The sequence below is a fragment of the Marinobacter sp. es.048 genome, from assembly GCF_900188435.1.
Lineage (GTDB): Bacteria > Pseudomonadota > Gammaproteobacteria > Pseudomonadales > Oleiphilaceae > Marinobacter.
In genome coordinates this window covers 401004-514244 of sequence record NZ_FYFA01000001.1, presented here as the reverse complement: position 1 = coordinate 514244, position 113241 = coordinate 401004, and the positions used below count along the sequence as shown (strand labels likewise).

The window sequence follows — 113241 nt, the reverse complement described above, 5'->3', positions numbered from 1 at the left end:
GGGCAGTAGGCGATGAAATCGATGCAGCCACCCTGGGCTTCCACCAGGTGCTCCAGCTTTGCATGCATGGCGTCCAGCTCGTCGGTGTCGTAGTAACCCCGACCGATGCCGGACTGGTTGGTGGCGATGGCGATGCGGTGCCCAGCATTACAGAGCCGGGCCACCGCTTCTATGCTGCCGGGAATGGGGAGCCATTCATCTGCTGAGCAGATGTAGTTGCCATCGTACTCGTTGATGACCCCGTCCCGGTCCAGAATGATCAACATCGCTGTGCGTGTGCCTCTGAAACTGGTCTCAGCCTGCTGTGGGCAGCAGGGAGATATCCGCAACGCGCAGAAACAGGTTGCGCAGACGGTTCAGCAGCGCCAGCCGGTTGTTCCTTACGGCCTCGTCGTCGGCCATGACCATCACTTCATCAAAGAAGTTGTCCACCGGTGCCCGCAAACTGGCCAGTGAGCTCAGGGCGCTGGCGTAGTCGCCGTTTTCGAACAGCGGCACAACTTTCGCGGACTGTTGGTCGACCTGCTCGGCGAGGGCCTTTTCGGCGCTGTCCTGCAGCAGGCTGGCGTCGACGGTTTCACCGATGCTGTCGCCACCCTGTTTGGTCAGGATGTTGGATACCCGCTTGTTGGCGCCGGCCAGGGCTTGCGCTTCGGGCAGCTGGCGGAAGGCGTCCACAGCTTTTACCCGGCGGTCAAAATCGAGCGGGCGGGTCGGACGGCGGGCGTGAACGGCCAGGTAGACCTCGGCACCGATGCCCTGCTCGTCATAGTAGGCACGGAAACGTTCCAGCATGTAGTCCACCACGGTGCTTGCGGTGTTCTGTTCGGTCAGTACCGTGAAGTTCTCTTCGGCCCACTCGCAACAGGTTTGCAGGTCCAGCGGCAGTTCGCGCTCGATGATGATGCGCAGCACGCCGAGGGAGGCCCGGCGCAGGGCGAATGGGTCCCGTGTGCCGGATGGCGGCTGGTTGATGCCGAACAGGCCCACCAGGGAGTCCAGGCGGTCCGCGATGGCAATGGCACAGCCGGTCAGGGTTGTTGGCAAATCGTCGCCGGCGAAACGGGGCATGTACTGTTCGTTCAGTGCCTTGGCCACGTCTTCCGGTTCGCCGTCGTTGGCAGCGTAGTACTGGCCCATGATGCCCTGCAGGTCGGTGAACTCCAGCACCATTTCGGTGACCAGGTCGGTCTTCGCCAGCATGGCCGCGCGCTCGGCCAGGGCAGGATCACTGCCGATGGCGTCGGCGATTTTCTTTGCCAGGGCGGCAACGCGCACAGACTTGTCGTAGATGCTGCCCAGTTTCTCCTGGAACACGATGGGCTTGAGCGCATCGATGCGATCCTTGAGCTTTGTCTTCCGGTCGGTTTCGTAGAAGAAAGCGGCGTCGGACAGCCGGGGCCGGATCACTTTTTCGTTACCGGAAACAACCTGAGACGGATCCTTGCTTTCGATGTTCGCGACGGTGATGAACAGCGGCAGCATTTCCCCGTCGGCGGCCACAACGTGGAAGTACTTCTGGTGTTCCTTCATGGAGGAAATCAGGGCTTCAGCAGGAACCTCGAGGAACCGTTCCTCGAATCGACCCATCAATGGCACTGGCCACTCGTTAAGCGCGGTGACTTCGTCCAGCAGGTCTTCATCGATGACGGCCTTGCCACCGGCTTCCTTCTCGGCCAGTTGGGTCACGCCGGCACGGATCTGTTCCCGGCGCTCGGCGAAGTCGGCAATGACATAACCTTCCTGCTTGAGGACGACTTCATAATCGTTGGGAGTGGGTATGATCAGGGACTTCGGGCAATGGAAGCGATGGCCCCGGGTTTTGTTGCCCGGGGTCAGGCCCATGATCGGCGCCTCAATGACCTTGTTGCCGAACAGCATTACCACCCAGTGCACCGGGCGCACGAACTCGGTGCGGTGCGCGCCCCAGCGCATGCGCTTGGGAATCGGCAGGCCTGCCAGCGATTGCTCCACCAGCTCCGGCATCAATTCCACGGTGGGCTTACCCTGCTCTACGGTGCGGTAGACCACCCAGGCACCCTTGTCGGTCTCCAGGGTGTCGAGCTGGTCCGGGGTAACGCCCAGAGACGTGGCAAAGCCGGTCAGCGCACGGGTTGGATTGCCGGCGTCGTCGAACGCGGCCCTGACCGCAGGACCACGCCTTTCCACCGATTTGTCCGGCTGGGAGTCAGCCAGATCCCGGATACGGACTGCAAGACGGCGCGGCGCGGCGAAGCTTTCCACTTTGCCAAATTCGATGCCGGCCTCTTCCAGGCCCAGGGCAATGCCCTGGGTAAAGGCGTCAGACAGCGGCTTGAGGGCCTTGGGGGGCAGCTCTTCGGTACCCAGTTCGACCAGAAAATCCTGTGTTGCCATGGTTATGCGTTCCCCTGTTCCTGCTGTGCCTTTTTCGCTTTCTTGCCCTTCTTGCTTTTCGCCTTGTCGTCAGCGGCCTCGGCGGCGGCCAGGACTTCCTTGCGCAGGGCATCGGGTGCCAGCGGGAAGCCCAGTGAGCGACGGCTGTCGAAGTACGCTTGGGCGACGGCACGAGCCAGGGTGCGAACCCGCAGGATGAAGCGCTGACGCTCGGTTACCGAGATAGCATGACGGGCGTCCAGCAGGTTGAAGGTGTGAGAGGCTTTGAGCACCTGTTCGTAGGCCGGCAGGGCCAGGCCGGCTTCGATCAGCCGGGCGCTTTCCCGCTCGTGAACGTCGAAGCTGTGGAACAGGAACTCGGTATCTGCGTGTTCGAAGTTGTAGGTGGACATCTCCACTTCCTGCTGGTGGAACACGTCACCATAGGTGACCACACCGTCAGGGCCTTCGGTCCAGACCAGATCGTAAACGCTGTCAACGCCCTGCAGGTACATGGCGATTCGCTCAAGCCCGTAGGTGAGCTCGCCGGTAACCGGGAAGCACTCCAGGCCACCGACCTGCTGGAAGTAGGTAAACTGGGTCACTTCCATGCCGTTCAGCCAGATTTCCCAACCCAGGCCCCAGGCGCCCAGCGTCGGGGACTCCCAGTTGTCTTCCACAAACCGGATGTCGTGAACGAGCGGGTCCAGACCCAGCGCCCGCAGGGAATCCAGGTACAGTTCCTGGATGTTGTCCGGCGATGGCTTCAGAACCACCTGGAACTGGTAGTAATGCTGCAGGCGGTTGGGGTTCTCACCGTAACGGCCGTCGGTGGGGCGGCGGCTGGGTTGAACGTAGGCGGCGTTCCAGGTTTCCGGCCCGATGGCACGCAGGAAGGTGGCCGGGTGGAAAGTGCCGGCACCCACTTCCATGTCCAGTGGCTGGAGAACCACGCAGCCATGCTGCGCCCAGAAATTCTGCAGAGCCAGGATCAGGCCCTGAAAGGTCCCGATATCCGGAGTTGTCTGTTGCTTTGCCTTGTCTGTCACGACGGTTGCCTGCTGATCAGTCTGTGTGTGGCGCCCCGGTTGTCCTTCGGGGCACTCCGAAAAAAGGCGCATTATACGCGTGCTGGCTGTGTATTTCTAAGTCAGAAGAAGGTAAGACCCACCTGGAACAGTTTTTCCACATCCCGGATACGGGTTTTATCCACCAGGAACAGAATGACGTGGTCGTCCGGCTGGATCCGGAGATGATCGTGGGCGATCAGAACTTCATTGCGGCGCACGATGGCGCCGATGGTGGTGCCTTCTGGCAGGTTGATTTCATCCAGCCGTTTACCGACCACTTTCGAAGACCGGTGGTCGCCGTGGGCAATTGCTTCGATCGCCTCTGCTGCACCCCTGCGAAGTGAGTGAACGTTCACAACATCGCCCCGGCGAACGTGGGTCAGCAGGCTGCCGATGGTGGTTTGCTGGGGCGAGATTGCCACGTCGATGTCGCCACCCTGGATCAGGTCTACGTAGTCCGGGTTGTTGATCAGGGTCAGTACCTTGCGGGCACCCAGGCGCTTGGCCAGCAGTGAGGCCATGATGTTTGCTTCATCGTCGTTGGTCACCGCGCAGAACACATCGGTATTCTCGATGTTTTCTTCCAGCAGGATGTCCTTATTGGCGGCGTTGCCCTCGAGCACCACGGTTTTTCGGAGATTCTCCGAGAGCATCACGCAGCGCTCGTGGTCCCGCTCCAGCAGTTTGACCTGGTAACGGTTTTCCAGGGTATGGGCCAGTCGCTGCCCGATATTGCCGCCACCGCAGATAAAAATGCGTTTGTAGGGTTTTACCAGCGGTTGGAGTTCGCTCATCACGGACTTGATGTGATCGCCGGCGGCAATAAAAAATACCTCGTCACCGTCTTCGATAACGGTGTTGCCCTCGGGCATGATGGCTCGGTCTTTCCGGAAGATGGCCGCCACCCGGGTATCGATCTTGGGCATATGGGTGCGCAGGTACGACAGCTCGTGCCCCACAAGGGGCCCACCTTTGGTGGCGCGGATGGCCACAAGGCGGGTAAGACCCTTGGAGAATTCCAGTACCTGCAGGGCACCCGGGTTCTCGATCAGCCGGGTAATGTGTTTGGTCACCAGATGTTCCGGGCTGATCAGAACGTCAATGGGGAAGCCCCGGAGGCTGTCGAGATCCTTGGTCTGGTCCCGCTGATAGAATAGCTCTGACTTTGCCAGGTAGGCCCCGGCGCGCACCCGGCAGATAGTAGTGGGTGTCTTGTACAGCAGTTTGGCTACCTGGCAGGCCACCATGTTGGTTTCGTCGCTGTTGGTGACGGCAATCAGCATGTCGGCGTCTTCCGCCCCGGCCTGTCGCAGTGCCGTAGGGTAAGATGCTGCGCCCTGGACGGTGCGGATATCCAGCCGGTCCTGCAGTTCACGCAGCCGGGCACCGTCGTTGTCTATGATGGTAATGTCGTTGGCTTCGTTGGCGAGGTTTTCGGCGAGTGTTCCACCTACCTGGCCGGCGCCGAGAATCAGGATTTTCATGGTTCGGGTTTCTCCAGCACGGCATAGAAGAAGCCGTCATGGCTGTCCGGATCGGGGAGCAATTGGCGCCCCGCACCCATATTGCGCCCCCACTGAGCGTCTGGCTCAACAAGGATGGCATCGGTCTGCTGCTTGCAGAACCGCTGAATTATACGGTGGTTTTCCTGGGGGAACACCGAACAGGTGGCGTACACCAGCCGGCCTCCGGGTTTCAGGATAGACCACATGGCATCCAGTAACCCGAGCTGTATGGCCGCCAGCGGGGTGATGTCGGATTCTCTGCGTAACAGTTTGATGTCCGGATGACGGCGAATGACGCCGCTGGCGCTGCAGGGAACGTCCAACAGAATGCGATCGAATGCATCGCCGTCCCACCATTGGTCCGTGGCCGCAGCATCCGCCTGTTTAAGGGTAGCGTGAAGATCCAGTCGATCCAGATTTTCCTGCACCCGGGGCAGGCGGTCTGCGGATTCGTCAATGGCGACCACTTCCGCCAGCTCGCCACAGGTTTCCAGGATTGCACAGGTTTTGCCGCCCGGGGCGGCGCAGGCATCCAGTACCCGTTGGCCCGGCGCCAGGTCCAGTAGTGTGGTGCACAGCTGGGCCGCTTCGTCTTGCACGCTGACGGCGCCATCGGCAAACCAGGGCAACCGATCAACAGGACCCGGGCTGGCCAGTTGAATGCCGTGAGGGGCAAATTGTGTCGCGCAGGCCTCAATGCCGGCTTCCGCAAGTAACCCAAGGTATTCATCCCGGCCAAACCGCAGCGCGTTTACCCGCAGCGTCATGGGCGCCTGTGCATTGTTGGCGCTCAAAATTTGTTGCCAGTCTTCCGGCCAGTTGTGACGCAGTTTTTCCACCATCCAGACCGGATGACTGAACCGGGCCGAGTCTTCCGCCGGTTCCGGCGCGCCTTCGCGCTCCGCTGCCCTCAGAACGCCGTTTACCAGTCCGGTCAGATGTGGTTTCTCCAGGGCCCGGCAGGCTTCGACGGTTTCATTAAGTACTGCGTAGGTGGCCTGTTGACTGAAGCGCAACTGAAACAGGGCAACCAGCATCAGGTGATGGATGATGCGGTCCGGCTTGCGCAGAGGTTTCTTCAGTCGGGTATTGAGTTCGCCATCCAGCCGATGGAACCAGCGGCAGGTGCCATAACAGAGCGCCTGGAGTTCGGGGCGTTCGTTCGCCGGAAGGCGGTTCAGGGCTGGCGGCAGGCATTGGGACAGGGACTGGCCCTGTTCCACGGCCAGCATCACGCCGGCGGCGATGGCGCGCATGGGCTGTTGTCGTTCACCCATGTCAGCGCAGCTCCTGGCCGGGCATCAGCAGTTCCTTGCCGCCGTTGATCAGGTCGTTCACGCTCTGGGCACGGGAGCCCGGCAGTTGCAGCCGGGTAATGCGCAGGATTCCGTTGCCGCAGGCAATGTCGATCCCGTCCCGATCCCGTTTTACCACGGTGCCGGGGAAAGCGTCGCTAGCGGTCACCAGGGCACGGGCTTCGTGAATGCGGATACGTTGATCACCCAGATCGGTGTAGGTCCCGGGCCAGGGATTGAAAGCGCGGACCAGCCGTTCAATGGCTGTAGCGTCTGTAGTCCAGTCAATATGGCCTTCGGTCTTGCTCAGTTTGCTGGCGTAGCAGGCCAGGTCGTCGTTCTGAGGTTCCCCGGTGAGTTCACCTTTCTGAAGCAGCTCAAGGGCCTTGATGATGGCTTTGCCACCGAGCTCTGCCAGGCGGTCGTGTAGGCTGCCTCCGGTGTCGCTGTCATCGATAGCGGTCAGCGATTTCAACAGCATGGCTCCGGTATCCAGGCCTTCGTCCATCTGCATGATGGTGATTCCGGTCTCCGCATCGCCTGCCGCTATCGCCCTCTGGATAGGCGCGGCGCCGCGCCAGCGGGGAAGCAGCGAGGCGTGGATGTTCAGGCAGCCGTGGGTTGGAATGTCGAGCACCGCCTTCGGCAGGATCAGGCCATAGGCGGCGACGATCATCACATCCGGGCTCAGGTCGATCAGTTGCTTCTGGGCTTCGGATGTTTTCAATGTCTCGGGCTGGAAGACCGGGATCGCGTGGTTCAGAGCCACCTGTTTGACGGGGCTCGGCTGCAGTTTGCGACCACGGCCGGCGGGACGGTCCGGCTGGGAATAAACGCCAACAATGGTGTGGCCGGCCGCAATCAGGGCCTTGAGCGCGGTCGCCGCAAAATCCGGTGTGCCAGCAAAAACAAGTCGCACGGTGTTGTGATCTCTGTTCCGTTGTATACGAAAAGACCGGGTCATGACCCGGTCCGGAATAGTGTCTGGTTTTGACGTTCGCCTGCAGCCTGATCAGGCACTCTTCTTATGCAGCTTCTCCAGCTTCTTGCGAATGCGGGTCCGCTTGAGCGAGCTGAGATAGTCAACGAACAGTTTGCCGTTCAGGTGATCCATCTCATGCTGGATGCAGACTGCCAGCAGGCCTCTGGCCTCCAGCTCGAACGGTTTGCCGTTCCGGTCCAGGGCCCGGATCATGCAGTGTTCGATCCTTTCGACGTCTTCGTAGAATCCGGGTACCGACAGGCAGCCTTCCTGCATGGCTTCCCGTTCACCATCGAGTACTTCCACCTCGGGGTTAATGAAAACCCGGGGTTCGCTCTTGTCCTCGGACAGATCCATGACGATGATCTGCTTATGCACATTCACCTGGGTAGCCGCAAGGCCAATGCCGGGCGCATCGTACATGGTCTCGAACATGTCGTCGATCAGCTTGCGATCGGCGTCTGTCACCTCTTCTACCGGCTTGGCAATGGTGCGCAGACGGGGATCCGGGTATTCGAGAATCTCTAGTATCATAGGTCTGTCTTTCGCCTGTATGTCGGAACGCCCGCAAGATTATGCCGGCATCACTTTTGACTTTGCTGCTCTTTGTAACAGTGTGAAACTGATCTCCGAAATGCGACAGCGTACTGCGCAAATTTTCCCCCTGCCTCTACTATTATCGGGGCAAGGCCCCAGCTTTCAACGGCTGGAGGGGTTATCAACGTTTATAAGACTATTATCCAACAATTCGTCGATTGAGTACAAACTGATCAGTTAATAGTTAAAATCTTTCAACGACGGGATAGAATTTACTGGAAGAACAAAAGATAACATCACAATTTGCGAGACTTCTTCTATAGTAACTGGAATAACAACGTAATAAGCTGCAGGTAACTGACTGCATCCCAACAGAATGCAAAGAATCAAGGCACGCGATCAAGGACTTACACAATGAGGAAACTGCTGTACGCTCTGGCAGCAACTACGCTGCTTATAACCTCCTGGGCTCATGCTGCACCGGAGCTGCGGTCCGATCATCCCGAGCGTTACACCGTTGTGAAGGGTGACACCCTCTGGGACATTTCGGCCCGTTTTCTGAACAATCCCTGGTACTGGCCGGAAATATGGCATGTGAACCCGCAGGTCGCCAACCCTCACCTGATTTACCCCGGTGATCGCCTTGCCCTGGTTTATATTGACGGCAAGCCCCGTATTACCAAGGTCGCCAGTAGCGATGTGGTGAAGCTGTCGCCGAAGGTTCGTTCCGAGCCTATCGATACGCCAATCCCGGCCATTCCGCTGGATGCCATCGGCAGCTTCCTCACTGACACCCGTATTGTCAGCCCGGAAGAGATCAACGGCGCTCCCTACGTTCTGGAGGGAGAAGACGGCCGGATTATCACTGGTGCCGGTGACAAGCTCTATGCTCGCGGGGAAAAGCCCGCTGACAAGGTAGGTATCTTCCGTCGTAGTAAGGAATTTCGCGATCCGGACACCGGCGAGTTCCTCGGCCTTGAAGCCCGCAGCATCGCCCGTGGTGATGTGGCCCGGGAAAACGGCGACGTGCTGACCGTAAACCTGACCAGCTCCAACGAAGAGGTTCGCATTGGCGACCGGCTTATGGTGAGCGAAGACCGTCGCCTGACCACCAGCTTCGTGCCCAGCGCGCCCAGCGAGGACATTGAAGGGCAGATGATTGCTGTCGACGGCGGTGTGAGCCAGATCGGCCAGTTTGATGTGGTTGCTATTAACCGCGGTACCCGGGAAGGTCTGGAAGCCGGTAACGTGATGGCTGTTCTGAAAAGCGGCAACCTGGTTCGTGATCCGGTGACCGGAGAAACCATCGAGCTGCCCTCCGAGCGTGCCGGGCTGCTGATGGTATTCCAGGCGTATGAAAAGATGAGCTATGGGCTGGTGCTGCAGGCCAGCCGTGCTTTGACGGTAGGTGACAAGGTTACCAACCCCTGATCGACTGAATACCGATAGACGCAATGGCCGGACCAGGAAGGTCCGGCCTCGCTGTTTTCAAGGACGATGCCGTGTTTTCCTCTGCCACAGCCTCATGGCTGTTTCTGACCTGCCTGCCAAACATTGGCCGCACCCGTCGGCGCGAACTGCTGACTGAATTCCCTGACCTGCCTCAATTACTCTCAATGAATGCCGCAACCTTGCGGGCCATGGGCGTGACCGCTGAAGCCATAGCTACCATTCAGGCCTGGCAGCAGCAGGATTCGAGGCATCCGGCCATCCGTGAGGTCCAGACCATACAGGATCAATGTGCCAGGCATGGCATCGGCATCCTGACCTGGCCGGATCGTAATTACCCGGAACAGCTACGGCACATTCACGATGCGCCTCTGGTGCTCTATACCCGTGGTGATACGGAGCTTCTGGTCCGGGACCAGATCGGTATTATCGGCAGCCGTAAGGCCACCCCCGCCGGTCTTGACCATGCCCGCCGGTTTGCTGCCGAACTCAGCGCCCGCCAGCTAATGGTGACCAGCGGTCTGGCGCTGGGGGTTGATGGCGCTGCCCATGCGGGTGCCCTGGATGCCGGATTTCCCACCATCGCGGTGATTGGCTGCGGCCTGGACCGCATCTATCCCCACCAGCATCGCCGTCTGGGTGAGCGCGTCATTGCCCAGGGCCTGATGATTTCCGAGTATCCCCCCGGTACGCCGGTAAGAGCCGCGCATTTTCCCCAACGCAACCGGATTATCAGCGGCCTGAGCCGTGGCGTGCTGGTGGTGGAGGCGGGTCTGCGCAGTGGCTCCCTGATCACCGCGCGGATGGCGTTGGAACAGGGGCGGGAAGTGTTCGCCATTCCCGGCTCGGTGCACAGTCCGGTTGCTCGGGGCTGTCATCATTTGATCAAGCAGGGCGCCCGCCTGGTGGAAACGGTGGATGACATCCTGGAAGAACTGGGTGCCTGGTGGTCGCCGCCACTTACGCATGACTCTGCCTCTGAGCCGGAACCGGAGCGGCAAGGCAACGGGCCCCTGGCCGGTCTCGACAGCCGGGAAATCGCGGTATTCGAGGCTTTAGGGTATGATCCACAATCAACCGATGCACTGAGTTCAGCAACCGGTCTTCCCGCCGATCAGCTCATGCAGTCCCTGTTGCTTCTGGAGTTGCAGGGCCTGGTCAGTTCGGCGCCGGGAGGTTTTCAGAAAATCGCCTGAATCTGGTGTAAACATCCACCCCGATCAATTCTGACACGAGCAGTATGGCCCATTCCCATCCTCTTTCTGACTGGCAATTACACTGTGCCCGCCGCACGGTTTTCAGTGGCGGTGTTATCGCCTATCCCACCGAAGCTGTCTGGGGTCTGGGATGTGACCCCTGGGACGAGGAGGCCGTGGAGCGGATTCTGGAGCTGAAGCAGCGCCCGGTCGAAAAAGGCGTGATTCTGGTGGCTTCGTCCGTTGATCAGATCCGCTTTCTGCTGGACCCTCTGCCTGGAGCGCTGCAAGCCGAGGCGGAGCGCCACTGGCCCGGCCCCGTCACCTGTCTTCTGCCGGACGTGGATCGGCAAATTCCAGACTGGGTACGTGGGAAGCATAGCTCCATTGCGGTCCGGGTCAGCGAGCATCCCGTGGTGCGCGCGCTCTGTGAGGCCACTGGGATGCCCCTGGTATCAACCTCCTGCAATCCGGCCGGGCGCCAGCCGGCCCGACATATCTGGCAGGTTCGGGGCTACTTTGGCGATCAGCTTGACTGGATCGTACCCGGGGCACTGGGCGGTAATCGCAAACCCAGCCGTATTATTGATATTGTCAGCGGTCAGCAACTTCGTTAGGAGCGTTTATGGCACAGCAACCCGATAGCCAGACGGTAAAGCAGTACCTGCTGGGATTGCAGGAATCGATCTGTAGCCGGCTGGAAGCTGTCGATGATGGTGCATCTTTCATTCGGGATGCCTGGGACCGACCGGAAGGTGGCGGTGGTGTCAGCCGGGTGATCACCGAAGGCAACGTGTTTGAGAAAGGCGGGGTCAATTTCTCCCACGTAATGGGTGAGACCATGCCGGCCTCCGCCACGGCCCATCGCCCGCACCTGGCCGGTGCCCCGTGGCAGGCCATGGGTGTGTCGCTGGTTATTCACCCCAACAACCCCTATGTGCCCACCTCCCATGCCAACGTCCGGTTTTTTATTGCCACACCCAGGAACAGTGAGCCGGTGTACTGGTTCGGTGGCGGCTATGACCTCACGCCTTATTATGGTTTTGAGGAAGATTGTATTCACTGGCACCGGACTGCCCGCGACGCCTGCGCGCCGTTTGGCGAAGGTACCTATAAGCGCTTCAAAGACTGGTGCGATGATTACTTTTACCTGAAACACCGTGATGAACCCCGGGGTGTCGGCGGGCTGTTCTTTGATGACCACAACACTGGCGACTTCGAGCAGGATTTTGGCCTGATGAAAGCCGTGGGCGACAGCTACATTGAAGCCTACGAGCCCATCGTCCGGCGCCGCATGGATCATCCTTTCGGTGACCGCGAGCGGGATTTCCAGCTATACCGGCGCGGGCGGTACGTGGAGTTCAACCTGGTGTATGACCGTGGCACCCTGTTTGGCCTGCAATCCGGCGGCCGGACGGAATCCATATTGATGTCCCTGCCGCCTCTGGTGCGTTGGGACTATAACCGGACTGCTGAGCCCGGTTCTGAAGAGTTCCGGCTTACGGACTATTTCCTGACCGGCCGGGACTGGCTGGAGACCCAACATGACTAACGATCTCTACGCGGTTGTTGGTAACCCCATCAGCCACAGCAAATCGCCGAGGATTCACAGCCTCTTTGCCAGCGAGACCGGTGAACCGGTCGAGTACACGGCCATTCAGGCGCCGCTGGATGATTTCGCTGGCACTGTGAAGCAATTTTTCGAGCGGGGCGGAAAGGGCCTTAACGTAACTGTGCCTTTTAAGGAAGAAGCCTGGAAGCTGGCGGATCGCCGTACCGAGCGGGCCGGGAATGCCGGGGCAGCCAATACCCTGTACCTGGATGACGATGGCGTGCTCACCGCCGACAATACGGACGGTTGCGGTATTGTCCGGGATCTTGTGAGTAACCATGCTGTTGCTCTCAAGGACGCACATATTCTGGTGCTGGGAGCCGGCGGCGCAGTTCGTGGCGTTATGGGCCCGATCCTTGCCGAGCATCCTGCCGCCATTACCATTGCCAACCGAACCGTTGCCAAGGCTGAAGCCCTTATTGACCTGTTTTCACCCGTAGCAGGCGAGGCCCGGCTGTCGGCCTGCGGATTCGAGCAGCCCCGTGAGCCTTTTGATGTCATCATCAATGGCACCAGTGCGAGCCTCCAGGGCGATTTACCGCCCCTGTCGCCGGAGGTGATCGGTGAGAAAACGGTGGTCTACGACATGATGTATTCTCTGCAAACCACGACGTTCAATCAGTGGGCGCTGGAACAGGGTGCACAGAACATTCATGACGGGCTTGGTATGCTGGTGGAGCAGGCGGCGGAATCCTTCCGTATCTGGCGCGGCGTGAATCCTGCCACCGGCCCCGTCATTGAGGAATTGCGTAACGACTGAGCCGCTGCCCCCGGATTGGGCTATGCTCAGGGTCAACTTCCGTAGGGATTTTCGATGGATATTCTTACCCTTGTAGGACTTGTGGCAGGTGTCCTGATCGTCATCATGGCGATGCTCGCCAATGCCTCTTTCCTGACGTTCCTGAACCTTCCGGGGCTTGCCATTGTGCTGGGCGGGACCTTCGCCGTTACCCTGATCAAATTCCGGATGGCCTCGGTGATGAGCGCTTTTCGCCTGGCCATGTCTGCTGCCTTCACCGACCGCATGGCGCGGCCGGCGGAGCTGATCCGGGAAGTGGGCTCGCTTGCCATGGTGGTGCGCAAAGAGGGCATTCTGGGCCTGGAAAACCATCAGACGGCCAACGAGTTCCTTCAGAAGGCGATCAATTTGTGTGTCGACGGCCACCCGCCGGAACTGGTGGAGGAGGCGCTGGCACAGGAAACCCAGCAAACCGCCGAGCGCTACGAAGTGGCCGAACGGGTGTTCCGGGGTATCGGCGAATCGGCTCCGGCCATTGGCATGCTGGGCACCCTGGTGGGTCTGGTGCAGATGCTCAACACCCTCGACGATCCGTCCTCCATTGGCCCGGCTATGGCCATCGCCCTGCTGACCACCTTGTACGGTGCGTTTATTGCCCAACTGGTTGCCCTGCCCCTGGCTGACAAGCTTCAGCTGAAAGCCGAGGACGAGGCGAGGAACCAGGTGCTGATCATCACGTCCATCAAGAACATCATGCGCGGTGAGAATCCCCGGGTAATGACCGAACTGCTGTCTTCGTTTGTTCACCCGGAGCAGCGCACCGGCCTGGTGCCGGAGCGGGAGGCCTGAGGGTTTGGAGCTGGCCAAAAAGAAAAACAGGAAAGGTCCGCAGAACCAGACGCCAGCCTGGATCGTTACCTTCGCCGATCTGGCTACGCTACTGCTGACTTTCTTCATACTGTTGCTGTCATTTGCAGAGATGGATGTGGAAAAGTACCGGGCCATGGCCAACTCGATGGCCGTGGCCTTTGGCTCCAGCAACGTCCTGGCGGAGGATGTTGGAGGCTCCCCGCTGACCATGATTGAATCCGAGACGGTCTCCCTCCCCGAGCCAACGGAATCCCAGACCAGGGAGCCCGAATTTATTGATGAGCGTGCTGAGGGTGCCGCGCCCACTCAGATCCCTGGTGGCGTGATTGATCTGGCCAGCCGGATGATCCGGGAGCTGGAATCGGAAGTGGCGTCGGAGGCTCTGAGTGTCAATTACGACCAGAACCAGGTGGTGATCCGCTTTTCCGAGGAAGCCACCTTTCGATCCGGTGAGGCCGCCATAAAACCCGAGATGATTCCGATCATCGAACGGGTGGTCAATGTGCTGTCGGCGTGTACTGGAGATGTCCTGGTGTCCGGTTACACCGATGACCGACCCATTTCCAGCGACCGCTATCGTTCAAACTGGGATCTATCGGCGGCCCGTGCCGTGTCGGTGGTTCACGAGCTGGTGATGAATCGCCAGGTACCGGCTGAGCGGGTGGTGGCGGCCGGACGGGCCGAAACCAACCCGCTTGCACCGAACGACACACCGGAGAACCGGGCGCTTAACCGCCGGGTGGAAATTGCCATTCGCAATCCCGAATGCAACGACGAGGTGCCCACTGGCGATCTGCCCGTCGAAATAATACCCTGAGTCTTATAGCCGGTGCGCAGCTTCTCATGCGCAATCCATATAACTGTCATGCTTTCAGGGCTTTATACTGTTCGCCCGTTATTTGACTGGCACAGTGAAGCGAGAGAGCAACCATGAGTGGACCGGATAAGCCGAAAGTGATTGGCGAAGAATGGAGCGATGAGCGGGTCAGGAGTTTTCTGGATATCCGCCCCTGGGATGCTTCGGAGAATGCCGACTATAACGCTCTGTTGAAAGCCTACCAGGCCATGCGGGCGGAAGATTTCGAACGTTTTATCGGATTTTTCGTTGCCGAAGGCCGGGATCTGAATGCCACTGGCCCGGACGGGGAAACCATTCTTGACCTGATTTCCCGGCATCGCCGCAGTGTGGAGTATGCTCGAGCATTGGAAAACGCAGGTGCCAAAAAAACGGCCGCAGCCGGGAACTGATTTCGGCGCGACCGTATCTCTTTGCCTGAAGTCGTCGGCGTTTACTGCACGTCGACTTCAATGGCCTTGGGCTCTTTCGGTTCGGCTTTCTGGAGCGTCAGGGTCAGCATGCCGTCCTTGAAGTTCGCCTTCACACTGTTTTCATCAACATTGTCCGGCAGCGTAAATCGGCGCAGGAAACTGCCGTAAAAACGCTCGATCCGGTGATGTTTCTTGTCGTCGGTCTCGTTCTCACTCTTGCGTTCACCCTGAATGCTCAGAACGCCCTCGTGGACCGTGACTTTTACGTCTTCCCTGGACATGCCCGGCAACTCGGCTTCGATGGTGAAGGCCTCTGGAGTTTCCTTGATGTCCACGGCCGGAGCCCAGTCACTGCGGCTGAACACGTCTTTGCTTTCGCGCTCGCCGCCTGAGCGTGTCAGGCCGAACATACGGTTATAGCGATTCATCAGGTCTTCGAACTCATTGACCGGATTCCAGCGGGTAAGATTGCTCATAAAGCATCCCTCCTTTTCAAATGAAACGAATCTGAATAAGTGAGCATCAGCTTCGATGGCGGAACAACTCCATGCCGGTGGCGCCAGCCGGATGGTTATCCGTGAACCTCTGCTATTACCGAATATTAGGTGCAGTGCGGATGTTTTCAAGGGCGGGGTGGTTGAATTTTGATCAGTGTCAAGCAGGGTTCAGAATTCACCGAAATGCCGGTGTAAAAACGGCCGGAAACGGGCCATGGTGGCTCCGGCTGTTTCCGGATCGGCCCGGATACCCGGTTGAAATCCGGGTAATTCGCCGGACAGGAAGGGCTCCACCAGCGATGGGTTGGCACTGATGACATGAACCACCACATCCCGGCTGGCGTCCTCGCCGGTGATCAATGGCGCTGGCTGATGGTCACCCAGGATAATCATCAGGGCGTCCTGACGCAGGTAGTGAGCAGCAAAGCCCCCCGCCACTTCCAGGGCATAGGCGATTGCCTGACCGTAATGCTGGCGCACTCTGTCCGGATCGCGCCATAACGACACCGGTGCTTCGCCGGCTCCCTCCCAGCGCCGGAACACTTCACCGTTGCCGATGCTTTGCCAGTCGTCGAGGACCGGCAGTATCGGAACCCAGGGCGCGTGGCTGCTGATCAGCGCCAGCTCGGCGAACAGCGGTCCCTGGTGGGCCTCGCGGATCGCCTGAAACCTGTGCCAGGTGTACTGGTCGGGCATGGTGACCCAGTTGAATGGCGGCCCCTGGTAATCGAGATCATCGTGATCGTAGATCTGGTCGTAGCGGAACAGTCGACCCTCGGGCCAGGCCTGGGTGATGGCCGGCATCACAGCCACAGTACTGTGCCCGGTGCTTCGGAAGTCATCAATAAGAGTGGCGTAGCCGGAGCTGAGGAGGGTTTCATAGGCAAGCTGGTTGTGAATCCACTGGCCGCTGAGTACGGAAAGGTGGCCGAGCCAGGACTGGCCGCCCTGGATCGGCGACTGCAGCCGGCCAGTGGCCACCGTCAGACCCGCGGAGTCCAGCGATCGGGCCATGGCCTCAAGGCCCGGGCTGATGATCGAACGATAGCGATCGTCGGCGATCGTCGATATGCCATAGGACTCGATAAAACCAAGAATCACATCCGTTTGCTGCAGCTTTGGCAGCGGTATCGGTTGGCGTTCACTTCCGGGCCGGGCGCTCAGTTCGGCCGCGAAGTCCCGGGTTGTCTGGTAGGTATGAGTTATCAGAGAGGCCTGATTGGCCACGAACGCCAGTGTCGGGCTGCCAATCCACGGGGTGACGGCGCCAGCGAGGAACAGGCCGGACATTAACCAGAGCGGTTTGCCCAGATGCGCCGGAGAGTGATGCGCCAGCCGCTCCAGACCATGACGAAACAGCCAACTCACGCCTGTGAGCACGCCTAACAGGGCGGCGAGGGCCGTAACGGCCAGAACAGCCCCCAGGTTTGTATCAAGCAGGTTCCAGGCGGCATCCAGCAGGCCAAGCTCAAGGTACAGGTTCAGGCCGCGGCCAAGACTCTCCCGAACCAGGGCATCTACCAGAACAAGCAGGAACAGAAAACCGTACGCAACAGCCAGAAAACGGGCGACGCGGTATCTCCGCTCGGGTTCCCTGAGCCCGCAAATGACGGCCCACACGATCAGGGCCTCCGGCGAAAACCAGGGATCGTCGCCGGGCAGTGCCAGCGACGGAAACAGGAACAAACCGTTCAGGACCAACAGCCAGACCAGTATCACGAAGCGACCTCTACCCAAGCCATCTGTTCTTGTCGACGGGGCAAGGACGCCGCGGCCGGGGAATCCCCGTCAACCGATTGTGCCATGCGGGTTAGCACATCTCGCCACGGTGAATCGGGCGAGGCATGCCAGGCGCGCCAATGAAGGGCTTCCAGGGCCTCAGGATGATTGCAGATCAGGCTGAGTTCCCGGTGATTCAGGGCTTGTCTGCCTTCCATGGCGCAGCGATTGACCAGGCGCTCAAGCGCCCGTGCTTTTTTACCGGTGGCCGGCTTAGAACCAGTTTGGGAAATCCGTGCAAAGACGGGCGACAGAACCGACCGTTCAAACCAGCTCAACCTGGCTATGTCATGGCAAAGCGGTCTTATGACGCTGGCGAGTTCAATCACTCTTGTGATCTGGCCATCCTCGGGAATTTGTAGCCAGGTATCTGTGCCGGGCTTTCGGCCCAGCCAGTAGGCCAGTGCCGGTGCCAGCAATACCGGTGTCATTACCGGCAGGGCCCAGGGCGTCAGAGTTGGCGCGTGCCAGTGAATCAGAGTAAGGCCTGCGGCTGCTGAGACCAGAAGCAGGCCAAAGTGCTGGAGGCTAAGCCCCGGAGTGAGGCCGCCGGACCGGTTTTGCCCCTGCCAGCCCAATTTCAGATTCAGCAGAGCCCGGACCACATGGAGGGTGTGAACCAGCATCCGGATCGGGGCGAGTGCCAGTGCCGCGAGTGTTTCGAGAAGGGTATTGCCACAGAGCCTGAACAGCCCTCCAAACCCGGCGGTTTGTCTGGCCAGCCCGTGGTCAGTCACGGCAAGAAGCCGGGGGCCGAAGAGTAGCAGCGCGGTTGCCGCGACCAGCAGGACGCCTGCGCCAGAGCCAGCTTCGGTTGTGACTATTACGCCAGGCAGCGCTGACTCAGGCGTGGGACCGGTTAACGCCACATAGCCGGATAGGCCCAGGAAAATCAGCCAGAGCGGAGACGCCAGGTAGGAGATAATGCCGGTCAGCAGGGCCATCCGGTGAGCCAGCCGGATCTTGCCCATGGTTGCCAGTAGCCACAAGTGCTGGAGATTGCCACGACACCAGCGCCGGTCGCGAATCAGGTCGTCCTCCAGGGTCGGCGGTGATTCCTCGAAACTGCCGGCAATGGCCGGTTCCAGCCACACTTCGTAGCCTGCCCGACCCATCAGTGCAGCCTCGATAAAGTCATGACTGAGCACTGGCCCGCGGAACAGGCCCGGTCCCCGAAGCTTGCGCAGACCACAGTGGGCCATGAACGGGGCTACCCTGATGATTGCGTTGTGGCCCCAGTATGTGGCTTCCCCCAATTGTATGGCTGCCAATCCGGCACTGTAGAGTCTGCCATAACAGCGGTTGGCAAACTGTTGCAGACGGGCAAACCGGGTTTCTGCCCGGGCCAGGCGAGGTGTGGTCTGGATAATCCCGGCCTCGGGCCGGGCTTCCATGAGCTGTATCAGCCGGCTGATACAGTTGGCACTGAGCAGGCTGTCAGCATCCAGAACCACCATGTAGCGGTAACGGCGGCCCCATCGACGCAGGAAGTCGGCGATATTGCCGCTTTTGTAATTCAGGTTGATGTTGCGCCGCCGGTAAAATAATTGCTGCTGAGGGCCGATCTCTTGCCGTATTTGCTCGCAGGCCGCCTGTTCTTCAAGCCAGATGTCCGGGTTCCTACTGTCCGAAAGCACGTAGAAATCCACGGCTCCGGCCTGTCCCTGCTGCTCAAGGTCCCGGATGATCGCTTTGAGACCTCCGAGGCTCCGTTGCACGGGTTCATGGCAGATGGGCATCACGACAGCGGTTCGGGCAGACAGTGACTCCCCGGGCCTGACGTGCCCTACTCGGCTTGAAAGACTCCAGGAGTCTCCACCGAAGCGAAGGACAACAAATCCGAAAATCGCGGTCCAGAAACCCACGCCAATCCAGGCAAAGAGCACTCCAAATGCCGTGAGCAATGTGGCGGTTGTTCCGGAACCGGCCTGATCCGGCACAGTCTGGGCAAACAGGAATACTCCGGCCAGGGTCTGAGCGGCTACAAGGATCACAAGCAGGAAGCGCCGCCGGAAAGCAACCGGGCGCCAGGATCCGGCATTATTCACGGGGGTATCCGATACTGGCCCGGGTTATCGGTGGCAGATGAGGACGCTGACTAGGCCCGGGCAGGGCAAACCACCGGGGCATTTGCTCCAGTAACTGTCCGGCATTCAAGGCCGGGTGTTCAGCCCCGCGCGCCTGCAGCATGCTGTGTAACCGCGCCCGGGTTTCCGGACCGGTGTCATGGCCTGCAGCGCGCAGGTACAGCAATGCTCGATCAAACGGTTCGTCCGACGTGTCCACAAGGGCCTCCGGGATGCGGGGTTACTGCGAAACATACGGCTACGGCCTTGAGTTCAGACCACTGGCTTACTGATCGTTAAGGTATTCATTCTTGAGTCGGACATAGTTGGCGGCGGTGTATCTGAAGAACCCCCGTTCCTTCTCGGTTAGCGCCCGGGCTTTTTTGCAGGGCGATCCCACGTAAAGGTGACCGGATTCAAGAGTCTTGCCCGGCGGCACCAGACAACCTGCCGCAACAATCACCTCGTCCTCCACGACGGCTCCATCCATAATAATGCAGCCCATGCCGACCAGCACCCGACTGCCGATGGTGCAGCCATGCAAAAGTGCCTTGTGGCCGACGGTCACGTCGTCTCCCAGGGTGAGCGGATAACCACCGGGGTTGTAGTCACTCGCGTGGGTGATGTGCAGTACGGACCCATCCTGGATGCTGCACCGATGCCCGATACGGATTTTGTGCATATCGCCACGCACCACGGTCATCGGCCAGATGGAAACATCATCGCCGGCTTCCACATCGCCGATCACAACGGCACTTGGATCTACCCACGCGCGTTCCCCAAAATGTGGCGTGATACCCTTGTGTGAACGTATATTCGTCATTACATAGTACTCATTGATGAATTACCCGGTGGCTCGGGGTGCCTGTGGGAGAGGCCCTTCCAAAACTGTCTGTCGCCTTGGATGGCGACAGTCAAGCGTCACAGGGATTTGCCGCAAGGAGCGTGTTTTGGAAGGGCCTCTCCCACAGGTGCCAGCCCCATAACCTGAAGAAACCAAACTACCCAAGATTCGACTAGCTGAGAAGGGGACCTATGAATAACCCGCTACTGACTGACGACCTGTTGCCGAAATTTGACCATGTCCGCACCGAACACATGGAAACGGCAATTGACCAGATTCTCAGTGAAAACCGGATGAAAATCAGCCAAATCGCAGAGCAGGACGATCCCACCTGGGAAACCCTGGCGCAGCCGATGCAGGCGCTGGACGACAAGCTGAGCAACGCCTGGTCGGTGATCTCGCACCTGAACGGCGTGATGAACAATGACGAGCTGCGCAAGGTTTACAAGAACTGCCTGGAGAAGCTCACCGAGTACAGCACTGAGGTGAGCCAGAACGCAGCCTTGTGTGACGCCTATAAGAAGCTGGCCGATCGGGACGATTTCAATAACTTGAACGAGGCCCAGCGCAAGTCCGTGCAGAACACGCTCCGGGACTTTCACCTGGGTGGTGTGGACCTGCAGGAAGATAAGAAGAAGCAGTACGCCGAGCTGTCGCGGGAGCTGTCCGAGCTGTCCAACAAGTTCAGCGATAACGTGCTGGATGCTACCCAGCACTGGTTCAAACACATCACCGACGTCGATGAACTCGCCGGCGTCCCCGAGACTGCGATTGAAAGCGCCAAACAGGCCGCCCGCCAGAAAGATCTGGAAGGCTACGTGATCACCCTGGATTTCCCCAGTTTCTTCCCGGTCATGACCTACTGTGACAACCGGGATCTGCGCCGGGAAGTCTATGAGGCCTTTGTGACCCGCGCCTCCGACCAGGGCCCGGATGCCGGCCAGTGGGATAACACCCCGGTGATGGCGGAGATCCTCAAGCGCCGCCACGCTCAGGCCAAGCTGCTGGGCTTTAATAACTATGCCGAGCGCTCCCTGGCCACCAAGATGGCCCGCAGTAGCGACGAGGTGCTGGAGTTCCTGAACCAGCTGGCAGCCAAGTCCAAGCCCCAGGCCGAGAAAGAGTTTGCCGATCTGAAGGCGTTCGCGAAGGATGAATACAACGCGGAGGAATTGCAGGCCTGGGATATCGGTTATTACAGCGAAAAGCTGCGCCAGAAGCGCTACGACATCTCCCCGGAAACCCTGCGCCCCTGGTTCCCGGTGAACAAGGTGGTACCGGGCCTGTTCCGTGTGGCAGAGAAGCTGTTTGATGTACAGATTGAAGCGAAGCCCGAAGTGGAAACCTGGCACGAGGATGCCACGGCGTATTGCATCAGCCGCAATGGCGAGCCCCTGGCCTGGTTCTATCTCGACCTCTATGCCCGCCAGGGCAAACGCGGTGGCGCCTGGATGGCTGATTGCCGGGTGCGCTGGCGCAACCTCCGTGGTCAGCTCCAGCTGCCGGTGGCTTTCCTGACCTGCAACTTTACACCGCCCGTCAACGGCAAGCCGTCACTGCTGACCCACGACGAGGTCACCACCCTGTTCCACGAATTCGGCCATGGCCTGCACCACATGCTGACCCAGGTGGATGTGCTGGACGTTTCCGGTATCAATGGTGTTGCTTGGGACGCCGTCGAGCTGCCCAGCCAGTTCCTGGAAAACTGGTGCTGGAATCCGGAGTCTCTGGACTTGATTGCCTCGCATCATGAAACCGGCGAACCGCTGCCGGAAGACCTGCTGCAGAAACTGCTGGCGGCCAAGAACTTCCAGTCCGGCATGGGCATGGTGCGCCAGCTCGAATTCTCCCTCTTCGACTTCCGCCTGCACGCGGAATTCACCGACGAAGCGCCCACCAACCCACTGGACATGCACCGCAAAGTGCGCAGCGAGATTGCCGTGGTAGAAGCACCGGAATTCAACCGCTTCCCCAACTCCTTCTCGCACATCTTTGCCGGTGGCTACGCCGCAGGCTATTACAGCTACAAGTGGGCGGAAGTGTTGGCGGCTGATGCCTTCTCCCTGTTCGAGGAAAAAGGCATCTTCGACCCGGAAACCGGCAAGGCCTTCCTTCACAATATCCTGGAGAAAGGCGGCTCGCAGGAGCCCATGGAACTGTTCAAGGCCTTCCGGGGTCGCGAACCGCAGGTGGATGCGCTACTGAAACAAACCGGCATCACGGACGAAGCTGCCTGACGATAGCGAGGGTTGTTTTGCAGCCTTTGAAGCTGATCCGGCTGTTGTCGGATTACGCTTTGCTAATCCGACCTACGTGACGTTTGGAGCCAAGCATGGCCCGAGCATGTAGGTCGGGTTAGGCCAACGGCCGTAACCCGACAACCACTGCCCAAATTTACGGGAGTTTTATTATGGCGAGTCCAAAACGTTTTATCGCCGGCGCCGTCTGTCCCCGCTGCGCGGAGATGGACAAGATCATGATGTTCACCACCGACGACGATGACCAGGTTCGCGAGTGCGTGGCCTGCGGCTTTACCGACGCGGTGTCCGATGCCGAACAACCGTCCAACCCCGAACTCGAGACGCGGGTGAACAAGCGCAAGAACGAGGACGATCACACCGTCAAGCAGGTGGTGTTTTTCAAGTCTGCTGCCGACGACGAGGATTGATCGTTATCTCTCAGCCTTCTGGTTGAGGGGGTGAGAGGCCATGGGAATGCTTTTCTTCTGGGGAAAAGCAACTCGCTTCGCTCAGACATCTTTTTCCCGGCAGAAAAGCACACCCACACCCTCGCAACTCCCCTCAACACGAAGGCTACAAAGCCACCTCCGAGCTTAAAGAACCATAGCCGCCAACCACCCAAAGCCAAGCAACGGCAGGTTGTAGTGCAGGAACGTTGGCACCACGGTATCCCAGATGTGGTTGTGCTGGCCGTCGGCGTTCAGGCCGGCGGTGGGTCCGAGGGTGGAGTCGGAGGCCGGGGAACCGGCATCCCCCAGGGCGCCGGCGGTGCCGACCAGGGCCACGATTGCCAGCGCGCTGAAACCCAGTTGCAGGGCCAGGGGCACGTACAGGGCCGCGATGATCGGGATGGTGGAGAAGGAGGAACCGATACCCATAGTGATCAGCAGGCCCACCACCAGCATCAACAGCGCCGCCATGGCCTTGTTCTCGCCGATGGTGGCCACGGAGCTGTCCACCAGTGCGGCAATTTCACCGGTTTCCCGCATCACCTCGGCAAAACCAGACGCCGCGATCATGATGAAGCCGATCATGGCCAGCATCTTCATGCCTTCGGTGAACAGGTCGTCGGCCTCTTTCCAGCGCACCACACCGGACAGATTGAACAGTACGAAACCGGCCAGCGCGCCCAGGATCATCGAGCCCAGCCAGAGCTGCACCACGAAGGCGGTGACGATGGCTAACAGGGCCATAACCAGGGTGCGCGGGCTGTAGCTGGTATCTACCCGTTCGGCCTTGGTTATGGTTTCCAGGTTATAGGTGCGACCACTGCGGTAGCTGAAAAAGACGGCGATCAGCAAGCCGCACAGCATGCCCAATGCCGGCAGGGCCATGGCTTTCATGACGCTCAGGCCGGAGGCATCGACGCCGTTGGCGTTGATCTTGGCGATCAGGATTTCGTTCAGGTAGATGCCGCCGAAGCCGACGGGTAGGAACATGTATGGGGTGATCAGGCCGAAGGTCAATACGCAAGCGACCAGGCGGCGATCCATGTTCAGTTTGGCCATCACGTAGAGCAGCGGCGGTACCACCAGGGGGATGAAGGCGATGTGGATCGGCAGGATGTTCTGGGACGAGATGGCAATGGCCAGCAGCAGGCCGATGATCAGAAAGCGGATGCCGTTTACGGCGGCGCCTTCCTCCTGACGGCCCACCAGAGCCACGGCCCGGTCGGCCAGGGCGTGAGCGAGACCGGACTTTCCAATGGCAACGGCGAAGGCACCGAGCGTGGCGTAGGACAGTGCCACGGTGGCACCGCCGCCGAGGCCGCTATTGAAGGCTTCGATGGTGGCTTGCAGGGACATTCCTGCAATCAGGCCACCGGATACGGCGCCGATGATCAGGGCAACAACAACGTGGATGCGGCACAAACTCAGGACGAGCATAATCGCGACCGCGGCAACGACGGCATTCATGGCAAAACTCCGGGTAGGAATTAACGGTTGTTCCGGCCCCTTGCGGGGGCCGGCATCATGAAAAGCGCGGTAATGTGCAGGAAAAGGTCGCGGTAGTCAAAGCGGTTGTGTAACGGTCAGGCTTCATCGAGCCGGGCAAAGCGGGGCACCTGTTCACCGGCAACTTCCACGGTTTCCCGGAACATGGTCAGAGGGCGCACCCAGAGGCTGTAGTCACCGTAAAGGCAGCGGTAGACCACCATCTGCTCCTCGGTCTCGCTGTGCCGGGCAACGCCGATGACTTCATAATCCTTGCCCTTGTAGTGTCGGTATTTACCCGGACGTATTTCGTTCTTGCGCTCGGTCATTATTGGCCTCAATGGATTCGGGCTATGCTGGCCCTGTCGTTACGGAGGACGTAGCACGCGCAACCGTCTAAACTGGAAACAATTGCAGGGATGCGCACGACTCAGTCAGGGCCTGAAAGTGTAGAACACCCGGCCAGGCCCGGAAACCGGAAACCGCTATGATGCGGCAGTTATCCTGCATCCTTCTGATTTTATTGTCGCTGGCATGTCTGGCCAGCGCACCTGTTCAGGCTGCTCCCGTCGCATTTGACTGGCTGGAAGCGCCCGCTGATGAATTGGCGCTGGAGGACGTTCGCGGCCTGCCCCCGAGCGACTGGCAGACATCCGGCTCAAGTGAGGTGTTCAACCGTGGCTTCAGCGATGGCAGTTTCTGGCTGAAAGTCGAGATTCCGCCTGACCCGGCGAACCGGGTGATGGAAATTGGTTATCCGTTGCTGGATGAGGTCTCTGTGCACTGGGTCCTCAACGGTGAGCTTATCCAGATCCACCACACCGGCGACACCATGCCCTTCAGCAGTCGCCCGATTCACCATCGTAATTTTGTTTTCCTCGTGCCCTCGAATACCGAGCCGGTCACCGCCTTCGTGCGGGTAAAAACCCTGGGTTCTGTGCAGATTCCTCTGGAAGTCATTCCGTCGGCGGAATTCCTCGCCAGTGAGCAGTTGTCTTATGGTTGGCAGACGATGTTTCTGGGCATAATTGTTGCCATGGCGCTGTACAATCTCTTCCTGTTCGTTATTGTGCGCCATTCCACCTACATCTGGTACGTGCTGACGGTTGTGTTTACCGGGCTGGTTCAGCTCAATTTCAACGGCCTACTGTTTCAGTGGCTGTGGCCGGATGCTCCCGGTATCAACCGATATTTCACCATTCCGGTTATCTGTTTCGCCCTTTTCTCCGCCATTATTTTCGCAATCCGCTTCCTCAATATCCGGTCTTACAGCCTGAGAAGCTACCGGTTCCTGCAGTGGGTTCTGACCGCTATTTTCGCCTGCTTCTTGTTCGGCCTGTTTGGCAGTTATCAGACTGGCATTGTGCTGGTTAGCGGTATTGCGGCAGTGGTTACTCCGGCGGCCTGGTTCATCGGTTTTCTGGTGTGGCGCAGGGGCCAGGTGCTGGGTGGTTTTTACGTGCTGGCCTGGACGCCCCTGTTAATTGGCCACTTGATTCTGGCCGTCAGCAAGCTCGGTATGATGCCGCGCAGTTTCCTGACCGAGTTCATGCCCCAGATTGGCGTGGCGCTGGAGGTGGTTCTGCTGTCCTTTGCCCTCGCTTACCGGATCAATCTGGAGCGTCGCAAACGCCATGAGGCCCAGGAGCAGGCGCTGGCGATCCAGCAGCAGGCCAACGTAACCCTGGAGATGCGGGTTCAGGAGCGCACCGACGAACTGGAGCGCGCCAATGAACAGCTGAGGGCGATTAGCCTCACCGATGGGCTGACCCACGTGGCCAACCGTCGACGGTTTGATGAAAAACTCAATGAGGAGTGGAAGCGGGCTCAGCGACACGCTCATCCATTGAGCCTGTTGATGCTGGATATCGATCACTTCAAGCGGGTAAACGATGAGCTCGGCCACCTGGTGGGCGACGACTGCCTGACAGAAGTGGCTGCGCTTTGTGCGGCAGAAGTGCAGCGATCCGGGGACCTGCTGGCCCGTTATGGCGGTGAGGAATTCAGTATTCTGCTACCGGCAACACCTCAGGATGGTGCCGCTCGACTTGCCGAACGGGTGCGTCAGGCGGTGGCCCGCTCGCCTGTACATTCCAGCGAAGGGGTGGCCCCCGTCAGCCTCACCATCAGTTTAGGCGTCGCCTGCGTGGTCCCGGATCCGGATACGGAGCCCCAGGAACTGATCCGTCAGGCCGACGAGGCCCTGTACTCGGCCAAGGAGTCCGGCCGAAACCGGGTCATGGTGGCCCGTGATGTCAGGGCGGCGACCGTACCCGGTGTCTGAGCTCCCTTTGATTATCAGTTCTTCAGCTTGTACCGGCCTGGGCCGAGGAAGAATACTGCCACGGCGGTAAACAGGAAGAAGCCCTGCAGTTCCAGAGCCCAGCCGCCACTGCGTCCAAGGCTCAGGAGATCGTTGCCATGGACCAGGATGATGGCAAACAACATGTTGAAAACAATCAGCAGTGCTCCGATCCGGGTCTGGTAGCCAAGAACGACCATAAGGGGCGCGATGATTTCGCCGACAAATACTCCGTAGGCAAGAAAGGTAGGCAGGCCGTGGCTGGCCAGTTCGCCTTCGATAAAACCAACACCGTTAAGCAGTTTGGCAATGCCGTGGAACAGCATCAGCCCGCCCAGAGTCAGGCGGATAATCAGTTTTCCCAGATCAGCGTTTTCGAGCAAGGTACAGGTCTCCGTTTTAAAGATTGCGAATGTCAGGATACAGCGGCAACAGCCGTTTGATCAGCCGGTTCTGGGCGCCGGTGGAGATGTCGTTCTGCTCCATGGCCAGAATCAGGTTCTCGGCCAGGGCATTGAATTGGGTGTTGGTGACGGCCATGTCGGAGTGCAGTTCGCGCATCTCCCGCCCGGTGTAGGCACAGGGCCCGCCACTGAGCTCGCACAGCTGATCCGTCAGGTTGTGATGGAGCTGAGCGACATCAACGCCCTTGAACTGCTGGTTGATGCGTTCGTCGTCAACGATCAGGTAAAGCAGGTCTTCCACCACGTTTGCGATGCCTTCCCGCTCACCGAGCTGCTGATACAGACTGTTTTCGGGTTCGGTATTCAGGCTCTGGCAGCCACCGAGCACCAGTGCCAGCGCGATCAACAGGGCGGAAAGCGTGGGGTAGCGATTGGTAAGGCCCATGTTCAGAAACTCCCCTGCAGCGACAGATACAGACCTTGCTGGTCTTCCAGTGTGGCAACGTCACCCAGGTTGACCAGAGCGCCTGTGACCGCCAGGCGACGGTCCGGAACCCAGGCGACAAACAGGTCCCACCAGTCGTCTTCGGTGGCAAAGCTCAGGTTGTCCGGCTTCTGCCGGTATTCGGCGCCTACCAGCCACTGACGATTCAGGAAAAGCCCGACGCTGCCCTCCATCATCAGTTCGTGGCTGTTGTTACGGTCACCGCCAAAGCCCAGCAGGCCGCCCTGATTGGCCCGGGTTGCCCGCGCGGTCAGGTTTGCCAGCAGGTTGCGCTCCATCACGGCGGCGAAAAACAGCTTGCTGCCACTGACATACACATCGGTGCCACTGTCGTCCCGGGCACCGATTGCCGAAGGCACGGTGAAATCACGCTGGCGCTTGTACTGCAGGCCCGCAGACCACTGGCCCCACGGACTGTACAACACATCACCGGCAAGCCGGACCTTGGCGCCGAAAATATCCTGGTTCAGCTCGTCCTGTTCCAGGCCGAAGCCGTCTTTCAGGGTAAACACGAGGCTGTCCAGATCCAGGGTCTGCCGCGCCACGGTGAGCTCCAGGCGGTTATTCCAGTTCAGGCCGGCACCGGTGACCGAGAGCGAGTAATCGTCCACTTCGGCCCGGCTCAGTGCCAGGGTGCCGCCCCACTCCTCGTCGCTGGCGTAGCTGCCCAGCAGGGCCCAGGGTACCAGCCCCCCGCCGGCACTGCCCTCAATGGTGGTGACGCCTCCGGTCGCCCAGATCCGGCTGCCGATGTCGGCCATGGCGGCCGGTGCTGCCAGAAGCGCCATGGTCAGTGTCATCAGACGTCTTTTTATCATTCTGAATACTCCGGGTTGGGTTGGGTCAGCTCCCCTTTGCGGTCGGCCAGGGAACGGGCAGTCTCAGGCAGGTCTTCCGGTGCGACCGGAAGGCTCAGGTAAAAACCCTGGGCCAGGTTGCAGCCCCAACGCTGCAGGAGGCGCCAGGCCTCCAGGTTCTCGATCCCTTCGGCCACAACTTTCAGTCCCAGGCCGTGAGCCATATCAATGGTGGACCTTACAATCAGTTGGTCCTGGGGCTCGGTATCCAGCTTCAGCACGAACGACTTATCGATTTTCAGCTCCTGTACCGGCAGCTTGCGCAGCTGGGAGAGGGAGGAATAGCCGGTTCCGAAGTCATCTACGGAAAGGGTCACGCCGAGATCGCGTAGCTGATTCAGCGTGGCCATGGCCTCTTCCGGGTCTTCCATCAGGGCACTTTCGGTGACTTCCAGAGTGACTCGCTCCAGATCATGGTGCCAACCGTGGAAGGTATCGGTGATATGCCGGGTCAGGGCGGGCCAGGTCAGGTCCATGGCGGAGAGGTTGATGGCGACGCCCGCATCGACACCCTGGTCATGCCAACGTCGGGCATCGCTGGCGACCCGTTCCAGTATATGGGCCGTAAGATCATGGATCTGTCCCGACTGTTCGGCAAGAAAGATGAACTCTTCCGGGGAAATGAAGCCCAGTTCCGGGTGAATCCACCGAACCAGGGCTTCTACCTGCACCAGTTCGCCGGTCTGGCTGTCCAGTTTTGGCTGGTAGTTCATGTGCAGGCCGTTGTTCAGGATGGCGGCGTGCAGGTCGGTGATCAGTTTCAGCTCCCTGAGGTGGCTCTCATCCTGCCCTGGCTGGTATCGCGTGAAAGGTTCAGGGTGTGCTTCGGCCTGCTCGAAGGTGAGGTTCAGTCTTCGACGCAGGGCGTTGGTATCGGCGGCGTCCTCCGGCAGTTCCATGGTCACGATAGTGACGCGCAAGGAGAAGGGAGTCTGGTCCACCTGTAGCGGGGATTCAATCAAGTCGTGAAGCTGCCTGATCCTGTGGCTACCTTTCTCCGAAGGTAATGGGGGAATCAGGGCCAGGAATTCTCCGCCGCCGGTGCGGGCAAGGATCCGGGCATCCGGGAGTTCTTTCTGCAGACGTTTTGCAATACCGATAAGCACCTTGTCGCCAAATTCCAGGCCCAGAGTATCGTTGATATCGGAGAGGTCATTCAGTCGGATCCCCACCAGAGTACCTTGTCCACTCTGGTTAAACATCTCGGTGGCCGCCTGCATCAATGCGTTTCGGTTGCCAAGCCCGGTAACGTCATCATGGGTCGCCGCATAGCGTATCTGGGCTTCCCGTTCCCGAAGACCGGACAGCATGTCTCGCAGAGCGTTCCGGAGCTGGGTCAGCTCCCCGCCGGCCCGGATCGCAGGTGCTTGGGGGGTATTGCCCTCCCCGATGGCCCGGGCGTAGCGTGCCAGCTGCAATACCGGACGCCCCAGATTCCGGGCGATGACCAGCGCCAGCAGAATGGCGAAAATCAGGATGGCAGTCACCAGAAGGGCGATTTCCACGGCTCGTTGGTAATAGTTCTGCAGCGCGGCATCACGACTGATCAACAGCACCGCCTGGATGGCGGCGGGATCCGATTCGCCCAGGTTTGTAATGCGGGTGAAGTAGCCGGCGCCTTCGATAAATCTGGCGTCGCCGGATGCCTCAGCCAGCTCCTGTTCCAGGTTGTCGTCAATGCTGGTGGTGGCGGCAAAACTGCTCATGCTTCCTGTCTCGTCAGATCTCGCCCGGAAGATCACCGAAGTCCCGCTGAGCCTGGCGATTACTTCCGCCAGGGATTGGTCCAGGGCAAAACCGGTGACCAGCCAGGCCCGCAACCCGGGTGCCTCGATCGGGATTGTCAGAACCTCGTAACCCTTGTCTTCAATCGCGCGCAGTGACCGCGTGAACCCGTTGCGTCGGGTGCTTGTCAGCTGTTCGGGGGTTATTTCAGGAAACGGGCGTTTCAGGGTCGAGGCCATGGGCTCACCCTGGCTGTCCAGCAGCAGAGCAAAGTCTGCACCAACCCTGCCGCTGTGGTTCTCAAGCGCGCTGTCGATGGTTGCTGGGTCACGGCTGGCGATGGCTGAGCGGAAACCGAAATCCTGCACCACGACACTGAGTCGGGACAGCTCCAGTTCCGTGCGCCGGTCAATGACTTCGTTGGTCAGTCGCTCCCCGATGGTGAGCTGTTCCTGTGCCCTGCTTTTTTCATCCTCGAACAGGTAAACCATCAGCAGGGCAACGATCACCAGGCTGACGAGGGCGACCAGCGAGATCATCGCGGCAATGAGCCGGCCACGGAATCCGAGACGGGACGCTACAGCCATCAGAGCTCCTGGAAGCGTTGCTGGAGGCGGTCCAGCGAGCCCTCGGTGGCCGGCTCGGGTTCAAGGTCCAGGGTCACGATCGCCGGCTCACTGCCGCGTTCAATCTCCCGGGTTACCGGGCGGGTGTTGTCGGGAAGACGTGGGTGCCAGATCTCAAGTACCATCTTGTCCTGGCTGCCTTCGGTGCCCTTGGGGTCGATAGACAGGGTCACCTGGCCAGAAGCATCTGTCTCACCCACGGCGGCAGTGTCGGTAACGATCACAAAGCCCTGCATGTGATCGTGTATGTTGCACCCCAGCTCTACAATGCCGGGTTTATCGAACAGGATCGGTGCCGCAGGACGGTCGGCGTAAAGCTCGATGTTGAAGGTTTTCGCCGGCGAGAATGAATAGACATGGTGTTGGGTATTGTCGCGATTCGGAAAATCCACGCTGGAGCCGACGGGAATGACCAGAACGTGGGGGTGAAAGGCCCGGTTTTTCTGGTAGATCTCGGCAGAAACCGGGGCTGCCTGCTCGGCGCTGTCTACGGAAACCACGGCATTGGCGACGGGCTCGTTACTGCCATTCACGGTAACGGTTACTGACAGATTATACGCGTTGGCTATCGTTGGCATGGCGGTTATCAACAGGGCCGCCATTACTGCAATCACTGATACTCTCATTAAGCCTCTGAACCTGTCAGGCCAGGCCGGACCCGAGAGAAAATCGAATGTGGTTCCTTACCAGCAGATTTTCCCAGTAATGCCGCATCCAGTCCCAGGCGGCGTTGTTCACCTGCTCGACAAACGGGTCGAGGTTGAGTTCGTAGTAGTCCGGCGTGCCTGCTATCTGCAACACGGTTACGGTGATGGAGTCGTCCAGCTCGTTGGCAAAGGGCTCGCCGATAAGCTGATGAGCCAGAAGATTAGCACGAGTTGCTTCCATATCCACGATTTCGCTGGCCCGGGTACAACGGTTGTTTTCGTACATTTCTTCCATCAAACGATGGCAAAGGTAGGCGCGGATCAGCAGTCCATCGAGACCGTCATAGCGCACCAGGAGCGCTGATGGCTGGGTGAAATACCGGATGGCGGCATTCACAAAGGGCTCAAACAGATCGGCTTTGCCGGCTTCACGGGCACAGGCTTCAACGCATTCGATCAGCCTTGGTGCCATTTCGATGTACTCAACTACGAACTGGAACAGGCAGGTGGCGGGCTGATACCCCTCAATAGTGACCGCAGACGGGAGCGCGGCAACCTTTTCGTGAAGCTGTCGGAGGAAGGTCCCGGAGCGGGCTTCCTTGCGCCGCGCCTGGTCAATAATCTCAAGGACTACCTGTGGTGTCATTTCAGGAGAAGCCGATGTCTGAACGAATTGAGGTCGCAAGGCGCCTCCCGTTGTTAGCAACTGATAGCAACGAGTTCCCGGGCAGGAGAGGAGGGCTGGCTACCACATCGTGCCTGCCTGTTCAGACAAGTGTAGCCGAGATTTTTGCGACTGCTTTTCCGCTGTGGTGAAAATGCCCGGCTGTAATGTTACAGATTGAATCTGCGTCATTGGCTCTGAAACCAACGATCGTTTCTGGTGTGGGACCAGCACAGCCATCCCATGCTCAGGGCCCGCGCCACCATAAGGGAGATCAGCGCAAACCAGAGCCCGTGATTGCCCCAGCCCGTGGTCAGCCACCATACCGGTGCAAACACGGCCAAGGCCGAAAACAGCATGGTGTTCTGCATGTCCCGGGTCCGGGTTGCCCCGATAAAGACGCCATCCAGAAGGAAACCCCACACTGCGGCAAACGGTAGCAGCCAGAGCCAGGGCAGGTAGCGCCACGCGGTGGCCCTCACCTCTTCGATACCGGTCAGCAGCGCAATCAGCCAGTGTCCGCCGGCGACAAAAACAATAGTGAGCAACAGAGCTCCCCAAAGTGACCATCTCAGGGCACTGCGAAAGACCACCCGGAATCGGTGCCGGCTGCCCTTGCCAATGGCTTCGCCAATCAGCGCCTCGGCAGCATTGGCAAAACCGTCCAGGGCATTGGAAATCAGGAGCAAAAAGGTGATCAGAACCGCATTCGCCGCAAGGATGGTGTCTCCCTGGCGTGCACCCTGGGCAGTAAAGAATGCCAGCACCAGCAAAAGGGCGATAGTGCGTACCATGATGTAGCGGTTCACCCGGAGGATCTTCAGGTAATCTTCCAGCTTACCGAACAGGGCCCGGGTGAGTGTCTGACCTTCGGGCATCCGGCTTAACACAATCAGGAATCCGATTGTGGCGGCACCATACTCGGCGATCACCGTGGCGATGGCCACGCCGCGGCTGTTCCAGCCAAGCACGGTAACAAACAGTATGTCCAGAACGATGTTCACGCCGTTGGCTGCAATCAGCATGATCATAGGGCCCCTGGGAAACTGGGTTCCGATCAGCCAGCCAACCAGGGTGTACTGACACAACACCGCCGGCGCGCTCCAGATCCGGATAGCCGCGTACTCTGCGGCCAGTTCGGTAACGTTTTCACTGGGATTCATCAGCGTCAGTCCTGTCTGGATCAGCGGCTGGTGAAACAGAATCAGTAGCAGGCCGATACCGGTTGCCAGCAGCACCGACCGCAGCAGCAATGCCACCTGGCTGAAGCTGTCCCGCTTGCCCCATGCCTGGGCCGCCAGGCCGGTCGTGCCCATCCGCATGAAGCCAAACGTCCAGTACAGAATGCTGAACAAATTGGCACCAACGGCGACGGCGCCCAAAAATTCGGGACTTTCCAGGTGGCCGAGCACGGCTGTATCCACCAGTCCTAGCAGAGGAACAGTGAGGTTGGTGAGCATCAACGGCCAGGCCAGAGCCCAGAGGCGCCGGTCGGTTGCCGGCAGTTTAAAAGTCATATTCTTTTTAAGTCTTAAAAGTCCGTAGTTAGCTTTTTTGGATTTAGCCGATTTTTTAGTCTTTTTTTGATCTGTGTCTATACTCGAAAGTGAGGTATCCGTAAGCAGGCTTCCACTCTGGTCTTTCCGGTGTATGCGAGCGCCAGTGAGACCGGTGGGATAACGCAAAATCCGACAAGAATAACACTCTGTGGAGACACAGTATGCGCGTGCACGCTCAGCGGGCAGGTGCCCTTTTAGGCGGTCTGATGTTCCCCGCCTGGTCCATGGCGGACTGGACACTGAACATGACCCCGGGGGTGACCGGCACCAGTAATGAAATTTTCAGCCTTCACATGACCATACTCTGGATTTGCGTCGTCATTGGCGTCGTGGTCTTCGGAGTCATGTTCTGGTCCATTTTTGCCCATCGGAAGTCCCAAGGCGCCAAACCGGCCAACTTTCACGAAAACACTCTGGTAGAAATCCTCTGGACCATCATACCGTTTGTGATCCTCGTTGTTATGGCGATTCCTGCCACGGCGACCTTGGTCGACATGTATGACACCTCCGAATCGGAGGTGGACATCAAGATCACCGGGTATCAGTGGAAGTGGCAATACGAATATATCAATGAAGATTTTGGTTACTTTTCCAACCTGGCGACGCCCCGAGACCAGATTGAGAACCGACAGGCCAAAGGCGAAAACTACCTCCTGGAGGTGGATAACCACCTGGTGATTCCGGTCGGGAAAAAGATTCGTTTTCTGGTAACGGCGAACGATGTTATCCACTCCTGGTGGGTGCCGGACTTTGGCGTCAAGAAAGATGCGATTCCGGGCTTCATCAACGAGACCTGGACCCGTGTCGACAAGCCCGGCATTTACCGCGGTCAGTGCACGGAGCTGTGTGGCAAGGATCATGGCTTCATGCCGGTGGTTGTCGAGGCGGTTCCCGAGGAGGAGTACAACGCCTGGGTTGCGGAGAAGAAGGAAGCTGCCGAGCGCGAGCGCCAGTTGACCCAGAAAGACTGGACCATGGCCGAGCTGATGGAACGGGGCGAAAAAGCCTATCAGACCGCTTGTGCTGCCTGCCACCAGGCCGACGGCAGCGGTGCGCCACCGGCGTTCCCGGCGCTGAAGGGCAGTCCCATTGCAACCCAGGACATGGCGGCTCACATAGACATCGTTGTGAACGGCAAGTCCGGTACGGCCATGCAGGCTTTCGGCAACCAGCTGAGCGAAGTGGACCTGGCGGCGGTGATTACCTACGAGCGGAACGCCTGGGGTAACAACACCGGTGAAATGGTCACTCCGAAAGAAATTTTTGATTACAAGAACCAGCAGTAATCAACGCCAGATAACAGATATCACCAGCCACAATAAATGGCGGTAACGGGGGTTTTCATGAGTGCGGTTGCAGATACCCACGCCCAGGATCATCATCACGGCCCGGCAAAAGGCATCAGTCGATGGCTGCTGACCACAAACCACAAGGATATCGGGACAATGTACCTGATATTCAGTTTCGCCATGTTCCTGTTGGGTGGAACCATGGCCATGGTGATCCGGGCTGAGCTGTTCCAGCCCGGGCTGCAGATTGTGCAGCCGGAATTCTTCAACCAGATGACTACCATGCATGGCCTGATCATGGTCTTCGGTGCGGTCATGCCGGCCTTTGTCGGCCTGGCAAACTGGATGATTCCGCTGATGATCGGCGCGCCGGACATGGCCCTTCCAAGGATGAATAACTGGAGTTTCTGGCTGCTGCCCTGCGCCTTCCTGATCCTGGTTTCCACGCTGTTCATGGAAGGTGGCGCGCCCAATTTCGGCTGGACTTTCTATGCGCCCCTGTCGACGACCTACGGGCCACCCAGTACTACCTTCTTCATCTTTGCTGTCCATATCATGGGTATTTCCTCGATCATGGGCGCGATCAACGTGATCGCCACCATCCTGAACCTACGGGCGCCGGGCATGACCCTGATGAAGATGCCCCTCTTCGTCTGGACCTGGCTGATCACCGCGTTCCTGTTGATTGCGGTTATGCCGGTCTTGGCTGGTGTGGTTACCATGATGCTGATGGACATTAACTTCGGCACCAGTTTCTTTGATGCCTCCGGCGGTGGCGACCCGGTGCTGTTCCAGCATGTGTTCTGGTTCTTCGGGCATCCCGAGGTGTACATCATGATCCTGCCGGCTTTCGGGGCAGTGTCCCATATCATTCCGGCATTCTCCCGCAAGCCTCTGTTTGGCTACGCCTCCATGGTCTATGCGGTCGGTGCCATCGCCCTGCTTTCCTTCGTGGTCTGGGCGCACCACATGTTCACCGTAGGGATTCCCATTGTTGGCCAGCTGTTCTTCATGTACGCCACCATGCTGATCGCGGTGCCCACCGGGGTGAAAGTGTTCAACTGGGTGGCTACCATGTTCCGAGGCTCCCTCACCTTCGAAGCACCGATGCTGTTTGCCGTGGCGTTCGTTATTCTGTTCACCATTGGCGGCTTCTCCGGTCTGATGCTGGCCATTGCCCCGGCTGACTTCCAGTACCACGATACCTACTTCGTGGTTGCCCACTTCCACTACGTGCTGGTGCCGGGTGCCATCTTCGGGATCTTTGCTTCGGCTTACTTCTGGCTGCCCAAATGGACCGGCCACATGTATGACGAAACCCTTGCCAAGACCCATTTCTGGCTGTCCTTTATCGGCATGAACCTGGCGTTCTTCCCGATGCACTTCCTGGGCCTGGCCGGCATGCCGCGTCGGATTCCGGACTATGCCCTGCAGTTTGCCGATTTCAACATGGTTTCAAGCGTTGGCGCCTTCATGTTCGGTGCCACCCAGCTGTTGTTCCTGCTGATCGTGATCAAATGCGTCAAGGGTGGCAAAAAGGCTGCTGCGCAGCCCTGGGATGGTGCTGAAGGACTGGAGTGGACCGTGCCCTCACCAGCGCCTTACCACACCTTTGCGACACCACCGGAAGTGAAGTAACCGGAGTACGTGGCCATGGCGGATCAGCAGGCAAAAAAGGCAGTCGCGCCCCGGAGCAACGCCCGGGTCGTGGGCTGGTGCATGGCCAGCGTGGTCGGCATGTTCGCCTTTGGATTTGCCATGGTGCCCCTGTACGACGTGTTCTGCGAGATTACCGGGATCAACGGCAAGACCGGTGGGCGATACGAATCCACCGAGGTGGCCGAAGCGGACATGACTCGGACGGTGAAAGTACAGTTTCTCGCTTCCAATGGCCCGGGAATGACGTGGAAGTTTCGCCCGGTCGTGCGTTCTGTTGATGTGCACCCCGGGGAGCCGACGACGGTGAACTTCTATGCCGAGAACCCCACGGCCGAGCCGATGGTCGGGCAGGCGGTTCCCAGCCTTGCGCCCTCAGAAGGCACGCTCTACTTCCACAAGACCGAGTGCTTCTGTTTCAACCAGCAACCGCTTGAAGCCGGCGAAAGCACTGAAATGCCCCTGATTTTTATCGTCGATAAAGACCTGCCGGCGCACATCACGAAACTCACCCTGTCCTATACGCTTTACGATCAGGGCATGCAGCCGGCGGTAACGCAAACTTCCCGGAAAGACACAACAACAAACGATAACGGATAAGCCATCGGAGACTGTCATGGCGGAAAACCAGACCTATTACGTTCCGGAACAGAGCAAGTGGCCCATCATTGCGACGGTTGGCCTCGGCGTGACCCTCTATGGGGTTGCGGCCATCATGGTCAACGGCAAGCAGGGCGAGAGCACCACCGGTGCCTGGATCATGTTCATGATTGGCGCCATCATCATGGCGTACATGTTGTTCGGCTGGTTCGGGAACGTCATCAAGGAAAGCCGGGCCGGGCTGTACAGTCCGCAGATGGATCGTTCTTTCCGCTGGGGCATGAGTTGGTTTATTTTCTCGGAAGTGATGTTCTTCGCCGCGTTTTTCGGGGCCCTGTTTTACGTTCGAGTATTCGCTGTGCCCTGGCTGGGTGGCGAGGGCGACCGGGGTTCCTCCAACATGCTGTGGGAAGGCTTTCAGTCGAGCTGGCCTCTCATCAATAACCCTAGCCCGGAGGCCTACCCCGGACCCAAAGAGGTCATCAGTGCCTGGGGCCTGCCGTTAATGAATACCATTCTGCTGGTGACATCTTCCTTCACGGTAACCGTGGCTCACCATGCCCTGAAGGCCGGCAATCGGGCGAAAACCAAGCTCTGGCTCGCCCTGACAATCGCGCTGGCCATCGTGTTCGTGTTTGTACAGGGCTACGAGTACATGCACGCCTACCAGGACCTCGACCTGACTCTGCAGTCCGGGATCTACGGCAGCACCTTCTTCATGCTGACAGGCTTCCACGGGGCGCATGTGATTCTAGGGTCACTGATGTTGATCATCATGCTGATTCGCATAAACAAAGGCCACTTCACGGCCGATAATCACTTCGGGTTTGAAGCGGCGGCCTGGTACTGGCACTTTGTGGACGTGGTGTGGCTTGGTCTCTTTGTCTTTGTCTACATTCTCTGAAAAAAGGCTGATCAGGGCGTCGGGTTCAATGTCAGGGCGCCCTGCCAAAGCGCAATCAGAATGACCGCCAGGAGCAGTATGCTGAGTGTGACCCGTACCGCCAGGGAGTTCACCACCCGGTTGGTTTTGCCGCCATCCTTGATGAGAAAGAACAGGCCACTGAACAGACTCACCACGACGGCAAGCATCAAAAAAACGATAAAGCCCTTGAGCATGGGAGTTCCTGTTTTTGTTGGTGCAGTGAATGTACGGGCAGAAACAGGTTCCAGACCCGTTGAGGTCACTATAGCAGAGCATGTCTGATTCGCAGGGCCAACACCGTCAATGGCACTTTGACTGGCGATTGCTGGTGTTCAGTGGCGTCTTCCTGCCCATACTTATAGGCCTCGGTGTCTGGCAGCTGAATCGGGCGGAAGAAAAACAGCTTCTGCTGGACCAGTGGCAGCAGGAAGCGGAAAACCGGGCCTGGCAGGATATGGTGTCCGGTGATCTGACCCGTGGTCGGCCTCTGACACTGACGGGAATGTACGGAAGCCGAAACTGGCTCCTGGATAACCGGACCCGTGATGGCATCCCGGGTTATGAAGTCCTGACAGAGTTTCGTCCTCTGGAGGGGCCGCCGGTGGTGGTCAATCGCGGTTGGGTTCAGGCTCCGCGAACCCGGGATCAGCTCCCGCAGCTGGAAACGCCGGAAGGGATTTTTACCCTGAAAGGACGGATCAGTGATTATCCAGTGCCGCCGGTGCTGGTGGATCAGCCAGAGGCAGGCGGTCAGTGGCCCCGGCGGGTACAGAGTCTGTCGGAGGAGGCCGCTCGAAAGGAGATTCCGGATTTTCCCGACAAAATAGTACGACTTGCCGGCAATCGGCAACCGGGCGCTTACCGGGCTGACTGGGAACCGGACCTGATGGGGCCACAAACCCATTACGGATATGCCACGCAATGGTTTGCGCTGGCCGTGGCGCTGACTATATTGACTATAGTGGCGAGTTACCGAAAGACAGGAGCCAATAATGACAATGACAATGGCTAACCGGATATCCGGCCAGGAACAGAACGAAGGGCCCACACCAGAGCAGGCCCGTCGCGGTCGCCGTACGGCGTTCCTGCTGTTTGCGCTGGGTTTTGGCCCGATGATTGTCGCAACCATCATGTTTTACACCGGCTGGCTGAACCCGGCCGGCCACACCAATAACGGCGTTTTGCTTCAGCCAGTGGCTCCGGTCTCAACGCTCAATCTCGAAACGGCTTCCGGTACCCCTCTGGCAGAACGCTTTGGCCCGGACAAAATCGATCCGGACTGGCTTATGATTGTGGCCGCCGGCCAGTGTGGTAGTCAGTGTGAAGAGCTGCTCTATCTGGCCAGGCAGGTGAATATCGCCCTTGGCAAGAACGCCAACCGAGTCTCAAGGGCTGCCGCATTGGGAAGTGTGCCCTCCGATCTGCAGGCGCGGTGGTCTGCCGAATACAGCTCCATGGAGCGTCTTGTTCCTGCGGCGGGTACCCGGCCTGACTGGCCATCAGGTATCAATCCGGAAGCGGAGCCGCGCATCCTTCTGGTTGATCCGTTCGGTAATGTAATGATGCATTACGGTTCCGAGCATACCGGCAAGGATATGCTGGAGGACCTGAAACACCTGCTCAAACTGTCACAGATCGGTTAATGGCCAGAGCGGAGAGTCAGACTTGAATCAGTCACCTGTTTCCCCATCCACGGCGGCCCACAAGATGGCAAAATGGGCGACTTTTGCCGTTTTGCTGGCGGTTGTCGTGATCATGCTGGGTGCCTGGACCCGTCTGGTGCACGCGGGGCTGGGGTGTCCTGACTGGCCCGGGTGCTATGGTTTTCTCACGGTGCCTCAGAGCGAATCGAATATTGCCATCGCGAATGCCCGTTTTCCCGATACGCCGGTGGATGTGCAGAAAGGCTGGCCCGAAATGATCCACCGTTACGCCGCCGGCACCTTGGGGCTGGTGGTGTTCGGCCTGGCAGCCTACGCGGTTCGTAACCGGCGCCAGGGTGTTCCGGTAAAGCTGCCTTTGTTTATCGCCGGTTTCATCATTCTTCAGGGCGCTTTCGGCATGTGGACGGTGACCCTGAAATTGTGGCCCCAGGTGGTGGCGCTGCACTTGCTCGGCGGCTTTACAACACTGAGTCTCCTGACGCTGCTGGCCTTCAGGCTGCGACGTCAGGCCAGGCAGACAAAGGATCGGGAGCCCCCGCCATCCAATGCCCTGTCCGGTTTTCGGCCCTGGCTCTATGGCGGGCTGCTGTTAGTGGTGATGCAGATCGCCCTGGGGGCCTGGACAGCAGCCAACTACGCGGCCGTTGCCTGTACCGATCTGCCTACCTGTCAGGGCCAGTGGTGGCCTGAGGGCATGGATTTTCGGCACGGCTTTGACGTGACCCAGCACGTGGGTCCGAACTACCTGGGTGGCCAGCTGACGGCGGATGGCCGGGTGGCCATTCATGTCACTCACAGGCTCGGTGCCATGCTGGTGCTGGTCTATTTCACCGCTTTACTGGCGTTGATGTGGCGGCGACGTGGTGATTCCCGCCTGGATAACGCCATCCGGCTGGTGGCGGTCCTGCTGGGTGTTCAGATCCTGTTGGGTCTGGCCAACGTGATTTTCCATATTCCCCTGTCCATCGCCGTGGCCCACAACGCCATGGGCGCAGGTCTGCTTCTGTCAGTCATTCACCTGATCTGGCGGCATCAGCTATTACTCAAACCACATAGCATCCCGGCAACACACACAACAACAATGAACCAGGAGGTTACGGCATGAGCGAGCAAGTGGAAGCGCTGCCGGCCCAGGCAATTGCGAGCGACTCCAGAACAACCATTTCCTGGCGTGACTACCTGGAGCTGACCAAGCCTCGGGTGGTAGCGCTGATGATACTCACCTCGGTGATCGGCATGCTGCTGGCAGCCCCTGGAGTACCTGGCTGGGGCGTGCTGGTGTGGGGTAATCTCGGAATTGCCCTGCTGGCCGGCGCTGCGGCTGTGGTTAACCACGTGGTGGACCAGAAAATCGACACGGTTATGGCCCGTACCCGCAAGCGACCGGTGGCCACAGGCAAGATTTCACCCCTGGATGCTGTTCTGTTTGCGACCATTCTTGCGTGTGTTGGTATGGCTGTGCTGATGTGGCAGGTGAATCACCTTACCGCCTGGCTGACCCTCGCCTCCCTGGTCGGCTATGCCGGTGTCTATACCCTGTTCCTCAAGCGGGCCACGCCCCAGAACATCACCATTGGCGGACTGGCCGGCGCCATGCCGCCGCTACTCGGCTGGACCGCGGTCACTGGCCAGGTTGAAGGCCATGCGTTGTTGTTGGTGCTCATCATCTTCGCCTGGACGCCACCCCATTTCTGGGCCCTGGCAATTCACCGTAAGGAAGAATACGCCAAGGCGGGTATTCCAATGCTGCCGGTAACCCATGGCAACAAGTTCACCGAACTTCACATCCTGCTCTACACCCTGATGTTGCTGGCGGTCAGTCTGCTACCTTTTGTCACAGGCATGTCCGGCGGGATTTACCTGGTCGGCGCCCTGGCCCTTGGCCTCCGCTTCCTGCAGTACGCCGTGCGGCTGTTGAAGGGGGATGACCGGCGGGTGGCCCTGAATACCTTCAAGTATTCCATCACTTACCTCATGGCCCTGTTTGTGGTATTGCTTGTGGATCATTTTGTGTTTTTCTGAGTCGATCCATGAAAACGTCCAGCTCTATTCGCCTTACGCTGTTTTGCCTGCTGCTAATCATTGTTCTGATCTTCGGCTTGGTTGTTGGCCGCCAGGTGTTCCTGGTGGGCAACGAGGAACCGATTCCGGCGCCGGAGCTGACGGATTTCAACACCTATGTCTATGACCAGCCCCGGCAGCTGGCGGAATTCACGTTGATGGATGAGAACGGTGAAACGGTCACTCGGGAAAGTCTTAGGGGGCGTTGGACATTTGCGTTCGTGGGCTATACCAATTGCCCGGATATCTGCCCGGCAGCCATGGCCAATTTGCGCCAGACCGACAAGCTGCTGTCGAAGGAACTGCCCCAGCCTGACTATCTGCTGGTCAGCGCCGATCCGGAACACGATACGCCGGAAAAACTCAAAGCCTACACCGATTTCTTCGGTGAGAACTTCCACGGCCTGACCGGGGATCTCGATACCCTCCGGGACCTGGCCAAGAGCCTGAGCGCGGTGTTTGTGCACCGGCAGGTCGATGGCGAACTGCTGGTGGACCACAGCGGCCACTTCGCCCTGCTGAACCCCGATGGCGAACTCGCTGCCGTGATCCAGCCGCCCCATAATCCGCACAACCTGGCCGAGGCCTTCGAGCGGATCTACCAGTGGGCGAAGGCCAATCGTGACCGGGTGAGCTCCTAAAGCCTCAAAAACCCGGAACCCGATGCTCCCTATCGACGCCATCCTTCCAGAGCTGGACAAGGTCCTGGAACAAACCAGTACTGTGTTGTTGCAGGCCCCGCCAGGTGCCGGTAAAACCACTCGTGTCCCCCTAGCTCTTTTGGATGCCGCTTGGCGCGGTGACGGCAAGATCCTGATGCTGGAACCCCGACGCCTGGCGGCCCGATCCGCGGCCCGGTTTATGGCCAGGCAACTGGATGAGAAGCCCGGCCAGACCGTGGGTTATCGCACCCGGCTGGACACCCGGGTTTCCGGCGCCACCCGCATTGAAGTAGTGACCGAGGGCATTCTGACCCGGTTGATCCAGGCCGATCCGATGCTGGAGGACTTCGCGGCAGTCATCTTTGATGAATTCCACGAGCGTTCGCTACAGGCGGATCTTGGCCTGGCCCTGGTGCGGGAATCCCAGCAGGCGTTGCGTGAGGATCTGCGGCTTCTGGTGATGTCGGCAACCCTGGATACCGCTCCCATCGCCAAGGTGCTTGGAGACGTCCCGGTAATTTCCAGCGAGGGGCGGACATTCCCGGTAGCTATTCGCTACCGGCCGCTGCCCCGCAATGGCCGGATAGTGGATCAGGTCACGTCGGTGATTCAGGAGGCACTGGGAGATCAAACCGGCTCCCTGCTGGTTTTCCTGCCCGGCGCCGGTGAAATACGCCGGGTGGAGCAGCAATTGCGGGGAAACCTGCCGGACCATGTGACGGTTGCACCACTTTACGGCAACCTGAAATCGGAACAGCAGGATCAGGCGATTTCACCCGCTCCGGGAGGCCAACGCAAGGTAGTGCTGGCCACGGCCCTTGCCGAAACCAGTCTGACCATTGAAGGGGTCAGGGTTGTTATCGACAGCGGTCAGCAGCGCCGGGCGGTGTTTGATCCCAACAGCGGCATGACCCGTCTGGTGACCGGTCGAGTCTCCAGGGCCTCGGCGGAACAGCGCAAGGGCCGGGCTGGCCGGGTTGAGCCGGGCATCTGTTATCGCCTGTGGAGCGAATCGGAACAGTTCCGACTGGCGGACTATACGCCTCCGGAAATTCTGGAGGCCGATCTGGCGCCCCTGGTTTTGGAGCTGGCCCAATGGGGTGCCCGGGACGCAGCCGCTGTTGCCTGGATCGATGAACCGCCGGCAGCCCATTGGCAACAGGCGGTGGCCTTGTTGCAGTGGCTGGATATGATCGATTCAGACGGGGCTATAACGGATCACGGCAAAGCGGCCCGTGAACTGGGAATCCATCCGCGCCTGGCGCATATGGTGCTGACAGGCCGCTCTATCGGGCTCGGAGGGCCTGCAGCTGCACTGGCTGCCCTGCTTGGAGAGCGGGATCTTCTGGGCCCCGGCGCCGGGGCGGATATGCACGAGCGGATTCGTGTGTTGTACGGCGAGCGACGTGATCGCACGCTGGATGTGGCCCGCCTGAAGGCCGTGCGTCAGTCGGCCAAGCGGCTCTCCGGGCCGGCTCCGGCTGACGCGCCAATGCCCTCAGAGACGGAGGTAGGGCGGTTGCTGGCCCTGGCTTATCCGGATCGTATCGCGCGTCGGCGACCCGGTAACGCCCCTAGGTATCAGCTCAGCAATGGGAAGGGTGCGGTGCTGCGGGAAGACGATCCTCTGGCCCGACACGACTGGTTGGTGGCTGCCGAGCTGGATGGCAAGGCGAGGGAAGCCACCATTTACCTGGCAGCACCGGTGGACACTCCGGATCTGGAGCTGGAGCTGGCTGGGCATATCCACGATATCGAAGAGGCACTGTGGGACGACAGCCAGGGTAGGATCGTGGCGAGGCGTGTCCGTAAACTTGGCGAACTGGTGCTGCAGGAGAATCCGCTTGCCCACGTGGAGCCGGAACTGGTTCAACAAGGTCTGATCAATGCCATCCGGAAAAAGGGAGTGGAGAGCCTGCCCTGGACCGATGACAGTCGCCAGTGGCGTGGCCGTGCGCTGCTGCTAGCCGAAACTTTCCCGGATGATGGCTGGCCGGACACAAGCGATGCGGCCTTGCTGGAAAATCTGGAGAACTGGCTTGGACCGTTTCTGGTTGGCATGACCCGCTGGTCCGATCTGGCCCGGATCGACCTGTTGGCGGCCCTTAACAGCCTGATTGATTACCCGACTCAGCAGAAGCTCCAGACTCTGGCGCCAACGCACCTGACCATACCGACCGGCCAGCGGGTGCGTCTGGACTACACCGCGGACAATGGCCCGGTTCTGGCGGCCAAGCTGCAGGCGTTGTTTGGCTGGACTGAAACCCCTGCCGTCGCCGGCGGGCGGGTGCCGGTGGTGATTCATCTGCTGTCCCCCGCCCAGCGGCCATTGGCGGTCACCGCAGATCTGGCCAGTTTCTGGCGTAACGCCTACCCCGAGGTGCGCAAGGACATGCGTGGTCGGTATCCCAAGCATCCCTGGCCGGAAGATCCCTTTACCGCCGAGGCCCAGCAGGGCACGAAAAAACGCCCTGCTCGCTGATCCGCTGGCTGACCAGAGAGTGTGGAACCAACTCAAAGTACACGTTTCGGGGGGTTATCCACTCCCCTTCAGGCGCGTTGAGTTCGTCTACCGGCATTTGCTCGAGCTCAACCGAACCGGAGTCCGCGTCGCTGTTGCGGAAGCTGTCTGCCAGGACCCATAAGGGCGTGTCGGCGGCCCGGGCTGCCAGAGCCAACAGGTGTGTGCCGCTTTTGTTGATAAAATAACCATCGGCGAGCCAGGTATCGCACCCCGTGATCACCACATCGGCCCTGGAAACAAACAGTCCCATCTGGGCATCGGTAATCAGCGTGACGGGTACGGAGAGTTTATTCAGGGCACGGGCCAGGGAGTGACCCTCAAACCCCGGGCTGCTCTGGGTGCAGATGACGGAAAAGGGCTGTTGGTTCTCGGCCATGCTCTGGAACATAGCCAGGACCACAGAGCTGGCACTGTGGGTCATGATGACGGGGGCTTTCGGCAAATGCTCTCGGGCGTGCCGGGCAATGGTGGTGGTGGCGTTATGTAACTGATCCCGCGTGTCCAGGAGAGCCTGTCGTGCGGCATTCGGATCCCTGGCTAACCGCTGCTCGATCATGGCCAGGGCATTGCCAATCACGATCATATTCGGGCGGGCAGCCCGGAGTTCCGCCAGCAGCCGTGAAAGGATCTTGACGTCCGGCCCGACCTCGTCCAGGTAGGACAGGAGTTCGTCTAGGGTATTCAGTGCCAGCTGCGTGGCGCCGGACTGCAAGTCTTCTCGCACGCCCGCTAAAATAGTCCGTGCCCTGGAATCAAGTCCCTGCATTTTGTCTGCCTCTTTACCTTGCCTGATTCAAGGGTAGCAGCAGGAAGGGTTTTCCTGATTCCTGAGTAGTGAAAATACCACTTGCCTGAGCGGAAACCCTGTATAAAATACGCGCAACTCATCCCTCGAGTGCGCTGTATCCATGCACCTTGTTTCTTTCGATATTTTCCGGACCCTGGGTTTTCCCAACACCACCGTTCTCAAGCCGGACCAGTTTCTGCGGCATAAAGAGCTGTTGAGGGAGGCAGACTGGGTCCTGTTCCCTGAATACTGGCAGTTGAACGCGCTGGTACATGGCCTGAAAAGCCGGGTTTTTCCGAGCGTTGCCAGCTACCGCATCGGCCATGACAAGATTGAAATGACCCGGGCCTTCCAGGCAGTGGCCCCGGAGCACACCCCCTGGACAATGATCGAGGCCAATGGTCCGGTGGAACGGGACATGATCTGGGATGCCATGGCTCATCCGTTCGTGGCAAAGCTGCCGAAGGCCAGCATGGGTGAGGGTGTCTGGCTGATCGAAACTCGCGAGGACTGGCGCCGCTACTGCGAGAGCACGAATGTACTCTATGCCCAGGAATACCTTCCCCTGGACCGCGATGCGCGCGTCGTCGTGGTGGGTGATCGGGTACTGACGGCCTATTGGCGAACCCAGGCAGATCAGGGCTTCTACAATAACGTGGCCCGCGGTGGTCGTGTCGATATGAGTCCGGTGCCCCAGGTAATAACCGACCTTGCGTTGAGGCTCGCCCGGGAATTGGGTGTTGATCACGCAGGTTTTGATATTGCGCTCGTAGAAGGCTATCCCTACGTGCTCGAGTTCAACCGGCTTTTCGGAAACCAGGGCCTCGGCCAGGGCACCGAATTGCAGGAGGCCATTCTCGGCTATCTTCAGGAGCAGACTGCGCCGGAAGACCCGGATGGGCCTACCGATCCGACGCCACTCTGGCCGGTGGCGGTTTGAAGCTCAGGCGCGCACGTCGATCAGACTGCCGACATTGTCGGACGGATTAGCGCCGGCGGTGGCTACCGCAGTTTCGGTTACGCCTTCAAGCAGTTGCAAAGCGCCCTGCTGAGCCATGTCCAGAGAAGTCTTCAAAACAGAAATCTGTGCCTGTTCCTGCACCCGTTGCTGATTCAGCTGAGTGCTGGCAGCGGCAATTGAAGCGATGTCCGACATATCAAAAACCATACAATGCTGTTCAAATTGTGGACAGTTTATCATGAGGCTATTAGCCCTCAACGCCCCTTTTCATTCAGTAACAAATTTCCCCCTTCATGACCAAAATTGCCTACCCGAGGAGCAGCTGAAAACGTGATGATCATTGTATCTGTCTTGGAATGCAGCCCTGCATGTCGAAGACTCAGGCAATATTGCGATCACTGTTGCCCTCATTCAGCATCCGCAACGAACTTGCCAGATCTTCGACGCGTTTGCTGGTTTCTGCCACCAGGCGATTGATTTCATCGGCAGACTGGCTTGTACGCTGGGCGAGCTGGCGAACTTCGTCGGCTACGACTGCGAAGCCTCGACCAGCCTCGCCAGCTCTTGCTGCTTCAATAGCAGCATTGAGTGCCAAAAGGTTCGTCTGTGCGGAAATGTCATTGATGACCCTGACGATGTTGGATATCTCTGAGGATGAATTCAGAACCAGTCCCATTTCCTCGTCGGTAACTCTGACGGCTTTCATCTTGGTATTAATATCAATGCCATACGTCACCACATAGCGCACATTGCCGGCGAAGTCAGCGATCGGACAGATGGTTGTGTCGAACCAGTGCTCTTCACCGTGAACGTCTTCAATGCTGACAGTGCTCTGGATTTGTTCGCCCTGCAGCACTTGCTGGAAAATCTCGTTACCAACGATCTCTGACATGCTCTGAACCCGGTTAACCAGAGCGCTCTCTTCGGAATCCCCAAGGCATTTCAAAAGAAATGGATTGGCTTTGATAAGCCAGCCTTCAAGATCCCATTCGCCGACGGCATTGCTTTCACTGATCGCTTCGAATCTGCGAGTGAACTCGAGCGATTGTTCTTTGGTCTGGGTCACATTGGCCTGGATGGAGATATAGTGGGTTAGTGCGCCAGAGTCGTCGAAAACCGGGTTGATTGCCAAAGACACCCAATAGGGTTGTTGATGACGATCGTAATTCAGGATTTCGTCATAGAATGGCTCATTGTTTCGCAGCTTGTGTCGGATTTTTTCGACGGTGGCGGGATCCGTGTGTTCTCCCTGAAGTAATTCTCCGGGGCTCTCACTGCGTACTTCGTCCAGCGTGTATCCGGTTAATTGCGTAAAGCCTTGGTTTACGTAGACGATCCTACGATCTGGATTAGTAATAATGACTGCATTGTCAGTTTCGTTGGCGACCATCGAAAGCAACCGGAATTCCTCTCGCCTGCCAACCTCCTCGGTGACATCTTTAAGGAAAGCCGTGTAGAGGATTCTGTCATCAAGCCTGATTTTGGATAGCGACAGTGATGCCCAGCGTTTTTGGCCATCCTTCCGGTACACCGGCACTTCGCGGGTTGTGCCAACGATCTTGTCCACGTTGGTTCTTCGGTTGGCGTTAACCATGTCGTCGTGGCGATCGCGAATATCAGTGGGCACCAGCATTTTTACATTCTGGCCCAGCATTTCCGCTCGTTCGTAACCCCAGAGCTCTTCCGCAGCAGCATTGGCGAAAGTTATATCATTGTTTTCGTCAATGGTGACGACAGCATCAAGCGCCTGTTCAAGTGTCTGATTGATTATTTCCCGTGTTGAGCGCTCCTGGGATATGTCCCGGACAAAGGCCGTATAGGTAATGGATTTTCCTTCGATGACTTTACTCAATGAGAGGTTTGCCCAAACCCGGGAGCCATCTTTCCGAGTCATCAGTACATCTCGGCTGATGCCGACAATCTTGTCCTCGCCGGTTTCCCTATTGCGCTGAATGTATCCGTCATGGGCTCCTTTGATGTCATCGGGAACCAGAGTTTTTACGTTCTTGCCAATGACCTCTTGACGTTGGTAACCCCAGAGCTTCTCTGCGGAAGAATTGAAGAATGTGATCCTGTTCTTTTCATCAATGCTGACGACAGCATCGAGCGCCTGCTCCAGGACTTTTTTAGATTGTCTTTGGCAAAAAACATTTAACTCACCCGAAAGAAGTATTGCGCGTCGGCAAACAATATGATCAAAAATAATAACCTTATTCCCTAAAGTCTTCGGTTCGAAATGGAAAGATCGTGTTACTCATTGTTTTCAGGGCATGGGTAAAAGTGCGCATATTCCGGGTTGATGAAAAGCTCGATGATCGCGCCATCTAACGGGTGCTGCAGCGTTGCTGTAGCGCCTTTTTTTATGCCTGTTTGCCCTGTGGAGGGAAACACCATCCATGACCGAAGCCGCCAACGCCAATATTGCTGATTACTACAGCGCCGAGACTTTCAAATGCATCAAGGATTTTGCCGATGGCAAGGAAACCCCGTTTGTAGTGATTGATACCGCCATGATTGATCGCCAGTACGATGAGCTGGTGGAATGCTTTCCTTACGCCAGGGTTTACTATGCGGTAAAAGCCAACCCGGCTCCGCAAGTTCTGACCATGCTGCGTGACAAGGGTGCCTGTTTCGATATCGCGTCGGTGTATGAGCTGGACAAGGTAATGGCCCTGGGTGTGACCGGTGAGCGGATCAGCTACGGCAATACCATCAAGAAGGCGAAAGACATTCGCACCTTCTACGAGAGGGGCGTGCGCATGTTTGCCACCGACTCCGAAGCGGATCTGCGTAACATCGCCAAGGCGGCTCCCGGTTCGAGGGTGTACGTGCGTATCCTGACCGAGGGCACCCTGACTGCCGACTGGCCGCTGTCCCGGAAGTTCGGTTGCCAGACCGACATGGCCATGGACCTGTTGATCCTGGCCCGCGACCTGGGCCTGGTGCCCTATGGCGTGTCTTTCCACGTGGGTTCCCAGCAGCGGGAAATCGGCGCCTGGGATGCGGCCCTGAACAAGGTGAAGGTGATTTTCGAGCGCCTGAAGGAAGAGGATGGCATCGAGCTGAAGATGATCAACATGGGCGGCGGTTTTCCGGCCAACTACATCAGCCGCACCAACGAGTTGAAGGTGTACGCGGAGGAAATCGCCCGGTTCCTGCACGAGGATTTTGGCGCCGAGCTGCCGGAGATCATCATTGAGCCGGGCCGTTCGCTGATTTCCAATGCCGGTGTGCTGGTGAGTGAAGTCGTGCTGATTTCCCGGAAATCCCGCACTGCGCTGCACCGTTGGGTGTTTACCGATGTGGGCAAATTTTCAGGGCTGATCGAGACGCTGGATGAGGCGATCAAGTTCCCGATCTGGACGGAGAAGGTGGGAGAAGGCGAGGACTGTGTGATTGCCGGGCCGACTTGTGACAGTGCCGATATCATGTATGAGCATCACAAGTATCCGTTGCCGTTGAATCTGGCGATTGGGGATCGGATGTATTGGCTGTCTACGGGGGCGTATACCACGACTTATAGCGCCATTGAGTTTAACGGGTTTCCCCCGTTGAAGGACTATTACATCTAGGCTCGGAGGTGGCCGCGGGGCGAGGATACTTTTCCTCTGGGAAAAACAACTCGCTTCGCTCAGACATCTTTTCCCGGCGGAAAAGCATCCCCACCCCAAGGCCTGTCGGCCATTGGTGGGCGTGTCCTTTGAAGGATCAGCTTTCGGGCTGGTCCTTTTTTCGTCTCAGGTCCAGGGTGAAAGCCAGGGGGAGGACCAGGAGACTGTAGCCGATGATCGTCAGGATGGCGTGTCGGGCGTCGCCGGTCCAGTCGGCGATGAGACCGCCGAGCATGGGTACCGAGAAGGCCAGGGTGTAACCGACCAGGAAGGTGCCGGCGGAGAGGCGGCCGGTTTCTCTGGAGGTGGTAACCAGGGGCGGTATGGCGACCAGGAGAATCAGGAGGATGCCGGCAGTAAGGCTCATCAGGGTGGCGCTGGCGATGGACCACCATCCGGTGAAGGTAATGGCGCCGAGGGTGCCTATGATGCTGATGCCTGCGGTAACGATGATGATGGAGCGTCGCCCGACCCAGTAACGGGCCATTTTTAGCATGGTCAGGGAGGCGAAAACCTGGGCGATGTTGTACCAGAACAAGGCATCGGAGAGTTTGTCGAACTGGCCCTGTTGCTCCAGCAGGTTGCCCATGTAGGCGTTCAGGCCGAAGAACATGGAGCCGGATAGGCCCAGGAGCAGGCCGATTTTGAGGGTCAGGGGGTTGCTCCAGTCTGGCAGCCAGGAGACCTTGCCCACGGGTTTTGCCCGGTCCCGTCTGGGCAGATAAAGTGCGGCTGCAACCAGCAGGGCGGGCAGAGACCAGGCCAGGAGGGTGGTCCGCCAGCTGTTGTCCAGCAGGGGCATGAGTACTGGCAGGGTAACACCGGCGCCGATGAACTCGCCCATCAGCATGCCGTTCATGTAGATGGCGGAGCCGAGCGCCAGGTGGTGAGGTTCGAGCCATCGTGGCAGCAGTGCCGGCAAGGCCGGTTGCATCATGGCGACACCCAGCCCCATGACAGCGCTGGCCAGCATCAATGTGAAAGTGTCGGGTACCAGGCCGCGGCCGGCGGAGCCGATGACCATGATGACCATGGCAAGAGCCAGGGTATTGCGGGGGCCGATCCGGGCGATGGCCAGTGAACCGGGCATGGAGCCGATGGCCAACATCAGGATGGGCAGGGTGGTCAGTGCGCCGGTGAGCGCCTGGGGCAGTGCCAGCTCGTCGCTGATAAACGGTGCCAGGGGCGGTGCCACCAGCACAGGAATACGAAGATAAACGCCTGCCAACCAAAGCAACACCGCCACCGGCAGCAGCTTCGCTGGCGGTGGCGGTGTGGTTGCGGCCTGGTGTTCAGCCACGGCCAAGCGAATCAGTCTTCGCTGGTATCCGGCAGGTAGGCACCGTCTTCGTCGTGGACTTCGCGGCCAGTCACTGGCGGGTTAAAGGCACAAATCAGTCGCATGTCCTCTGTGCCACCGTAGAGGGTGTGCTGGTCATGCTTGTCGAGTGCGTAGAGGGTGCCGTCGGTGATTTCGTGGGTTTCACCGGTCGCTTTGTCCAGGATCTTGCCGTTACCGGCAACACAGTAAACCGCTTCCAGATGGTGTTTGTACCAGAGGTTCAATTCGGCGCCGGCCGGAATGATTGTCTCGTGGAACGAAAAGCCCATGCCATCTTTTTTAAGCAGCATACGGCGACTTGTCCAGCCCGGGCCGGTTACTTCGCGCTCGGTACCGATAATGTCTTGCACTCGTACGATTTTCATTCGCATTCCCCATTTGTGATGGAATAGCTTTTCAGTATAAACATCCCTTTCAGGTTCGGTTCAACCGCCAATCGTCGTAAACGGCCATGGCCTGCTCAATGGCCGCGGTCAATTTCTCCCGCTGGCGTTCGTCGAGAGGTCGCCGTTTTCGGCATTTGTCGAAGGCCCTCTGGATGTCTTGTCGGCTGGTTTTTCCAAGGCTTTCCAGCCAGTGATGGTCTGCTGGCTCCAGGTCCAGCAGGTCTCGTCCGGCGTGATTCCGGTGGCTGATGTGCCACCAGTGATCCACGGCACGCCCCAATACAACATAGCCGAACTGGCTGTCCTGTACAGGGCCGAAGGTGGCTGTTTTCAATCCGTCCCGGAGCACGCCGATGTTCAGCGCCGGCAGGGCGAGCCGGTCGCCGTATAAATAACTGCCGGCGGCACCGATCAGACCGCCCACCAGAGCGCCCGTTCCAAAGGATGACCCGAAGGTTAATGCGTCGATCCCGGCACCGCTGACAGCACCCGCGCCGAAGCCGGCGGTGGCCAGGTAGCGCTTGCTGACGGCCCAGGCTTTGCGGCTGTCTTCCGAAAACAGGTCGTGTTCGCTGTGCCACTCCAGTTCGGCTTCCTGACGGCGGATGCGCTGGTGCTGGTACAGGTGTTCGATATCCACACGCAGAGTCTGTTCCCGCTTGCGCTGGTGACGATACCAGTGTTGGCGTAACTGGTCGGCTAGCGAACCGTCACTGGTCTCGGCAGCCTGGCCGGCGGTCAGGGTGCGTTTCTCCTGGAACGACATCATGTCCTCAAGTGCCCTGGCAATCAGTCCAGCGGCTTGTCGGCGGCGCTGCTTACGCTGAGAAGACAGGTAGTTAGTGGCCTGCTCCAGTGGCGTTTCCCAGTCTGGTTCCAGCTGGCCGAAAGCTCGTAAAAGACCGATATGCTGCTCGAACGGAGCGCGAACGGCGTCGAAACGACGGACAACCTGAAAGAACTGCCCCAGTGCAGCCTGCCAGGTATCGCTGTAGTCGTCGGCACCGATGCTGTTGATCAATGCCAGGCTCGGGCGGCCCGTCCAGCGCAGGATGGTCATTTCCGCCTCATGCTCCGCGCTGTATGGCACCGAGCCGTCCACCACGTAAATGATTCCGGCACCCTCAATCAGGGGCATCAGAAGTTCACATTCATCGGTGAATCGGCCATCGCCCTGATGCTGGGTCACAAAGGCCCTGACAGTGTCCGCGTGGTCAGAGGCGGAGACGCTGTGCGCCTCCAGCCATTCCAATACCCGGCGCGGACGCTGGAAACCGGGTGTGTCCACCAGGGTATAGAGGGTCTGCCCATCCACTTTCAGCGGATAGGCCTGGTGCTTGCGGGTGGTGCCGGGTTCCAGGGCAATGGCGATAGCGTCGTTCTGGGACAGGGTGGCTACTACGCTGGACTTGCCCTTGTTCGGGTGCCCGACCACGGCAAACGTCGGTGCCTGGATCATGGCTGCTCTCCGCTCGCTGAGTAGAGATCCCGCATCTGCAAGGGGGGCAGGGATACCTGGATGAACTCGCTGCCAACCCGCTCGGCAAAGCGGAGCCAGGGCTGAATCTGATGGGCATCCGGCTCACGGTTGCTGTCTGCGGCCAAGGGAACCAGCGCGACCCAGGAGCCACCGGGCCAGGTACCACGGGCGGTCTGCAGAAAGTCCTGCAGTTCACCAGTGGGGGGCTGCCAGCAGCGCACCAGCAGGACGACGGCTTTGGAATGGATTTTCAGTTGCTCGGCGATCCGCTGCAGGGTCTGGTCATCGTCCGACAGGCTGGCACTGCCGCCGGCCCGAAGCACCAGCTGTTTGCCGGACCGAAGCGCCTCTGGCAATTCCGGTTCGCCGGCGCCCGCCCAGCACAGGAGGATGTCGCTGTCAGGCAGCGGCAGCAACTTGCTTCGAGTCCTGGTGTCCGGCAGGTCTTCGGCATCATGATGGCTGTTGCCGGTGTCCAGGGCGGGTGTTTCCATTCGATACATCAGGGCGTGCATGGCCGGATGTCCGGTGAGCAGGCGATGAGCTTTTTGCCGTGTCTGTGCTGAGGCCAAGCCCCACAGAAGCAGGCGTGGCAATAGAACCCAGGTCGCCCAGAGCATGGTGACAAACGGCCACCACTGGCCCCACAGGGCCGGATCAGGACTTTCCGTGGGGTCGCCGGCCCGGAAAAAACGTGTCGCCTCGACCAGGGCAAGATCCGGAGCTGCTGCCGGCCAGGCCCAGGCCCAGGGTGTGGCGACGGTGCTTATTAATCCGTGATAGCTCGCGGCAGCGGTGTCCAGTGTGGTGCTCCAGCCGAAGGCAAGATCCTGAACAACCACCATAGCCAGCAGGGTGATCAGACCGGCGGTGGCGAAAGCAATACCGCCCAGGTGAGCTGCGCTGGCCATCAGGAGTGGCTGGAGTTTGTTGAACATTCCATGGCCAGGATCGGCCCCGAGCCGCCGCGCCAGCCAGCGCCAGGGCTGCCATCCCGCCAGAGATTGCAGGGTGGTGACCAGGGCAAGAACCAGGTGCAGAACCATGAAGGCGAGAAAAACCGTGATGTTGATGCGTTGCCCACCATCGTAAAACAGCAGCCCGGCCATGGTAAGCACGCCTGCGATCATCCCGGCCGCTGAAAAGCCGGTGGTGATCCGGCGCCAGGTTGCCAGGGTCCGGTCTGTGGATGCCGGGGTTGCCCGGGGTCCGCTGAGCCGGTTCAGGTGGGCGAGCCAGCGAGCGGCCTCCGGGGCCACGCCCTGTTCTTCACACACCAGTGCGAACTTGCGGTCCCGTCGATGCAGGAAGGTGGGAGGCTGTGATCTGTCCCGTTGCGCCTGGTTGTCAAACTCCAGCAGCAATCGGAGGGGGCTGTCGGTCATTCAGAGTTCCGGTTTCGAATTCGGGCAGTCGGGCCCGGTCGGGCTTTAGTGCTAGGATATAGGGATACCTGCACCTGATACCAGACAACGAGAGTCCATGCCCCACCATCTGATGAACCTGCGCCACGTACCCGACGACGAGGCCGATGAAATCCGGGCGCTGTTTGATGCCCACGAGGTGGCCTATTACGAAACGCCACCAAGCCGCTGGGGCATCAGCATGGGCGGTTTCTGGGTGCACGACGACGATGAGGCGGCGAGAGCCCGGGCGCTGTTGGATGAGTATCAGCGGCAACGCTATGAAACCCAGCGACGGGCCTACGAGGAGCACCTGGCCCGGGGCGAATCCGGAGGTTTCTGGTTCATGCTCAGGCAGCGGCCAATTCGGACGCTGGCCGCCTGCATTGCCATTCTGGTGATCATGGGCCTGAGCCTGCTGCCGTTCATCCGGATCGGATAGCGGCGCTGGCGTCAGTCATACTGCTGGCGGGCCAGGAATCCGATCGCTTCGTCCACCGCGTCGCCCGCGGTCAGAAAGCTGGTGACATGCCCCCGCAGGTGCATTTCGTAAAGTTCGCTGTACACCTGATGATCCTCGAGTGCTTCCCGGAAACGCTCGGCCTGAGTGAAAGGCACGAGCATATCCATGGCGCCATGAAACAGGAAAAAGGGCGGTGCATTGGAGGTCACATGGCTGATCGGTGATGCCTCGTGATAGGTTTGCGGCATTTCCTGCTGCTCCCCGCCAAGGAATTGTCGTATCAGTTTTCCCGAACCAAACGCCATAAGGTCGGAAGGCAGGCCGCCGGTAACGACGGCATTCAATCGGGTTTCCGGACCGCCGTGGGGTTGGTTCAGGTCGCTGTCGGAGCTTGCCACCAGGGCCATTAATGCAATCAGATGGGCACCGGAGGAGAAACCGAAGCCGCTCACCCGGGTTGTGTCCAGGTGATACTCGTCGGCATGCCGGTTCAGCCACTGCCGGGCCAGTTGCAGATCCTGTAGCTGGCCCGGGAAGGTATGTTCCGGCGCAAATCGGTAATCAATATTCATCACCGCGAAACCGTGACTGGCAACTTCTTCCGCAATCCAGGCCATGTCTTCCCGGGAACGGCGTTGCCAGCCACCACCGTGAACCATCAGAACAACCGGATGACGTCGTTGTGAGACTTGCACGGCCGGTACGTAGAGATCGGCGAACAGTGCTTCTGGCCAATCACTGGGCGAAAACCGCAAGTCTCTCTCCACCCGGAACGAGTTCTCATCCGGAACGTCGGCGCTGGCTGAGCCGTTGTGATGGGTGGCGCACCCTGCCAGCAACAGCAGGCTGCCGATTAATCCGAATAGTCCACCCCGTTTCAATCCCTGTTGATAGCCGGACACTCGCATCTCCTCTCTGAAGCGACTAGAAGCGTTCCACCTGATTTACGAAGGAGGGATAGTGGTGGATGTCGGTCCAGCCCTGTCAGTGGTTTCAAACTCCATTGTCCGACATTCAATACAGTGTCCGATTTTCGGGACAACCTGATTCAGGCCCTTTACTGCGCCATTTCTCCTTGGTTGATTCGCCATCGATTGTCCGGAAATCCGGAAAAATTCCTTTCCCAGAAATGGAAAGATGGATTAAATTTATATAAATCATAAGGATAGCTGATTGGCACAGGATCCGCATGGCGTTCCCGGGGCCGGGCTTGAGGCCAGCTCTGTCTCTGGCCGGCTTCGTTTGCCCCCGGTCCGGGGGCGCCATATACTTCCGTCACTGCACCCGGCCTGTCGGGTGCGAGGGTTATCCAGATGAATGACATTCGACCCGTTGGTGCGCGGTACATGACACAGCTGTTTTCTGAAAACAATAAAAGTGGCCTGACCAGAGACCTGATCGAAGCCCTGTTTCCGATGTTCGAGGAAGCCAGCGCCGGTGCCATCGCCGTAGACTGCGATGCACGGATTACCTGGATTAACAGCAGCTATTCCCATCTCCTTGGCCTGGGCGATCCGGCCACAATCATCGGCAAACCAGTGCGCCAGCTGATCCCTCACACCCGAATGCCGGAAGTGGTTGAAACCGGTAAACCCCTGCTGCTGGACATCATGGAGCACAACCAGCAACAGTTGGTGGTAACGCGCCTGCCATACTACGACGACAACGGAAAAATCGTGGGTGCCGTGGCCTTTGTACTATACGACGATCTTCAGCCCCTGACGCCATTGGTGTCGAAATACCGTCGGTTACACCAGGATCTGGCGGCCGCGCGCAAGGCGCTGGCGAAAAAGGCGCGCGGCACCCGCTACAGCCTCGGTGATTTCGTTGGTGCCAGCCCGGCAGCGCTGGAGGTCAAGCGTCGTGCGCGTTTGGCGGCCGGTCGCGACATGCCGGTTTTGCTGCTGGGTGAGACCGGCACCGGCAAGGAAGTGCTCGCCCAGGCGATTCATACGGTCTCGGGACGTGCGGAGAAACCTTTCGTGGGAGTGAACGTGGCCGCCATTCCGGACAACCTCCTTGAGGCCGAGTTTTTTGGTGTCGCACCCGGCGCCTACACCGGTGCCGATCGTCGAACCCGGGAAGGCAAGTTTCAACTGGCTAACGGTGGCACCCTGTTTCTCGACGAGGTGGGTGACATGCCGTTGCCGCTGCAGGCCAAGCTGCTGCGAGCCTTGCAAGAGGGAGAGATTGAACCGCTGGGCTCCAATAAGGTGGTTTCGGTGGATGTTCGGGTTATTGCTGCCACCAGCCGAAATCTTGAGGTCATGATCTCCGAAGGTACTTTCCGCTCGGATCTTTATTACCGCCTCAATGTCCTGGAGATCCCCATTCCGCCCTTGAGGGATCGACTGGCGGATCTCGGTGTGCTCTGCGAAGCGCTTCTTGAAGAGATCTGCGAGGGTCTGGAATTGCGTGGTGAGATTACGGATGCCGGCGTCTCGGCGCTGGGCAGTTATGACTGGCCGGGTAACATCCGCGAGTTGCGCAACGTCCTCGAGCGGGCAATGACCATGGGTGAGGAAGGTGGCTTGCTTGATGCCGATTCGATCTTCAAGGTTTTGCCTCGCGGAGGGACTCGTCCGGCGTCTTCTCTTGCGGCGCAACCGGTGAGACCGTTGTCCCAGACCCTTGCTGAGGCAGAGGCCCAGGCCATCGAAGAAGCTCTGGTAGCAAGCCGTGGCAACCGCACCCGGGCTGCCAAGTTGTTGGGTATATCCCGATCCGTTCTTTACGAGAAACTGGCCAGACTGTCCTGAAATCCGGACAACTGTCTGTTCATCCGTACAATCTCTTACGACTGAGGTCTAAGGGTGTCCTGAATTTCGGACAACTTATTCTAGGTAGATTCCCGCATAAATGTCTAACATTTTGAAAAATATCGATAAAGTTAAGATGGCATGAGGCCTGCTACATCCGAGGCGCAGGACGTCAGAATAATGCAGAGAACAAGACTGACGCGAACTGTTGGACCCCAAATATTACCTTGTCCGTCTGTTCCTGCATTCTCTGACTATACTCAGTTCAGGCCTTTCTGGTTGTAAGCCGCCAGGCCAGACAAAACAACAAAGTTAGGAGACTTGCCAATGAAACTTCTCAAGGCTCTCACCGGTGTGGCCGGTGCGATTGCTCTTACCACGGGCTCAGCGTTTGCGGACGACCTGCGTTGGAAAATGCCCGTAGCCTTCGCTACCAACCTCCCCGGCCTCGGTTCTCCCGCCGCCTGGGTTGCAGACAACCTTACTACCGCTTCTGATGGCAGCATCCAGGTCCGTGTTTACGAGCCCGGCAAGCTGGTTCCGCCGTTCGATATCCTGCAGTCTGTTTCAGACGGCAAGGTTTCTGCCGGCTACACCTGGATTGGCTATGATCAGGGCAAAGTGCCTGCAATTCCCCTGTTCGCCGCTGTTCCCTTCGGCATGAAGCCGCCTGCCTACATCGGCTGGTACTACTACGGTGGCGGTCATGAAATGCTGCAGGAAACCTATGCCAACAAGGGCTTCAACGTTCACGCACAGCTATGCGGCATCATTGGGCCCGAGACAGCCGGCTGGTATTCCGAGCCCATCGAAACACTGGAAGACTACAAAGGCCTGAAGATCCGCTTCGCCGGTCTCGGTGGTAAGGTTCTCGAGAAACTGGGCGCCTCTGTCACCATGATGCCGGGCGGCGAGCTCTACCAGGCACTGGAGAAGGGCACAATTGATGCCACCGAATTCTCAATGCCTGCCATCGACCAGATCCTCGGCTTTAACCAGGTGGTCAAGTACAACCTGTTCCCGGGCTGGCACCAGCAGTTCACTGCCCAGTACATGCTGATCAACAAGGATGAGTGGAATCGTGCCACCAAAGCTCAAAAGGCTCTGGTAGAGGCTTCCTGCACCGCGGCGACCACTCGTGGTCTGGCCGAGGGTGAGTACAAGAACGGCAAGGTTCTGGCCGAGTTCCAGGACAAGGGCGTTCAGGCCGACCAGATTCCCCGTGATGTTCTGCTCAAGCTGCGGGACGTGACCGAGGAAGTGCTTGAGGAAGAAGCGTCCAAGGATGCCGATTTCAAGCGCGTTTACGAGAGCCAGCAGGAGTTTATGGAATCCTACAAGGTGTGGGATACCCGCGCCTATGTACCGGCGGACCTGTAAGGTTCGGGGCTGACCCAGAGCACCGGATCCAGTTCCGGCGCTCTCTTATTTAGTCTGGATGGCCCTGCGGGGCCATCCTTGTTTCATGGCAGGCTTTGTGAACGAGGAACTGTTGTATGACAGTGTCTGATAAAGGCTCTCCGCCCGAGGTGCATGCATCGGCGTCGGACGCCGGTCAATTTATTCATCATCACACCGAGTTTCCAACAACCTGGCTAAGCCGGGCTCTGGACGCCGTGATTTCTGCAATAGGCAAGAGCGCTTCCTGGCTCTGGATTGTGGTCACGGGCGTGATTATCTACGCAGTGGTGGGGCGCTATGCCTTTGGTATGGGGTCGGTCACCCTGGAGGAAGTTCAATGGCATCTGGCCGGCGCGGGCTGGTTGTTGGGGCTGGGCTACACCCTGGTAACCGATGACCATGTCAGGGTGGATGTGATCCATGAGCGTCTTTCGCTCAAAGGCCAGGCCTGGATTGAACTGTTTGGGCTAGTGTTCCTGTTGTTGCCGTTTTTGGTGTTGGCGGTGTACGAAATGATTCCCTATGCCATGAGCTCCTGGGAACAGGGCGAGACCAGTCAGGCACCTGCCGGTCTTCCTTATCGCTGGATTCTGAAAGGCGTTCTGGCACTGTCCTTTGTGCTTCTGATTATCGCCGCCCTGTCCCGTCTGCTGAAAGTCACTGCCCTGCTTTTAGGCTTTCCGAAGCCAATCCGGGTCGAGTCCGGTGAGAACAAGAAAGAGGATGCGTCCTGATGGAGCTTGAAACCCTTTTCGTAATCGGCATGTTCCTCACCTTCGGGGCGCTGTTGATGACCGGTTATCCGGTTGCGTGGGTGTTGGGTGGCACCGCGGTTATCTGGACCGTCGTTGGTGTCATTGCTGTTGAGAATTTTGGTGCCAACCTGTGGTTTGACTATTCCTCCTCCATGGGGCTGGTACCCGAGCGAATATGGAAGGTGGTAAGCAGCGAAACCCTTGTCGCTTTGCCCATGTTTATCTTCATGGGCATTATGCTTGACCAGTCCGGCGTCGCCGAGCGGCTGATGAACAGCATGGTTAAACTGTTTGGCGCCGTCCGCGGCGGCTATGCGGTCACAGTAATCGTTATCGGCGTTCTGTTGGCTGCGACCACCGGTATCATCGGGGCTTCCGTGGTACTCCTCGGCATGTTGTCCCTGCCGGTAATGATGGAAAACAAGTACGACAAGGGCTTTGCGGTGGGTACGGCCTGTGCCACCGGGACCCTGGGTATTCTGATTCCGCCCTCCATCATGCTGGTCCTGATGGCTGACCGCCTGGCGGTTCCCGAGGCGTCAGTAGGTGACCTGTTCATGGGCGCCTTCTTCCCCGGCCTGATGCTGGGCGCCATGTACGTGGCCTACGCGATTATCCGTCCGATGCTGCAGCCGAACATTGCGCCAGTGCCCGAAGGCACAGAGAAAGTGACCTGGAGCATCGTCTGGGAGGTGGCTAAAGCGGTTGTACCGACGGCCGCCCTGATCCTGGGCGTTCTCGGTTCCATCTTCGCGGGCATTGCAACACCAACGGAAGCATCCGGTGTCGGCGCGCTGGGCGCTCTGTTGCTGGCCCTGATGTCTGGTCGACTGAACCTGAACGTGCTGAACTCTTCCATGCAGCAGACGACGCGCACCGCCGCGTTCATCTTTGCCATCTTTCTGGGTGCCACCGCGTTCTCCGTGGTCCTGCGGGGTCTGGGCGGCGACCAGGTGATCGAGGACGCGCTGTTAGGTCTGCCGTTCGGTCCTTATGGCGTGATTCTGACCATTCTGTTCGGTGTTTTCCTGCTCGGCTTCTTCCTGGACTGGGTGGAAATAACCCTGATCATCCTGCCGCTGGTTGCGCCGGTCGTGCAAAGCCTGGGCTTTGATCTGGTCTGGTTCACCATCCTGTTTGCCATGTGCCTGCAGACCTCTTTCCTGACGCCGCCGGTTGGATTCGCGCTGTTCTACATCAAGGGTGTGGCGCCGCCGGAGATCGCCGTTACCGATATCTACCGTGGCGTTATACCGTTCATCATTATTCAGCTGGCAGCGCTGGCTATTGTGTTCGTGGTACCGGAAATCGCGACCTGGCTGCCCAGCGTGGCTTACGACTAAGGAGAAAATAACCATGCGTCTGGAAAACCGGATTGCTTTGATTACCGGTGCCGGTCGAGGCATCGGCCGGGCCATTGCCGAGGCCTACGGCCGCGAAGGCGCCAAGGTCGCTGTGGCTGACCTGACACTTGAGGCGGCGCAGGATACCGTAGCTGCCATTGAGCAGGCCGGCGGCACTGCCATCGCCCTTGAAATGGATGTGACTGATGAAGATGCAGTTGACGTAAACGTCAACTTTGTGGTTAAACAGTGGGGTGGTCTGGATATTGCCATTGCGAACGCCGGCATCCAGCACATTGATGCGGTGCATAAGCTTGCTTATTCCGATTGGAGCAAAGTGATGAATGTGCATCTTGATGGCGCATTCCTGGTGACTCGCGCGGCACTCAAGCACATGTACGAGAGTGGCGGTGGCACCATGCTCTACATGGGGTCGGTGCATTCTCTGGAGGCCTCTCCCCTGAAAGCCCCTTATGTGGCGGCCAAGCACGGCATGCTGGGGCTGTGCCGGGCGGTGGCGAAGGAAGGTGCGGAACACGGGGTGCGAAGCAACATCATCTGCCCCGGGTTTGTGCGCACGCCCCTGGTGGACAAGCAGATTCCGGAGCAGGCCAAGGAGCTGGGCATTTCCGAAGAGGAAGTGATCAGCAAAGTTATGCTCAAGAACACTGTGGATGGGGAATTCACCACCCTGGAAGACGTGGCAGAGTTGGCCGTTCATCTGGCTGCATTCCCCTCTGCGGCTTTGACTGGCCAGTCCATCGTGGTCAGTCACGGCTGGCATATGCAGTAACATTCAGGAGATATGGATGAGCAATGAAGAACAATCACCGGTAGTCTGGTCTCCGTCGGAAGACACCCTGGCCAATTCGCGCATGGGCCAGTTCAAGACATGGCTTGAGCAGCAGGGCTTTGGCCCGTTTTCCGACTACCACGCACTGCACCAGTGGTCCATTGATGAGCTGGATACTTTCTGGCAGAAAGTCTGGGATTACTTTGGCCTTGTCTGCGATACACCGGCTGAAAAAATGCTGGGCAAGCGTGAAATGCCGGGCGCCGAATGGTTCCCCGGGATGAAGCTGAACTTTGCCGCCAACCTGCTGAGGCTCGCGGATGGTGAGCACCGCGATCGCGAAGCGGTCGTCGCCTACTGTGAAACCCGTCCGGTGCTGCGTCGCACTTATGCCGAACTGAAAGCCGATGCAGGTGCCCTGGAAGCCTTCCTGCGCAACAAAGGCATCAAACAGGGTGACCGGGTAGCCGGCGTTGTTACCAACGGTTATGAAGCCCTGGTGGGGATGCTGGCCGCTACAAGTCTCGGCGCCATCTGGAGTTCTGCGTCACCGGATTTCGGAATTGGCGCTATTCTTGACCGCTTTGGCCAGATCGAACCTTCGGCACTGATCGTCGTGAATGGCTATGGCTACGGCGGAAAAGTGTTTGCGCGCCAGCAGGATTTTGCCGAGCTGATTGCCGGCCTGCCAACGCTCAAGGCGGTTGTCAGTGTCCAGCAACTGCCAGACGAGGCTCCGATTTCCGGCGACCTGGTGAGTACCTGGGAAAACGCCCTCGCCGCTGGTGAAGGGACGACACCTTCATTTACGCCGCTGCCGCCGGATCATCCGGTGTACATCCTCTATTCCTCTGGCACCACGGGCAAACCCAAGTGCATCGTGCACGGCAATGCTGGCCTGCTGGTCAATCATGCCAAGGAGCTGATGCTGCACGGCGACGTTGGCCCCGAAGACCGGTTCCTGTACTTCACCACCTGTGGCTGGATGATGTGGAACTGGCAGGCCTCCGCCCTGATGACCGGCGCCGCCGTGATCACCGTTGACGGCTCTCCGGGTTACCCGAGCCTGAACTTCCTCTGGGACACTGTGGCGGAAGAGAAAGTCACCCACTTCGGAACCAGCGCCCGGTTCATTGCCGGCTGCCGCAAAGGCGAGCTCAAGCCTGCAAAAACCCTGGATCAGAGCAAGCTGCGAGTGGTGTTTTCCACCGGCTCACCGCTGTTGCCGGAAGACTATGACTGGGTATACAGCGATGGCGCTCCCGACGCCTTGCTTGGCTCCATTGCTGGAGGCACGGACATCTGCGGCTGCTTCGTCGGCTCAACGCCGCTGCTGCCTGTTCGTCGCGGCGAAATCCAGTGCCGTTTCCTGGGCGTCGACGCGGTTGCCTACGGCGACGATGGCCAGCCGGTCAGTGAAGGTCGAGGCGAGCTGGTCTGCCGCCAGCCGCTGCCATCCATGCCCGTCAGCTTCTGGCAGGATCCGGATGGCGAGCGCTACCGCGACGCCTACTTCAACACCTTCCCGGGCGTATGGGCCCACGGTGATTTCATCGAATTCACCGAACACGGCGGCGCCATCATCTATGGTCGCTCTGACGCCACCCTGAACCCGGGCGGCGTTCGAATCGGTACCGCGGAAATCTACCGCCAGGTCGAAACCGTGGCTGAGGTCAAAGACAGCCTCGTAGTCGGCCGCCAGATCGATGGCGACGTGGAAGTGGTTCTGCTGGTTGTCCCGGCCGACGGGCAGGAAATCACCGACGACCTGCTGAAACAGCTCAAAATCCGAATCCGCGAAGGCGCCAGCCCGCGGCATGTGCCCAAGCACATCGTGCAGGTGAACGACATTCCGTACACCCGCAGTGGCAAGAAGGTGGAGCTGGCGGTGGCCCGGTTGATCAACGGCTCGAAAAAGGCGGATAACCGGGATGCGCTCGGGAATCCCGAAGCGTTGGATCATATTCGGGAGCGGTTGGCCGAGGTTGGATTGTTGCCCGGTTGAAGGTCTGAAATCTGATGGTGGTTGTCGGATTACGCCGTTGGCTAATCCGAGCTACGGTCAGGTCTAGGCTGATTTTGTTGACAATAATTCGCCGAAGACAGGTGAGATTCGTCTTTCGGAACCCAACTGAAAAGCTTGAATAGCGGGGCGGGCAGAGCCTCCCAAAACTGTGCGGAGCCATGGATGGCGGAGCCCAAGCGTCACAAGGATGTGCCGCAAGGAGCGTGTTTTGGGAGGCTCTGCCCGCCCCGCGTATACTCTGAGGCAATGTTAGAAAGTTTCGTAAATTCCCGCCATTTCATCGTCTTATAACTGAAGATCAGGCATTTTTAGTCCGTTCTTATACTAAGATCGTAACCAAAATTAACGAAAAAATGGTATCTTAGTAGGCCTATCAAAAGTTCCTAATCAGTCATTGCTCAGGTCGGACGTTCAAAAGACGCCTGACCCCGCCATGACCGTCCTGAACCCACCCATTAGCCTGAGGACGAAAATGACATCATCCAAAGCCAAGATTGTCTACACACTGACCGACGAGGCGCCAGCCCTCGCGACACGGTCGCTTCTTCCTATCCTGGAAACCTACGCCAAGCCGGCTGGTATTGAATTCGAAACCAGCGACATCTCTCTCGCGGCGCGTATTCTGGCAAACTTCCCGGATTATCTTGAAGAAGATCAGCGGGTTCCGGATGCCCTGGCCGAACTGGGTGAATACACCAAAGACCCCGACGCCAACATCATCAAATTGCCGAACATCTCAGCGTCCATTCCGCAGCTGCGGGCGGCTATCACAGAGCTGAACGAGCAGGGATACAAGCTTCCCGAATACAAAGAGAATCCTGAGACGGACGAAGAGAAAGAAATCCAGTCCCGTTACGCCAAAGCTCTGGGCAGTGCCGTCAACCCGGTGCTTCGTGAAGGCAACTCCGACCGTCGTGCGCCGGCAGCGGTAAAAGCCTTTGCCCGGAAATACCCACACACCATGGGTGAGTGGAGCCCGGCATCGCGTACCCACGTGGCGCACATGCGTGGAGGCGACTTCTACTCCAGTGAGCAGTCTGTAACCCTCGACAAGGCCACCAAGGCCAACATCGTGTTCGAGAACAAGCAGGGCAAGCAGACCGTTCTGAAATCCGACCTGCCCCTTCAGGAAGGTGAAGTTCTGGACGGCATGTTCATGAGCAAGAAGGCGCTGGTGAAATTCTTTGAGGATGCCATTGCCGACTGCGAGAACACCGGCGTTATGTTCTCCCTGCACGTTAAAGCCACCATGATGAAGATCTCACATCCGATCGTGTTCGGTCACGCGGTGAAGGTTTTCTACAAGGACCTGTTCGACAAGTATGGTGATCTGTTCGATGAGATCGGCGTGAATCCGAACAACGGCCTGTCCAGTGTGGACGAAAAGATCAAGCAGCTGCCGGAATCCAAGCAGGAGCAGATCCAGGAAGATCTGCACGCCTGTTACGAGCACCGCCCGGAAATCGCCATGGTTGATTCCGTCAAGGGCATCACCAACCTGCACGTTCCCAGCGACGTTATTGTTGATGCCTCCATGCCGGCCATGATCCGTAACTCCGGCAAGATGTGGGCCCGGGACAACAAGCTCAAGGACACCAAGGCAGTTATGCCTGAGTCCACCTACGCCACCATCTACCAGGAAGTGATCAACTTCTGTAAGACTCACGGTGCCTTCGATCCTACCACCATGGGTACAGTGCCTAACGTTGGTCTGATGGCGCAGAAAGCCGAAGAGTATGGCTCCCACGACAAGACCTTTGAAATCAAGGAAGACGGTATTGTGCGGGTTGTTGCCGAAGACGGTACAGTGCTGACCGAGCACAACGTCGAGAAAGGCGATATCTGGCGCGCCTGCCAGACCAAGGACCTGCCGATTCGTGACTGGGTCAAGCTGGCGGTCAACCGTGCCCGTGCTACCGGCATGCCGGCGGTATTCTGGCTGGACGACGAGCGTGCTCACGACGCTCAGCTGATCCAGAAGGTAAACACCTATCTGAAGGATCACGACACTGAAGGTCTGGATATCCGAATCATGTCTCCGGTTCGCGCCATCCGCTGGACCATGGAGCGCCTGATTCGCGGCCTCGACACCATCTCCGTGACCGGTAACGTACTGCGTGACTACCTCACCGACCTGTTCCCGATCCTCGAGCTGGGCACCAGTGCCAAGATGCTGTCCATCGTTCCGCTGCTGAACGGCGGTGGCCTGTACGAGACCGGTGCCGGCGGTTCCGCGCCCAAGCACGTGCAGCAGCTGATCCAGGAAAACCACCTGCGCTGGGACTCCCTGGGTGAGTTCCTGGCCACTGCGGTCTCTCTGGACGAGCTGGGCGAGAAACAGAATAACGAGCGCGCGCGTCTGCTGGGTCAGACCCTGGACAAGGCCACCGAGCGTTTGCTGGAAAACAACCAGTCTCCGTCCCGGGTAACCGGCGAGCTCGACAACCGTGGTTCACACTTCCACCTCGCCCGTTACTGGGCAGAAGAGCTGGCCAACCAGGACAGCGACAAGGAGCTGAAGGAGTTCTTCACCAAGCTGTCTTCACAGCTGGAAGAGAACAAGGACAAGATCCTGGAAGAGATGACCGTGGTTCAGGGCAACCCGGCGGATATCGGTGGCTACTATCACCCGCCGATGGAGAAGGTCTGCGAAGTCATGCAGCCTAGCGCCACGCTGAACAGGATTCTTGAAGATGCCCGTGCATCCGTGAAGTAAGTCAGCCTGTAAGCATCCGGTTTATCAGCCGGATGCCCTCGAAAAACCGGACAACCCTGACGGGTTCTCCGGTTTTTTTGTGTCGGCCTCAGTCGTCGGCGGGCTCCTCGTAACCTCTTCCGGTTTCTCCGGCTCGCTTGAGGTTATACATCGTGATGGGTGGGCCAATCAGCTCGAAGAAAACGGTGGAACCGATGATCAGAGGCAGAATAAAGGCGACTTCCGGCAGCCGGTCTGTGGCCACCAGTGCCAGGCCCATGGCCACGCCGGCCTGGGGCAGAAGGCAGGCACCGTTTCGCAGTTTTACCGCGTGGCCCGAATGGGCAAGCTGACCACCCATGGCGCCACCGAGTATCCGTCCGGCGATCCGTGCGGTGACGTACGCGCCACCAAGCAGGCCCAGCGTGGGCAGCAAGTCCCACTCAAGGCTGAAGCCTGCGAGAAAAAAGAAAGTTGCGAGAAACGGCTCGATAATTCCCTCGATAGAGCGGAAGGGCCTTACGTGGTGGTGGGCCCGGTTTGCGACGGTAACGCCCAGTGCCATACAGGTGAGCAGGTAGGACAGTTCCAGCGCCCCCGCTATACCTGCCGCGAGAAAAACAAAGCCGGCGGATTCCAGCAGCATGGGTTCCCCTGGCTTCAGTCGGCCGGTCATCCAGGCCATGGGCAGGCCAAGGAGAACCCCGAGAATCATGGCACCCAACACCTCATAGAAACCGAACCCGATCGACTCGATAACTGCCGAGCCATTACCGGACACCAGTTCCGCGAAAACCAGCAGAATACTGAACAGGATCGCCCCCCAGGCATCGTCGATGGCGACCACCTGCGCGACAACGCGGGTCAGTGGCCCCCTGGATCCGGCCTCACGCATCACATCCAGTGTCGCCGCCGGATCCGTTGCGGTCGCGATGGCAGCCAGTAACAAGGACGCTGTCAGATTTTGAGTGACCAGCCAGACAACCACGAAAATGATCAATGCGGTGACCAGGGTGACCGCGAGGCTCACGATAATCGCTTCCCTACCGTCTTTCAGATCGCGCACCGACATCCGCTCGCCCAGCAGAAATCCCACCATGGCGAGGGTGAGTTCGGTGACCAGCGGGAAGTTGTCACTGACTCGAACCGGAATGATATCGAGGAGTGAGGGGCCGGCCAGCGCCCCCACAAGCAAAAGCAGGGTCACCCGGGGGACATGAACCTTCTGGCCCAGCGTGTGAGCGCCGAGTGCGAGGAGCATGATCCCACCAATCAGAAGAAGGTCGATGGCGTGATTCAAGGCTTACTCCTGATGGAGCGGGAAAAAGCCGCCGTTTACCAGGGCTGCCAGGTCCCGGGGCGCGAGCTCAATCTCCAGGCCGCGTCGCCCGGCACTCACGAAAATGGTCTCGAAGCCCAGGGCTGAGTCGTCGATAAAGGTTTTCAGCTTTTTCTTCTGTCCAAGGGGGCTAACGCCACCCAGGACATAGCCGGTTGTTCGTTCCACCGCCTGTTTGTGAGCCATGGCGGCTTTTTTAGCCTGAGCTGCCCGGGCAATGAGTTTCATGTTGAGCATGGTGGTCACCGGGACAATGACAACCACCAGCTCCTTGCCGTCGATGGCTACAACCAGTGTCTTGAAGACCCGGGCGGGATCCACACCGGTTTTCTCGGCGGCCTCGGTGCCATAGCTCTCGCTGGCAGGGTCGTGATCGTACTCATGGATGGTGTGGGGTACAGCGGCTTTGCGCGCAGCGTTGATGCCAGGCGTCATGCTCGGCTCCTGAAAGACGGCAGAAACCGGGAATTAAAGCAGCTAAGCGGCATCACAACAACTTTCTGGCGTGGACGCAAAACCCGATCCCCGGGCGGATTTTACCGGGCATGACATTTGACGCTCGACTTAACGCCCCGTTATGACTATTTTTCGTACATTGTAAATATTCAAACATCGATTGCGGTGTTCATGGAGCCTTCGTCGTCGAAATCTCAGGGAATGAAAAGCTTGAACGGTAACCGCACACCCCTGCGGCGAGCTGGCTGGGCTGCGCTGGTCTATCTGATTGCCGGCTTTGCCTGGATTGCGTTTTCCGATACTCTCGCGGAGACATGGTTTCCTGACCCGAAAACCCTCTCCGTTATCCAGATCTGGAAAGGCTCTTTCTTTGTTCTGATAACCGGGGTGATTCTCTTTTCTGTGTTGCTCCGCCAACTCACCAAGGATCGGGCTCTGCTCAACCTCCAGCACCGACAACGACAAGCACTCCGCAAGCGCGAGCGTCAGCTCCAGATCCTGATGGACAATCTCCCGGGCATGGCCTATCGCTGCCTTTATGATCCCGACTGGACGATGAAATTTGTCTCCCAGGGATGTACCAAGTTAACGGGTTATGAGCCCGATGAGTTGGTCAACAACCGAGTCATCAGTTATGCGGCGATGGTCAGCGAAGCTTCTAATCAGCAACTGTTCGAGCAAGTCAGAGTGGCCCTGGAAAAAAAAGAATCGTTTTCGCTGGAATACGAGGTCACCCGAAAAGACGGCAGTCGTATCTGGGTTTGGGAGCGGGGGCGAGGCGTTCAAGAGGATGATGGTTCGCTCTACCTTGAAGGCATCATTCTGGACATCTCTGACCGCAAACTCCTTGAGACCGAACTTGAGCAAATGGCAACTCGGGATCCCCTGACCGGTCTTCTGAACAGACGGGAAATGTCCCGGGTGCTGGATGAGGAGCTTCAGAGAGCTCGACGTTACCAGCGACCCATGGCGGTGCTCTGGGTGGATTTCGACCATTTCAAGGATGTGAACGACACCTTTGGCCATGCCGCAGGCGACTCGGTCCTTCGGTCCATCAGTCGTCTGTTGCTGGGCAGCGTCCGCAGCGTCGATTCCATCGGTCGGTTTGGCGGCGAGGAGTTCGTGATTGTTTTGCCTGAAATGGATCTGGAGGAAGCTCAGGATACGGCCGAGCGTTTGCGGCGCAAAGTGGCCAAAGAGCCACAGCCGTTGGGGAATGGCGAGGCGGTGCCCCTGACCATTAGCGTGGGCGTTGCGGTCTATCCGGATCACGGGCAGACTGCTTCGACACTCTGTGCCGCCGCCGACAAAGCCATGTACCTGGCAAAGGATCGGGGCCGCAACTGTGTCGCCATGGCGCACCTGCATGACCAGGTCCATAATCAGTAGTGAGACCCGTGTCCCGGCCAGGTGTAGGAGGTGACGTCCGCCTTGCTGCGGCCCGGCCAATGTGGCCCGGGCCGGTTCTGTTGAACATAGAAAAACAACAATCGTACTGAAAAAGGTTTGAGCCGATGAACCGACTTGCCCGCCGTGCCCTCCACACCAGCCAGATTCCCGAGGACCTTGAAACCGTAACCTTCCGGGACGCCGCTGGTGAAAACCCGGCTGCTGCCGGCGTCAGCCAGGAGACGGTTGATGCTCTATGGCGCAGCGTCCAGAGCCTTTACCGGACCGGCGTGCATCCGGGGATCCAGATCTCCATCCGCCACCGGGGTGAGCAGGTGCTGCACCGGGCGATTGGCCATGCCAGTGGCAATGGCCCCCATGATCCGCGAGATGCGGTTAAAGTCCCGATGACCACCGATACGCCGATCTGCTACTTCTCTGCCTCCAAGGCGGTTACCGCACTGCTGATGCACATGCTGGCAGAGCAGGGGCTGGTGAACCTGATGGACCCTGTGTCCTACTACTGTCCGGAGTTCGGCGTTAACGGCAAGCGGACAATCACCGTTCACCAGATTCTCTCCCACCGGGGTGGCATTCCGGCCATTCCGAGGGAAACGCCGATTGATGTGCTGTGGGACAACGATGAAATCTGGCGTCTGCTCTGTGCCGCACGACCGGTGGAAGTGGATGGTGCCAAGGTGGCCTATCACGCCATCACCGGCGGTTTTGTCCTGCAGCGGGTACTGGAGCGCGTCACAGGCGACACCATTGAAAAATACCTCGATAAGCACTTGCGTCGGCCCATGGGCATGAAGTGGTTTACCTATGGGATCGCCCCGGAGCATCTTGATGACCTGGCCTGCAATTACGCCACCGGACCAACACCGCGTTTCCCGGTTTCCTGGGTTGTTAACCGTGCGCTGGGTGGCGATATCCGGACAGTCGAGCGGGTTACCAATGACCCGAGGTTCCAGGAAGCGGTGATTCCGGCGGGAAATCTGTGCGGAACCGCCGAGGAAATGGGCCGCTTCTTCCAGATGATGCTGAATGGCGGGCTCTGGAACGGCCGGAGAATCTGCAGCGAAATCACCATTCGACGGGCTATTCAACAGTTCGGTTCGCTACAGATAGACCGCACCATGATGATACCCATGCGCTTCAGTGCCGGCATGATGCTGGGTGGCAATCCGGTGGGTCTCTGGGGCCAGAACAGCCGGTTTGCTTTCGGTCACGTGGGTCTGATCAACAAGCTGTGTTGGGCGGATGCGGCCCGTGATATTTCGGTCAGTCTGCTGAACACCGGCATCCCGATCGTCGGTCATCACCTGCCGGCACTGGCGAAGTTCGTGTATACCGTGGGCAACCGTTTTCCGTTGATACCGGAACACCGGCGACCGCTGATCGCCGCCTGAGGCGACGGGCTCAGAGAGTCCTGAGTTGGGCTTCGAGTATGCCCAGCACCGATGACAGAATGTCCCTGAAATCCGTCAGGGTCTGGGTGCGCTGGATCACGTCTTCGCGGTTTTCATCGAGTCGCTCAAGTTTGGGTACAACCCGGCGGATGCCTTCGGTGATGACCTCATAGGGGTAATGGTGGTCCTGGATACTGAGCTTGTTTATCTCGGCCACTTCCTGGCTGAAGATGCTGATGATGTCGTACAGCATGTCCTTGTGGTGAATGCTGCTGGCTTCCCAGTAGGCATCGTCCAGCAGTTCCAGCAGCGACAGATATTCACGGAGGGTATCCGCCACGGATGTCTGGGTCATGGGAGCTCCTGTCGGTGGGCAATGTCTTATCTACAGGGAACTATAGCAGGGGTTCTGTCGTCTGGATGACAGGAGGTCCGGCAGGGCTGAAAATAAAAATGAAACTCTATTCATTTTAATTGCACTTTGTCGGACCGTTGTGCAGACTTGCGTGATGGGAAAAGGATCTATCACGACTCAATGGACGAGAAGCCGAATGGACAAGCCCTCACCCCCCAGCCACCAGTCAGCCTCTCGCGAGGTCAAGCTGGACCACCACGACAGCGTTCGCAATCATGTGCATAAGCAGTTGCGATCTGAAGTTGAACGGCTTGAACGCCGAATCGAAACCCTGCGTCTTGTCAAAGCACCCCATGCGGCCATTATGATCTCCACCTATGAACGGATGATCGACCGCAAGAAAGGCTTCCTGCAAAACTGGGACCTCAGGGATGGCGGCGCCAGCTAGCGCTCGGCGATAGCCACCGTTGACCAACTGGTAACGGCGTCCGCGTCTTCCTGGTAGGTGCAATTGGCCGGATTCGGTATCTTGTCCTGCTCCTCCGCTGAGTCAGGATCGTCAATGCGAGCCGGCTCACCATCCGAGGCAAAAATTCTGACCAGCTCCATGTTGTAATCCAGCTCGATCCTCAGGCAGTCCGGATGGTTGTCATCCTGGGCATAGCCGGGATAGCGGTTGAGTTCGATCACTTCCGATTCGTCATTCTTTATAAACAACGTATCGGTGTTCTCGTCGATGAAATCCTGGCGTAATTCGATGCTGCCATAGGTGCGGCTCAGGTAGTCCGCGGTTGCAAACTCGGTGGGACTATAGCCCAGCGTGACGAAGCTGTTGGCATCAAACCGGCTGCCTGCCAGCACGCTGACAAGTTCCGGCTGGGCCGACTGGTCTGCTTTCTCAACGCTGCGGCTGACATACTGGATCGTGCGATACACCTTGTTCTCGAGATCCGAGCCTTCCGGGCCATCCGGCAGGTAGCGCCAGTCAAGGGTGGGATAGATCCAGAGCTGGTCGTTCAGGGGCAGATCGGCAATCACAGCCGACTGCTCTGTGAACCGGATTTGCGCGCCGTTGCCCCGGGTGTTGTAGGTGCCCGCGACGCCATCGGCAATTCGTTGGCTGATGTACCGTTTGCCTTCCTGGAAATTGGTGACTTCGCCGGAAGCCAGCACCTGATTCATCAGGTCCAGAGGGTTGCGCACGCTGTCATAACTCGTGTCGGACTCCGTTGCTGTGGCGCGAATAAATATCCTGATGTGGCTGCGTATTTCGCTGGTGGTATCAAGGTCGTCGGACTCTTCTGCCGCGGGCTGGATGCCGCGGTAAAAATCCCAGAAACGGGTGTGACTGAGGTTGTCCGGGGCCACTTCAGTGTTCTGCAGGTCAAAGCTCGAGAACGTCAGATCCACATTGGTAGCCGGATTGAACGCTGAAGGGCCTGTATCCTCAAGTCCGCAGCCACTCAGGAAAAGCGTGGTCATGGAAACAGCGGCGAAAATGCAGGAATGTCTCATTTCAGAAGGCCCCGGGATGCGAAAAACGGTGTGATTGGCTAAAGTGAACCTCCGGGGCGGTCTAGCCCCGGTGAGGCTACTGACAGTAAAACAAAAAACAGGTACCTACCCTCGCGGAGATCACATTTTGCGGCAACGGCTTGAATTGGCGCTCCCATCGGTGACGTCATTGATGGTGGCCCTGCTACTGGCCACGGCCATGATGCCGTCTTCAGCCAGTGCAGCCGGGCCCTGCCATGATGGCGAGATTGTACTGGATGGTGGTGTCGAGAATATTCGTGATCTGGGCGGCTGTATCTGGTACCTCGAAGATCCGGGGCAGGCACTGACTCTGGATGAGGTTCGAACACTCGAATCGGACGCCTTCACGCGCCAGGAAGGCGGCGTGTTGAACTTCGGCTACACCGAGTCCGCATATTGGGTGCGCCTGGATCTGCGTTCCGTCCGAAACCTCGACCAGAACGGATGGATCCTGGAACTCGCCCTGCCCCTGGTGGATGAAGTCGCCCTGTTCATGGTCCGTGACGGCGCCCTGGTTGAGCAGCGCCACGCCGGGTACGAGGATAACTGGGCTGAACGCGATCTGGCGGTCCCCAACCCCACGTTCCGCCTTTCCCTGGCGCCGGATTCGCTCAGCCATGTCTATCTGCGGGTGGTCAACACCAACACTTTCCGTTTGCCGATCAGCCTGTGGCACCCAGACAGCTATATTGAAAAAGTCTCGGTGGATGAGCTGGTGCGGGGCATACTGCTCGGTGCGGTGCTCGCGATTCTCGCCTACAACCTGTTCGTCGCGGTTTCCGTGCGCGAGCGGAGCAACATTTATTACGTGCTCTACCTGGTGTTCGCGACCATCTTTATCTTTACCGAACAGGTTCACGGTATCCAGTTGCTCGAGAGCCGGCCCGCCCTTTTCGACAAGCATTTGCTTCATTTCCAGATCATTCTGACCTGGTTCTGGGGCCTGCTGATGGCAAGGTCACTGCTGGAGACCCGGGAGCGATCTGCCGACCTTGATCAGGTCATCCGCCTCTGTCTCTATTCGGTGGTCGCGACTTTTGTGCTGTCCCTGTTCCTGCCCTACCACGTGGCCATGGAATGGATTGTGGTTGGCTCTGTGCTGTTGAGCCTGATCCTGATCGTTGTCAGTTACCTGTCCTGGCGTTATTACAACCCGGCGGCCCGTTCCTACTTTTTTGCCTGGACCCTGGCCCTGGTAGGCTTCGGCATCTATGCCCTGACGGTGATGGGCATACTGCCACTGAACACCTTCACCGCCTACTCGCCCCAGTTCGGCCTGACCGCCCAGATCATTCTGTTCTCGTTTGCCCTTGCCGACAGGATCAAGCAGGTTCAGGGCGAGGCCCTGGGCTGGAGCCAGCGGGCGTTGTCGAATCTTCAGCGCTACCAGTCGCTGTTCGACAATGCCATAGAGGGGGTGTTCCAGATGTCCCCGGACCGGCGTTTTGTGACCGCCAATCCGGCCATGGCCCGGCTGCTGGGCTACAACAGCAGCCGGGAACTGTTAAAACGCAATCCGGATGTACTGGAAACCTGCATCGCTGATGACCGCCTGCGGCGGCTGGTGATTGAACAGCTGGAGGCCTGGGGGACAGTGAAGGGTATTGAGGCCCGATACCTGACCCGGAATGGTGACGAACGCTGGGCCACCATTTCGCTGCACACAGTGTATGACGCCGAGGGCGAGCCGACCCACCTGGAAGGAACCTGTATCGACGCCACGGAGAGCCACAACCGTCAGAGGATCGAGCGGGAACGGGAGCACGAACGATTGGAAAAAGAGCTCGCGCGCAATTCAGCGGAGGCAAAGAACCAATTCCTGGCCAATATGAGCCATGAAATCCGTACGCCGCTGGCGGCGATCATCGGGTACGGTGAAACCCTGCTTGATCCGGACCTCAGTGGTCCGGAGAAAAGAAGCAGTGCAGAGACTGTGGTGCGCAGCGGGCGCCATCTGCTGGACCTGGTCAACGACATCCTCGACCATTCGAAGATCGACGCCAACAAACTTAATGTGGATATCGTGTCGGTCAATCTGCCGGAACTTCTCGATGAAATCCGCGCCTTTTTTGCCCCCCGGGCCCGGGAAAAGGGTCTGGATTTCAGCATCATCTGCGAGTACCCATTGCCGGAGCAGGTCCGTACCGACCCGACCCGTCTGCGTCAGATCATCATCAACCTTTGCGGTAATGCTCTGAAGTTTACCGACAAAGGGTCCATCTCCCTGATGATCCGCTGTGATCGCGACCAGGAATTGCTGGTGGCCAGGGTGGTGGATACTGGCATTGGTATGAAGCCGGAACAGTTGGGGCGGCTGTTTGATCCCTTTGCCCAGGGCAGTGCGGCCATTTCCAGGCAGTATGGTGGAACCGGCCTCGGGCTCAGTATTTCCCGGCGTCTGGCCGAAATGCTCGGCGGCAATATCCGGGTGAATAGCACCTATGGTGAGGGCAGCGAGTTTGAGCTTTCGATCCGGACGGGGCCACTGGATGAGGTTCATTTTCTGCGCGATGCCTCGGAGCTCAGCCAGCGCCGCAGGGCCATCCCCTTGGTGGTGGCGCCACGACTGTCGGGGCGTATTCTGTGTGCCGAAGACAACGAGGTGAACCGGCGGCTTGTTTCCTTGCTGGTGTCACGAACCGGCGCCGAGCTGGTCTATGTGAGCAACGGAGCGGAAGCCCTGGAACTGGCGATTCGCGAACCTTTTGATCTGATCCTGATGGACATACAGATGCCGGTGATGAATGGCCGTGATGCGACGGCGGCACTCCGCGAAGCCGGGGTGAATACGCCGGTGATCGCCCTGACCGCCAATGTGATGTCCGAAGACATTGCCGACTATCGGCTGGCGGGCTGCAATGAACATCTGGTGAAGCCCATCGACAAGCAGCGCTTCTATGAAACCCTGGCTCGATACCTGTCGGTCACCCCGGAACTTGCCCACAGCCCAACGCCGCGCTATCAGGGCAAAGTGCTGGTTGCCGAAGACAACATCGAGAACCGTCAGCTGGTGGAGCGTATGCTGCGTCGGGAAGGTCTGGACGTCGTGGCTGTTACCAGCGGTGAGGATGCGGTTCGGACAGCATTATCCGATACTGTTCATCTGGTGCTGATGGACCGTCACATGCCGGGTATGGATGGTGTTGATGCCACCAGGTTGCTGCGCCAGGCCGGGTTTCGGCGGCCGGTGATTGCCTTCACAGCCGGCGATCAGCAGGAAACCGATGCATTGCTTGAGGCCGGTTGTGACGGCGTGCTGAACAAGCCCATTGATCAGTCCCACCTGACGGCCCTGCTGGATCGACTGCTGGGCACGGGGCCCGTTTTCGCCGCGGATACCGGCGAAGACGCCGAAATTGCCCACCTGGTGGCGGAGTTTCTTGATGGGCTTGCCGCGCGACGGACCCGAATGGACGCCGCGCTGGCGGACGCCGATCGTGAAGCAATGAAAACCGAAGTCCACCAGATCAAGGGCACGGCGGGAGCCATGGGCTATCCGCTGATGACTCGACAGGCGGGTATACTGGAAGATCTGCTGAAAGTCACTGAGCCGGACTGGGACAGTGTTCGCAGCGAACTGAAGGGACTCGGTGAAATGATAGACCGTGCCCTCGCCGCTGGGGAAACCCCGGGGTGAGGTGTGCCGAGAACAACCAACAGGAAGAACCCGATGAGTGAGCTGCCGGAACGCCGAGAACACCATTCCCTGAGCATGATGTACGGTACCTATGCCGACATCCTGTTCGTGCTGTTTCCCTTTCTGATTATCGGCATGCAACGACTTTGGGAAGGCCAGCTTTACGAAACCCTGCTCCGGCCAGACCTGAGTATCGCCGCCGCTATTCTTGCCGGTCTTGCCATCGGCAAGTTCGTGCTCGGTCTGGTGACCAACCGGGATCTCGGGCGTTACAAGGAACGGATCGTTTTCTTCATCGCTCTGACCCTGTTCGTGGTACTGGGCCCGTCAATCATTCTGATCCTGAGTATACTGGGCAGTGCGGATGTGCCCGCTTTTGTCACCTTTGTTCAGCCGATCCTTCTGATTATTGCCATATCCCTGTACACAACGGCCGTTAGCATCAGCAATATCCTCACACGCTTTGGCATGGAGGACGGGACGACGGCAAACCAGGAGACATTGCGACGGTCTGACGACAGTGACATGAGCGAGCCCCGACCAGCGCCGCTGGACCTGCCGCGGCGCCCAGGCACCGACCCGACAGCTTGAGAGGAGCAACCCACATGACGGATCTGAAAGTGCTGGTAGTGGAAGATGAGCCGGTGATGCGAGAGCGGCTGGTGGACATGCTCTACAACGCTGGCGCAACCAAAGTGATCGAGTGTATTGACGCGGCTTCCGCCAGGACGGCTTTCAAGGCCGGGGAATTTCACATCATCCTGCTGGATCTGGGGTTGCCGGACGGCGATGGGCACGAGCTGATGCTGGAATTCAAGGAAGCCCGTGAGGAGCAGCACATTGTGCTGGTGACGGCGGATGATTCCATCGAGAGTATTCAGCGGGCGATCAGTGCTGGTGCCAACGGGTACGTGGTCAAGCCCTACTCTCAGGAAAAGATTCACGATGTGGTGAACAATTACGCCATGGTTCACGGCGGCGATATGGCGATGATGCAGGGCCTGAACCGGCGCCACTGACCGGTTCAGATACGCGGCTTCTGAATCAGGCGACCTGCCGTGCGATCCAGGAATTGTACCGGGTCGCCAGTGCTCTGACGTACCTTGCCTCGGCGTCGTTCGTATTGCCCAGGACGCCCTTGAAGATCCAGCCCCGCTCATACACTCCCAGCACCCGCTGTTCGTCATCCAGATTGACGCGCTGATTAAGTTTTTTGCAGATTGCATCCAGCAGCGGCAGCTTTTCCGGACGCTTGATCGGACCCTGGCGATTATTCATGGGCTGGTTTGCTGCGCGAGTTGTCGGATGTCTTTTCATGATGTTCTCCTTGTCGTTCTGCGGCTGCAAAAACAAAACCCCGGTGCCTGAAGCAACCGGGGTTCCGCGGAGAAGCTGACCCGGTCGCTACATAGGCTCCCGGGACTGACCGAAAGCCGTTAGATGTCTTTTACCATCGCGCGAACAGACTGCCCTGCATGGCAACCTGCTGCTGTGTAAGCAATAAACTGTGGAATCATTCTGGTCATACCGGCTCTTGAGTTTCGGTTCGTTTACCAGTGTATAGGCTAATGGGCCGTTTGCAATAGGTCTGCATCTTCGGCAAACCCCTACAGACTGCCCCATGGGCCGTTGGCATAATATCGTCGTCACGTGTTTTACGTTGTGCAATCCTGACTGCCTGCCGCGCCAGGCAGTCAATGGATCTCTCCTTTCTACGCAGCCTTTATGGCTGCGTTTTTTTTGGGTAGTGGAATCTTCGTAGCCACTACTTCGTACAGATTTTCCTGGCGATAATTCGCATACTACCTTTCCATTTATTGCCATAGACAGATAGAGGTTGAAACCTAGCAAAATGTCCGACGACGCCGGATCTGCCAGTAGAAAGTTCCGTTCCCATGCATTGATTGAGCTCGCCCTGATTGTCGCCTTGGGTCTTTACCTGCTTGCCGCGCGGGAGCAGGTCGTGGGCGAAAATCTGGTGTTTACCGTTACGGGGGCCGCTCTTATGGTGCTGGTGACCTACTGGACTCTGAATACCCTTCGGGATGGTCTCGAAGTCATCGCATTGCGGGTCCGCCACTTCAGGCACTGATCCCCTGATACAGGATCAGGCCTGACTGCTCTGACCCGTTAAAGGGGTCATAGTCTCACGGTCCCGGTCAATCCTTGCCCAGGTTTGGTGGAGGATCAGGGCGTCATTTGCCGCCCGGTGCACTGGCAGGCCAAGTTCCGTAATCACCTGCTGACGAAGCGCCGACCATTGGCGCACCTGCCGGGTATCCAGAAGTGCTGAAATGGACTCCAGCTGAAACGCCGGGCTAATGCGGGCCGCCCTGAATAACCGGTGCAGCCAGAAGCTGTCGAACGTCCAGGCATCGCAAAACACCTGCTCCGGCAACAGTTCGTTCAGGGCTCTGGCCACTTTACCCACGGCAATGCCATCCGCTTCCAGAGTCTCACGGGAAATGCCGTGTATCTGTTCAGCGCTTTCCGACCAGTCCTGCCAAAGGACATGGGGGCAGATCAGCCAGCTATGGAGGGCGCCATCCGGCATGCAGATCCCCACCTCGATGGGGTAGCTCGCGATCAGATCAAGGCTGGATGCCTCGAAATCGATGAATGCCGGCTGGATAGTGGTCATGGAGTCAGTGTAGCTGATGAGTTGTTTTTCGCTGAGTTTACCCGCCCGGCAACCGAGACGCGAACTCAACCTGTGCCTGCACTGTTACAATATGTCCATTCATTGTAAAAGCCCGATGACAGCAACAGGTAACGGGCGCAACAGTAAACCAGCCAACATCCAATGGCACCATACGGGGAGCCCGAATGACAGACACTGTGGTTGTAATCTATTCCGGGGGCATGGACTCCTACACCCTGCTGCACCTGGCCAGGGATCGTGGATATCAGGTGCATGCGCTCTCCTTCAATTATGGTCAGCGTCACGTCCGGGAACTGGAGTGCGCGCGTTCGGTATGTGAGGCGCAGGGTATTCCCCACAAAGTGATTGATATCCGGGCAATGAGTGAGGTGATGGCCGGTTCATCGTTGACCTCGGATCTGGAAGTCCCGGAAGGCCATTATGAAGAAGACAGCATGAAAGCGACCGTGGTGCCGAACCGCAACATGATCCTCCTGTCACTGGCGACCGGCTACGCCGTAACCGTGGGTGCCGGCGCTGTCTGGTACGGGGCTCACGGAGGCGACCATGCCATCTACCCGGACTGTCGCCCGGAGTTCGTGGAAAAGATGGATGCTGTCTGCCGAGTCGCCAACTACGACCCCGTGGGCATTGAGGCGCCTTTCATGACTATGGACAAGGGCCAGATCCTGGCCGAAGGTCTCCGCCTGGGCCTGGATTATTCGCAGACCTGGACCTGCTACAACGGCCGTGAGCAGGCCTGTGGCCGTTGCGGCTCGTGCGTTGAGCGCCTGGAAGCGTTTGCTGTCAATGGCGTGACCGATCCTCTGGAATACGAGGACGCAGTCTGATGTATCGGGTCAAGGAAGCCTTCTACACCCTGCAAGGCGAAGGCGCCCAGGCTGGCCGGGCTGCCGTGTTCTGTCGTTTCAGCAAGTGCAACCTCTGGACCGGTCGTGAGAAAGACCGCGCCACTGCCGTCTGCAATTTCTGTGATACCGATTTTGTCGGCACGGACGGCCAGAATGGTGGCCGTTTTGAAACGCCAGGAGCCCTGGCCCGTCACATACGGAATCTCTGGCCGGACGCGCCCGGCAAGCCTTATGTGGTTTGCACGGGTGGCGAGCCGCTTTTACAGCTGGATGGTGCCCTGATCGAGGCGTTCCACCGGGAAGGGTTCGAAGTGGGGGTAGAGACTAATGGCACCCTGCCGGCTCCTGAAGGCATTGACTGGCTCTGCGTCAGCCCCAAAGCCGATGCCCCGGTGGTGATCGAGGCCTGTGACGAGCTGAAACTGGTGTATCCGCAGCCCCTGGCTATGCCGGAACGATTCCTGGGTATTCGCGCGAGCCATTATTTTCTGTCGCCCATGGCCTCCCCTTCGATACCCGAAACGGACGTGGACGGAATCAAGCAAAGCAATACCCGCCGTGCTACTGACTACTGTCTCGCGCATCCCCAGTGGCGTCTTACTCTGCAGATGCACAAGATCATCGGGATTGACTGATCAACCGGTTGCCAGTGCCCGCTCGGCCGACGTCAGGGCGGATCTTGACGGCGCGTTGCGGTAGTGACTGGGGCTGTTGTCGGTCCAGCGCTTGAAAGCCCGGGTGAAGTTCGCCGCATCGGCGTAACCGAGGGCGTCGGCAATCTGGCTCAGGTTCATGCTGGTGCTGCGGAGCAGATCTTGTGCCCGTTCCAGACGGACCTGGTCCACCAGCTGCTGGAAGCGGGCTTCTTCTTCCTGAAGTCGCCGTTTGAGTGTCCTTTCGGAGACAAACAAGGTGCCCGCAACCCTTGCCAGTTTCGGTGGGAAGGGGTGACTGGTTTCGATCACCCGCCGGACCCGACAGGCAAATCCGGCGTCTTCGGTCAGCTGCCCCAGCGCCTCCTCGCACTGGGCTTTTGATGAGGCCGCCAGTTGGTCGTCGGTGAAGCGCACGGGCAGATCCAGGCGGGCGGTGGGGATCACCAGGGCATTCTCCGTGGCACCGAACTCAACCAGTACCGGGATTTGAGAGCGGAACCGGTGAAAATAGGCCGGTTCCGACCCGCGCCGAACAATCCGCAAGCCATCAACTACCGAGCCTGTCAGTTGCGCGCCCATGGAAACGCAACCGAACAGCATGGCGTCCATGATAAACCCGTGCAGGGGGCCGAGATCGATGTCACAGCTCACAACGTACCACGCCAGTTTCCCGGTTTCCCGCTTACAGACCTGAAGATGGGGCACCCGCAGTGTCAGGTATCGGGTCATCAGCTCCATTGCATCGCCCAGGGTGCGACTGCTCATGACCGCCGTGCCGAGAGCTCCGTGCAGTGGTAGCTTGAGTTCCCGGGCGAGCATGATTCCGAGTCCCGGCTCGCCGCTCTCGATAATTGCGCGGGTGACAAATTCGCTGGCCTGGGTCTGACTGACCCGTAGATCGGTGGATTGCAGACGGGCCGGGTCGAGTCCGACCCGGAGCAGAAGGTCCTGTTCATCAACACCGATAGTATTCAGCAGCTCGGCCAGAAGATGCAGGTAAATGGCCGGCATGCCCAGGTCCTGTGCCGTTGAAACGGAGGCGCGCATGGGGTTTCCTCGTCTGATTCTGTTCTTGTTATCTCGCAGAACGCGTAGTTCAACGATTATGGCGCCTCCCGGTTCGTTCCCCCATGACTTCGCTGACGAAATAAATGGCCTGAAAGGCCAATTAGCGGCCGGTTTGCAGGAGGCACCTCGGTGGCTCACTGGCCCAGCCGCCGGGCCTGAAGCATAAATCGTTGTCCCGTGCGGGCAACCATGGGCCGGGCTTCAGCGGACAGGGCTTGAAACTCAGAGCTCCAGGTCAACAAGAACCGGGTTATGGTCGGTGGACCGCCAGGGCCACTGCCGGTCAACAGCGTACTCGTTCTGGTGGCCAAGAACCCTGGGCTCATCGGCATTCACCAGCCAGCTTCGAGCACCAACGACCCGTGGCTTCAATGTCTCGGAGGCGAGGGCGTAATCCAGCGACCCTTTCTCGCCACGGTATCGGTAGGTGTAATGGCCACAGCTGGTTTCTGTGCAGGGATGGAAGTGGTGCATCATGCTCGCGAAGCCTGCCTGGGCCAGTACCGCAATGGGTTGCTCACGGCCATAGCTGTTCAGGTCACCGATAATCAGGGTGCCGGCCGAAATGTGTCCCCTGGAGTGGATGCCGGACCAGCCGGCCAGTGCCTTTGCTTCGTTCGTCCGGCGACTGGCGTAGCACCCCTGGCCATCGGCTTGATCCCGATCATCGCCCTTGGCGCCCCGACAGGATTTTGATTTCAGGTGAGGAACGACCACCCTGACAGTTGCCTCGCGATCGACGCGACTGAAATCCTGGGCCAGCGGCGGCCGGCCACCGGATCTGAACGGGCCGCTGGCAAGCCGTTCCGGTCGGCCAATGGCGCTGACACGGTCGCTGCGGTAGAGCAGGCCGGTCCGGATCTCGTCATCACCATCCTGGCCTGGGGTGCTGACAAACCGCCACTGACTGCCCAGAGCCCCGGCAAGGCTGGCGATGGCACTGTGCGCGCCGTAGCCGTCGTTCTCGAGTTCCGTGAGCGCGAGGATATCGGGATCGGGGGCCAGAAGTGTTTGCACCAGCCGCTGTTGCTGGCGCTGAAACTCCGCCAATGTCTTTGCGCCCCTGGTTGTTGGAAATTGCCCGCCACGACCATCGCCGTTGAAAAAATTACCGAGATTCAGTCCCATAATCCGAACAGGATCTAGGGACTTCGGCGCGGGTCCTCTAGGGTTGGTGGCCAGGAAAACGGGGTCCTGGGCAGGCTGGATTCGCCAGGCATCGAAGCGGAAGTCCAGTACCCCGACAAGCCCCTCAATCTGGTCGCCAGAGCGCACGGTTGTCGCGGACAAACCCCCGGGCGGCCAGGGTATGGGTCTGGGGTCTCTGATGGAGCGGTTGTCGTCCAGCAGCACGCGGTTCTGACGGTTCCGGATGGATGCTCTGTACGCCTCGTCGCCAGGAGGAAGGTACTCAGTGGGTTGGACCTGATCTGCGGCTGCCAGCGCCAGTTCGCCGTAGCGGCCGAGGTTGTAGTTATCCACCACCGTCAGTCGCTGATGGAAAGTCACCTTCATGTTCTCCAGATGTTCCTGAACCACGGTCCAGGGCAGCGCCACCGGGATGGCTGCGGGCAGTGCTTCCCGCCCGCAAATCCGGATGTTCCGAATGGCCACCAGTTCAGTCAGTCCGTGGTATTCCTTCACCTTGCCGGTTACCCGCAGTCGCATGCCGACATCGGCGATATCGCGATCGGTGTAAACAAACAGCGCCTCGGATGTCGCGGGATTTTGGTCGGTCTGGTGGTCGGCCTGTTGAAGATAAAAGCCGCCAAATCCGCCTTCTGACCGGGAATCCTGAGTCAGAATGCCCTCGACAGTGACGGTATCGCCTGCCAGAGGCGAGGCCGGGCCGGTGCCCTGGACCCGGGAAATGGGTGTTGCGGGGTCACCACAAACTGATTCTGCCGCTGCCACCACAGGCAGGAACGACAGAATCAGGATACAGAGAAAGGAATACCGCCGGGTTTCAGAATTCACACTGGCAGTTTAACTGAGACCGGCAACGGCTTTCAGAGCCTGTTCCCGTTTGCTGCCAAATCCCAACTGGTCCGGATTGGCCAACTCAAGCTGCTGTACGAGCGGATCCGGATGGTGGTTGTCGAACGTAATGCCGAGCCGAGACAGCACATAGGGGGCGAGTGCGGCACGGGAGGCAACTTCCAGGCGGCCATGCTCCATGCCATAGTCCCGGGCGATGATCTGTTGTTGCGCCTGGGTCAGCCGTTGGTCGGGGGTAACTACCAGGGTCACCTCCCGGTTCCAGTGCTCGTCCTGCTCCCGGCTGTGTGTTGCACGCTGACGTAAAGCTTCGGGCGAAGTCCGGAAACGGCTCAGGGCAAAATCCCGGAATTCCCGGTTGGAGTCGCACCAGGCCCGCAAGTGCCAGCTGTTGCCGGCACAAACAAGCGTGTGGGGTTCAAGAATGCTTTCCACCGCTTCCGGTCGACTCAGGGAAGCGTAGCTAGCGCGCAACTGCCTGCCCTGCCGTGTTGCCGTCACCACGGCACGCATGGTTTCCGGCGCAATCACCCGGCTCGGGCCCAGGACCACGGTGCTGTCCGGCAGACCAATATTCAGGGACTCAAACGTATTGCTCAGGTTCTGCTGACGGGCAAGCAGATCCAGGTATTCGTTCACCACCCCCCGCGTAACTACCGGACGAAATTTCTCGGCCGGCACATAGCCTTTCAGGTGGCGGTCATAAACCAGATTGCCCGGCGCCAGTTCGCGCAGATAGGTGTTGATATCCTTGGACGCCTGCTGACGACCGATCCCGAAACTGTGGCAGATGTGGTTGGTAGTCAGACGACCTTCCCACAGGGCAATCGTTTCGATGAGTCGATAGCGAAGCAGCAGATCCCAGCGGATGGGCCAGTCCGTTTTTTTCATAACCAGGCGCTCACGGTCCAATGAATAGCTCGTTTTCATGTTACCTGCTCCGGCACTCATGGTCTGTTACGGCGCATTAATGTAAAACCCTGTTAAACCGCTACACGGCGGCCTTTGCGGGTTTTTGTGATGCAGTTAACAGGTTTCGGGAAGTGCCTAGTGGTTTTACCTCCCGCTACTGATCTAATACGTCGCCGGTAAAGTCCGGGACTTGTTGCTATGTTGTTTGTCGTCCAAGCGAAAATATCCTGTAACGCCCGGAGCTGATGTAATGACCCGAATGGTCACTTCCCTGTCTGCCCTGATTCTAAGCATTATTCTGCTGGTCAGCGGCAATGCATTCCTGATGACGCTGCTGGGCATCCGTCTGAGTATCGAGACGATATCGCCGGATATTATCGGCTGGGTTCTGGTCTGCTATTCCATCGGTTTTGTGTTGGGTACGCTCTACGTTCACCGCATTATTGGTCGGGTCGGTCACATTCGCGCGTTCGCCGTGTTTGCCGCCGCTGCCGCTGTCACATCGCTACTCTATCCGATGGCTGTTTCCGAGATTTTCTGGGCCGTTCTGCGGGTACTCTCCGGGTTCAGTATTGCCGGTGTGCTAGTGGTCATCGAGAGCTGGTTCTCCAGCCGTGCCACCAATGCCAACCGTGGGGCGCTGTTCGCGGTGTACCAGATTGTTTTTTATCTGTCCGCCGCCGGCGGCCAGCTCATCGTAAATATCGGCGACCCCGCCAACTTCATGCCTTTCTCGATTGCTGCGATCCTGTTGGCGCTGGCCCTGATGCCGCTTGCACTGACCAAAATGGAAGCGCCTGTTATTGAGCAGGTTCAGCGAATCTCTATTTTCACTTTGGCCCGGGAATCTTTTTCCGGTGTTGCCGGCGCCCTGATTTGTGGCGTTATGATTGGCGGCTTTTATGCGCTTGGGCCGGTGTACGCAACACTGGTCGGGCTGGACGTTGCACGGACATCCACATTCATGGCCAGTGCCATTGTCGCGGCGATGATCCTTGCCTGGCCGCTGGGCCGGCTCTGCGACCGTTTCGACCGTCGCCGGGTGATGTTCTGTATCGCCCTGGTAGCGGCGTCCGCCGCAGGCGGTGTCGGAGTTCTTGGGGCCGACAATGCGTGGCTTTTGACCTTCCTGGTTGGTGTGTTCACGGGGCTTTCAGCCGCTTTGTACCCCGTAGCTGTGGCCATCACCAATGACCGAATGGAAAGCACCCGTATTGTTGCGGCCAGCGCCACGCTGTTGCTCAGTTACGGGGTTGGCAGTGTCATCGGGCCGGTTGTCATGGCTGAGCTGATCAACCTCCTGGGGCCGAAAGGCCTGTTCTTCGGCAATGCCGGCTTCCTGCTGCTGTTGGCCGTGATCACCAGTTACCGGATCAGTCATACCGAGGACGTTGCTGTTGCAGATCAGGAGCACTTCGTGCCCGCCATGCCGGAAGCGTCGCCGGTTCTTGCCGAGATCGATCCGCGAAATACCGAATTCCATGAGTCTCCTGAAGTCGAGGAGATGCACGAAGAGCAGCGTCAGGCGAGCTGACGCTGCTTTCGGTTTTCCCCGATTTTGTTTTTACTTCCGTATCTGTTTTTATCACAATGGTTAGCATACTATTGGTGACTTTCCGATAATGTGATTAATTGGCCGAAGGCGCGGCAGCGCCCGGCCCGGGCCAAGCCCTCTTTTGCTATGGAGTGACGACAAATGAGAGACCAGTTTCCTTTTGCGGTAGCGCGGGTTACCCGGCGCTGGAGAAAAATGCTGGACGAGCGCCTGAAGGATCTGGGCGTCACCCAGGCGCGCTGGAGCACGATGGTGTACCTGGAAAAAGGTGGTGAAGGCCTCACCCAGCGGGAGCTGGCAAGCCTGATGGCGATCGAGAATCCGACCCTGGTTCGACTGCTGGACAGTCTCGAGCAGCAGGGCTTGATCGAACGCCGGCCCTGCCCGAACGATCGCCGTGCGCGGCGGCTGCATCTGACCAACGCCGGCCGGGCGTTTATGGATGACCTTTCCGGGCGGGCTGAGGTGTTGCGCGAGGAAATGCTCGAGGGCATCAGTGACAAAGAGATCGAGTGCACCATAAAGGTATTCCACAAGATCCTGGAAAACGCCGAAAAGCAGAAATAACCCTTGGCTGATAACTCGGTTGAGGGCCTGAAAGCCCGCTACGGGGATCGCTGGCGCTGGCTGGCAGTGGCCACGGTGATGATAGGCACCATGGCCACCGTTCTCAGCGCCACCGTGGTGAATGTGGCGTTGCACGATATCATGGTGGAGTTCGGCATTCGCCAGGGCCAGGTTCACTGGCTGGCAACGGGCTTTATCGCCGCCATGACCACCACCATGCTGGCCTCCTCCTGGCTGCTGGATCACTTCGGGGTTCGCAAGACCCTTGCCGTAGCCATGTTTCTCTTTACCCTGATTTCCCTTGCCGGCGGTTTTGCCGAGACGCCGGGGCAGCTTATCGCCGCCCGGATCGGCCAGGGTGCCATGGCCGGCCTGATGCAGCCCATGGGCATGTATCTGGTGTTCCGGATTTTCCCACGCGATCGCCGCGGCCAGGCCATGGGTATCTACGGTATGGGGGTTATTCTGGCGCCGGCCCTCGGTCCGGTGCTGGGAGGCTTTCTGGTTGATCAGCTAGACTGGCGCTACGTGATGTTTGCACCGGCTCCCGTCACGCTGCTGGGTGTTTTCATGGCCTGGCGCTTCCTGCCCTTGCCGGTGTCCCGGCCAGCCCCCTATCGCTTTGATCTCCCCGGCCTTGTATTGCTCGGGTTTACCATCGCCCTGTCGCTCGACGCTCTGAACCGGTTGCAACAGGCGGCGGGCCAGAAGAGCTGGATTGTGGCTGAAGGGCTACTGGCCCTCGGCGGGCTGCTGCTCTTCGTACTGCGTGAGCGACGAACTGCCCATCCGTTGGTGAACATTGCCCTGCTGCGCAAGCCGGTCTTTGTTTTCGCCTGCCTGGGTGCCATGGCACTGGGCCTGGCGCTGTTCGGATCCACCTACCTCATTCCGTTGTTCGTACAGACAGCCCTCGGCTTCAGCGCGACGGAGGCAGGTTTGCTGATGCTGCCCGCGGGGATTGTCCTGGGTATGACATTTCCGTTGGCGGGTCGTATGGCGGACAGACACAGTGCCCGGGGTTTGGTGGTGTTCGGTATTGGAGCATTTGCCCTTTCCGCCGTGCTGTTCGCGGTGTCCGATCTCGAGCTCGCCTTTGGCTGGCTGGTGCTCTGGACGGTACTCGGCCGCATAGGGATCGGTTTCATGCTTCCGGCCTTGTCGACCGGTGCCCTGAATCCGCTGGAGCCACAGGAACTGGGGGCCGGCTCAAGCACGCTCAACTTCATGCGCCAGCTCGGGGGCGCCTTTGGCGTCAACCTGGTGGCACTGACGATTGAATTCGGTGAGCACACTTCTGGGATGCCCACGATCAACGCGTTCCACTCAGCCTGGTGGCTGGTGGCGGCATTCGTCGCGGTCGCCGCAATTCCGGTATGGAAGATGCGGGCCTAGCCTTTTGCCTGGTTGCGGCCCTGTTCCGAATTCATTAATATGCCGGCATCTCTTCAGGGGAGTAGCCTCCGGACCGGAATTCCCGGCCGGATGATAGTCAACACACTTGGGGCCAAATCCCCATGGCTATCATGTTTCATCGCGACACCGGTGAAATTGGCAAGACCTGAGGCGGTTTCACCTCCATTGGGCGGAAGGTGAGCTGCCTCATGTCTGGTTATCCGCCCTGGACTTTTTCATGGACGCTTTTCTCGCCTCAACGGTCGCCGTCGCCATTGCCGAAATTGGTGACAAGACACAGCTGCTGTCGCTTTTCCTTGTTGCCCGATACGCTGCTCGCCTGCCCATTATTCTCGGCATTTTTGTCGCGACGGTTCTCAATCACGCTTTATCGGCCTGGCTCGGTGCCTGGGTCGCTTCCTTCATTCCGGAAGCCTGGTTGCCCTGGATTCTGGCCATCAGCTTCGTCGCCATCGCCCTGTGGCTGTTGGTCCCGGACAAGGATGACAGCGAAGAGTCGAAGTTTCTGGGAATGGGTGCGTTCATGGCCACCACCATCATGTTCTTCCTGGCCGAGATTGGCGACAAGACCCAGGTTGCAACCGTTGTTCTCGCCGCCCGCTTCACTGAAACCTTCTGGGTTATTCTGGGCACCACGGTGGGTATGCTGCTGGCCAATATACCGGTTATCATGGCAGGACGCTGGCTGATGGAACGGTTGCCCCTCGCCACAGCCCGGATTGGTGCAAGTGTTCTGTTCGTGGCGCTTGCCGTCGTAACCATATGGGCAACCTTTATGAACTCCTGAGGGTACTTGCTGTCACTGTACCCGGTTGCCTGGTGCTTTCGGAATGTTTTCTATGTGGTTCAGATTCTTGGCAGTTTTTTCTCTGGCGCAGTTCCTGGTGTTCCCGGCCGCAGGGTTGGCGGAGCCTTTGGATGCTGCCAGCGATCCGGAAGAGCCGGACAGAAGTCCTCGTGTGCCCACGTTCCCGATCCAGGGTGACCTGGCAGGAGAGCTCGGTGTTTTTGAAACCCGTTACGAGGACACCTTTGCCGGCATAGGTAATCGGCTGGCCATGGGGTATCTGGAGTTGGTGAAGGCCAATCCCGGTGTGGATCCCTGGCTACCCGGCGAAGGCACCAACATCACCCTGCCTCGCCAATACGTGCTGCCGGACGCCAGGCGTGAAGGCATCGTTATCAATCTCGCCGAGTATCGTCTGTATTATTTCACCGATGAGGGTGTGCAGGTGTACCCCGTGGGCGTTGGTACGGCAGAGAATCCCTCGCCGCTTACCGATGCAGAAGTCACTATGCCATTGGAGTCCCCGGCCTGGTATCCGCCTGCGAGCATTCGCGCAGAGTATGAAGCGTCCGGAGACTATCTGCCCCGGATGATTCCCCCCGGCCCCGGCAACCCGCTTGGTACCCACGCACTGCTACTGAGTGAAAAAGGCTATCTGATCCACGGTACCAACAAGAAATTTGGTGTGGGCATGCCGGTCAGTCATGGTTGTTTCCGGATGTACAACGAGGATATATCCAGGTTCGTTTACCAGGTCGAGAAGGGCACGCCGGTTCAGGTCGTGCACGATGCCGTCAAGATCGGTTTCTCGGATGGCGAGGTCTGGCTGGAAGTGCATCGTCCTCACGAAGACTACCCCCGCGAAGATCGCGACCGCCTATGGCAGCAGGTCTTTGCCGAAGTTGAAGCTTTCCGATCCCGCCATCCGGGTGTTGAGGTCAAACGCGGCGCGATTGAGCTGGCAGTAGACCAGGCGGACGGTCTGCCAAACATGATTGGTGAGCGGGTGACCCGGATGGCCGCAGACAAGACCGTGGAAGAGAAGTCGCCGGAATCGGCAAAGGAACCGGAGCAGCGGCTATACTTCTGATGCAGTGCGCTAGACACGATTGCCGTCCTGTGTAGACAGAACCGCGGCCTTGTTGCCATCGTATCTGTATCAGGTTGAATTCATTCCGGATCCGGGGAGGATTTATGCAGGCACACCGTCCCATGCGATCACAGAATCCCGCCCGTCTCCGGGTTTGGGCTCTGGTATTCCTGACAGGTGTGCTGCTTGCGCTGGCGTCCCTGGCCCATCAGGTTTTTGCCCAGCAGAAATCCTCTGACACTGCTCTGGTACTAACGGTTGAGGGGGCCATAGGCCCTGCAACCATGGATTATGTCACCCGGGGCATTCGCCGGGCGGAATCCGAGGGTGTCGGTCTGGTGGTTATCGAAATGGACACGCCTGGCGGCCTGATGGATTCCATGCGGGATATCATCAAGGTGATTCTTGCCTCAGAAGTTCCCGTCGCGACTTATGTTTCCCCGCAGGGCGCCCGCGCGGCCAGTGCAGGCACCTACATCCTATATGGCAGTCACATCGCCGCTATGGCTCCTGCGACCAACCTGGGTTCGGCCACGCCGGTTCAGATGGGCGGCCTGCCGGGAAGCCCAGAACCGGAGAGCGACCCGGCCTCCAGCGAGCCGCAAACGGAGGAAGGCTCTGATTCCGCAACCGGGTCTTCTTCTGACGATGAACAGCAGGCCAGCGATGATGACGGCAAACGGCGTGGCGGTACCGCTATGGAACGCAAGGTTCTGGAGGATGCTGTCAGTTATATTCGTGGGCTGGCTGAACGTCACGGCCGGAATGCCGACTGGGCTGAAGAGGCCGTCCGTGAGGCTGTGAATCTCGGTGCTGACGAGGCCTTGGAGAAGAACGTCATCGACGTGGTGTCACCGAACATTCGGGACCTGCTGCAGCAGGTGGATGGCCGGACAGTTCGAATGGCGTCGGGCGACAAGACGCTGAACACCGCCAACCTGGAAATTGTCAGATCCCAGCCGGACTGGCGCACCCGTCTGCTGTCGGTGATCACTGATCCGAACGTGGCCTACTTCCTGATGATTATCGGCTTCTACGGCATCATCTTCGAGCTGGCGAACCCCGGGGCCGTTGTGCCGGGGGTGATTGGCGCCATTTCTCTGATTCTTGCACTCTTCGCTTTCCAGGTTCTGTCGGTGAATTACGCCGGCCTGGCCCTCATTCTGCTCGGGTTGGCGTTCATCGTGGGCGAGGCCTTTGTGCCCAGTTTCGGGATATTGGGGGTTGGCGGGATTGTCGCCTTTGTGACCGGCTCGATCATATTGATGGACGGCAGTCACCGGGATATTTCCCTGCCGACCATCGGAGGCACCGCGGTGGTCGCTGCCGGGTTTATCCTTTGGACGGTGACCCGGTTTATCGGTCTGCGTCGACGGCATCCGGTCAGTGGCACCGAACAACTCACCCATGAAGAGGGCGTCGCACTGGATGAATTCTCGGGAGAGCATGGCCACTACCGAGGTCATGTCAGGCTTAGCGGTGAGCGTTGGAATGCCATCAGCGAAGCGCCTGTCAAGGAGGGCGACCGGGTTCAAGTGACAGCAATTGAAGGTTTAACGGTAACTGTCAGGGTCATTCCGGACAACGGCTGAACCGGCAGACAAAGTAACGGCAATACAAGGAGGCCGTATGATTGGCGATCTGATTCCCTATCTGGCACCTGCGGTGGTGTTACTGCTCATTCTTGCTTCGGCCATCAAGATCCTGCCGGAGTACGAGCGTGGCGTTGTGTTCTTTCTCGGTCGGTTCCAGGGCGTGAAAGGCCCGGGGCTGATCATTGTTATTCCTGGCATTCAACAGATTGTCCGGGTGGACCTACGGGTGATCACCCTGGACGTCCCGAGCCAGGACGTCATTTCCCGGGATAACGTGACGGTGCGGGTGAATGCCGTGCTTTACTTCCGCGTCGTGGATCCCGAGCGTGCCATTATCCGGGTGGAGGACTTCAATTCCGCCACCAGCCAGCTCGCCCAGACAACCCTGCGGTCGGTGCTGGGCAAGCACGATCTCGACGAAATGCTGTCAGAGCGGGACAAGCTGAACTCCGATATCCAGGAGATCATCGATGCCCAGACGGAGGAATGGGGCATCAAGGTAGCCAACGTGGAAATCAAGCACGTGGATCTCAACGAATCGATGATTCGTGCCATTGCCCGTCAGGCGGAGGCCGAGCGTGAGCGGCGTGCCAAAGTCATCCACGCCGAAGGCGAATTGCAGGCGTCCAAGAAGCTGGTGGAAGCGGCGGATGTCATGTCTACCAATTCTGGTTCCATGCAGTTGCGTTACCTGCAGACCCTGGCGGATATGAGCAACACCAACTCATCCACGATCGTATTCCCTCTGCCGATGGAATTGATGACCACGTTCCTGAAAGAGAACAAGCCCTTTACGCCGGACAAACCCGAGCCGGAAAAGCCCGATTCCGGGGCATAAAAAAGGCCGGCATTGCCGGCCTTTCTGTTACGTATCAGCCTTATTTCTGGCTGGCACGCTCGAGCATACGCTTGGCACGCTCGTTTGCTTCGTCAGCGGCCTTCTGGGCTGCCTTGGCAGCGGCCAGAGCTTCTTCCGCGGTCTGCTGGGCAGTGCGGGCGGAGCTGGCAGCGCTGTTAGCGGTGTTCATTGCATTTTCAGCAGTGCGCTCAGCGGAGCTGGCAGTTGCATTTGCTTCGTCGAGTGCGCCCTGGTCAGTCGTGGCACAACCTGCAGTCAAAGCAGTTGCCAGTGCAATCCCGGCGATCGTCAGTTTACGCATTGTAAATCCCCTTATTGGTCGAGTTATTTCCTGTGATCCGAAAGTCAGTATAGACGACTTCCTGTCAACCTGCGCAGCAACGTTTGTCAGGCAATGACTACCGGAGTCGTTAAACAGTGTAAAACACTGTGAGCGGGAATGTTAACTGGAGATACGTAAATTTGCTAAGCATATGACAACAACTTAATGCCATTGTCAGATTTGACTCAGGGATGAATGCTGATGGGGGTTCCGTTGGACACCAGCTGCCAGATTTCGTCCATCTCTTCGTTGGTCACGGCGATGCAGCCGTTGGTCCAGTCCAGTCCGGTATAGGCGAAGGCCATGTCGCCTGCATCATTAGGCAGGCCATGAATCATGATGCTCCCGCCGGGGTTAAGGCCCCAAGCCGACGCCAATTCACGGTCACGTTCGCTGGGGTAGGAAATGTGGATGGATTTGTAGAAATCGCTTTCCTCGTTGCGCCAGTCCAGTGTGTAGTCGCCTTCAGGGGTGCGTTCGTCACCCTCGTACAGCTTGTGGCCTTCCGGGTTGTCGCCCAGGGAAATGCGGTAGCTGCGAACCACGTCCTCACCATCCATCAGGTACAGGCGGCGCTCTCCCTTACGAACCACCACTCTACTGACACTCTGAATGTCCGCGGGCTTATACATGTTGGCAACCGGCATCCGGGAGTCGGCCTTGGCCAGCAGCTCGGTGGCGAAAGTGCTCGGAGCCACTGCCAGGCAGAGCAGGGCGAGAGTGGATAGAAGGGCGCGGAAAATGCTCATGTACTTAACTTACCAATGATTAATCTTTGCACAGGCGTTTTATACCACAGCCCGCAAGGGATCTGTTAAGGGGTTTTGTTAACTTTTTTGGCTATCTGGTTCGCTGATCAACCATTTTGTGGACTGTCCATCTTCAGCCCAACCTTGGTCACCTTGTCCGCGCTGGTGGCCCGGGCAACCAGCGTCACCGGGCCAAGGGTGACCACGTCACCGACAACCGGGTGCCCCTTGGTGCGTTTTGCAAAGCACTCGGCCAAGGACAGCTCCGGGGGCAGATCGTCGAACTCGATGCCGTAGACCTGCTCCACGTCACCCAGCAAGGCATCGCCGTTGAGCACAAAATCCCCGAAAAATGCGCGCTCAGCCAGATATTTGGGCGCGTGTCTCCCGCTCAGCGCCTTGCCGAGTTCCGGCAACACACTGGGGGTTGCGAACATCGCCACCATGTCGCCACTGGAGACTTCCAGATCGGCTTTCGGCTGCAGGCAAACGCGATTGCGGAAGACGCCGGCCACGGCGGTGTTCTCCGGGAACCGCAACTGGCTGAGCCGCCGCGGCGTTTCCCAGATTTCGCCCCGGAGCGGGAACAGCATCAATTCGTGGTCGCCCGCGGCCGGGGCATCCAGAGGCAGCCTGCGATAGGGATCTTCTCCGGCGGGAACTTCCAGTCGAAGTTTCCGGGCCAATGGTGTCATGGTGGTGCCCTGAACCAGGAGAGAGACGAGGACGATAAAGAAAGCCGCGTGGAATACCAGTTGGGCTTCCGGCAAGTCCGCGATGATCGGGAACAGGGCCAGCACGATCGGCACCGCGCCCCGGAGGCCGACCCAGCTGATGAAGCCTAGTTCGCGACGGTTAAAGGCAAACGGCCAGAGTGTGAGCATGACCGTCAGCGGGCGGATAATGAAGATCAGAGAGAGCGCCAGGATCAGCCCTCCGCCGGCCAGCGGAATCAGATCCGACGGGGTAACCAGCAGTCCAAGAATCAGGAACAGGCACAACTGGGCCAGCCAGGCCAGGCCGTCGTGGACCTGGAGGATCATCGGCATCATCCGGACATGGCGGTTACCGATCACCACGCCGGTCAGGTAAATGGCCAGAAATCCGCTGCCGCCAAGCGCGTTGGTGGCAGAAAACACCGAGATGCCGGCAGCGGCTACCAGCAGGGGATACAGCGACGGGGTCAGGCGGATCCGATTGGCCAGCTCAACTACGGCGAAGCCACCAATGATCCCCGCGACGGCGCCGACGCCGAACTGCTGCACCAGCATGGATAACACCGCCCAGCCCGCGTGGTCGCCATCGTTACCAATGAGCGTGACCAGCATGAGGGTCAGGAAAATCGCCATGGGGTCGTTGCTGCCGGATTCGATTTCCAGGGTGGCACTGACCCGCTCGTTCAAGTGCAGGCCCCGTCCCTGAAGCAAGGAGAATACGGCGGCGGCATCGGTAGAGGAAATGATGGCGCCAATCAACAGGGCCGTCAGCCAGTGCAGATCGAATACCCACCAGGCCACAACCGCGGCTCCAACGGCGGTCATCGCGACCCCGAGAGTGGCCAGTACCAGGGCGGGTTTAAGGCCCACGCGGAAGGTTTCGGCACGGGTGCGCATGCCACCGTCCAGCAGGATCACGCCCAGCGCCAGATTGGCGATCAGAAACGCCAGCTCGAAATCGTCGAACTGGATGCCACCCGGGCCGTCCTCGCCCATCATCATGCCGACCACCAGAAAGATCAGCAGCACAGGCATACCCACCCGGCTGGAAAGCGGGCTGAGCACGATACTGATGACCAGCATCAGGGCGCCAATAAGTGTCAGGGTCGGATCCATTCATGCTCCAGACAGAACGCTTGCCCCCGGGCGGGCGGAGCGCTTATATTGCTCTCGCAGTGATCGTGCGCGCGGGTGTAGTTCAATGGTAGAACGGCAGCTTCCCAAGCTGCATACGAGGGTTCGATTCCCTTCACCCGCTCCATTACTGCCCAGGCGGGCTTTCTTCTAGTGTAGTTTGAGACGCGGATGCATGGCACGGGTGATTTTGTCCATCAGCCATATAATGCCCGTGCGCAGGAAACCATGCAGTGCTACCTGATGCATGCGGTAAAGAGAAACGTAAAATAGCCTCGCCACCTTGCCTTCGATATACATGCTGCGTCCGGAAAGGTTGCCCATGAGATTACCGACGGTGGTATAGCGGCTGAAGTTGATCAGAGAGCCGTGGTCGTTGTAGACGAAAGGAACGGCTTCGCCGCCCTCAAGGCGCTTGCACAACGTTTCGAACAGAGTATCCGCCTGCTGATGCGCTGCCTGGGCCCGGGGTGGCACCGGACGATCGGAGTCCGGTTGCGGACAGGCTGCGCAATCGCCGAAAGCATAGATGTTGGTATCCTGGCTGGTTTGCAGGGTCTGCTCCACCACCAGTTGATTGCCTTTGTTGACTTCCAGCCCGTCCAGTTCCGCGAGGAACGCGGGTGCCTTGATGCCTGCTGCCCAGATGGTCATTTCCGAGGGCAGCTCGGTTCCGTCCTGCATGATCACACTGTTTGGCCGGACTTCGCTGACGGGTTGGCCTGTCAGCACCTTGACCCGTTGATGCTCCAGCTCTCGGGTGGCGGCGGCAGAAAGGCGCCCGGGCAATGCCGGGAGGATGCGATCTGCAGCTTCAATGACACTGACTGAAACGTCCGAAGGCTGTAGGTGATTCATTCCGTAGACCGGCAGCTCCCTTGAGGCGAGCCTGAGTTCGGCCGCCAGTTCCACGCCGGTGGCGCCTGCTCCGATGATGCTGATGTTCAGGGTATGTTCGGCCCTCTGCAAAGCCTCGTGATTCTTGCGCAGAAAGGCATTGAGCATCAGGTTGTGGAAACGCCGGGCCTGCTCGAGGCTATCCAGGAACAGGCAATTGTTCTGGGCGCCGGGGGTGCCGAAATCGTTGGCCGTGCTGCCCACGGCAATCACCAGTGTGTCGTACTCGATGTGGCGTTCGGGAACCACCTCTGTGCCGTCGACATCGTGAAACGGGGCGATGACCACTTTATTGTTCTGGCGGTCCAGACCACTCATGCGGCCCAGCTGGAATTCGTAATGGTGCTTGCGGGCATGGGCACGATAGTTGATCTCGTTCGCACTGGCATCCAGGGAACCGGAGGCCACTTCGTGCAAGAGGGGCTTCCAGACGTGGGTCAGGCCGGCATCCACCAGAGTGATCCTGGCTTTGCGTTTTTTACCCAGTTTGTTGCCGAGGCTGGTAACAAGTTCGAGACCGCCGGCGCCACCGCCGACCACAACAATGTGATGAAGGTTATCCATAACAATCAGACCTGTAAGTGAAGAGAGCCAAGCACTCTTCAGACAAGAATGCTTGGCTGTCCTCACTGGGAACCCGACGTGCAGCCGGGATTCGAACAGGAAACAGGGCAGGGTCTGAATCGGGCACTAATGTTAACGTGGCCGGGGCTGTGGGTACAATTCTACGGAAGTGCTGCTTCCTTCCGCCCCGGCGCTTTCCACCCTACGGTGTGGCCCGTTCGCCGGAGCCCGGGAACGGGGCGGCTTCAGTGCTGGGTGCGGTATCCGTCCAGGATGGCGGCCATATCGTCACCGAGGTCCTTCATGGCTTGCGGGTCCAGGTTGCGCTCACCCATCGATCTCAGGCCCATGATCTGTGCCTGCAGGAGCCGGGCAAGTCGACGGCTGTCTACCGATTGCACCAGCTCGCCTTTCACCCGTGCCTGCTCAATCAGGTTTGCAATGGATTCCTCAATCGCAGCAAGAATGCTGTTGGCCTGGTCCGCCAGGGCCGAATGGGTATTGCTCGATTCCAGCAGCGTTTTCACGATCATGCAGGCCCGCGAGGGTGCTGCGGTTTCGTCGCCGCAAATGCAAGCGATACCGCGCAGATAGTCCTGAAGGCCGTCAACAATGGAATCAAAACCCTTGAGGTGCGCGGCCAGCTCCCGGCCTCCCTGCTCGGCGTAGGCGGCCAGCGCTTCTGAAAACAGGCCATCCTTGCTGCCGAAGGTCGCGTAGATACTGCCGGGCCGCATGTCCAGAGCCTGCTCAATCTGTTTCATGGAGCTGCCGTGGTACCCCTTCTCCCAGAACAGGCCAACGGCCTTTTCCAGAGCAGTCTTTCGGTCGTAGCGTGCATGTCTGGCCATAACAACGATTCACCATTGTCCTGATTTGAGTGACTGTTCAATTATAACTTGAATGACCACTCAATAACAGTTAGCCTGAAGTTGTAGTTGAGCACTCGTTCAAAAAGGAGATCATGATGACTGACTTCCCGATACACGATGTCGAATCCGCCCCGGAAACGTCCAAACCGCTTCTTGAGAATTCCCTTGAGGGTTTTGGCATGATTCCCGGTCTTCACGGCGTGCTGGCAGAAGCGCCGGGAGCGCTTGAGGCTTATCAGAAGCTGCACCAGCTGGTTTTGGACAGCAGTTTCGATAACGACGAGAAAACCGTGGTCTGGCAAACTATCAACGTTGAAAACGCTTGCCACTACTGTGTCCCGGCACACACAGGCATTGCCAAAATGATGGAAGTCTCGGACGACATCGTTAATGCGTTGCGGGACGAAGCGCCTTTGCCGAGCGACAAGCTGGAGGCGCTACGGACCTTCACGCTCGCCGTGATGCGTAAGGATGGCAATGTCAGCAAAGAGGACCTGGATGCCTTTTACAAGGCGGGTTACCAGCACCGTCAGGTTTTGGAGGTGATTCTGGTGCTGTCCCAGAAGACGCTGAGCAATTACATGAACCATATTGCTAAAACGCCGGTTGATGAGCCGTTCAAGAAATTTGAGTGGCAGAAGAAACAGTGATTCAGACCTTGCTGGCAACAGATGGGGCTTAACCCGCATCCGTTGCCAGTATGTTCGCCTGCCTTGACCGTTTTTTATTCTTGAGCCGTTTATCGACGCACTGGGTGTCATCTTCGAGGATAACGACGCATTCCAGGCACTGGATGCACTCGTCGTAATCGATCCGGCCATCCTTGCGGATGGCATTGATGCCACACTCGTTTTTACAGTGCTGACAGGGGTTGCCGCATAACTCGACCCTATCCAGCCAGCTGAACAGCCGGAACCGGCCAAGGACCGCAAGGCCGGCACCCAGCGGGCACAGGTAACGGCAATAGAACTTGTGAATGAACATGCCGAGCACCAGCAGGGCTACGGCGTAGAGCACAAAGGGCCAGGAGCGGATGAAAAACAGGGTGATGCTGGTTTTGAAAGGCTCCACTTCCGCCAGTTTCTCGGCAATGGTCAGGGAGTAGAACGCGATGCCAACCAGGCCGACCAGGATCGGGTATTTGAGCAGGATCAGGCGCCGGTGCCATTGCTCGGGCACTTTGATCTGGCGGAATTTCAGTTTCTCGCCAAGCCAGGCGGCCATTTCCTGAAGCGCGCCAAACGGGCAGAGCCAGCCACAGAACAGGCCCCGGCCCCAGATAAACAGGGTCACGAAGGTATAGACCCAGAGTATGAAGATGACCGGATCAAGCAGGAAGACATTGAGCGAGAAACCGTCCCAGATCGCCAGGAACAGGGTGTAGATGTTAACCACCGAAAGCTGGCCCTGGGCGTAGAAGCCGATAAAGAACAGGGTGAAGAAAAGAAATCCCCAGCGGAACCGGTGTGCCAGCTTCGGGTAGCGGCTCAGGGTTTTCTGGCGGGCGAAGAAAACGGTCAGAACGGTCAGGCCGATTACCAGCAGTGAAATCTGCCACCAGCGCTCTTTCCAAAGGCCGATCCAGACCGGTTGACGGGTGTCCTCCGGGTTGGGAGCAACCTCGACGGTTTCAAACAGTTCTTCGTTGAACCGAACCGGGATATTCAGGGACGTGCGGTCCACCATCAGGTGATTGCGGGCAAGTTCGACGTTGAGCTTCAGATTGGCTTCCGCCCCGGGGTTGAAGCCGGCGCTACCGCCCACGCGGAAAAGGTTGCCGGCATCAAATGCCGGGATGCCGGCCGCCCGGAAGTCGAGATTCTGATCGAGCAGGTTCAGGTCGCGCATTTCAACGGCAAGGTTGTTCTGGGTGAGCCCGATGCGGTCCGGAGAGCTGCCGGGCACGAACTCGCGGGAAACGTGTGGAAAGGTGCCGCGGGACATGACGGCCAGAACCTGTGCCCCTTCATCAAATCGTTGCATGAGGCGCCGGTAGCCATCGTCTCCGAGCAGGTTTCGGCCCACCATGGGCGAATTGATGTAGGCGAAGAAGAGTTCGGCAAAAGGTTCGCCGTCTGCGGGCTCGATGTCCATGGGATAGTCTGACAGAGGTCGGCCCAACTCGGCCTCGATTGATTCGGCGCCAATCTGCCAGTGTCCGATATAACCGCGATCCACCAGTTGCTGCCAGGACATTGGCTGGTAGAAATCCGGTTTCGCCCTTGTGGGGGCGCTCTGGGCAAAGCCCTCAAGTTTCTTGCGAGCCACCTTGAGGGCTGAAGAGAGCACGGTGTCGTTGATGATTAGAACCGAGACGGTGGCCTTGCTGACGCCGTCAAAGTGCACCACGTTGCCGTCACTGGTTCGCCCGGAACGGCTGGAGTTGGACGTGCTGACAATAATCTGCTCCCGAAGCGAGCGCCCTTCGTATTGATCGACGAATTCGAACAGGGGCTCTTCGCCAAGGCCATGCAGAAAGACCGGTTCGTGGTGGTTCAGCACCCGGATGCCGGTAAAACGCCCTTTGGCGTCAAGGCCGATCAGCATGCTGATCGGTTTGCCGGCAAAGCCCTGGAGGCGGCTATGGTCTGAGGTTTCGTAGGCATAGCCGAGCAGTTCCTGGAGTTGGTACACCGGGTACACGGGAAAATCGGGCAGCTTGTCTTCAATGACCGTTGCCGAGGGAAACAGCTCCTGAATCAGCGCCCGCTTGCTGTCTGACAGCTCGGCCTGAACCGGGGGCATCACAAACAGACAGGCAAGAAGGAGCACAATGCGCCCTGCCATGGGGTACTCCTGTGGTTCTTTTTGTTTGATCTTCCATGCTAGAGTTTTCGGCCCCGGGCTCAATGCGACCTCGGAGCCAGCTGAATGCTACTTTGTGAGGAGAAATGCCATGACCGACGCTACCTACACGCCACCCAAAGTCTGGAAATGGGACTCCGAGAGCGGAGGTCGCTTTGCCAGTATTAACCGCCCGATTGCCGGCCCGACCCATGACAAGGAGCTGCCGGTTGGCAAGCACCCGTTGCAGCTTTATTCGCTGGCGACGCCCAACGGCGTGAAAGTAACGGTGATGCTGGAGGAGCTGCTGGAACTGGGTATCAAAGACGCCGAGTACGATGCCTGGCTCGTCAAGATTACCGAGGGCGATCAGTTCGGCAGTGGTTTTGTGGAGGTGAACCCCAACTCCAAGATTCCTGCCATGATGGACCACAGCGTCAGCCCGTCCATCCGCCTGTTCGAATCCGGGTCCATCCTGCTCTACCTGGCAGAAAAATTCGGGGCTTTCCTGCCCAGGGACATCGCCGGACGCGCGGAGACCATGAACTGGCTGTTCTGGCAGATGGGCAGTGCGCCCATGCTCGGTGGCGGCTTCGGTCATTTTTACGCCTATGCGCCGGAATACTACGAGTACCCGATCAACCGCTACACCATGGAAGTCAAACGTCAGCTGGATGTGCTCGACCGGCAGTTAGCCAGTAATCGCTACATCGCGGGCGACGAATACACCATCGCCGATATGGCGATTTGGCCCTGGTACGGCGCCCTGGTGAAAAACAAGGTTTACGACGCGGCCGAGTTCCTGGAAGCCCACACCTACACCAACGTTATTCGCTGGGCGGATGAAATTGCCCAGCGTCCGGCGGTCAGGCGTGGCCGTATGGTAAACCGGGCCTGGGGTGAGCCGAGTAGCCAGCTGCACGAACGCCACGACGCCAGCGATTTCGAGACCCGGACCCAGGACAAGATCGGGGATGGCGAATGAAGATTGCGGTCTATTGCGGATCCCGGTCGGGCAATGATCCGCTATACGCGGACAAGGCCGGGGAGCTGGGTGACTATTTTGGCCGCAATGGCATTGAGCTGGTGTTCGGCGGTGGCCATGTCGGCCTGATGGGCATAGTGGCCGATGCGGTATTGGCCGCAGGCGGCCAGGTTCACGGCGTGATTCCCGAGCATCTGCGGGACCGGGAGCTGGCCCACTCCGGCCTGACCGAGCTGCATGTGGTTAAAAACATGCACGAGCGCAAGGCCCTGATGGCCGATCTGGCCGATGGTTTTGTTGCGTTGCCGGGTGGCATTGGCACGCTGGAAGAACTGTTCGAAGCCTGGACCTGGGGTCAGTTGGGCCTGCACCAGAAACCCTGTGCCATCTACAACGTCAACGGGTTTTTTGACCCGTTGCTGGCGATGGCAGAGAACATGGAGCGTGCCGGATTTTTGCAGCAGCGATACATCGACATGCTGATCCGGATCGACCAGCCAGATCGCCTGCATAAGGCCTTCCGGGACTATCAGAGCCCCGGAGAAAAATGGACCTGATTGCCGAGGGGCCCGCGCAGCTGGGCCCTATTCCTCTTTTTCCTTGGCTTTTTTTATGACTTCCAGCTTTTCGTGCAGCAGGGCTTCAAGCTTGATCAGCTTCTCGCGGTTTTTCTCGTTGGGCCGGTTGGTATAGAGATCGACGTAGGTCTGGGTGACCTCGCTCAGTACCGGATGAAGCTTTTTGTAGTCTTCCTCACTCATGATCAGCACTCCTCGAAAAAACATTGAATTCCATATTAATAACTATGGTCCATCCCCGGCAATCATCAAGGACGCAGATCAACTCTGAAGCAGTTTTCCTTTTCACTCCATCCGACTGACTTTCACCATCAACCGACGCCAGTCTATGGGTAGCTGGTTCTCCAGTTCCGCCAACATCGGGTCTCTGGGGTGCACAGACTGGAAGTGCTGTTTGCTGGCATAAACCACGGTGTTGTTGCTTTTGCTTCGGTAGCCCAGAAGCACGGCAAAGTGCCGCTTGAGCCGCCGGAAGTAGGCCCCTTCGACATCCGGGGTCCGGTGGTAGTTCAGCACCAGCCAGCCGTCATCCGTGAGCACCCGGGCGCATTCATCCACGAACTGCTTCTGGGCCTGGGCAGGGCTCATCCGGTCTGCGTTATACAGGTCGGCCAGAATCATATCCGTGCTCGCGTCCGGCAGTTCTTCCAGGGCATTCCTGGCATCGGCAATGGTGACTTCAAGGCGCTCACTGTCCGGCAGATCAAAAAACTCTCTTGCTGTGTCCAGCACAGCCTGGCGCAGTTCGACGGCGTGTATCCGGCACTCGGGATACAGATGGTGAAATGCGCCGGCCATCACGCCCCCGCCCAGACCCAGAATGGTGACGTGGCGGGGGTTGGCAAATACCGCCGGCAGCATCATGGCCCGGTTGTACTCGTGCACCGGCAGATAGGGATAGCGCCGGTCGATCTTGCTCTGCTCGAAAACCGAATTGAAGGTGAGTACCCGGTGTTTGCGGTAATCGACCACCAGGATGCTGCCGAGGGCATCCCGGGTGTGGTGAATGATTTCGCCCTTATTGAACATCTGGGACTACTTTTCCCAATCGTTGATCAGGCTCCGGATATCCTCTGAGCTGGCCAGGCTCAAAGCAGTTTCTCCATGGTCGTTACGGGCTTCGGGGTCTGCTCCGTTCTCCAACAGCAGTTGCACTGTCTCGCTGTGCCCGTTGCGGCTTGCCAGCATCAGCAGGCTGTCCCCTTCGCTGGTACGCATGTTGGCCGGTACCCCGGCACTCAGCATTACGCTGAGCGGGCCGGCACCACCGTTGCGGGCCAGTTCGAAAATACCCTGGGCGAAGGCAACCGCATCCTCGTCTTTCTGGTTTGCGGGCTGTTGCGGCTTGCCGGGCTTCTGTTGGCTCATCGGGGCTCCGTGGTCAGTTGAATCGATTTTGTGTTAAAACCGTATTATCACAGAATGAGACTGTCCCAGACACAGTCCAATGAGCCCAAGGCCAAAAACCACAGGAGGCAACGCCGTGAAACTACAGGTTCAAGGCATAGACGAAGGCCAGCCGATTCCCGAGAAATTCGCATTCGGGGTCTACAGTGAAGAAGACCACATGAGCTTCGGTCCCAACCGGAACCCCGAAATTGTCTGGGACGATGCGCCGGAGGGCACGAAAAGCTTCGTGGTGATGATGTTCGATCCGGATGTGCCCAGCGTTGCGGATGATGTGAACCAGGAAGGCAAGACTGTTTCTAAGGACATCCCGAGGGTCGATTTTTTCCACTGGCTGCTGGTGGATGTGCCGGCCGGTACCAGCCGGATCCCGGAAGGCGAAGATAGCGATGGTGTGATTCCCAAGGGCAAGGAGCCGGGTCCCGGCCCCATCGGTATCCGCGGCGTGAACAACTATACCCAGTTTCTGGCGGGCAATCCCGACATGAACGGCACTTACGCCGGGTACGATGGTCCCTGTCCGCCCTGGAACGATGAGATCATCCATCACTACCACTTTGAGGTGCACGCACTGGATGTGGATACCCTAGCCCTTGATGGCGAGTTCGATGGCAACGACGTGCGCGAAGCCATGGCAGGGCATGTGTTGGCCAGCGCACGTGTGACGGGTACCTACACCCTGAATCCGGACCTGCGCTAACCGGTACCAAGCACCGAGCAGTGGTATTCCGGTAATCCCGCGGGTTACCGGATCGTTCCTGCTTTCTCTCCCGTGACTGCTTTCTGGAAGTCACAGAAGTGTCTCCCCTTTGTCATTTCCCCGTCACCCGAACTTGCCAAGGTGTCAGCATCCGGACTGGTTGAAAGACGGGAGACAAGATGGGGAGCTATCGGAGCGTTTTCATTTCCGACGTACACCCCGGATCCTGACGTGTGTGGAGACGCCCGGCCGGTGATCGACACTCTGCCAACGGCGTTCGTGGAGCAGGTCAACCGATTGGCCAGCTGATCTCCTGGAATCCCGGAGCGGCTCGAGTTCAACGGCTATCGCTTCCCGTTTCCGGGATAGCAGGTAGAATGGCCCGATGATCCGTTCGCAGTTGGTTTTCCGTCTTTCCTTTCTGGCCATTGTGGCGCTGTTGATGGCAGCGATCTGGCTGTTGCTGCGACAACTGGGCATGCCGGCCAGCTTTTCGCCGTCGGTGTTATCCGATTGGTTTGCCAGCCAGGGCGCACTGGGGCCGGTATTACTGATGCTGCTGATGATTCTGGCTGTCGTGGTCGGGCCGATCCCTACCTTGCCGATCAGTGCGGCGTCTGGCCTGGTGTACGGCATGTTCAGCGGAACGGCGATTGCGGTGGCGGGTGCCCTGGCCGGTTCGCTGATTGCGTTTTATCTGGCGCGGGTTCTCGGGCGTGATGCCGTTCAGAAGAAGCTTGAGAATAACCCGGTATTCTCGGCGCGCGGCTCACAACGCTTCCTGTTCATTGCGGTTTTCCTGACCCGGCTTATTCCCCTGTTTTCCTTTGCCCTGATCAGCTATGCCGCGGGCGTGACGGCGATACACCCCTGGCGCTACGCCCTGGCCACTGCCCTTGGCATGTTGCCCATGACCTTCGTGTTTGCTGGCCTGGGCCATACCTTTGAGCTGAATCCCACTCTGACCGTTGTGGCTGCCGCCACGGTACTGTTGGTGATGAGTACATTGCCCTTGTACCTGAGGCGGCGACCGCACTCACGTCTCTCCCGCTGGCTGCAGCTGGATGGCAGGGTTTGATTCCCGATACGAATGCTCAGGCGCTCAACAGAGACTCAATATCTCGGTAGATCGTCGCTGCATCGGTTACCTGCGCAAGCCAGCTCAGTGGAATGCCCGATTCACCACCAACGCCATGGATCGCCGCCATGGCTGGACCTATGATCCAGGCCCGGCCGCAGGAATCGCCGCCACAGTGGATGTTGGCGCGCACAGCCTCCTGATATCCCCTGGCATGCGAAAGGATGTGGAAAATCACGGGCATCGCCTCATGCAGATAACAGGTTCGACCAAAGGTGTCGCCGGCACCAACGCCGTCCAGTTCTGAGTCCGCCCGGGCATGTTCCAGGGATTTCCGGTCCGGCGCCTCGGTTATGGCAGCCTCCAAGGCTTCGGAAAGTCTCTCGCCCCGAAAGAGTCGGTCCAGAAGTAACGCTGCGCATTTTGCCCAGGCTACGGCATCGTCTTTGTTGTTCGTCACCCGGACAGCCGCTTCCGTAACCTCCAAAAGGTTCTGATTTCCACAATAGGAGGCTATCAGTGGCGGCAGCTTTGACACCGCTGGTAGCTGCATATCGTCGGCGCCACTTTCAAGCACCAGATGGCGGTCGATGGTTTCTGCCAGGTAGACACCGGCCTCTTGCACCTCTTTTTGTTGATAGGTCAGGCTGATGGCGTCGCGAACCGGTTGAGCAAGCTGGTCGCCGCTCAGCCGGCGGGTATAGGGCATCACTTTTTGCACCAACACCCGCTTCTGTTTTTCGGTCAGCCTGGCGGGCATGGCGGACTGTGCCTGCTCTACCGCCTCGCGCTCAATGGTGTTGAAGTTCTCAAGGGTAATGCGCGTGGGATTGTCGATAAATCCCCGCCATTGCCCACCGGGACCGAAGAAGGCGCGAAATCGGCGTTGGTAATCCCGGACATCCAGGATGCCCTTGTTGGCCAACAAACTGTCCGTCAGAACCCTGGTAGCAGCGCCATAGTGACTCACATCGCCAACAGCCTTGCCCTCATGGGCAAAGTAACCGAAGCCCTTTGTGTAGTAGTCGGCCCTTGGCGGCAGAAACTCCGGTGTCTGGCCGCCAACCTCTGCGATACGATCGCTGTTGTAGAGCCAGTGCACGCCAAGGCTCGCGGCATCGGCGACCCAGCCTCCAGCTAGAGCAGCGGTGATAGCAGCTTTTCTTTCGTGAGGAAGGTTGCTGGCCATAATGGATCCTTGATGTGCGGTTTGTGAGTCCGTGCTGAGGGATTATTCGATAACTTCACTGATCTGGACCGTTGGCTGGACGTTGGTGAAGTTGGGGATATCGCCAAGGATTTGCTTGGCGTGTGGACCGAAGGCGGTCTGGAAATCGCCAACAGAATCAAAATACATGTGGCCCATGGCAATATAGGTAGGGCCCTCTCCCGGCGCGCCTCCGGCCAGACCCGACTCGATGGCAGTGCGCTTGCACGCATCGCCCAACTTCTCCCGGACCAACGCCATGTGCGTGTCACGGTAGTAGCATAGGTCAAAATTGCTTTCGGCGGTTTTCGGGTACATGACACTGACTTTGATCATTTCGAGCCTCGGTTTGTAGAGTTGCGGGGATCTTCTTTTAGCGCCTGGGCCACTCGTTCGTCAATCCTGCGGATAAGCGCTTCGTTTGCTTGCGCGGCGGAATGGGCCTTCAAGAGGTCGGTGCTTGCTCGCAGGTTGCCAATAAAGGTCCGGCAGTCCTTGCACATCATCAGGTGCATTTTGACTGACATGTTCTGGAGAACAGGCAGTTCGCCGTCAATGTAATCGCTGGCAATTACCGCGAGATCCTTGCACATCAGCATTCGCCGGTCTCCTGGAAGTTCTCCACCATGAGAAAGATTTTCTGTCGAGCACGGTGCAATAGCACCCGGAGATTAGAGGCACTGACATCGAGAATGTTACAGACATCATCGGATTTATGCTGGTGGGCCTCATACAGCATCAGCGCCGAGCGCTGGGTTTCCGGCAGGGCGGAAAGGTGTTTGTCGAGGCAATCGCTGAGGGCGCCGTTTTCCATCAGGGTGTCGGCAGAATCATGAAACTGCAGTTTGGGCGGCAGATCCCATCGGCCTTTGACGTTAAACCGGTCTGCCAGTTCAGGTTCGAGGGCCTCGGAGAAATCGGTAGAAACCTCTCTCTTGGCCGAACGCAGTCTGTTCTTACAGCGGTTGGCAACAATCCGGTGCAGCCAGGTCTTCAGGCCGGATCGACCTTCGAACTTCTGGATGGCATCGATGACCGTCACCCAGCAATCCTGAACGATTTCCTCGGCGCTGGAATGGTCAAGATAAAACCTGGCTACGGCGAGCATCCCCGAGGTGTAGGTTCGCACAGCCTCCTGATAGGACTGATCGTTTCGGGCTTGCAGGCCTTCAATCAGCGCCTGTTCCTTCTGGAGAGCTGAATCGGTCATTGCTATTCCCTTTCATGAGCAATTGTTCAAGAATAGCAGTAAGTATCTGGAGCCGCCAAAAAGTTCCCGGCGGCCTCCTGATCAGGAAGCACGTAACTGAATTGTTAGATATTCATGAGCAATCGTTGACACAATGCCGGCCTGAATGACGTACAACAGCAATATCGCGCCCAAATGTGAAGCTTGCCGGCCTTATGTAACACTTACCCGATAGGGGTGTCATTACGGCCATACGTTCAAGGTAGAAAGGACTAGTTCATGACATTCAAAAAATGGATCCTGATTGCGGTGATCGCGGTTGTCATCATCGGATTTATCGCCAGCGGAGGGAGCGAGCTTCTCACCCTGGAAAACCTCAAGGCCCATCAGCAGGATCTGGGCGACTGGATTGGCGAGAACTTGTTGATTGCAGTGCTTGGTTTCGTGGTGCTTTATGTCCTGGTCACGGCACTATCCCTACCCGGAGCCACGATCATGACCCTGGCCGGGGGCGCCTTCTTCGGGAATCTGTATGGTCTTGCCGCGGTATCGGTTGCCTCCACGGTTGGTGCTTCGCTGGCATTTCTGGTTGCCCGATTCCTGATGCGGGATACATTGCGCAAACGCTACGCTGAGACTGTGGCCAAAATGGACCGCGGTATCAAAAAGGACGGCGCGTTCTACCTGGCAACCCTGCGCCTGGTGCCGGTGTTCCCCTTCTTCATGATCAACCTGGCCATGGGCCTCACGGCCATGAAGCTGCGCACCTATGCCCTGGTGAGCTGGATCGCCATGCTGCCCGGCACCTTTGTTTATGTGAACGCCGGTACCCAGTTGGGCCAGATCCAATCCACCGGTGACATTGTCTCGGCCGACCTGCTGCTGTCCTTTGCCCTGCTGGGTCTGTTTCCGCTTATTGCCAAGTTTGTGGTGGGCTTTATTCGCCGTCGCAAAGTGTATGCTGGCTGGCAGAAACCTGAGCAGTTCGACTACAACTTGCTGGTCATCGGCGGTGGCTCTGCCGGCCTTGTCTCTGCTTACATTGCGGCGGCCGTAAAAGCCAAGGTGGCGCTGATTGAAAAGCACAAGATGGGTGGCGATTGCCTGAACACCGGTTGTGTGCCCTCAAAGGCCCTGATCCGCAGCGCGAAGGCGGCAGATACCCTGCGTCACGCCAACCGTTACGGATTGGAATCGGTGCCCGTTAAAGGTTCGTTCAAAAACATCATGAATCGGGTCAAAGATGTAATCGCGAAAGTGGAGCCCCACGATTCCCCCGAGCGTTACCGCAAGCTGGGTGTGGACTGCATTGCCGGCGAAGCCAGCTTCGTGTCGCCCTGGGAGCTTGAGGTCAGACACAATGACGGCCGCACCGAACGTCTGACCGCCCGCAGCATCGTTGTTGCCACCGGCGGCAAACCGGCGGTACCCCCGATTCCCGGCCTGAAAGACATGCAGCCGCTGACGTCCGACAATCTGTGGGAGCTGGAAGAGCAGCCGGAACGTCTGTTGGTGCTTGGCGGTGGCCCGATTGGTTCGGAGCTGGCCCATGCATTTGCGCGGCTGGGTAGCAAGGTAACCCAGGTTGAAATGGGCGAACGCCTGCTGGCCAAGGAAGATGAGGATGTCTCCGAACTGGTTCTGAAGCAGTTCCAGGCGGACAGTGTGGATGTCCGATTGAAACATTCCGCCGCCGAGTTCCGTATAGAGGAAGGAGAGAAGGTTGCCTACTGTGAGCACGAGGGTGAGCGGGTGCGCCTTCCCTTTGATGAGGTTGTCGTGGCGGTTGGCCGCAGGGCGAACACGGCCGGCCTGAATCTGGAACGGATTGGCGTGGACACTCTGCCAAACGGAACGGTACCGGTGGAAGAGGATATGAGCCTGCGTTATCCGAACGTTTTTGCCTGCGGCGATGTGGCTGGTCCCTACCAGTTCACCCACGCGGCGGCGCACCAGGCCTGGTACGCAGCGGTGAACGGCCTTTTTGGTCAGTTCAAGCGATTCAAGGTGGACTACCGGGTGATGCCCTGGGTGACCTTTACCTCGCCGGAAGTGGCGCGAGTGGGGCTTAGCGAAGCCGAGGCACAAGCGCAGGGCGTGGCCTACGAGGTCACCCGCTACGGCCTGGACGACCTGGACCGGGCGATTGCCGAGAGTGAGGATCATGGCTTTATCAAGGTGCTGACTCCGCCGGGCAAGGACAAGATCCTGGGCGCTGTTGTGGTTGGCAGCCACGCCGGGGAAATCCTGGCCGAGTTCACCCTGGCCATGAAACACGGCCTGGGCCTGAACAAGATCCTGGGTACTATTCACCCGTACCCGACCTGGAACGAGTCAGCCAAGTACGCGGCCGGTGAATGGAAACGCGCTCATGCGCCCGAAGGAATCCTGAAACTGCTGGAGAAGCTCCACGGCTGGCGCCGTGGGAAAAACACGAATACACCGAGGAGCATCTATGCCCCTGACTGAAACCAGACCGGCCCGCAGTACACGTATTCCGGCCGTGGAAGTCCTGGAACCCAGGGCCCGTGATAGCTGGACCCACACCCGCAATGGCGACCCGAGAGGTTACATTGATGCGGACAAGCTGAAAGAGCTGTGGATCCATACCGGCACTGCATGCAACCTGGCCTGCCCCTTCTGCCTGGAAGGTTCCCATCCCGGCGATGGCCGCATTCCGGGCATGAAGCTCAGTGACGTAAAGCCGTTTATTCACGAAGCCACCGACATGGGTGTGGAGCAGTTTTCCTTCACCGGTGGTGAGCCCTTTGTGATCCGGGACTTCGTCAATATTCTGAATTACGCCAGCCGGCACCGGCCCTGCTTCGTGCTGACCAACGCCACCGAGCCGCTGCACAAGCGCCAGCATCAGGTGCTGCCTTTGCTGGACAACCCCTACCCGATTCATTTCCGGGTCAGCCTGGACTTCCCGGACAGGGCCCGTCACGACAAGGACCGCGGTGAAGGCAGCTTTGATGAGGCCTTGCAGGGCATTCGCTGGCTGGTCGAACAGGGCTTCAAGGTGTCCATTGCCCGCCAGACCGATCCGGAGGAAATTCCGGCAGATGTCGAAGCAGCGTTCCGTGACATCTTCCGGCAGTGGCGCATTCCGGAGAACCTGGCATTTACCGCATTTCCGGATCTGGGTACGCCTGGTTCGGAAGACGGCAGCCCTGAGATTACCGAGACCTGCATGGAGAAGTATCCGACGAAGGAGGCGCGCTCCCACTTCATGTGCACCTATACGCGGATGTTGGTGAAGAAGGGCGATGAGGTTCGGGTGTATGCCTGCACGCTGGTGGACGATGATCCGCAGTATGACCTGGGGGGGACGCTGGCTGAGAGCATGGATGAGCGCATTATGTTGCGGCATCACCGGTGTTTTTCCTGTTACCGCTTCGGGGCCAGCTGTTCGGCGCCTGCCTAGCTTTGGTGTTGGGTCGCTCAGGACTGATCGTTGGTCATTGCCGGCCTGGGTGGTTTGCTGGCTATCTCCTTCGCCGGGGAAGTCAAAACCAGAAACCCCGGGATAGGCCCCGGAAAAACGACAAAGAACAAGGAACGAGAACATGAACTTCACAGAGGCCTCCCTGTTCTGGGGATTCCTGCTGGTCTACGGCGTGGTGATGTATTGGCTGTCGCCCAGGAGCAAGAACGCGAATTCGTTCTATAAGGGCGCGGATGACCAGGGTAACCCGGTAGGGCAGTGGTCGCTGACGGCGAGTATTTTTATCAGCTGGATCTTTGCCAAGTCGGTGACCAATGCGGCGAACCTGGGTGCGGCTTATGGGGTGGTTGGTGGTCTGGCCTATGCCAGTTACTGGCTGTCGATTCCGGTTGCGGGGTATGTGATCTATTTGATCCGGACCCAGACTGGCGCCAGGAGTTTGCAGGATTTTCTGACATCGCGTTTCGGGCGGTTTGCGGCGCTGGCGTTTGCGGCGGCGATTCTGATCCGGCTTTATAACGAGGTCTGGAGTAACACCGCGGTGGTGGGTGGTTATTTCGGTCTGCCGGGTGAGTGGGAATACTACGCGGCAGCGATGCTGTTTACGGTGTTTACTCTGGCCTACAGTCTGAAAGGTGGGCTGCGGTCGTCGATTTTCACCGATGTGATTCAGGCCTTTGTATTTGTGTTCTTTGTGGGGGCGGTGCTATTCCTGATCATTCCGGCCAACGACTCCAGCGCCCTGCTGACCAACGGCGAGTTCCGGCTCAATGCCGGTTTCGACCTGCTGTTAGTGGCTCTGTTGCAGCTGTTCAGCTATCCGTTCCACGATCCGGTGCTGACCGACCGGGGCTTTGTGAACAAGGAAAAGACCATGCTCAAGAGCTTTGTGGTGGCCGGGCTGCTGGGCTTTGTGGCGGTATTTATCTTCAGTCTGGTGGGTGTTCACGCCCGGCTTAACGGGATTGAGGCCATGGGCAATGCGCCTGCAGCGGTTGGGCAGTCCCTGGGGCTGGCGGCGTTGTTCTTCATGAGCGTGGTGATGATGACCTCGGCTGGTTCCACTCTCGATTCCACGTTTACCTCTTTGGCGAAGTCACTGGCGGTTGATCTGCCCCGGCTGGCAAAGCGTGCGTCTGACACGCTGCCGAGCATGCGGGTGGGGGCGGTTGTGATGGTGATCTTTGCCTTCCTGGGCAACCTGCCGATGTTTGCCGGGACCGATATTCTCAAGGCCACCACCATCTCCGGGACGATGGTGATGGGGCTGGCGCCAGTGTTCCTGTTCTATGGTTTCACCAAGTGGTCGCCCTGGAGTTTCCACCTGAGTTTCTGGACCGGTCTGGGGCTCGGGGTC

107 protein-coding genes and 1 tRNA gene (2 of these 108 running past the window's edge) are annotated in these 113241 nt (G+C 58.6%); 56 read left to right on the top strand and 52 right to left on the bottom strand.

All coding sequences use genetic code 11. The annotated features are described in order from the left end of the window. The 7 genes from gmhB to def all read right to left on the bottom strand — a co-directional run. On the bottom strand, positions 1-266 hold the 5' end (the start) of the coding sequence (gene gmhB, locus CFT65_RS02450) for a D-glycero-beta-D-manno-heptose 1,7-bisphosphate 7-phosphatase (protein WP_088826449.1). Its footprint begins 292 nt before the window's first position; the window shows 266 of its 558 coding nt (coding positions 1-266); its start codon is at positions 264-266; its stop codon lies off the left edge, out of view. A 28-nt stretch (positions 267-294) separates the two neighbouring features. Continuing rightward, positions 295-2376, bottom strand: a complete 2082-nt coding sequence (gene glyS, locus CFT65_RS02445) for a glycine--tRNA ligase subunit beta (protein ID WP_088826448.1) — start codon at positions 2374-2376, stop codon at positions 295-297. Positions 2377-2378: 2 nt separating this feature from the next. Beyond that, a complete protein-coding gene (glyQ, locus tag CFT65_RS02440; protein WP_088826447.1) occupies positions 2379-3404 on the bottom strand; it encodes a glycine--tRNA ligase subunit alpha in 1026 nt (341 codons plus the stop codon). A gap of 101 nt (positions 3405-3505) precedes the next feature. Continuing rightward, positions 3506-4909 carry a Trk system potassium transporter TrkA gene (gene trkA, locus CFT65_RS02435; RefSeq protein WP_088826446.1) on the bottom strand — a complete coding sequence of 468 codons (1404 nt, stop codon included), beginning with the start codon at positions 4907-4909 and terminating at the stop codon, positions 3506-3508. After that, entirely contained in the window at positions 4906-6207 is a 1302-nt protein-coding gene (rsmB, locus tag CFT65_RS02430) for a 16S rRNA (cytosine(967)-C(5))-methyltransferase RsmB (protein WP_088826445.1), read from the bottom strand. Before rsmB ends, trkA begins: the two co-directional genes overlap by 4 nt. A 1-nt stretch (position 6208) precedes the next feature. After that, positions 6209-7144: a methionyl-tRNA formyltransferase gene (fmt, locus tag CFT65_RS02425; protein WP_088828131.1), complete on the bottom strand. Its 936-nt coding sequence runs from the start codon at positions 7142-7144 to the stop codon at positions 6209-6211. Between the two features lie 93 nt (positions 7145-7237). Next, positions 7238-7741: a peptide deformylase gene (def, locus tag CFT65_RS02420; RefSeq protein ID WP_088826444.1), complete on the bottom strand. Its 504-nt coding sequence runs from the start codon at positions 7739-7741 to the stop codon at positions 7238-7240. 417 nt (positions 7742-8158) lie between these two features. Here def and CFT65_RS02415 point away from each other — a divergent pair, with 417 nt between their 5' ends. The 8 genes from CFT65_RS02415 (at position 8159) to CFT65_RS02380 (ending at position 14858) form a co-directional block, all read left to right on the top strand. Next, positions 8159-9175 carry a LysM peptidoglycan-binding domain-containing protein gene (locus CFT65_RS02415; RefSeq protein WP_088826443.1) on the top strand — a complete coding sequence of 339 codons (1017 nt, stop codon included), beginning with the start codon at positions 8159-8161 and terminating at the stop codon, positions 9173-9175. A gap of 23 nt (positions 9176-9198) precedes the next feature. Next, a complete protein-coding gene (dprA, locus tag CFT65_RS02410) occupies positions 9199-10389 on the top strand; it encodes a DNA-processing protein DprA (protein ID WP_172408410.1) in 1191 nt (396 codons plus the stop codon). Positions 10390-10433: 44 nt separating this feature from the next. Next, positions 10434-11006: an L-threonylcarbamoyladenylate synthase gene (locus CFT65_RS02405; protein ID WP_088826442.1), complete on the top strand. Its 573-nt coding sequence runs from the start codon at positions 10434-10436 to the stop codon at positions 11004-11006. A gap of 8 nt (positions 11007-11014) precedes the next feature. After that, entirely contained in the window at positions 11015-11941 is a 927-nt protein-coding gene (gene hemF, locus CFT65_RS02400; protein WP_088826441.1) for an oxygen-dependent coproporphyrinogen oxidase, read from the top strand. Beyond that, positions 11934-12761, top strand: coding sequence for a shikimate dehydrogenase (gene aroE / locus CFT65_RS02395; RefSeq protein WP_088826440.1), 828 nt, complete (start codon positions 11934-11936; stop codon positions 12759-12761). The genes hemF and aroE overlap by 8 nt, the downstream gene beginning before the upstream one ends. A 54-nt stretch (positions 12762-12815) precedes the next feature. Next, positions 12816-13589: a MotA/TolQ/ExbB proton channel family protein gene (locus tag CFT65_RS02390; RefSeq protein ID WP_088826439.1), complete on the top strand. Its 774-nt coding sequence runs from the start codon at positions 12816-12818 to the stop codon at positions 13587-13589. Between the two features lie 4 nt (positions 13590-13593). After that, positions 13594-14427 carry a flagellar motor protein MotB gene (locus tag CFT65_RS02385; RefSeq protein WP_088826438.1) on the top strand — a complete coding sequence of 278 codons (834 nt, stop codon included), beginning with the start codon at positions 13594-13596 and terminating at the stop codon, positions 14425-14427. A gap of 113 nt (positions 14428-14540) precedes the next feature. Continuing rightward, entirely contained in the window at positions 14541-14858 is a 318-nt protein-coding gene (locus CFT65_RS02380; RefSeq protein WP_088826437.1) for a PA4642 family protein, read from the top strand. A gap of 41 nt (positions 14859-14899) precedes the next feature. Here CFT65_RS02380 and CFT65_RS02375 read toward each other — a convergent pair whose 3' ends face one another. The 5 genes from CFT65_RS02375 to CFT65_RS02355 form a co-directional block, all read right to left on the bottom strand. Then, on the bottom strand, positions 14900-15355 hold the full coding sequence (locus CFT65_RS02375; protein WP_088826436.1) for an Hsp20/alpha crystallin family protein: 456 nt from the start codon (positions 15353-15355) through the stop codon (positions 14900-14902). A 189-nt stretch (positions 15356-15544) separates the two neighbouring features. Further along, positions 15545-17113: a sulfatase gene (locus CFT65_RS02370; RefSeq protein ID WP_088826435.1), complete on the bottom strand. Its 1569-nt coding sequence runs from the start codon at positions 17111-17113 to the stop codon at positions 15545-15547. Further along, on the bottom strand, positions 17092-19203 hold the full coding sequence (gene mdoH / locus CFT65_RS02365) for a glucans biosynthesis glucosyltransferase MdoH (RefSeq protein ID WP_088826434.1): 2112 nt from the start codon (positions 19201-19203) through the stop codon (positions 17092-17094). The genes CFT65_RS02370 and mdoH overlap by 22 nt, the downstream gene beginning before the upstream one ends. After that, entirely contained in the window at positions 19196-19441 is a 246-nt protein-coding gene (locus CFT65_RS02360) for a hypothetical protein (protein ID WP_088826433.1), read from the bottom strand. Before CFT65_RS02360 ends, mdoH begins: the two co-directional genes overlap by 8 nt. Positions 19442-19507: 66 nt before the next feature. Further along, positions 19508-20044: a gamma carbonic anhydrase family protein gene (locus CFT65_RS02355; protein WP_088826432.1), complete on the bottom strand. Its 537-nt coding sequence runs from the start codon at positions 20042-20044 to the stop codon at positions 19508-19510. 212 nt (positions 20045-20256) lie between these two features. On the opposite strand from CFT65_RS02355, the gene prlC reads away from it, so the two are divergent. Both prlC and CFT65_RS02345 read left to right on the top strand, forming a co-directional pair. Further along, a complete protein-coding gene (gene prlC, locus CFT65_RS02350; protein WP_088826431.1) occupies positions 20257-22302 on the top strand; it encodes an oligopeptidase A in 2046 nt (681 codons plus the stop codon). A 173-nt stretch (positions 22303-22475) separates the two neighbouring features. Beyond that, positions 22476-22733, top strand: a complete 258-nt coding sequence (locus CFT65_RS02345) for a YheV family putative zinc ribbon protein (RefSeq protein ID WP_008176700.1) — start codon at positions 22476-22478, stop codon at positions 22731-22733. A 165-nt stretch (positions 22734-22898) separates the two neighbouring features. Here CFT65_RS02345 and CFT65_RS02340 read toward each other — a convergent pair whose 3' ends face one another. Then, positions 22899-24221 (bottom strand): Na+/H+ antiporter family protein, encoded by a 1323-nt coding sequence (locus CFT65_RS02340; protein ID WP_088826430.1) that lies wholly within the window; start codon positions 24219-24221, stop codon positions 22899-22901. 116 nt (positions 24222-24337) lie between these two features. Beyond that, positions 24338-24568, bottom strand: coding sequence for a DUF1653 domain-containing protein (locus tag CFT65_RS02335; RefSeq protein WP_064229415.1), 231 nt, complete (start codon positions 24566-24568; stop codon positions 24338-24340). Positions 24569-24726: 158 nt separating this feature from the next. Here CFT65_RS02335 and CFT65_RS02330 point away from each other — a divergent pair, with 158 nt between their 5' ends. Beyond that, the gene (locus CFT65_RS02330) at positions 24727-26523 is read left to right on the top strand and encodes a sensor domain-containing diguanylate cyclase (protein ID WP_172408409.1); all 1797 of its coding nucleotides are present in this window, start codon (positions 24727-24729) and stop codon (positions 26521-26523) included. A 14-nt stretch (positions 26524-26537) separates the two neighbouring features. Here the strand turns inward: CFT65_RS02330 and CFT65_RS02325 are convergent, their stop codons facing one another. The 7 genes from CFT65_RS02325 to CFT65_RS02295 all read right to left on the bottom strand — a co-directional run bounded on the left by CFT65_RS02325 (position 26538) and on the right by CFT65_RS02295 (position 33486). Continuing rightward, positions 26538-26924: a DoxX family protein gene (locus CFT65_RS02325; RefSeq protein WP_088826429.1), complete on the bottom strand. Its 387-nt coding sequence runs from the start codon at positions 26922-26924 to the stop codon at positions 26538-26540. Positions 26925-26940: 16 nt separating this feature from the next. After that, positions 26941-27390 (bottom strand): group I truncated hemoglobin, encoded by a 450-nt coding sequence (locus tag CFT65_RS02320; protein WP_088826428.1) that lies wholly within the window; start codon positions 27388-27390, stop codon positions 26941-26943. Positions 27391-27392: 2 nt separating this feature from the next. Next, positions 27393-28268: a DUF3034 family protein gene (locus tag CFT65_RS02315; protein WP_088826427.1), complete on the bottom strand. Its 876-nt coding sequence runs from the start codon at positions 28266-28268 to the stop codon at positions 27393-27395. Then, positions 28265-30619 carry a putative bifunctional diguanylate cyclase/phosphodiesterase gene (locus tag CFT65_RS02310; RefSeq protein WP_088826426.1) on the bottom strand — a complete coding sequence of 785 codons (2355 nt, stop codon included), beginning with the start codon at positions 30617-30619 and terminating at the stop codon, positions 28265-28267. The genes CFT65_RS02315 and CFT65_RS02310 overlap by 4 nt, the downstream gene beginning before the upstream one ends. Then, positions 30619-31284: a methylamine utilization protein gene (locus tag CFT65_RS02305; RefSeq protein ID WP_088826425.1), complete on the bottom strand. Its 666-nt coding sequence runs from the start codon at positions 31282-31284 to the stop codon at positions 30619-30621. Before CFT65_RS02305 ends, CFT65_RS02310 begins: the two co-directional genes overlap by 1 nt. A gap of 16 nt (positions 31285-31300) precedes the next feature. Continuing rightward, a complete protein-coding gene (locus tag CFT65_RS02300; protein ID WP_008176713.1) occupies positions 31301-31951 on the bottom strand; it encodes a hypothetical protein in 651 nt (216 codons plus the stop codon). A gap of 206 nt (positions 31952-32157) precedes the next feature. Further along, positions 32158-33486: an MATE family efflux transporter gene (locus CFT65_RS02295; RefSeq protein WP_088826424.1), complete on the bottom strand. Its 1329-nt coding sequence runs from the start codon at positions 33484-33486 to the stop codon at positions 32158-32160. Between the two features lie 203 nt (positions 33487-33689). Between CFT65_RS02295 and coxB the strand changes: the two genes are divergently transcribed. The 4 genes from coxB to CFT65_RS02275 are packed head-to-tail and all read left to right on the top strand — an operon-like array spanning position 33690 to position 37977. Continuing rightward, the gene (gene coxB, locus CFT65_RS02290) at positions 33690-34814 is read left to right on the top strand and encodes a cytochrome c oxidase subunit II (RefSeq protein WP_088826423.1); all 1125 of its coding nucleotides are present in this window, start codon (positions 33690-33692) and stop codon (positions 34812-34814) included. Between the two features lie 57 nt (positions 34815-34871). Then, the gene (ctaD, locus tag CFT65_RS02285) at positions 34872-36455 is read left to right on the top strand and encodes a cytochrome c oxidase subunit I (RefSeq protein WP_088826422.1); all 1584 of its coding nucleotides are present in this window, start codon (positions 34872-34874) and stop codon (positions 36453-36455) included. Positions 36456-36470: 15 nt separating this feature from the next. Further along, positions 36471-37073, top strand: coding sequence for a cytochrome c oxidase assembly protein (locus CFT65_RS02280; protein WP_088826421.1), 603 nt, complete (start codon positions 36471-36473; stop codon positions 37071-37073). A gap of 16 nt (positions 37074-37089) precedes the next feature. Further along, positions 37090-37977 carry a cytochrome c oxidase subunit 3 gene (locus CFT65_RS02275; RefSeq protein ID WP_014578903.1) on the top strand — a complete coding sequence of 296 codons (888 nt, stop codon included), beginning with the start codon at positions 37090-37092 and terminating at the stop codon, positions 37975-37977. An 11-nt stretch (positions 37978-37988) separates the two neighbouring features. Here CFT65_RS02275 and CFT65_RS02270 read toward each other — a convergent pair whose 3' ends face one another. Next, complete coding sequence (locus tag CFT65_RS02270) at positions 37989-38192, bottom strand: twin transmembrane helix small protein (RefSeq protein WP_053113472.1); 204 nt, start codon at positions 38190-38192, stop codon at positions 37989-37991. Between the two features lie 80 nt (positions 38193-38272). On the opposite strand from CFT65_RS02270, the gene CFT65_RS02265 reads away from it, so the two are divergent. From CFT65_RS02265 to hrpB, 6 genes are all read left to right on the top strand, one after another. After that, a complete protein-coding gene (locus tag CFT65_RS02265; RefSeq protein WP_088826420.1) occupies positions 38273-39010 on the top strand; it encodes an SURF1 family protein in 738 nt (245 codons plus the stop codon). Beyond that, a complete protein-coding gene (locus CFT65_RS02260; protein WP_088826419.1) occupies positions 39003-39641 on the top strand; it encodes a hypothetical protein in 639 nt (212 codons plus the stop codon). The genes CFT65_RS02265 and CFT65_RS02260 overlap by 8 nt, the downstream gene beginning before the upstream one ends. Before the next feature lie 64 nt (positions 39642-39705). Continuing rightward, positions 39706-40767, top strand: a complete 1062-nt coding sequence (locus CFT65_RS02255) for a COX15/CtaA family protein (RefSeq protein ID WP_088826418.1) — start codon at positions 39706-39708, stop codon at positions 40765-40767. Then, on the top strand, positions 40764-41684 hold the full coding sequence (cyoE, locus tag CFT65_RS02250) for a heme o synthase (RefSeq protein WP_088826417.1): 921 nt from the start codon (positions 40764-40766) through the stop codon (positions 41682-41684). Before CFT65_RS02255 ends, cyoE begins: the two co-directional genes overlap by 4 nt. An 8-nt stretch (positions 41685-41692) precedes the next feature. After that, positions 41693-42364, top strand: coding sequence for an SCO family protein (locus tag CFT65_RS02245; protein WP_088826416.1), 672 nt, complete (start codon positions 41693-41695; stop codon positions 42362-42364). Positions 42365-42386: 22 nt separating this feature from the next. Beyond that, the gene (hrpB, locus tag CFT65_RS02240) at positions 42387-44867 is read left to right on the top strand and encodes an ATP-dependent helicase HrpB (protein WP_088826415.1); all 2481 of its coding nucleotides are present in this window, start codon (positions 42387-42389) and stop codon (positions 44865-44867) included. Here hrpB and CFT65_RS02235 read toward each other — a convergent pair. Beyond that, a complete protein-coding gene (locus tag CFT65_RS02235) occupies positions 44821-45675 on the bottom strand; it encodes a translation initiation factor eIF-2B (RefSeq protein WP_088826414.1) in 855 nt (284 codons plus the stop codon). The genes hrpB and CFT65_RS02235 overlap by 47 nt on opposite strands. A gap of 142 nt (positions 45676-45817) precedes the next feature. On the opposite strand from CFT65_RS02235, the gene CFT65_RS02230 reads away from it, so the two are divergent. Next, positions 45818-46636 (top strand): ATP-grasp domain-containing protein, encoded by an 819-nt coding sequence (locus CFT65_RS02230; RefSeq protein ID WP_088826413.1) that lies wholly within the window; start codon positions 45818-45820, stop codon positions 46634-46636. 3 nt (positions 46637-46639) lie between these two features. Here CFT65_RS02230 and CFT65_RS02225 read toward each other — a convergent pair whose 3' ends face one another. Together CFT65_RS02225 and CFT65_RS02220 are read right to left on the bottom strand one after the other, a co-directional pair. Then, positions 46640-46852 carry a YjfB family protein gene (locus CFT65_RS02225; RefSeq protein ID WP_172408408.1) on the bottom strand — a complete coding sequence of 71 codons (213 nt, stop codon included), beginning with the start codon at positions 46850-46852 and terminating at the stop codon, positions 46640-46642. A 184-nt stretch (positions 46853-47036) separates the two neighbouring features. After that, the gene (locus CFT65_RS02220) at positions 47037-48776 is read right to left on the bottom strand and encodes a PAS domain S-box protein (protein ID WP_323807564.1); all 1740 of its coding nucleotides are present in this window, start codon (positions 48774-48776) and stop codon (positions 47037-47039) included. Between the two features lie 277 nt (positions 48777-49053). On the opposite strand from CFT65_RS02220, the gene CFT65_RS02215 reads away from it, so the two are divergent. Continuing rightward, on the top strand, positions 49054-50229 hold the full coding sequence (locus CFT65_RS02215; RefSeq protein WP_088826410.1) for a type III PLP-dependent enzyme: 1176 nt from the start codon (positions 49054-49056) through the stop codon (positions 50227-50229). 136 nt (positions 50230-50365) lie between these two features. Here the strand turns inward: CFT65_RS02215 and CFT65_RS02210 are convergent, their stop codons facing one another. The 4 genes from CFT65_RS02210 to CFT65_RS02195 are packed head-to-tail and all read right to left on the bottom strand — an operon-like array spanning position 50366 to position 54861. Beyond that, complete coding sequence (locus CFT65_RS02210) at positions 50366-51568, bottom strand: CynX/NimT family MFS transporter (protein WP_088828128.1); 1203 nt, start codon at positions 51566-51568, stop codon at positions 50366-50368. A gap of 11 nt (positions 51569-51579) precedes the next feature. After that, positions 51580-51975, bottom strand: a complete 396-nt coding sequence (locus CFT65_RS02205; RefSeq protein ID WP_008176749.1) for an ectoine synthase — start codon at positions 51973-51975, stop codon at positions 51580-51582. A 49-nt stretch (positions 51976-52024) separates the two neighbouring features. Continuing rightward, positions 52025-53455, bottom strand: a complete 1431-nt coding sequence (locus tag CFT65_RS02200) for a GTPase/DUF3482 domain-containing protein (protein WP_088826409.1) — start codon at positions 53453-53455, stop codon at positions 52025-52027. Beyond that, positions 53452-54861 carry a DUF2868 domain-containing protein gene (locus CFT65_RS02195; RefSeq protein WP_088826408.1) on the bottom strand — a complete coding sequence of 470 codons (1410 nt, stop codon included), beginning with the start codon at positions 54859-54861 and terminating at the stop codon, positions 53452-53454. Before CFT65_RS02195 ends, CFT65_RS02200 begins: the two co-directional genes overlap by 4 nt. 97 nt (positions 54862-54958) lie before the next feature. Here CFT65_RS02195 and CFT65_RS02190 point away from each other — a divergent pair, with 97 nt between their 5' ends. After that, positions 54959-55321, top strand: coding sequence for a DUF6164 family protein (locus CFT65_RS02190; RefSeq protein ID WP_064229392.1), 363 nt, complete (start codon positions 54959-54961; stop codon positions 55319-55321). A gap of 11 nt (positions 55322-55332) precedes the next feature. Here CFT65_RS02190 and CFT65_RS02185 read toward each other — a convergent pair whose 3' ends face one another. Further along, the gene (locus tag CFT65_RS02185; protein WP_088826407.1) at positions 55333-56250 is read right to left on the bottom strand and encodes an alpha/beta hydrolase; all 918 of its coding nucleotides are present in this window, start codon (positions 56248-56250) and stop codon (positions 55333-55335) included. Positions 56251-56688: 438 nt separating this feature from the next. Here CFT65_RS02185 and CFT65_RS02180 point away from each other — a divergent pair, with 438 nt between their 5' ends. From CFT65_RS02180 to CFT65_RS02150, 7 genes are all read left to right on the top strand, one after another. Further along, positions 56689-58101, top strand: coding sequence for a sigma-54 interaction domain-containing protein (locus tag CFT65_RS02180; protein ID WP_088828127.1), 1413 nt, complete (start codon positions 56689-56691; stop codon positions 58099-58101). A 327-nt stretch (positions 58102-58428) separates the two neighbouring features. Beyond that, positions 58429-59481, top strand: coding sequence for a TRAP transporter substrate-binding protein (locus CFT65_RS02175; RefSeq protein ID WP_088826406.1), 1053 nt, complete (start codon positions 58429-58431; stop codon positions 59479-59481). Positions 59482-59597: 116 nt separating this feature from the next. Next, positions 59598-60236: a TRAP transporter small permease subunit gene (locus tag CFT65_RS02170; RefSeq protein WP_088826405.1), complete on the top strand. Its 639-nt coding sequence runs from the start codon at positions 59598-59600 to the stop codon at positions 60234-60236. Then, positions 60236-61600 (top strand): TRAP transporter large permease, encoded by a 1365-nt coding sequence (locus CFT65_RS02165; protein ID WP_088826404.1) that lies wholly within the window; start codon positions 60236-60238, stop codon positions 61598-61600. The genes CFT65_RS02170 and CFT65_RS02165 overlap by 1 nt, the downstream gene beginning before the upstream one ends. 13 nt (positions 61601-61613) lie before the next feature. Then, entirely contained in the window at positions 61614-62393 is a 780-nt protein-coding gene (locus tag CFT65_RS02160; protein WP_088826403.1) for a 3-hydroxybutyrate dehydrogenase, read from the top strand. Positions 62394-62409: 16 nt separating this feature from the next. Then, entirely contained in the window at positions 62410-64398 is a 1989-nt protein-coding gene (locus CFT65_RS02155; protein WP_088826402.1) for an acetoacetate--CoA ligase, read from the top strand. 493 nt (positions 64399-64891) lie between these two features. Then, positions 64892-67135 carry an NADP-dependent isocitrate dehydrogenase gene (locus CFT65_RS02150; protein WP_088826401.1) on the top strand — a complete coding sequence of 748 codons (2244 nt, stop codon included), beginning with the start codon at positions 64892-64894 and terminating at the stop codon, positions 67133-67135. Positions 67136-67223: 88 nt separating this feature from the next. Here CFT65_RS02150 and CFT65_RS02145 read toward each other — a convergent pair whose 3' ends face one another. Further along, complete coding sequence (locus CFT65_RS02145) at positions 67224-68414, bottom strand: cation:proton antiporter (RefSeq protein WP_088826400.1); 1191 nt, start codon at positions 68412-68414, stop codon at positions 67224-67226. A gap of 3 nt (positions 68415-68417) precedes the next feature. Next, entirely contained in the window at positions 68418-68888 is a 471-nt protein-coding gene (ybaK, locus tag CFT65_RS02140; protein ID WP_088826399.1) for a Cys-tRNA(Pro) deacylase, read from the bottom strand. A gap of 222 nt (positions 68889-69110) precedes the next feature. On the opposite strand from ybaK, the gene CFT65_RS02135 reads away from it, so the two are divergent. Both CFT65_RS02135 and CFT65_RS02130 read left to right on the top strand, forming a co-directional pair. After that, a complete protein-coding gene (locus CFT65_RS02135) occupies positions 69111-70298 on the top strand; it encodes a GGDEF domain-containing protein (protein WP_088826398.1) in 1188 nt (395 codons plus the stop codon). Between the two features lie 125 nt (positions 70299-70423). After that, positions 70424-71710 carry a serine hydrolase domain-containing protein gene (locus CFT65_RS02130; protein ID WP_088826397.1) on the top strand — a complete coding sequence of 429 codons (1287 nt, stop codon included), beginning with the start codon at positions 70424-70426 and terminating at the stop codon, positions 71708-71710. A gap of 10 nt (positions 71711-71720) precedes the next feature. Here the strand turns inward: CFT65_RS02130 and CFT65_RS02125 are convergent, their stop codons facing one another. Continuing rightward, a complete protein-coding gene (locus CFT65_RS02125; protein ID WP_008176786.1) occupies positions 71721-72065 on the bottom strand; it encodes a hypothetical protein in 345 nt (114 codons plus the stop codon). Positions 72066-72261: 196 nt separating this feature from the next. Here CFT65_RS02125 and CFT65_RS02120 point away from each other — a divergent pair, with 196 nt between their 5' ends. After that, the gene (locus CFT65_RS02120; protein WP_088826396.1) at positions 72262-72513 is read left to right on the top strand and encodes a hypothetical protein; all 252 of its coding nucleotides are present in this window, start codon (positions 72262-72264) and stop codon (positions 72511-72513) included. Here CFT65_RS02120 and CFT65_RS02115 read toward each other — a convergent pair. Next, positions 72510-73580, bottom strand: a complete 1071-nt coding sequence (locus CFT65_RS02115) for a hypothetical protein (protein ID WP_088826395.1) — start codon at positions 73578-73580, stop codon at positions 72510-72512. The genes CFT65_RS02120 and CFT65_RS02115 overlap by 4 nt on opposite strands. Positions 73581-73752: 172 nt before the next feature. On the opposite strand from CFT65_RS02115, the gene CFT65_RS02110 reads away from it, so the two are divergent. Genes CFT65_RS02110 through CFT65_RS02100 form a run of 3 tightly spaced genes read left to right on the top strand, consistent with a single transcriptional unit; the run spans position 73753 to position 78257 of the window. Next, positions 73753-77238, top strand: a complete 3486-nt coding sequence (locus CFT65_RS02110; RefSeq protein WP_228705826.1) for a response regulator — start codon at positions 73753-73755, stop codon at positions 77236-77238. 33 nt (positions 77239-77271) lie between these two features. After that, on the top strand, positions 77272-77829 hold the full coding sequence (locus CFT65_RS02105) for a hypothetical protein (RefSeq protein WP_088826393.1): 558 nt from the start codon (positions 77272-77274) through the stop codon (positions 77827-77829). 14 nt (positions 77830-77843) lie between these two features. Then, positions 77844-78257 (top strand): response regulator, encoded by a 414-nt coding sequence (locus CFT65_RS02100; RefSeq protein WP_088826392.1) that lies wholly within the window; start codon positions 77844-77846, stop codon positions 78255-78257. 25 nt (positions 78258-78282) lie between these two features. Here the strand turns inward: CFT65_RS02100 and CFT65_RS02095 are convergent, their stop codons facing one another. Then, complete coding sequence (locus CFT65_RS02095; RefSeq protein WP_088828126.1) at positions 78283-78555, bottom strand: hypothetical protein; 273 nt, start codon at positions 78553-78555, stop codon at positions 78283-78285. A gap of 520 nt (positions 78556-79075) precedes the next feature. On the opposite strand from CFT65_RS02095, the gene CFT65_RS02090 reads away from it, so the two are divergent. Then, positions 79076-79330 (top strand): hypothetical protein, encoded by a 255-nt coding sequence (locus CFT65_RS02090; protein WP_228705765.1) that lies wholly within the window; start codon positions 79076-79078, stop codon positions 79328-79330. Between the two features lie 15 nt (positions 79331-79345). Here CFT65_RS02090 and CFT65_RS02085 read toward each other — a convergent pair whose 3' ends face one another. Further along, complete coding sequence (locus CFT65_RS02085; RefSeq protein WP_088828125.1) at positions 79346-79879, bottom strand: hypothetical protein; 534 nt, start codon at positions 79877-79879, stop codon at positions 79346-79348. Between the two features lie 185 nt (positions 79880-80064). Here CFT65_RS02085 and queC point away from each other — a divergent pair, with 185 nt between their 5' ends. Both queC and queE read left to right on the top strand, forming a co-directional pair. Continuing rightward, the gene (queC, locus tag CFT65_RS02080) at positions 80065-80730 is read left to right on the top strand and encodes a 7-cyano-7-deazaguanine synthase QueC (RefSeq protein WP_088826390.1); all 666 of its coding nucleotides are present in this window, start codon (positions 80065-80067) and stop codon (positions 80728-80730) included. Beyond that, positions 80730-81386, top strand: coding sequence for a 7-carboxy-7-deazaguanine synthase (gene queE / locus CFT65_RS02075; RefSeq protein WP_088826389.1), 657 nt, complete (start codon positions 80730-80732; stop codon positions 81384-81386). The genes queC and queE overlap by 1 nt, the downstream gene beginning before the upstream one ends. On the opposite strand, the gene CFT65_RS02070 is transcribed toward queE, so the two are convergent. The 3 genes from CFT65_RS02070 to CFT65_RS02055 all read right to left on the bottom strand — a co-directional run bounded on the left by CFT65_RS02070 (position 81387) and on the right by CFT65_RS02055 (position 85403). Continuing rightward, a complete protein-coding gene (locus CFT65_RS02070; protein WP_088826388.1) occupies positions 81387-82454 on the bottom strand; it encodes an AraC family transcriptional regulator in 1068 nt (355 codons plus the stop codon). A 243-nt stretch (positions 82455-82697) separates the two neighbouring features. Beyond that, positions 82698-84452 carry an ExeM/NucH family extracellular endonuclease gene (locus CFT65_RS02060; protein WP_088826386.1) on the bottom strand — a complete coding sequence of 585 codons (1755 nt, stop codon included), beginning with the start codon at positions 84450-84452 and terminating at the stop codon, positions 82698-82700. A gap of 9 nt (positions 84453-84461) precedes the next feature. Beyond that, on the bottom strand, positions 84462-85403 hold the full coding sequence (locus CFT65_RS02055) for a helix-turn-helix transcriptional regulator (protein WP_088826385.1): 942 nt from the start codon (positions 85401-85403) through the stop codon (positions 84462-84464). Between the two features lie 232 nt (positions 85404-85635). On the opposite strand from CFT65_RS02055, the gene CFT65_RS02050 reads away from it, so the two are divergent. The 7 genes from CFT65_RS02050 (at position 85636) to CFT65_RS02020 (ending at position 93233) form a co-directional block, all read left to right on the top strand. Further along, positions 85636-86919 (top strand): MFS transporter, encoded by a 1284-nt coding sequence (locus tag CFT65_RS02050; protein WP_088826384.1) that lies wholly within the window; start codon positions 85636-85638, stop codon positions 86917-86919. Positions 86920-87081: 162 nt separating this feature from the next. Then, the gene (locus tag CFT65_RS02045; RefSeq protein WP_088826383.1) at positions 87082-87507 is read left to right on the top strand and encodes a MarR family transcriptional regulator; all 426 of its coding nucleotides are present in this window, start codon (positions 87082-87084) and stop codon (positions 87505-87507) included. Positions 87508-87510: 3 nt separating this feature from the next. After that, on the top strand, positions 87511-88902 hold the full coding sequence (locus tag CFT65_RS02040; protein ID WP_088826382.1) for an MDR family MFS transporter: 1392 nt from the start codon (positions 87511-87513) through the stop codon (positions 88900-88902). A 238-nt stretch (positions 88903-89140) separates the two neighbouring features. Then, positions 89141-89710 (top strand): TMEM165/GDT1 family protein, encoded by a 570-nt coding sequence (locus tag CFT65_RS02035; RefSeq protein ID WP_088826381.1) that lies wholly within the window; start codon positions 89141-89143, stop codon positions 89708-89710. A 52-nt stretch (positions 89711-89762) separates the two neighbouring features. Next, positions 89763-90800 carry a L,D-transpeptidase family protein gene (locus tag CFT65_RS02030; RefSeq protein WP_088826380.1) on the top strand — a complete coding sequence of 346 codons (1038 nt, stop codon included), beginning with the start codon at positions 89763-89765 and terminating at the stop codon, positions 90798-90800. A gap of 104 nt (positions 90801-90904) precedes the next feature. Continuing rightward, positions 90905-92392, top strand: coding sequence for an NfeD family protein (locus CFT65_RS02025; RefSeq protein ID WP_088826379.1), 1488 nt, complete (start codon positions 90905-90907; stop codon positions 92390-92392). A gap of 37 nt (positions 92393-92429) precedes the next feature. Continuing rightward, a complete protein-coding gene (locus tag CFT65_RS02020; RefSeq protein ID WP_088826378.1) occupies positions 92430-93233 on the top strand; it encodes a slipin family protein in 804 nt (267 codons plus the stop codon). Positions 93234-93273: 40 nt separating this feature from the next. On the opposite strand, the gene CFT65_RS02015 is transcribed toward CFT65_RS02020, so the two are convergent. The 3 genes from CFT65_RS02015 to CFT65_RS02005 all read right to left on the bottom strand — a co-directional run bounded on the left by CFT65_RS02015 (position 93274) and on the right by CFT65_RS02005 (position 96157). Next, positions 93274-93555 (bottom strand): Lpp/OprI family alanine-zipper lipoprotein, encoded by a 282-nt coding sequence (locus CFT65_RS02015; RefSeq protein WP_008176834.1) that lies wholly within the window; start codon positions 93553-93555, stop codon positions 93274-93276. Between the two features lie 206 nt (positions 93556-93761). Next, the gene (locus tag CFT65_RS02010) at positions 93762-94325 is read right to left on the bottom strand and encodes a L,D-transpeptidase family protein (RefSeq protein ID WP_088826377.1); all 564 of its coding nucleotides are present in this window, start codon (positions 94323-94325) and stop codon (positions 93762-93764) included. Between the two features lie 107 nt (positions 94326-94432). Then, positions 94433-96157: a potassium/proton antiporter gene (locus CFT65_RS02005; RefSeq protein ID WP_088826376.1), complete on the bottom strand. Its 1725-nt coding sequence runs from the start codon at positions 96155-96157 to the stop codon at positions 94433-94435. Between the two features lie 71 nt (positions 96158-96228). On the opposite strand from CFT65_RS02005, the gene CFT65_RS02000 reads away from it, so the two are divergent. Beyond that, positions 96229-96302: transfer RNA gene (locus CFT65_RS02000), tRNA-Gly, on the top strand. A 23-nt stretch (positions 96303-96325) separates the two neighbouring features. On the opposite strand, the gene CFT65_RS01995 is transcribed toward CFT65_RS02000, so the two are convergent. Further along, entirely contained in the window at positions 96326-97636 is a 1311-nt protein-coding gene (locus CFT65_RS01995) for an NAD(P)/FAD-dependent oxidoreductase (RefSeq protein WP_088826375.1), read from the bottom strand. 245 nt (positions 97637-97881) lie between these two features. Then, complete coding sequence (locus tag CFT65_RS01990; protein WP_088826374.1) at positions 97882-98487, bottom strand: TetR/AcrR family transcriptional regulator; 606 nt, start codon at positions 98485-98487, stop codon at positions 97882-97884. A gap of 116 nt (positions 98488-98603) precedes the next feature. Between CFT65_RS01990 and CFT65_RS01985 the strand changes: the two genes are divergently transcribed. Continuing rightward, positions 98604-99158, top strand: a complete 555-nt coding sequence (locus CFT65_RS01985) for a carboxymuconolactone decarboxylase family protein (protein ID WP_088826373.1) — start codon at positions 98604-98606, stop codon at positions 99156-99158. A 28-nt stretch (positions 99159-99186) separates the two neighbouring features. On the opposite strand, the gene CFT65_RS01980 is transcribed toward CFT65_RS01985, so the two are convergent. Beyond that, positions 99187-101295 (bottom strand): NosR/NirI family protein, encoded by a 2109-nt coding sequence (locus CFT65_RS01980; RefSeq protein WP_088826372.1) that lies wholly within the window; start codon positions 101293-101295, stop codon positions 99187-99189. 109 nt (positions 101296-101404) lie between these two features. Between CFT65_RS01980 and yghU the strand changes: the two genes are divergently transcribed. Then, on the top strand, positions 101405-102277 hold the full coding sequence (gene yghU / locus CFT65_RS01975; RefSeq protein WP_088826371.1) for a glutathione-dependent disulfide-bond oxidoreductase: 873 nt from the start codon (positions 101405-101407) through the stop codon (positions 102275-102277). Further along, positions 102274-102834: a TIGR00730 family Rossman fold protein gene (locus tag CFT65_RS01970; protein ID WP_088826370.1), complete on the top strand. Its 561-nt coding sequence runs from the start codon at positions 102274-102276 to the stop codon at positions 102832-102834. The genes yghU and CFT65_RS01970 overlap by 4 nt, the downstream gene beginning before the upstream one ends. 27 nt (positions 102835-102861) lie before the next feature. Here the strand turns inward: CFT65_RS01970 and CFT65_RS01965 are convergent, their stop codons facing one another. The 3 genes from CFT65_RS01965 to CFT65_RS01955 form a co-directional block, all read right to left on the bottom strand. Continuing rightward, positions 102862-103038, bottom strand: a complete 177-nt coding sequence (locus CFT65_RS01965) for a hypothetical protein (protein WP_228705764.1) — start codon at positions 103036-103038, stop codon at positions 102862-102864. Positions 103039-103140: 102 nt separating this feature from the next. After that, the gene (locus CFT65_RS01960) at positions 103141-103884 is read right to left on the bottom strand and encodes a spermidine synthase (RefSeq protein ID WP_088826369.1); all 744 of its coding nucleotides are present in this window, start codon (positions 103882-103884) and stop codon (positions 103141-103143) included. Between the two features lie 6 nt (positions 103885-103890). After that, entirely contained in the window at positions 103891-104223 is a 333-nt protein-coding gene (locus CFT65_RS01955) for an ankyrin repeat domain-containing protein (RefSeq protein ID WP_088826368.1), read from the bottom strand. Positions 104224-104338: 115 nt separating this feature from the next. Here CFT65_RS01955 and CFT65_RS01950 point away from each other — a divergent pair, with 115 nt between their 5' ends. Together CFT65_RS01950 and CFT65_RS01945 are read left to right on the top strand one after the other, a co-directional pair. Further along, positions 104339-104962: a YbhB/YbcL family Raf kinase inhibitor-like protein gene (locus tag CFT65_RS01950; RefSeq protein WP_088826367.1), complete on the top strand. Its 624-nt coding sequence runs from the start codon at positions 104339-104341 to the stop codon at positions 104960-104962. Positions 104963-105347: 385 nt separating this feature from the next. Next, positions 105348-106040: a TVP38/TMEM64 family protein gene (locus CFT65_RS01945; RefSeq protein ID WP_088826366.1), complete on the top strand. Its 693-nt coding sequence runs from the start codon at positions 105348-105350 to the stop codon at positions 106038-106040. Positions 106041-106056: 16 nt separating this feature from the next. Here CFT65_RS01945 and CFT65_RS01940 read toward each other — a convergent pair whose 3' ends face one another. From CFT65_RS01940 to CFT65_RS01925, 4 genes are read right to left on the bottom strand one after another with little or no spacing between them, the layout of a single operon-like run. Then, positions 106057-107229, bottom strand: a complete 1173-nt coding sequence (locus CFT65_RS01940) for an ADP-ribosylglycohydrolase family protein (protein ID WP_088826365.1) — start codon at positions 107227-107229, stop codon at positions 106057-106059. A 42-nt stretch (positions 107230-107271) separates the two neighbouring features. Then, positions 107272-107583: an EthD family reductase gene (locus tag CFT65_RS01935; RefSeq protein ID WP_088826364.1), complete on the bottom strand. Its 312-nt coding sequence runs from the start codon at positions 107581-107583 to the stop codon at positions 107272-107274. Further along, positions 107580-107846, bottom strand: coding sequence for an anti-sigma factor family protein (locus CFT65_RS01930; protein ID WP_088826363.1), 267 nt, complete (start codon positions 107844-107846; stop codon positions 107580-107582). Before CFT65_RS01930 ends, CFT65_RS01935 begins: the two co-directional genes overlap by 4 nt. Then, positions 107840-108457: an RNA polymerase sigma factor gene (locus CFT65_RS01925; RefSeq protein WP_088826362.1), complete on the bottom strand. Its 618-nt coding sequence runs from the start codon at positions 108455-108457 to the stop codon at positions 107840-107842. The genes CFT65_RS01930 and CFT65_RS01925 overlap by 7 nt, the downstream gene beginning before the upstream one ends. A gap of 258 nt (positions 108458-108715) precedes the next feature. Between CFT65_RS01925 and CFT65_RS01920 the strand changes: the two genes are divergently transcribed. From CFT65_RS01920 to CFT65_RS01910, 3 genes are all read left to right on the top strand, one after another. After that, positions 108716-110905: an FAD-dependent oxidoreductase gene (locus CFT65_RS01920; RefSeq protein WP_088826361.1), complete on the top strand. Its 2190-nt coding sequence runs from the start codon at positions 108716-108718 to the stop codon at positions 110903-110905. Next, positions 110892-111863 (top strand): radical SAM protein, encoded by a 972-nt coding sequence (locus CFT65_RS01915; protein WP_088826360.1) that lies wholly within the window; start codon positions 110892-110894, stop codon positions 111861-111863. The genes CFT65_RS01920 and CFT65_RS01915 overlap by 14 nt, the downstream gene beginning before the upstream one ends. 142 nt (positions 111864-112005) lie before the next feature. Further along, positions 112006-113241, top strand: partial view of a sodium:solute symporter family transporter gene (locus CFT65_RS01910; protein ID WP_088826359.1) — the 5' portion only. The gene runs 168 nt beyond the window's last position; 1236 of the gene's 1404 nt are visible here — the first part of the coding sequence; it begins with the start codon at positions 112006-112008; its stop codon lies beyond the right edge, outside the window.

Excerpts from the sequence above, each read along its gene's own strand:
- glyS (WP_088826448.1), bottom strand. The coding sequence starts at position 2,376 with ATGGCAACACAGGATTTTCTGGTCGAACTGGGTACCGAAGAGCTGCCC.
- trkA (WP_088826446.1), bottom strand. The coding sequence starts at position 4,909 with ATGAAAATCCTGATTCTCGGCGCCGGCCAGGTAGGTGGAACACTCGCC.
- rsmB (WP_088826445.1), bottom strand. The coding sequence starts at position 6,207 with ATGGGTGAACGACAACAGCCCATGCGCGCCATCGCCGCCGGCGTGATG.
- def (WP_088826444.1), bottom strand. The coding sequence starts at position 7,741 with ATGATACTAGAGATTCTCGAATACCCGGATCCCCGTCTGCGCACCATT.
- CFT65_RS02415 (WP_088826443.1), top strand. The coding sequence starts at position 8,159 with ATGAGGAAACTGCTGTACGCTCTGGCAGCAACTACGCTGCTTATAACC.
- dprA (WP_172408410.1), top strand. The coding sequence starts at position 9,199 with ATGGCCGGACCAGGAAGGTCCGGCCTCGCTGTTTTCAAGGACGATGCC.
- CFT65_RS02405 (WP_088826442.1), top strand. The coding sequence starts at position 10,434 with ATGGCCCATTCCCATCCTCTTTCTGACTGGCAATTACACTGTGCCCGC.
- hemF (WP_088826441.1), top strand. The coding sequence starts at position 11,015 with ATGGCACAGCAACCCGATAGCCAGACGGTAAAGCAGTACCTGCTGGGA.
- aroE (WP_088826440.1), top strand. The coding sequence starts at position 11,934 with ATGACTAACGATCTCTACGCGGTTGTTGGTAACCCCATCAGCCACAGC.
- CFT65_RS02390 (WP_088826439.1), top strand. The coding sequence starts at position 12,816 with ATGGATATTCTTACCCTTGTAGGACTTGTGGCAGGTGTCCTGATCGTC.
- CFT65_RS02380 (WP_088826437.1), top strand. The coding sequence starts at position 14,541 with ATGAGTGGACCGGATAAGCCGAAAGTGATTGGCGAAGAATGGAGCGAT.
- CFT65_RS02375 (WP_088826436.1), bottom strand. The coding sequence starts at position 15,355 with ATGAGCAATCTTACCCGCTGGAATCCGGTCAATGAGTTCGAAGACCTG.
- CFT65_RS02355 (WP_088826432.1), bottom strand. The coding sequence starts at position 20,044 with ATGACGAATATACGTTCACACAAGGGTATCACGCCACATTTTGGGGAA.
- prlC (WP_088826431.1), top strand. The coding sequence starts at position 20,257 with ATGAATAACCCGCTACTGACTGACGACCTGTTGCCGAAATTTGACCAT.
- CFT65_RS02345 (WP_008176700.1), top strand. The coding sequence starts at position 22,476 with ATGGCGAGTCCAAAACGTTTTATCGCCGGCGCCGTCTGTCCCCGCTGC.
- CFT65_RS02340 (WP_088826430.1), bottom strand. The coding sequence starts at position 24,221 with ATGAATGCCGTCGTTGCCGCGGTCGCGATTATGCTCGTCCTGAGTTTG.
- CFT65_RS02335 (WP_064229415.1), bottom strand. The coding sequence starts at position 24,568 with ATGACCGAGCGCAAGAACGAAATACGTCCGGGTAAATACCGACACTAC.
- CFT65_RS02330 (WP_172408409.1), top strand. The coding sequence starts at position 24,727 with ATGATGCGGCAGTTATCCTGCATCCTTCTGATTTTATTGTCGCTGGCA.
- CFT65_RS02320 (WP_088826428.1), bottom strand. The coding sequence starts at position 27,390 with ATGGGCCTTACCAATCGCTACCCCACGCTTTCCGCCCTGTTGATCGCG.
- CFT65_RS02315 (WP_088826427.1), bottom strand. The coding sequence starts at position 28,268 with ATGATAAAAAGACGTCTGATGACACTGACCATGGCGCTTCTGGCAGCA.
- CFT65_RS02310 (WP_088826426.1), bottom strand. The coding sequence starts at position 30,619 with ATGGCTGTAGCGTCCCGTCTCGGATTCCGTGGCCGGCTCATTGCCGCG.
- CFT65_RS02305 (WP_088826425.1), bottom strand. The coding sequence starts at position 31,284 with ATGAGAGTATCAGTGATTGCAGTAATGGCGGCCCTGTTGATAACCGCC.
- CFT65_RS02300 (WP_008176713.1), bottom strand. The coding sequence starts at position 31,951 with ATGACACCACAGGTAGTCCTTGAGATTATTGACCAGGCGCGGCGCAAG.
- CFT65_RS02295 (WP_088826424.1), bottom strand. The coding sequence starts at position 33,486 with ATGACTTTTAAACTGCCGGCAACCGACCGGCGCCTCTGGGCTCTGGCC.
- coxB (WP_088826423.1), top strand. The coding sequence starts at position 33,690 with ATGCGCGTGCACGCTCAGCGGGCAGGTGCCCTTTTAGGCGGTCTGATG.
- ctaD (WP_088826422.1), top strand. The coding sequence starts at position 34,872 with ATGAGTGCGGTTGCAGATACCCACGCCCAGGATCATCATCACGGCCCG.
- CFT65_RS02280 (WP_088826421.1), top strand. The coding sequence starts at position 36,471 with ATGGCGGATCAGCAGGCAAAAAAGGCAGTCGCGCCCCGGAGCAACGCC.
- CFT65_RS02275 (WP_014578903.1), top strand. The coding sequence starts at position 37,090 with ATGGCGGAAAACCAGACCTATTACGTTCCGGAACAGAGCAAGTGGCCC.
- CFT65_RS02270 (WP_053113472.1), bottom strand. The coding sequence starts at position 38,192 with ATGCTCAAGGGCTTTATCGTTTTTTTGATGCTTGCCGTCGTGGTGAGT.
- CFT65_RS02265 (WP_088826420.1), top strand. The coding sequence starts at position 38,273 with ATGTCTGATTCGCAGGGCCAACACCGTCAATGGCACTTTGACTGGCGA.
- CFT65_RS02260 (WP_088826419.1), top strand. The coding sequence starts at position 39,003 with ATGGCTAACCGGATATCCGGCCAGGAACAGAACGAAGGGCCCACACCA.
- CFT65_RS02255 (WP_088826418.1), top strand. The coding sequence starts at position 39,706 with ATGGCAAAATGGGCGACTTTTGCCGTTTTGCTGGCGGTTGTCGTGATC.
- cyoE (WP_088826417.1), top strand. The coding sequence starts at position 40,764 with ATGAGCGAGCAAGTGGAAGCGCTGCCGGCCCAGGCAATTGCGAGCGAC.
- CFT65_RS02245 (WP_088826416.1), top strand. The coding sequence starts at position 41,693 with ATGAAAACGTCCAGCTCTATTCGCCTTACGCTGTTTTGCCTGCTGCTA.
- hrpB (WP_088826415.1), top strand. The coding sequence starts at position 42,387 with ATGCTCCCTATCGACGCCATCCTTCCAGAGCTGGACAAGGTCCTGGAA.
- CFT65_RS02235 (WP_088826414.1), bottom strand. The coding sequence starts at position 45,675 with ATGCAGGGACTTGATTCCAGGGCACGGACTATTTTAGCGGGCGTGCGA.
- CFT65_RS02230 (WP_088826413.1), top strand. The coding sequence starts at position 45,818 with ATGCACCTTGTTTCTTTCGATATTTTCCGGACCCTGGGTTTTCCCAAC.
- CFT65_RS02225 (WP_172408408.1), bottom strand. The coding sequence starts at position 46,852 with ATGTCGGACATCGCTTCAATTGCCGCTGCCAGCACTCAGCTGAATCAG.
- CFT65_RS02215 (WP_088826410.1), top strand. The coding sequence starts at position 49,054 with ATGACCGAAGCCGCCAACGCCAATATTGCTGATTACTACAGCGCCGAG.
- CFT65_RS02205 (WP_008176749.1), bottom strand. The coding sequence starts at position 51,975 with ATGAAAATCGTACGAGTGCAAGACATTATCGGTACCGAGCGCGAAGTA.
- CFT65_RS02200 (WP_088826409.1), bottom strand. The coding sequence starts at position 53,455 with ATGATCCAGGCACCGACGTTTGCCGTGGTCGGGCACCCGAACAAGGGC.
- CFT65_RS02195 (WP_088826408.1), bottom strand. The coding sequence starts at position 54,861 with ATGACCGACAGCCCCCTCCGATTGCTGCTGGAGTTTGACAACCAGGCG.
- CFT65_RS02190 (WP_064229392.1), top strand. The coding sequence starts at position 54,959 with ATGCCCCACCATCTGATGAACCTGCGCCACGTACCCGACGACGAGGCC.
- CFT65_RS02185 (WP_088826407.1), bottom strand. The coding sequence starts at position 56,250 with ATGCGAGTGTCCGGCTATCAACAGGGATTGAAACGGGGTGGACTATTC.
- CFT65_RS02180 (WP_088828127.1), top strand. The coding sequence starts at position 56,689 with ATGACACAGCTGTTTTCTGAAAACAATAAAAGTGGCCTGACCAGAGAC.
- CFT65_RS02175 (WP_088826406.1), top strand. The coding sequence starts at position 58,429 with ATGAAACTTCTCAAGGCTCTCACCGGTGTGGCCGGTGCGATTGCTCTT.
- CFT65_RS02170 (WP_088826405.1), top strand. The coding sequence starts at position 59,598 with ATGACAGTGTCTGATAAAGGCTCTCCGCCCGAGGTGCATGCATCGGCG.
- CFT65_RS02165 (WP_088826404.1), top strand. The coding sequence starts at position 60,236 with ATGGAGCTTGAAACCCTTTTCGTAATCGGCATGTTCCTCACCTTCGGG.
- CFT65_RS02160 (WP_088826403.1), top strand. The coding sequence starts at position 61,614 with ATGCGTCTGGAAAACCGGATTGCTTTGATTACCGGTGCCGGTCGAGGC.
- CFT65_RS02155 (WP_088826402.1), top strand. The coding sequence starts at position 62,410 with ATGAGCAATGAAGAACAATCACCGGTAGTCTGGTCTCCGTCGGAAGAC.
- CFT65_RS02150 (WP_088826401.1), top strand. The coding sequence starts at position 64,892 with ATGACATCATCCAAAGCCAAGATTGTCTACACACTGACCGACGAGGCG.
- ybaK (WP_088826399.1), bottom strand. The coding sequence starts at position 68,888 with ATGACGCCTGGCATCAACGCTGCGCGCAAAGCCGCTGTACCCCACACC.
- CFT65_RS02135 (WP_088826398.1), top strand. The coding sequence starts at position 69,111 with ATGAAAAGCTTGAACGGTAACCGCACACCCCTGCGGCGAGCTGGCTGG.
- CFT65_RS02130 (WP_088826397.1), top strand. The coding sequence starts at position 70,424 with ATGAACCGACTTGCCCGCCGTGCCCTCCACACCAGCCAGATTCCCGAG.
- CFT65_RS02125 (WP_008176786.1), bottom strand. The coding sequence starts at position 72,065 with ATGACCCAGACATCCGTGGCGGATACCCTCCGTGAATATCTGTCGCTG.
- CFT65_RS02120 (WP_088826396.1), top strand. The coding sequence starts at position 72,262 with ATGGACAAGCCCTCACCCCCCAGCCACCAGTCAGCCTCTCGCGAGGTC.
- CFT65_RS02115 (WP_088826395.1), bottom strand. The coding sequence starts at position 73,580 with ATGAGACATTCCTGCATTTTCGCCGCTGTTTCCATGACCACGCTTTTC.
- CFT65_RS02110 (WP_228705826.1), top strand. The coding sequence starts at position 73,753 with ATGGTGGCCCTGCTACTGGCCACGGCCATGATGCCGTCTTCAGCCAGT.
- CFT65_RS02105 (WP_088826393.1), top strand. The coding sequence starts at position 77,272 with ATGAGTGAGCTGCCGGAACGCCGAGAACACCATTCCCTGAGCATGATG.
- CFT65_RS02100 (WP_088826392.1), top strand. The coding sequence starts at position 77,844 with ATGACGGATCTGAAAGTGCTGGTAGTGGAAGATGAGCCGGTGATGCGA.
- CFT65_RS02095 (WP_088828126.1), bottom strand. The coding sequence starts at position 78,555 with ATGAAAAGACATCCGACAACTCGCGCAGCAAACCAGCCCATGAATAAT.
- CFT65_RS02085 (WP_088828125.1), bottom strand. The coding sequence starts at position 79,879 with ATGACCACTATCCAGCCGGCATTCATCGATTTCGAGGCATCCAGCCTT.
- queC (WP_088826390.1), top strand. The coding sequence starts at position 80,065 with ATGACAGACACTGTGGTTGTAATCTATTCCGGGGGCATGGACTCCTAC.
- queE (WP_088826389.1), top strand. The coding sequence starts at position 80,730 with ATGTATCGGGTCAAGGAAGCCTTCTACACCCTGCAAGGCGAAGGCGCC.
- CFT65_RS02070 (WP_088826388.1), bottom strand. The coding sequence starts at position 82,454 with ATGCGCGCCTCCGTTTCAACGGCACAGGACCTGGGCATGCCGGCCATT.
- CFT65_RS02055 (WP_088826385.1), bottom strand. The coding sequence starts at position 85,403 with ATGAAAACGAGCTATTCATTGGACCGTGAGCGCCTGGTTATGAAAAAA.
- CFT65_RS02050 (WP_088826384.1), top strand. The coding sequence starts at position 85,636 with ATGACCCGAATGGTCACTTCCCTGTCTGCCCTGATTCTAAGCATTATT.
- CFT65_RS02045 (WP_088826383.1), top strand. The coding sequence starts at position 87,082 with ATGAGAGACCAGTTTCCTTTTGCGGTAGCGCGGGTTACCCGGCGCTGG.
- CFT65_RS02035 (WP_088826381.1), top strand. The coding sequence starts at position 89,141 with ATGGACGCTTTTCTCGCCTCAACGGTCGCCGTCGCCATTGCCGAAATT.
- CFT65_RS02030 (WP_088826380.1), top strand. The coding sequence starts at position 89,763 with ATGTGGTTCAGATTCTTGGCAGTTTTTTCTCTGGCGCAGTTCCTGGTG.
- CFT65_RS02025 (WP_088826379.1), top strand. The coding sequence starts at position 90,905 with ATGCAGGCACACCGTCCCATGCGATCACAGAATCCCGCCCGTCTCCGG.
- CFT65_RS02020 (WP_088826378.1), top strand. The coding sequence starts at position 92,430 with ATGATTGGCGATCTGATTCCCTATCTGGCACCTGCGGTGGTGTTACTG.
- CFT65_RS02015 (WP_008176834.1), bottom strand. The coding sequence starts at position 93,555 with ATGCGTAAACTGACGATCGCCGGGATTGCACTGGCAACTGCTTTGACT.
- CFT65_RS02010 (WP_088826377.1), bottom strand. The coding sequence starts at position 94,325 with ATGAGCATTTTCCGCGCCCTTCTATCCACTCTCGCCCTGCTCTGCCTG.
- CFT65_RS02005 (WP_088826376.1), bottom strand. The coding sequence starts at position 96,157 with ATGGATCCGACCCTGACACTTATTGGCGCCCTGATGCTGGTCATCAGT.
- CFT65_RS01995 (WP_088826375.1), bottom strand. The coding sequence starts at position 97,636 with ATGGATAACCTTCATCACATTGTTGTGGTCGGCGGTGGCGCCGGCGGT.
- CFT65_RS01990 (WP_088826374.1), bottom strand. The coding sequence starts at position 98,487 with ATGGCCAGACATGCACGCTACGACCGAAAGACTGCTCTGGAAAAGGCC.
- CFT65_RS01985 (WP_088826373.1), top strand. The coding sequence starts at position 98,604 with ATGACTGACTTCCCGATACACGATGTCGAATCCGCCCCGGAAACGTCC.
- CFT65_RS01980 (WP_088826372.1), bottom strand. The coding sequence starts at position 101,295 with ATGGCAGGGCGCATTGTGCTCCTTCTTGCCTGTCTGTTTGTGATGCCC.
- yghU (WP_088826371.1), top strand. The coding sequence starts at position 101,405 with ATGACCGACGCTACCTACACGCCACCCAAAGTCTGGAAATGGGACTCC.
- CFT65_RS01970 (WP_088826370.1), top strand. The coding sequence starts at position 102,274 with ATGAAGATTGCGGTCTATTGCGGATCCCGGTCGGGCAATGATCCGCTA.
- CFT65_RS01965 (WP_228705764.1), bottom strand. The coding sequence starts at position 103,038 with ATGAGTGAGGAAGACTACAAAAAGCTTCATCCGGTACTGAGCGAGGTC.
- CFT65_RS01960 (WP_088826369.1), bottom strand. The coding sequence starts at position 103,884 with ATGTTCAATAAGGGCGAAATCATTCACCACACCCGGGATGCCCTCGGC.
- CFT65_RS01955 (WP_088826368.1), bottom strand. The coding sequence starts at position 104,223 with ATGAGCCAACAGAAGCCCGGCAAGCCGCAACAGCCCGCAAACCAGAAA.
- CFT65_RS01945 (WP_088826366.1), top strand. The coding sequence starts at position 105,348 with ATGATCCGTTCGCAGTTGGTTTTCCGTCTTTCCTTTCTGGCCATTGTG.
- CFT65_RS01940 (WP_088826365.1), bottom strand. The coding sequence starts at position 107,229 with ATGGCCAGCAACCTTCCTCACGAAAGAAAAGCTGCTATCACCGCTGCT.
- CFT65_RS01935 (WP_088826364.1), bottom strand. The coding sequence starts at position 107,583 with ATGATCAAAGTCAGTGTCATGTACCCGAAAACCGCCGAAAGCAATTTT.
- CFT65_RS01930 (WP_088826363.1), bottom strand. The coding sequence starts at position 107,846 with ATGCTGATGTGCAAGGATCTCGCGGTAATTGCCAGCGATTACATTGAC.
- CFT65_RS01925 (WP_088826362.1), bottom strand. The coding sequence starts at position 108,457 with ATGACCGATTCAGCTCTCCAGAAGGAACAGGCGCTGATTGAAGGCCTG.
- CFT65_RS01920 (WP_088826361.1), top strand. The coding sequence starts at position 108,716 with ATGACATTCAAAAAATGGATCCTGATTGCGGTGATCGCGGTTGTCATC.
- CFT65_RS01915 (WP_088826360.1), top strand. The coding sequence starts at position 110,892 with ATGCCCCTGACTGAAACCAGACCGGCCCGCAGTACACGTATTCCGGCC.